This window comes from Halobacillus seohaensis, from assembly GCF_042663045.1.
Classification (GTDB): Bacteria; Bacillota; Bacilli; order Bacillales; family Halobacillaceae; genus Halobacillus_A; species Halobacillus_A seohaensis.
The window spans coordinates 1-115343 of record NZ_JBHSZV010000014.1 but is presented as its reverse complement, the minus strand read 5'-3'; the positions used below and the strand labels follow the sequence as shown (position 1 = coordinate 115343).

110 protein-coding genes, 1 pseudogene and 2 other annotated features are annotated in these 115343 nt (G+C 37.4%); of the genes and pseudogenes, 22 read left to right on the top strand and 89 right to left on the bottom strand.

The features are described from left to right. Nucleotides 1-470 precede the first annotated feature (470 nt). The 24 genes from ACFQIC_RS06855 to citZ all read right to left on the bottom strand — a co-directional run bounded on the left by ACFQIC_RS06855 (nt 471) and on the right by citZ (nt 24166). Nucleotides 471-1043, bottom strand: a complete 573-nt coding sequence (locus ACFQIC_RS06855) for a TVP38/TMEM64 family protein (protein WP_204707324.1) — start codon at nt 1041-1043, stop codon at nt 471-473. A gap of 45 nt (nt 1044-1088) precedes the next feature. Next, nucleotides 1089-1361: a DUF1294 domain-containing protein gene (locus ACFQIC_RS06850; RefSeq protein ID WP_204707326.1), complete on the bottom strand. Its 273-nt coding sequence runs from the start codon at nt 1359-1361 to the stop codon at nt 1089-1091. Between the two features lie 77 nt (nt 1362-1438). Beyond that, entirely contained in the window at nt 1439-1795 is a 357-nt protein-coding gene (gene rplT / locus ACFQIC_RS06845; RefSeq protein WP_204707328.1) for a 50S ribosomal protein L20, read from the bottom strand. Nucleotides 1796-1829: 34 nt separating this feature from the next. Beyond that, nucleotides 1830-2027: a 50S ribosomal protein L35 gene (rpmI, locus tag ACFQIC_RS06840; RefSeq protein WP_101844577.1), complete on the bottom strand. Its 198-nt coding sequence runs from the start codon at nt 2025-2027 to the stop codon at nt 1830-1832. Between the two features lie 28 nt (nt 2028-2055). Then, complete coding sequence (gene infC / locus ACFQIC_RS06835) at nt 2056-2559, bottom strand: translation initiation factor IF-3 (protein ID WP_390217015.1); 504 nt, start codon at nt 2557-2559, stop codon at nt 2056-2058. A gap of 81 nt (nt 2560-2640) precedes the next feature. Next, nucleotides 2641-2764: a sequence feature (ribosomal protein L20 leader region), on the bottom strand. 158 nt (nt 2765-2922) lie between these two features. Further along, a complete protein-coding gene (gene thrS, locus ACFQIC_RS06830) occupies nt 2923-4869 on the bottom strand; it encodes a threonine--tRNA ligase (RefSeq protein ID WP_204707330.1) in 1947 nt (648 codons plus the stop codon). A gap of 326 nt (nt 4870-5195) precedes the next feature. Further along, nucleotides 5196-6110 (bottom strand): sporulation protein YtxC, encoded by a 915-nt coding sequence (ytxC, locus tag ACFQIC_RS06825; RefSeq protein ID WP_390217003.1) that lies wholly within the window; start codon nt 6108-6110, stop codon nt 5196-5198. Nucleotides 6111-6149: 39 nt separating this feature from the next. Next, nucleotides 6150-7082, bottom strand: coding sequence for a primosomal protein DnaI (gene dnaI, locus ACFQIC_RS06820; protein ID WP_204707334.1), 933 nt, complete (start codon nt 7080-7082; stop codon nt 6150-6152). Nucleotides 7083-7107: 25 nt separating this feature from the next. Further along, on the bottom strand, nt 7108-8439 hold the full coding sequence (locus ACFQIC_RS06815; protein ID WP_204707336.1) for a replication initiation and membrane attachment family protein: 1332 nt from the start codon (nt 8437-8439) through the stop codon (nt 7108-7110). Nucleotides 8440-8495: 56 nt separating this feature from the next. Continuing rightward, complete coding sequence (gene nrdR, locus ACFQIC_RS06810) at nt 8496-8960, bottom strand: transcriptional regulator NrdR (RefSeq protein WP_204707338.1); 465 nt, start codon at nt 8958-8960, stop codon at nt 8496-8498. Nucleotides 8961-8997: 37 nt separating this feature from the next. Continuing rightward, the gene (locus ACFQIC_RS06805) at nt 8998-9375 is read right to left on the bottom strand and encodes a cytosolic protein (RefSeq protein WP_204707340.1); all 378 of its coding nucleotides are present in this window, start codon (nt 9373-9375) and stop codon (nt 8998-9000) included. Between the two features lie 127 nt (nt 9376-9502). Beyond that, nucleotides 9503-9880 carry an adenosylmethionine decarboxylase gene (gene speD, locus ACFQIC_RS06800; protein ID WP_204707342.1) on the bottom strand — a complete coding sequence of 126 codons (378 nt, stop codon included), beginning with the start codon at nt 9878-9880 and terminating at the stop codon, nt 9503-9505. A 238-nt stretch (nt 9881-10118) separates the two neighbouring features. Then, entirely contained in the window at nt 10119-11153 is a 1035-nt protein-coding gene (locus tag ACFQIC_RS06795) for a glyceraldehyde-3-phosphate dehydrogenase (RefSeq protein ID WP_204707344.1), read from the bottom strand. 128 nt (nt 11154-11281) lie between these two features. Continuing rightward, nucleotides 11282-11893 (bottom strand): dephospho-CoA kinase, encoded by a 612-nt coding sequence (gene coaE / locus ACFQIC_RS06790; RefSeq protein ID WP_204707346.1) that lies wholly within the window; start codon nt 11891-11893, stop codon nt 11282-11284. Between the two features lie 15 nt (nt 11894-11908). Further along, complete coding sequence (locus ACFQIC_RS06785) at nt 11909-12508, bottom strand: manganese efflux pump (protein WP_204707348.1); 600 nt, start codon at nt 12506-12508, stop codon at nt 11909-11911. Nucleotides 12509-12567: 59 nt separating this feature from the next. Then, on the bottom strand, nt 12568-13392 hold the full coding sequence (gene mutM, locus ACFQIC_RS06780) for a DNA-formamidopyrimidine glycosylase (RefSeq protein ID WP_204707350.1): 825 nt from the start codon (nt 13390-13392) through the stop codon (nt 12568-12570). Between the two features lie 16 nt (nt 13393-13408). Continuing rightward, nucleotides 13409-16057, bottom strand: coding sequence for a DNA polymerase I (gene polA, locus ACFQIC_RS06775; protein WP_204707353.1), 2649 nt, complete (start codon nt 16055-16057; stop codon nt 13409-13411). Nucleotides 16058-16238: 181 nt separating this feature from the next. After that, nucleotides 16239-17993, bottom strand: a complete 1755-nt coding sequence (pnpS, locus tag ACFQIC_RS06770; RefSeq protein ID WP_204707355.1) for a two-component system histidine kinase PnpS — start codon at nt 17991-17993, stop codon at nt 16239-16241. Next, nucleotides 17994-18689: a response regulator transcription factor gene (locus tag ACFQIC_RS06765; RefSeq protein ID WP_204707356.1), complete on the bottom strand. Its 696-nt coding sequence runs from the start codon at nt 18687-18689 to the stop codon at nt 17994-17996. It lies immediately after the preceding gene. 986 nt (nt 18690-19675) lie between these two features. Beyond that, nucleotides 19676-19999, bottom strand: coding sequence for a hypothetical protein (locus ACFQIC_RS06760; protein ID WP_390217002.1), 324 nt, complete (start codon nt 19997-19999; stop codon nt 19676-19678). Nucleotides 20000-20149: 150 nt separating this feature from the next. Next, a complete protein-coding gene (locus ACFQIC_RS06755) occupies nt 20150-20626 on the bottom strand; it encodes a MaoC family dehydratase (RefSeq protein WP_204707358.1) in 477 nt (158 codons plus the stop codon). Nucleotides 20627-20705: 79 nt separating this feature from the next. Next, nucleotides 20706-21644 (bottom strand): malate dehydrogenase, encoded by a 939-nt coding sequence (gene mdh, locus ACFQIC_RS06750; protein WP_204707361.1) that lies wholly within the window; start codon nt 21642-21644, stop codon nt 20706-20708. 16 nt (nt 21645-21660) lie between these two features. After that, nucleotides 21661-22935: an NADP-dependent isocitrate dehydrogenase gene (gene icd / locus ACFQIC_RS06745; protein WP_204707363.1), complete on the bottom strand. Its 1275-nt coding sequence runs from the start codon at nt 22933-22935 to the stop codon at nt 21661-21663. Between the two features lie 115 nt (nt 22936-23050). Further along, complete coding sequence (gene citZ / locus ACFQIC_RS06740) at nt 23051-24166, bottom strand: citrate synthase (RefSeq protein ID WP_204707365.1); 1116 nt, start codon at nt 24164-24166, stop codon at nt 23051-23053. Between the two features lie 195 nt (nt 24167-24361). On the opposite strand from citZ, the gene ytvI reads away from it, so the two are divergent. Then, on the top strand, nt 24362-25480 hold the full coding sequence (gene ytvI, locus ACFQIC_RS06735) for a sporulation integral membrane protein YtvI (protein ID WP_204707366.1): 1119 nt from the start codon (nt 24362-24364) through the stop codon (nt 25478-25480). A gap of 91 nt (nt 25481-25571) precedes the next feature. On the opposite strand, the gene ACFQIC_RS06730 is transcribed toward ytvI, so the two are convergent. From ACFQIC_RS06730 to dnaE, 7 genes are all read right to left on the bottom strand, one after another. Next, nucleotides 25572-25964, bottom strand: coding sequence for an FxsA family protein (locus tag ACFQIC_RS06730; RefSeq protein WP_204707369.1), 393 nt, complete (start codon nt 25962-25964; stop codon nt 25572-25574). Nucleotides 25965-26066: 102 nt separating this feature from the next. Then, nucleotides 26067-27827: a pyruvate kinase gene (gene pyk, locus ACFQIC_RS06725; RefSeq protein WP_204707609.1), complete on the bottom strand. Its 1761-nt coding sequence runs from the start codon at nt 27825-27827 to the stop codon at nt 26067-26069. Between the two features lie 44 nt (nt 27828-27871). Beyond that, nucleotides 27872-28831, bottom strand: a complete 960-nt coding sequence (gene pfkA, locus ACFQIC_RS06720) for a 6-phosphofructokinase (RefSeq protein ID WP_204707371.1) — start codon at nt 28829-28831, stop codon at nt 27872-27874. 147 nt (nt 28832-28978) lie between these two features. Further along, entirely contained in the window at nt 28979-29941 is a 963-nt protein-coding gene (gene accA, locus ACFQIC_RS06715; RefSeq protein ID WP_204707373.1) for an acetyl-CoA carboxylase carboxyl transferase subunit alpha, read from the bottom strand. Then, nucleotides 29938-30798 (bottom strand): acetyl-CoA carboxylase, carboxyltransferase subunit beta, encoded by an 861-nt coding sequence (gene accD / locus ACFQIC_RS06710; RefSeq protein WP_204707375.1) that lies wholly within the window; start codon nt 30796-30798, stop codon nt 29938-29940. The genes accA and accD overlap by 4 nt, the downstream gene beginning before the upstream one ends. A gap of 380 nt (nt 30799-31178) precedes the next feature. Beyond that, a complete protein-coding gene (ystJ, locus tag ACFQIC_RS06705; protein ID WP_204707378.1) occupies nt 31179-32420 on the bottom strand; it encodes an NADP-dependent malic enzyme in 1242 nt (413 codons plus the stop codon). 129 nt (nt 32421-32549) lie between these two features. Beyond that, the gene (gene dnaE, locus ACFQIC_RS06700; protein WP_204707380.1) at nt 32550-35888 is read right to left on the bottom strand and encodes a DNA polymerase III subunit alpha; all 3339 of its coding nucleotides are present in this window, start codon (nt 35886-35888) and stop codon (nt 32550-32552) included. Nucleotides 35889-36014: 126 nt separating this feature from the next. On the opposite strand from dnaE, the gene ytrH reads away from it, so the two are divergent. Both ytrH and ytrI read left to right on the top strand, forming a co-directional pair. Next, nucleotides 36015-36347 (top strand): sporulation membrane protein YtrH, encoded by a 333-nt coding sequence (gene ytrH / locus ACFQIC_RS06695; RefSeq protein ID WP_204707382.1) that lies wholly within the window; start codon nt 36015-36017, stop codon nt 36345-36347. Between the two features lie 2 nt (nt 36348-36349). Continuing rightward, nucleotides 36350-36853, top strand: coding sequence for a sporulation membrane protein YtrI (ytrI, locus tag ACFQIC_RS06690; RefSeq protein WP_204707384.1), 504 nt, complete (start codon nt 36350-36352; stop codon nt 36851-36853). A 42-nt stretch (nt 36854-36895) separates the two neighbouring features. Here the strand turns inward: ytrI and ACFQIC_RS06685 are convergent, their stop codons facing one another. Beyond that, nucleotides 36896-37840, bottom strand: a complete 945-nt coding sequence (locus ACFQIC_RS06685) for a DHH family phosphoesterase (RefSeq protein ID WP_204707386.1) — start codon at nt 37838-37840, stop codon at nt 36896-36898. Nucleotide 37841: 1 nt separating this feature from the next. Here ACFQIC_RS06685 and ACFQIC_RS06680 point away from each other — a divergent pair, with 1 nt between their 5' ends. Next, nucleotides 37842-38261 (top strand): YtpI family protein, encoded by a 420-nt coding sequence (locus ACFQIC_RS06680; protein ID WP_390217001.1) that lies wholly within the window; start codon nt 37842-37844, stop codon nt 38259-38261. 24 nt (nt 38262-38285) lie between these two features. Here the strand turns inward: ACFQIC_RS06680 and ACFQIC_RS06675 are convergent, their stop codons facing one another. The 11 genes and pseudogenes from ACFQIC_RS06675 to ACFQIC_RS06625 all read right to left on the bottom strand — a co-directional run bounded on the left by ACFQIC_RS06675 (nt 38286) and on the right by ACFQIC_RS06625 (nt 47504). Further along, entirely contained in the window at nt 38286-39599 is a 1314-nt protein-coding gene (locus tag ACFQIC_RS06675) for a DRTGG domain-containing protein (RefSeq protein ID WP_204707391.1), read from the bottom strand. Nucleotides 39600-39723: 124 nt separating this feature from the next. Beyond that, nucleotides 39724-39846 (bottom strand): hypothetical protein, encoded by a 123-nt coding sequence (locus tag ACFQIC_RS06670; RefSeq protein WP_390217000.1) that lies wholly within the window; start codon nt 39844-39846, stop codon nt 39724-39726. A gap of 66 nt (nt 39847-39912) precedes the next feature. Beyond that, a pseudogene (locus tag ACFQIC_RS06665) lies at nt 39913-40307 on the bottom strand (IS4-like element ISHaha1 family transposase); the annotation flags it as partial. 333 nt (nt 40308-40640) lie between these two features. After that, on the bottom strand, nt 40641-41321 hold the full coding sequence (locus ACFQIC_RS06660; RefSeq protein WP_204707393.1) for a metal-dependent hydrolase: 681 nt from the start codon (nt 41319-41321) through the stop codon (nt 40641-40643). A 24-nt stretch (nt 41322-41345) separates the two neighbouring features. Then, entirely contained in the window at nt 41346-42896 is a 1551-nt protein-coding gene (locus ACFQIC_RS06655; protein WP_204707396.1) for a polyamine aminopropyltransferase, read from the bottom strand. A gap of 100 nt (nt 42897-42996) precedes the next feature. After that, nucleotides 42997-43389, bottom strand: a complete 393-nt coding sequence (locus ACFQIC_RS06650; RefSeq protein WP_204707398.1) for a DUF350 domain-containing protein — start codon at nt 43387-43389, stop codon at nt 42997-42999. A 13-nt stretch (nt 43390-43402) separates the two neighbouring features. Next, entirely contained in the window at nt 43403-44071 is a 669-nt protein-coding gene (locus ACFQIC_RS06645) for a DUF4247 domain-containing protein (RefSeq protein ID WP_390216999.1), read from the bottom strand. Nucleotides 44072-44132: 61 nt separating this feature from the next. Further along, a complete protein-coding gene (locus ACFQIC_RS06640; protein ID WP_204707402.1) occupies nt 44133-44807 on the bottom strand; it encodes a PspA/IM30 family protein in 675 nt (224 codons plus the stop codon). Between the two features lie 13 nt (nt 44808-44820). Beyond that, nucleotides 44821-45330 (bottom strand): DUF4178 domain-containing protein, encoded by a 510-nt coding sequence (locus tag ACFQIC_RS06635; RefSeq protein WP_204707404.1) that lies wholly within the window; start codon nt 45328-45330, stop codon nt 44821-44823. Nucleotides 45331-45456: 126 nt separating this feature from the next. After that, nucleotides 45457-46575 carry an alanine dehydrogenase gene (gene ald / locus ACFQIC_RS06630; RefSeq protein WP_204707406.1) on the bottom strand — a complete coding sequence of 373 codons (1119 nt, stop codon included), beginning with the start codon at nt 46573-46575 and terminating at the stop codon, nt 45457-45459. A 170-nt stretch (nt 46576-46745) separates the two neighbouring features. Next, on the bottom strand, nt 46746-47504 hold the full coding sequence (locus tag ACFQIC_RS06625; RefSeq protein WP_204707408.1) for an SDR family oxidoreductase: 759 nt from the start codon (nt 47502-47504) through the stop codon (nt 46746-46748). A gap of 886 nt (nt 47505-48390) precedes the next feature. Between ACFQIC_RS06625 and ACFQIC_RS06620 the strand changes: the two genes are divergently transcribed. Further along, complete coding sequence (locus ACFQIC_RS06620; RefSeq protein ID WP_204707611.1) at nt 48391-48840, top strand: universal stress protein; 450 nt, start codon at nt 48391-48393, stop codon at nt 48838-48840. Nucleotides 48841-48882: 42 nt separating this feature from the next. Here ACFQIC_RS06620 and ACFQIC_RS06615 read toward each other — a convergent pair whose 3' ends face one another. From ACFQIC_RS06615 to ACFQIC_RS06600, 4 genes are all read right to left on the bottom strand, one after another. Continuing rightward, nucleotides 48883-49395: a MogA/MoaB family molybdenum cofactor biosynthesis protein gene (locus ACFQIC_RS06615; protein ID WP_204707410.1), complete on the bottom strand. Its 513-nt coding sequence runs from the start codon at nt 49393-49395 to the stop codon at nt 48883-48885. After that, the gene (locus ACFQIC_RS06610) at nt 49395-50219 is read right to left on the bottom strand and encodes an EcsC family protein (RefSeq protein WP_390216998.1); all 825 of its coding nucleotides are present in this window, start codon (nt 50217-50219) and stop codon (nt 49395-49397) included. Before ACFQIC_RS06610 ends, ACFQIC_RS06615 begins: the two co-directional genes overlap by 1 nt. A gap of 563 nt (nt 50220-50782) precedes the next feature. Further along, complete coding sequence (locus ACFQIC_RS06605) at nt 50783-51970, bottom strand: acetate kinase (RefSeq protein ID WP_204707412.1); 1188 nt, start codon at nt 51968-51970, stop codon at nt 50783-50785. Between the two features lie 125 nt (nt 51971-52095). After that, on the bottom strand, nt 52096-53085 hold the full coding sequence (locus ACFQIC_RS06600; protein ID WP_204707414.1) for a class I SAM-dependent methyltransferase: 990 nt from the start codon (nt 53083-53085) through the stop codon (nt 52096-52098). Nucleotides 53086-53313: 228 nt separating this feature from the next. Between ACFQIC_RS06600 and ACFQIC_RS06595 the strand changes: the two genes are divergently transcribed. Continuing rightward, the gene (locus ACFQIC_RS06595) at nt 53314-54117 is read left to right on the top strand and encodes an NAD kinase (protein WP_204707416.1); all 804 of its coding nucleotides are present in this window, start codon (nt 53314-53316) and stop codon (nt 54115-54117) included. 893 nt (nt 54118-55010) lie between these two features. Here ACFQIC_RS06595 and ACFQIC_RS06590 read toward each other — a convergent pair. The 5 genes from ACFQIC_RS06590 to ezrA all read right to left on the bottom strand — a co-directional run bounded on the left by ACFQIC_RS06590 (nt 55011) and on the right by ezrA (nt 61919). Then, the gene (locus ACFQIC_RS06590) at nt 55011-56600 is read right to left on the bottom strand and encodes an amidohydrolase (RefSeq protein ID WP_204707418.1); all 1590 of its coding nucleotides are present in this window, start codon (nt 56598-56600) and stop codon (nt 55011-55013) included. 66 nt (nt 56601-56666) lie between these two features. After that, complete coding sequence (gene thiI / locus ACFQIC_RS06585) at nt 56667-57869, bottom strand: tRNA uracil 4-sulfurtransferase ThiI (RefSeq protein ID WP_204707420.1); 1203 nt, start codon at nt 57867-57869, stop codon at nt 56667-56669. Further along, nucleotides 57869-59014: a cysteine desulfurase family protein gene (locus ACFQIC_RS06580; RefSeq protein ID WP_204707422.1), complete on the bottom strand. Its 1146-nt coding sequence runs from the start codon at nt 59012-59014 to the stop codon at nt 57869-57871. Before ACFQIC_RS06580 ends, thiI begins: the two co-directional genes overlap by 1 nt. 893 nt (nt 59015-59907) lie before the next feature. Beyond that, nucleotides 59908-60216, bottom strand: a complete 309-nt coding sequence (locus tag ACFQIC_RS06575; protein ID WP_204707424.1) for a hypothetical protein — start codon at nt 60214-60216, stop codon at nt 59908-59910. 11 nt (nt 60217-60227) lie between these two features. Beyond that, entirely contained in the window at nt 60228-61919 is a 1692-nt protein-coding gene (gene ezrA / locus ACFQIC_RS06570; RefSeq protein ID WP_204707426.1) for a septation ring formation regulator EzrA, read from the bottom strand. Nucleotides 61920-62079: 160 nt separating this feature from the next. Here ezrA and hisJ point away from each other — a divergent pair, with 160 nt between their 5' ends. Continuing rightward, nucleotides 62080-62883 (top strand): histidinol-phosphatase HisJ, encoded by an 804-nt coding sequence (gene hisJ, locus ACFQIC_RS06565; RefSeq protein ID WP_204707428.1) that lies wholly within the window; start codon nt 62080-62082, stop codon nt 62881-62883. Here hisJ and refZ read toward each other — a convergent pair. After that, nucleotides 62870-63475 carry a forespore capture DNA-binding protein RefZ gene (gene refZ, locus ACFQIC_RS06560; RefSeq protein WP_204707430.1) on the bottom strand — a complete coding sequence of 202 codons (606 nt, stop codon included), beginning with the start codon at nt 63473-63475 and terminating at the stop codon, nt 62870-62872. The genes hisJ and refZ overlap by 14 nt on opposite strands. Before the next feature lie 121 nt (nt 63476-63596). On the opposite strand from refZ, the gene ACFQIC_RS06555 reads away from it, so the two are divergent. From ACFQIC_RS06555 to ACFQIC_RS06545, 3 genes are all read left to right on the top strand, one after another. Next, nucleotides 63597-64076 carry a GAF domain-containing protein gene (locus tag ACFQIC_RS06555; protein WP_204707432.1) on the top strand — a complete coding sequence of 160 codons (480 nt, stop codon included), beginning with the start codon at nt 63597-63599 and terminating at the stop codon, nt 64074-64076. A 270-nt stretch (nt 64077-64346) separates the two neighbouring features. Next, nucleotides 64347-64949 (top strand): 30S ribosomal protein S4, encoded by a 603-nt coding sequence (gene rpsD / locus ACFQIC_RS06550; protein WP_204707434.1) that lies wholly within the window; start codon nt 64347-64349, stop codon nt 64947-64949. 182 nt (nt 64950-65131) lie between these two features. After that, nucleotides 65132-65317, top strand: a complete 186-nt coding sequence (locus ACFQIC_RS06545) for a small acid-soluble spore protein H (RefSeq protein ID WP_204707436.1) — start codon at nt 65132-65134, stop codon at nt 65315-65317. Between the two features lie 1139 nt (nt 65318-66456). On the opposite strand, the gene ACFQIC_RS06540 is transcribed toward ACFQIC_RS06545, so the two are convergent. The 5 genes from ACFQIC_RS06540 to ACFQIC_RS06520 all read right to left on the bottom strand — a co-directional run bounded on the left by ACFQIC_RS06540 (nt 66457) and on the right by ACFQIC_RS06520 (nt 69281). After that, the gene (locus tag ACFQIC_RS06540) at nt 66457-67980 is read right to left on the bottom strand and encodes a glycine betaine uptake BCCT transporter (protein ID WP_204707438.1); all 1524 of its coding nucleotides are present in this window, start codon (nt 67978-67980) and stop codon (nt 66457-66459) included. A gap of 257 nt (nt 67981-68237) precedes the next feature. Further along, nucleotides 68238-68537 carry a spore coat protein gene (locus tag ACFQIC_RS06535; protein ID WP_204707440.1) on the bottom strand — a complete coding sequence of 100 codons (300 nt, stop codon included), beginning with the start codon at nt 68535-68537 and terminating at the stop codon, nt 68238-68240. A 13-nt stretch (nt 68538-68550) separates the two neighbouring features. Then, the gene (locus ACFQIC_RS06530; protein ID WP_390216997.1) at nt 68551-68721 is read right to left on the bottom strand and encodes a hypothetical protein; all 171 of its coding nucleotides are present in this window, start codon (nt 68719-68721) and stop codon (nt 68551-68553) included. Nucleotides 68722-68779: 58 nt separating this feature from the next. Continuing rightward, the gene (locus ACFQIC_RS06525; protein ID WP_204707442.1) at nt 68780-69052 is read right to left on the bottom strand and encodes a spore coat protein; all 273 of its coding nucleotides are present in this window, start codon (nt 69050-69052) and stop codon (nt 68780-68782) included. A 13-nt stretch (nt 69053-69065) separates the two neighbouring features. After that, nucleotides 69066-69281: a hypothetical protein gene (locus ACFQIC_RS06520; protein ID WP_204707444.1), complete on the bottom strand. Its 216-nt coding sequence runs from the start codon at nt 69279-69281 to the stop codon at nt 69066-69068. Nucleotides 69282-69720: 439 nt separating this feature from the next. Here ACFQIC_RS06520 and ACFQIC_RS06515 point away from each other — a divergent pair, with 439 nt between their 5' ends. Both ACFQIC_RS06515 and ACFQIC_RS06510 read left to right on the top strand, forming a co-directional pair. Beyond that, complete coding sequence (locus ACFQIC_RS06515) at nt 69721-70539, top strand: molybdopterin-dependent oxidoreductase (protein WP_390216996.1); 819 nt, start codon at nt 69721-69723, stop codon at nt 70537-70539. Further along, nucleotides 70526-71245 (top strand): hypothetical protein, encoded by a 720-nt coding sequence (locus tag ACFQIC_RS06510; protein ID WP_204707448.1) that lies wholly within the window; start codon nt 70526-70528, stop codon nt 71243-71245. The genes ACFQIC_RS06515 and ACFQIC_RS06510 overlap by 14 nt, the downstream gene beginning before the upstream one ends. Before the next feature lie 84 nt (nt 71246-71329). Here ACFQIC_RS06510 and ACFQIC_RS06505 read toward each other — a convergent pair whose 3' ends face one another. The 5 genes from ACFQIC_RS06505 to tyrS form a co-directional block, all read right to left on the bottom strand. After that, a complete protein-coding gene (locus tag ACFQIC_RS06505) occupies nt 71330-72775 on the bottom strand; it encodes a DEAD/DEAH box helicase (protein WP_204707450.1) in 1446 nt (481 codons plus the stop codon). A gap of 485 nt (nt 72776-73260) precedes the next feature. Next, the gene (locus ACFQIC_RS06500) at nt 73261-73416 is read right to left on the bottom strand and encodes a hypothetical protein (RefSeq protein ID WP_204707452.1); all 156 of its coding nucleotides are present in this window, start codon (nt 73414-73416) and stop codon (nt 73261-73263) included. A gap of 113 nt (nt 73417-73529) precedes the next feature. After that, a complete protein-coding gene (locus tag ACFQIC_RS06495; protein WP_204707454.1) occupies nt 73530-74150 on the bottom strand; it encodes a hypothetical protein in 621 nt (206 codons plus the stop codon). Between the two features lie 47 nt (nt 74151-74197). Continuing rightward, nucleotides 74198-74920, bottom strand: coding sequence for a gamma-glutamyl-gamma-aminobutyrate hydrolase family protein (locus ACFQIC_RS06490; RefSeq protein WP_204707456.1), 723 nt, complete (start codon nt 74918-74920; stop codon nt 74198-74200). 153 nt (nt 74921-75073) lie between these two features. Next, nucleotides 75074-76342 (bottom strand): tyrosine--tRNA ligase, encoded by a 1269-nt coding sequence (gene tyrS, locus ACFQIC_RS06485; RefSeq protein ID WP_204707458.1) that lies wholly within the window; start codon nt 76340-76342, stop codon nt 75074-75076. A gap of 52 nt (nt 76343-76394) precedes the next feature. Continuing rightward, nucleotides 76395-76600: a binding site (T-box leader), on the bottom strand. Nucleotides 76601-76720: 120 nt separating this feature from the next. Between tyrS and ACFQIC_RS06480 the strand changes: the two genes are divergently transcribed. From ACFQIC_RS06480 to ACFQIC_RS06465, 4 genes are all read left to right on the top strand, one after another. Beyond that, nucleotides 76721-79930 carry a transglycosylase domain-containing protein gene (locus ACFQIC_RS06480; RefSeq protein ID WP_204707460.1) on the top strand — a complete coding sequence of 1070 codons (3210 nt, stop codon included), beginning with the start codon at nt 76721-76723 and terminating at the stop codon, nt 79928-79930. Between the two features lie 133 nt (nt 79931-80063). Continuing rightward, nucleotides 80064-80714 carry a GNAT family N-acetyltransferase gene (locus tag ACFQIC_RS06475; protein WP_204707463.1) on the top strand — a complete coding sequence of 217 codons (651 nt, stop codon included), beginning with the start codon at nt 80064-80066 and terminating at the stop codon, nt 80712-80714. A 2-nt stretch (nt 80715-80716) separates the two neighbouring features. Continuing rightward, entirely contained in the window at nt 80717-81364 is a 648-nt protein-coding gene (locus ACFQIC_RS06470) for an acetoin utilization AcuB family protein (protein WP_204707465.1), read from the top strand. Further along, on the top strand, nt 81361-82542 hold the full coding sequence (locus ACFQIC_RS06465; RefSeq protein WP_204707467.1) for an acetoin utilization protein AcuC: 1182 nt from the start codon (nt 81361-81363) through the stop codon (nt 82540-82542). Before ACFQIC_RS06470 ends, ACFQIC_RS06465 begins: the two co-directional genes overlap by 4 nt. A gap of 1583 nt (nt 82543-84125) precedes the next feature. Here the strand turns inward: ACFQIC_RS06465 and motS are convergent. The 14 genes from motS to ACFQIC_RS06395 form a co-directional block, all read right to left on the bottom strand. Beyond that, complete coding sequence (motS, locus tag ACFQIC_RS06460; protein WP_204707469.1) at nt 84126-84911, bottom strand: flagellar motor protein MotS; 786 nt, start codon at nt 84909-84911, stop codon at nt 84126-84128. Continuing rightward, nucleotides 84901-85728 (bottom strand): flagellar motor protein MotP, encoded by an 828-nt coding sequence (gene motP, locus ACFQIC_RS06455; RefSeq protein WP_204707471.1) that lies wholly within the window; start codon nt 85726-85728, stop codon nt 84901-84903. Before motP ends, motS begins: the two co-directional genes overlap by 11 nt. A gap of 50 nt (nt 85729-85778) precedes the next feature. Next, a complete protein-coding gene (ccpA, locus tag ACFQIC_RS06450; protein ID WP_204707473.1) occupies nt 85779-86780 on the bottom strand; it encodes a catabolite control protein A in 1002 nt (333 codons plus the stop codon). Between the two features lie 184 nt (nt 86781-86964). Continuing rightward, complete coding sequence (locus ACFQIC_RS06445) at nt 86965-88023, bottom strand: bifunctional 3-deoxy-7-phosphoheptulonate synthase/chorismate mutase (RefSeq protein ID WP_204707475.1); 1059 nt, start codon at nt 88021-88023, stop codon at nt 86965-86967. A 195-nt stretch (nt 88024-88218) separates the two neighbouring features. Beyond that, nucleotides 88219-88542: a bacillithiol system redox-active protein YtxJ gene (ytxJ, locus tag ACFQIC_RS06440; RefSeq protein ID WP_204707477.1), complete on the bottom strand. Its 324-nt coding sequence runs from the start codon at nt 88540-88542 to the stop codon at nt 88219-88221. Nucleotides 88543-88614: 72 nt separating this feature from the next. Beyond that, nucleotides 88615-89052: a YtxH domain-containing protein gene (locus tag ACFQIC_RS06435; protein WP_204707479.1), complete on the bottom strand. Its 438-nt coding sequence runs from the start codon at nt 89050-89052 to the stop codon at nt 88615-88617. Nucleotides 89053-89074: 22 nt separating this feature from the next. After that, entirely contained in the window at nt 89075-89485 is a 411-nt protein-coding gene (locus ACFQIC_RS06430; protein ID WP_204707616.1) for a DUF948 domain-containing protein, read from the bottom strand. A gap of 169 nt (nt 89486-89654) precedes the next feature. Next, on the bottom strand, nt 89655-90947 hold the full coding sequence (murC, locus tag ACFQIC_RS06425) for a UDP-N-acetylmuramate--L-alanine ligase (RefSeq protein WP_204707481.1): 1293 nt from the start codon (nt 90945-90947) through the stop codon (nt 89655-89657). A gap of 204 nt (nt 90948-91151) precedes the next feature. Continuing rightward, nucleotides 91152-92270 carry a nicotinate phosphoribosyltransferase gene (locus tag ACFQIC_RS06420; RefSeq protein ID WP_204707484.1) on the bottom strand — a complete coding sequence of 373 codons (1119 nt, stop codon included), beginning with the start codon at nt 92268-92270 and terminating at the stop codon, nt 91152-91154. Nucleotides 92271-92374: 104 nt separating this feature from the next. Continuing rightward, entirely contained in the window at nt 92375-94963 is a 2589-nt protein-coding gene (locus ACFQIC_RS06415; protein WP_204707486.1) for a DNA translocase FtsK, read from the bottom strand. Between the two features lie 155 nt (nt 94964-95118). Continuing rightward, entirely contained in the window at nt 95119-95724 is a 606-nt protein-coding gene (gene ytpR / locus ACFQIC_RS06410) for a YtpR family tRNA-binding protein (RefSeq protein ID WP_204707618.1), read from the bottom strand. A gap of 3 nt (nt 95725-95727) precedes the next feature. Further along, entirely contained in the window at nt 95728-96546 is an 819-nt protein-coding gene (locus ACFQIC_RS06405; RefSeq protein ID WP_204707488.1) for a DUF1444 domain-containing protein, read from the bottom strand. Between the two features lie 140 nt (nt 96547-96686). Further along, nucleotides 96687-97004, bottom strand: a complete 318-nt coding sequence (locus tag ACFQIC_RS06400) for a thioredoxin family protein (RefSeq protein WP_204707490.1) — start codon at nt 97002-97004, stop codon at nt 96687-96689. 33 nt (nt 97005-97037) lie between these two features. After that, entirely contained in the window at nt 97038-98054 is a 1017-nt protein-coding gene (locus ACFQIC_RS06395; protein WP_204707492.1) for a PTS sugar transporter subunit IIC, read from the bottom strand. Between the two features lie 401 nt (nt 98055-98455). Between ACFQIC_RS06395 and ACFQIC_RS06390 the strand changes: the two genes are divergently transcribed. After that, on the top strand, nt 98456-98896 hold the full coding sequence (locus ACFQIC_RS06390) for a YtoQ family protein (RefSeq protein ID WP_204707494.1): 441 nt from the start codon (nt 98456-98458) through the stop codon (nt 98894-98896). 240 nt (nt 98897-99136) lie between these two features. Here ACFQIC_RS06390 and ACFQIC_RS06385 read toward each other — a convergent pair whose 3' ends face one another. Further along, entirely contained in the window at nt 99137-99640 is a 504-nt protein-coding gene (locus tag ACFQIC_RS06385) for a DUF84 family protein (RefSeq protein ID WP_204707496.1), read from the bottom strand. 90 nt (nt 99641-99730) lie between these two features. Beyond that, nucleotides 99731-100798 (bottom strand): M42 family metallopeptidase, encoded by a 1068-nt coding sequence (locus ACFQIC_RS06380; RefSeq protein ID WP_204707498.1) that lies wholly within the window; start codon nt 100796-100798, stop codon nt 99731-99733. Between the two features lie 152 nt (nt 100799-100950). Between ACFQIC_RS06380 and ACFQIC_RS06375 the strand changes: the two genes are divergently transcribed. Beyond that, complete coding sequence (locus ACFQIC_RS06375; protein WP_204707500.1) at nt 100951-101268, top strand: PepSY domain-containing protein; 318 nt, start codon at nt 100951-100953, stop codon at nt 101266-101268. A 56-nt stretch (nt 101269-101324) separates the two neighbouring features. Here the strand turns inward: ACFQIC_RS06375 and ACFQIC_RS06370 are convergent, their stop codons facing one another. Beyond that, nucleotides 101325-102182, bottom strand: a complete 858-nt coding sequence (locus ACFQIC_RS06370; protein ID WP_204707502.1) for a YtnP family quorum-quenching lactonase — start codon at nt 102180-102182, stop codon at nt 101325-101327. A 69-nt stretch (nt 102183-102251) separates the two neighbouring features. Then, on the bottom strand, nt 102252-102890 hold the full coding sequence (trmB, locus tag ACFQIC_RS06365) for a tRNA (guanosine(46)-N7)-methyltransferase TrmB (RefSeq protein ID WP_204707504.1): 639 nt from the start codon (nt 102888-102890) through the stop codon (nt 102252-102254). Nucleotides 102891-103153: 263 nt separating this feature from the next. Between trmB and ACFQIC_RS06360 the strand changes: the two genes are divergently transcribed. Beyond that, entirely contained in the window at nt 103154-103321 is a 168-nt protein-coding gene (locus tag ACFQIC_RS06360; protein WP_204707624.1) for a hypothetical protein, read from the top strand. A gap of 64 nt (nt 103322-103385) precedes the next feature. Here ACFQIC_RS06360 and ACFQIC_RS06355 read toward each other — a convergent pair whose 3' ends face one another. Next, complete coding sequence (locus ACFQIC_RS06355) at nt 103386-104189, bottom strand: phosphotransferase (RefSeq protein ID WP_204707620.1); 804 nt, start codon at nt 104187-104189, stop codon at nt 103386-103388. 165 nt (nt 104190-104354) lie between these two features. Then, a complete protein-coding gene (locus ACFQIC_RS06350; RefSeq protein ID WP_204707506.1) occupies nt 104355-105284 on the bottom strand; it encodes a diacylglycerol/lipid kinase family protein in 930 nt (309 codons plus the stop codon). Nucleotides 105285-105371: 87 nt separating this feature from the next. Here ACFQIC_RS06350 and ACFQIC_RS06345 point away from each other — a divergent pair, with 87 nt between their 5' ends. Further along, on the top strand, nt 105372-106385 hold the full coding sequence (locus ACFQIC_RS06345) for an EAL domain-containing protein (RefSeq protein WP_204707508.1): 1014 nt from the start codon (nt 105372-105374) through the stop codon (nt 106383-106385). Here the strand turns inward: ACFQIC_RS06345 and ACFQIC_RS06340 are convergent. The 4 genes from ACFQIC_RS06340 to ACFQIC_RS06325 form a co-directional block, all read right to left on the bottom strand. Further along, nucleotides 106369-107274: a nuclease-related domain-containing protein gene (locus ACFQIC_RS06340; RefSeq protein ID WP_204707510.1), complete on the bottom strand. Its 906-nt coding sequence runs from the start codon at nt 107272-107274 to the stop codon at nt 106369-106371. The genes ACFQIC_RS06345 and ACFQIC_RS06340 overlap by 17 nt on opposite strands. Beyond that, nucleotides 107258-107830 (bottom strand): RNA 2',3'-cyclic phosphodiesterase, encoded by a 573-nt coding sequence (thpR, locus tag ACFQIC_RS06335; protein WP_204707512.1) that lies wholly within the window; start codon nt 107828-107830, stop codon nt 107258-107260. The genes ACFQIC_RS06340 and thpR overlap by 17 nt, the downstream gene beginning before the upstream one ends. A gap of 113 nt (nt 107831-107943) precedes the next feature. Beyond that, nucleotides 107944-109317: a dipeptidase PepV gene (gene pepV / locus ACFQIC_RS06330; protein WP_204707514.1), complete on the bottom strand. Its 1374-nt coding sequence runs from the start codon at nt 109315-109317 to the stop codon at nt 107944-107946. A gap of 2 nt (nt 109318-109319) precedes the next feature. After that, nucleotides 109320-110339, bottom strand: coding sequence for a potassium channel family protein (locus tag ACFQIC_RS06325; protein WP_204707516.1), 1020 nt, complete (start codon nt 110337-110339; stop codon nt 109320-109322). A 183-nt stretch (nt 110340-110522) separates the two neighbouring features. Here ACFQIC_RS06325 and ACFQIC_RS06320 point away from each other — a divergent pair, with 183 nt between their 5' ends. Further along, nucleotides 110523-110720 (top strand): HTH domain-containing protein, encoded by a 198-nt coding sequence (locus ACFQIC_RS06320; protein ID WP_390216995.1) that lies wholly within the window; start codon nt 110523-110525, stop codon nt 110718-110720. Between the two features lie 37 nt (nt 110721-110757). Here ACFQIC_RS06320 and ACFQIC_RS06315 read toward each other — a convergent pair whose 3' ends face one another. Both ACFQIC_RS06315 and ACFQIC_RS06310 read right to left on the bottom strand, forming a co-directional pair. Continuing rightward, the gene (locus tag ACFQIC_RS06315; RefSeq protein ID WP_204707520.1) at nt 110758-111483 is read right to left on the bottom strand and encodes a pseudouridine synthase; all 726 of its coding nucleotides are present in this window, start codon (nt 111481-111483) and stop codon (nt 110758-110760) included. 12 nt (nt 111484-111495) lie between these two features. After that, nucleotides 111496-113118, bottom strand: a complete 1623-nt coding sequence (locus ACFQIC_RS06310; protein WP_204707522.1) for a putative polysaccharide biosynthesis protein — start codon at nt 113116-113118, stop codon at nt 111496-111498. 739 nt (nt 113119-113857) lie between these two features. On the opposite strand from ACFQIC_RS06310, the gene ACFQIC_RS06305 reads away from it, so the two are divergent. Continuing rightward, entirely contained in the window at nt 113858-115114 is a 1257-nt protein-coding gene (locus ACFQIC_RS06305) for a BaiN/RdsA family NAD(P)/FAD-dependent oxidoreductase (protein ID WP_204707524.1), read from the top strand. Nucleotides 115115-115343: the final 229 nt, after the last annotated feature.

Below are 115343 nucleotides of genomic sequence, written 5' to 3'. Positions count from 1 at the left end.
CGTCCTTATAAGGCGTAAGAGCTGGGATGAACATGATCGGTGAGATCCCGCAGGGCGATAGCCCGAGGAAGTTCGCCACATGCCCATGGAAAGCGAGTGATTTCCCGGACCTCCAAACGCTTTCAACCATAACGGAAACAACATCTCTCGAAGCTGAGTCTTCAAGTAAATGATGCTTTAGTTGAAGAAGAAAATATAAAGAAAAACGCTTGGATATTAAAATGTCCAAGCGTTTTTCTGTACCAATTGTAATGTTATTTAATATGTTAATTGATTCGATAATTCTGTTGCTATTTTTCCCTCTAAATATGTTTTTTGTACTCCAAAACCGAACTAATTAGATTTAAATCCAAGCGTTTTTGTGTTTGTGCTAATTATACTGTTGTTGATTTGCTATTTACATGTAATAGAACCTGCTTTGGAATATTCTCTCCCACATTACAGGATTATTTAAAACTAAGTATAGGCAGTTAATTCGTTGTTTGGAAAAAATCATTCCATAGAAAAACTTCTGATTTTTTTCTAATCATAAAACAAAGTATAATAAGTGCACTTGAAGCCACTATAACCATGGGCAAAGAGAATAAAGTAATCCACTGTCCCACTGACGTATAAACAAACGCTACAGGTAAATTAGCTAAAAACGATGATTTTGCATAGTCTTTAAAATCCGAACTAATTTGAATGAGACAGTAGGAAAGCAAGTGAAAGTGTATAAAGGGTATTAAACGAAGGATAGCAACTTGCTTAACCGTTAGTTTTGATCGATTCTTATTCCATCGATCATACATTCTTTGAAGCTTTTTAAAAACTGAAGGAACCATACGTATCATCCGGTAAAAAAGAATGCTTGATAGTAATGTTCCAATTACTGAATAGGCAGTACCAGCTATTGGCCCAAAGAGTAATCCACCTGTAATACATAAAAACATGACAGGCAAAAATAGGAACGGACGTAGCAAATGTATGGCAATAAATAAAAGCGGAGCCCATATGCCTTGATGCTCAATCCATGATAGTATTGCAAATGATGCTTCACCCATACCTTTTGCACCTCCTACCTACAGAATATGAAGGTGGCTTAAAAGTTAGAACCTAGTAAATAAGTAGAGGAATGACAGATGAACTATGGTTATGATAGGCATTCCCATCTTAAAGGATATATGCTTTGTCTTATGACGATATACTTTCATGCCAACCATTCCTCCGATCGAGCCACCTATAATAGCAAACGTCCATAAGTTTTTCTCGCTAATTCTACTGCTACTTCTTCTAGCCTGTTGTTTATCGTATCCCATAAGCAAGAACAATATGAAATTCATCAATATAAAATATATTAACAAATAAGAATAAATTCCCATTACAAAATTCTCCTATTTCTAAAGAAAGAAGCCATTTCCTACCGATCGGAAATGGCTTCTTTCTTTAATGATGAGTATTATTTAAGAGCTGATTTTGCCTGATTTGCAAGGCTTGCGAATCCTTCTTCATCGGATACGGCAAGTTCTGCAAGCATCTTACGGTTTATTTCAACTCCAGCAAGCTTAAGCCCGTGCATTAGACGACTGTAAGAAAGATCATTCGTACGAGCCGCTGCATTAATACGCGCAATCCAAAGTTGACGGAAATCACGTTTTTTCTGGCGACGATCACGATAAGCATACTGACCTGACTTCATTACTTGCTGTTTTGCTGTTTTAAATAGAGCGTGCTTTGAACCATAATAACCTTTTGCTAGTTTAAGGACACGATTACGACGTTTACGTGTCACTGTTCCACCTTTTACTCGTGGCATTGGAATTCCCTCCTATATGAATCGTTATTCTAATTTATTTTTTTGGAAGCATGTGCTTAATACGACGGAAATCTCCCGCAGATACGAAAGTTGCTTTGCGTAGCTTACGCTTTTGCTTCGTTGATTTATTAGCAAACAAGTGGCTTGTGAAAGCGTGAGAGCGTTTCACCTTTCCATTACCTGTTTTTTTGAAACGTTTTTGAGAACCTTTGTGGGTTTTCATTTTAGGCATTACAAATTCCTCCTTTAGCTAATTTCACTTACTTCTCATTTACAGGAGTAAGCATCATAAACATATTACGACCTTCCATTTTAGGCTTGGTCTCAATTGTAGCAACGTCTTTGCATTCTTCAGCTAGACGATCAAGAACTTTTTGCCCAAGTTCTTTGTGAGTAATCGCACGTCCGCGGAAACGAACAGCAGCTTTAACTTTATCACCTTTTGATAAGAATTTACGTGCATTACGTAACTTCGTATTAAAGTCATGCTCTTCAATTCCAGGACTTAGGCGTACTTCCTTAATCTTAATCGTTGTCTGGTTCTTACGAGCTTCTTTATCTTTCTTCTGCTGCTCATAACGATATTTACCGTAATCCATGATCCGGCAGACAGGAGGCTTCGCATTAGGGGCCACCATAACAAGATCAAGATTTGCATTTACTGCAATATCAAGAGCTTCATTTTTCGTTTTGACACCTAGCTGTTCACCGTTTACATCAATGAGGCGTACTTCACGTGCACGAATTTTTTCATTAATGTTTATGTTATCCTTGCTAATAACTAGCCACCTCCAAAATATTTTAGAAAACCTTATATAAGATCCGTCATCGACAAGTGATTTGATTCCATAAAAAAAATGTGGGTACAAAGTTTGCACCCACACGTCTCCTATAAAAGTCAAAGGAAAGTAACCTGCCAACTGCTCTACGCGTCGATCAGGTGAGAAGCGGGTGCTTCTTCTTGTCTAAGATCCGTTCATTCAGTTACCTAAACAATATTATCATGCTTACTAGTCTGTGTCAATCATAACTAAAATGTCTTTGGGCTACTTTATAGATAATATATGATTTTAAAATAAAAATCAATAGAATATCAGAAAAGGCTAGATTTGCTAATTTTTTCTTTACTATTTATTCAGAAGCTTCTGATCAATCTCGTTACGAATCTCTTTAATGAATGTTTCTACAGACTTAGTTTCAGAATTCTGCTCGCTGTAGCGACGAACATTCACTGCATGATCTTCAATTTCTCGATCTCCGACAACCAAAGCAAAAGGAACTTTTTGAGTCTGAGTTTCGCGAATCTTATATCCGATTTTCTCGTCACGCTCGTCCACTTCTACGCGAATGCCTGCTTCGCGTAGTTCATCTTTAAGTTTTGTCGCATATTCTAGGTGTACTTCAGCTGATACCGGAATAATCTTCGCCTGCACAGGAGCTAACCAAGTAGGAAATGCTCCTTTATACTCTTCGATTAAGAATGCAACAAAACGTTCCATTGTAGATACAACCCCACGGTGAATTACCACAGGTCGATGATCTTTTCCGTCTTCTCCGACATAAGTTAAATCAAAGCGTTCTGGTAAATGGAAGTCAAGTTGTACGGTGGAAAGAGTTTCATCTTTGCCAAGTGCTGTTTTCACTTGAACGTCAAGCTTCGGACCATAAAAAGCGGCTTCTCCCACTGCTTCTACATATGGAAGTTCCATATCTTCCATTGTTTCTTTAAGCATAGCTTGAGCCTTGTCCCACATATCGTCATTGTCCACATATTTCTCTTTGTCTGCTGGATCTCGATAAGATAAGCGGAAGTAATAGTCATTAATACCAAAATCACGATAAACTTCTTGAACAAGGCGAACAACTCTTTTAAATTCATCTTTTAATTGATCAGGACGGGCAAAAATATGTGCGTCATTTAAAGTCATCGCACGAACCCTTTGTAACCCAGCCAACGCTCCTGACATTTCGTGTCGATGCATTGTACCGAGTTCCGCGATACGAACAGGAAGATTACGATAGCTATAAAACTCATTTTTATAAACCATCATATGATGTGGACAGTTCATTGGCCGAAGAACTAAATCTTCATTGTCCATTTCAAGAGTTGGGAACATATCATCTTTATAGTGGTCCCAATGTCCACTTGTTTTATAGAGGTCAACACTTCCTAAAACAGGAGTATACACATGATCATATCCTAAGCGCTCTTCCGTATCGACAATATAACGCTCGATGTTCCGACGGATTGTAGCCCCTTTTGGAAGCCAGAGTGGAAGTCCTTGTCCCACTTTTTGATTGACTGTAAAGAGCCCTAATTCCTTACCTAGCTTGCGGTGGTCACGTTCCTTAGCTTCCTCAAGCATATGCAAGTACTCATCTAATTGAGGTTGCTTTTCAAAAGCTGTCCCATAAATTCTTTGTAGCATTTTATTGTCACTGTTTCCACGCCAATACGCACCTGATATGTTGAGAAGTTTAAATATTTTAATCTTGCTCGTTTGGGGTACATGGACGCCACGACATAAATCAAAAAATTCACCCTGCTTATAAATAGTAAGCGTTTGTCCTTCAGGGATGTCTTCAATTAGTTCGACCTTTAAGTCGTCCCCAACCTCTTTGTATTTATTAATAGCCTCTTCCCTAGATAATTCAATACGCTCAACTTCTAAATTTTCATCAACGATTCGCTGCATTTCCTTTTCGATTTTAGGAAGATCTTCAGGAGTAAGAGAGACATCTAAATCAATGTCGTAATAAAATCCGTTCTCGATGACAGGGCCTACACCTAGCTTAACTTCCCCGTAAAGACGTTTAATCGCTTGTGCCATCAAATGAGCAGTTGAATGACGAAGCACTTCCAACCCCTCAGAATTTTTATAAGTTAAAATTTCAATCTCTCCATCTTGTTCAATCGGCCTTCTAAGATCATAAGGTACTCCATCCAACTTAATCGCTAACGCTTGTTTTCTTAAGCCCGGAGAAATGGATTGTGCAATTTCTTCACCTGTAGCGCCGTTTGAAAATTCTTTATTATTTCCATCAGGAAATTTAATGTTTATTACGTCTGACATCTTGGATCACTCCTTTTTAATATATAAAAATAAAAACGCTCGTCCCCTAGCTTTGTTAGCTAAGGGACGAGCGTTATCACTCGCGGTTCCACCCATACATTCCCACAATTCACATTGCGGCTTCATTCATCCTTAACGCGGACCAACGCTGTCTATTACTAGTTACCTTTCACAAACAGTGCTCCGAGGTGGTAAACATCCAAGTCGTCAGGAAGAAGCTTTCAGCCGATGGCTCCTCTCTCTAATCAAGCGTCACTTTATGTTTTCGTCCTCATCTAAGCCAATTATTGAATATGTAGGTATTATAGCGAGATTCAACAAAGAAATCAAGCTTTAAGAAAAGGAAAAAACGACAAAGGCTTCCAAACTGCTTTTTCTTCAAAAATATTCATTAAAAGTTCCAGTTTAGCTTCTCCTTGTTGATCAGAGTAGATCATCAATTCATCTGGTGAATAAATAAGTGCAGGCAATATCCCTAAATCTTCGGGTAGACCTTGAATCATTGGATCAGGATGAGATTTTAAATAACAAACAAACTCTGCTCGTCCAACCTCATTACCTTCAGGGAAAAAATACCTGATCTTTTCCTCATATAGAACATGCAATAGCGGAACGGAGCTCTCTTTACTTTTCACCCGACGTCTCCAAGAATCAACCATCATCTGGTGAGCCTCTTCTAATTTATATTCATCCAATAATTTCCCTGTAAATTCCAGCAAATCATGATAAATATACTCCAAACAAGCTGCAGAAAGCTCATCAAAGTCAGCAAATGAATATTCTAGAACTTTCTTTCTCACAAATCGTTCAACTTCTAAATCGACAGGGGGAAGATAGATTCCATCTGGTGGATTTTCTTTTAACTTCGAAGAGAGCTGGATCACCCGTTCTATTTCTTTTGGATCGTCATAGTAAAAGCGATGTCGAAGCATCCCCTCCATCCATCCATGAAGTTTGCGGCTATACATAATTTCTAGTATAGCTTGGCTTATCTCTGAAAACGAAACATCTAGATCCTGATTAATGTAAACATTCCACTTATTTTTTTCCTCTTTTATTTCCCCGTACAACTCCTGTCTCGAACAGGTGTCAAAAAGAGATTGATAAAATGTAAATGCTTCTTTCCGTTTAGAAAATTGCACACAAACCAACATCACTTCCTCCTCACCACTACGTGTAAAGCTTTTTATTGAACACCTATCCTTGATAAATGGTCTTAAAGCATCTTGTACTTTATACATATGTGAAGTGTGAGAAAAACATGCGTAAAGCCTATCGCTTTAACCTCGTCGGTTTCTTCCTTCTACCGTTACGATTTCACTTAATTGACGAATACGCTCTGTTATACGCTGGGCTTTAACTTGATCAACATCCCCACGATTACTTGTCATTAATACTTTTTCCAGCTCTTTCAAGCTGTAGTTTGAAGTAAAAAACACCGGAAGTCTTTCCATCATTCTATATTGTAGAATGGACCCTAAAATTTCATCTCTAAACCAGGCTGACTGAGACTCCGCACCAATATCATCCAACAGTAGGACGGGTGATTTCTTAAATGCATCCACCTTACTGTTCATGGAATCGTCTTTAATTGATGCCTTCATTTCACGTACAAATTCCGGCATATAAATAAGCATCGATGAAATATTTTTCTTGCTTAATTCATTAGCAATAACTCCTAGGAAATACGTTTTCCCGACACCAAAAGGTCCATGAAAATAAAGACCCTTACCTGGAAGTTCTTCCTTAATTCCCTCAAGGTACTGAATCGTCTTTTCAACAGCCGCTCCTCGATCTGTATCTTTTAAGTCTAACCGTTCGAGCCTTGCCTCCAGAATTTCTCTTGGCATATGCAAGCTACTTACCAAGGATTCTTGCTTTCTTTTTTGTTCATGGTTGATCTCTCGATAGCATTTATTGTAAGTTAGCTTCAATTCCGTACCTTCTACTTTCGCTTCTGGTGTATAACCTTGCAAGATGTTAATGCATGCTTCTCTAGAAGGACATTTCTCGCAATTCTTGGACTGTGATTGATATTCATAAAACTTTATCAACTGCTTTTCTATGGCTTCCTTGGTTAACGAAGGATGAGCCGAAATTAGAGCTTTCACGTCATCATCTTGCAATACTTCCCGTTTCATATGATCCAAGCGCTGTTGAAATTGTTTGTGATTCTTCATCCATCGTTTTAAAGACTTTTGAATCGGTTCCAATTCGGGTTGCCCCCCTTACATTTCATTACTTTTTAGACAGATTCCGTATTCTTTCTTCCAAATTAGATGTATCAACTGAGGAAGTCTCTTCTTGTTCCCTTTTTTGATCCTGTTTTTTAAACCATTCTGGGATGACCTCTGTACTTTTCTTTTTATAAGTATTCTTTTGTTGGCCCCATTGCTGATACTTCTGATGTTCCGCTTTAGCTAAATTCATAGCTTGGCGAACAGTTGTTACATTCTTTCTAGCCCAGTGACTTGCAATCTTTTCTAAATAAGATTTGGAAAGCTTCATATCTGTTTTTAACAGTACGTAGTGGACGAGAACGTTCATAACTCCTGGAGATAAGCCTTGTTCAGTCATCACATCTCTTATCATTCGGACGTCTTGGTCTGCTGCTTGATTTCCACTAGAAAGGTCTTCTAATAATTCTTGTGGGGATATTTGTTCTAACAATTGCACGAATTGATCCTCTTTACTACTAGATTCATTCGTAGTACTAGCTAGCTTTTCACGTTGATTGATAACCTGGTCAGCCTTCTTTGTTTCTTTTCTCATGAAATCATGGCAGGCAGCTTTAAATTCTTCCAAATTCAGCTCATTTTCATCATCAATAGCCCACGTAAGGGCACGTTCTATTTCTATAGAAGTTAGATTATAAAGAGCTGCAAGTTGGAGAATCAGTTTGCGATTGTCACCAGATAATATCTTATTAGCTGGGTACATACGCTGTTTAAGTGCCCCGTGCAACCATTCAAAATCGATACGATGTTCTAAAAAAACAGGTCCCTTGTTCGTTTTATTAGTTTCACGATTCGATTGATCAACTGGTTTTTCTTGAGTGAACGAAGAAGGAAGACCTTTATGGAACATGTGATCAAAAGATACCGTTACCTCTTCATATCCTTCAGTCGAAACCTGTTGCTTGATAAACCTCTTTTGTAAAAGTTTAAGCTTATCCGCTCCAATTTCATGTTGAAGAAGCAAGGAAAGAAAAGTATCTCTAAGAAATTCTTCAGCTGAGAAAGGCGGACGAATTTCATATAAATAAACTCTATCTTCATTTTCTTTTACAAATGTGCATAACAATCCAATTGACTCGAGCTTTTGTCTCGCTTCATAAATCTTATCAAGAGGAGTTGAAAGGAATGTCATTAACATATGATGTGTCTGAAGATGGTTGTGTTCACTTGTATCATATTCGTTACATAGAAATTGATAAAGAGAAATAGCCAATTGACCAACTACAGGTTGATACAGGTGAGTTAAGGACCAATGTTCATTTTTGGGTGTTACTCCTGTTTTTGTTAATCTAAACCCGTCAACAGGGAGTAACTTACCGATAGAGGAATCCAAATGATTCGCCCCCTTTCTTTAATTTATATTGAAAAAAGAAAATGAGCCATTGGGGCTCATCCTTTATCTTCATGTTTAATTAATTCTTTTAATTCATCAATAAATACATTAATATCTTTGAACTGTCTATAAACAGATGCAAATCGAACATAAGCGACCTCATCAATAGTGGAAAGCCTTCCCATGATCATTTCCCCTATATCCTTACTTTGTACTTCAGAAACACCACGATTACGAAGTTCTTTCTCAATATCTTGAGTAACTCCTTCGAGTTCTTCTACAGCAACCGGACGCTTTTCGCATGCTCGAATAAGCCCCCGCATTAGTTTTTCTCGACTAAACTCTTCCCGGGTGCCTTCTTTTTTAACAACAATGAGAGGAACTTCTTCTACACGTTCAAATGTAGTATAACGAAAATCGCACTTTTCGCACTCCCGTCTACGTCTGATCGCATGCCCATCCTCTATGGGCCTTGAGTCTAGTACACGGGTGCTTTTATAGTGACAATTTGGACACTTCAAAACAATCATCTCCACATTTTTTCATATCTTCAGTATATCATTTGGCTTGATCAACCTTGGAAAATTGATGATCCAATTTCTCATAACTGTTTATAATTAACTTTCTACTAAAACCAAAATCAATTGGACCTCCAGAATCCGTAGTTACTGAGAAGTCCACTGCCGTTTGAAAAGGACGAACCATAATAATAGTTGCTACAATAAAGGCTTTTCTACTTCCTTTGTACTTTATCGTTATTTCTCCTCTTTCTTTAGAAACTGCTACAATTTCAGAAGGAGAAGGAAACATTTCTTCTACTGCATGGAATATTTCATCTCGTTTTGCTTTGTAATATTGCGTTTTAAGGAACGAGTCTTTATGGTCTTCACTTGTTTCAGAATGAGTGCTAATATATTTAGAAATAAAACCTTTCACGACATAACCCCTTACAAAAATTCGACATGATCTGTTTTTATTTTAACACGTTTTGATAAAAAGAAAAGCTAAGCATCTAGTACTTATAATATAAAAAAACACACAGACATCTGTGTGTTTTTTTATATTATAAAGCCCTTGACTGTTCAACTTCTACAGGTCCCATTCCTCTTGGTACTTCGACCGTTTCATTTCTGCCAGCCTCTAGAGCGTCTACAATAAATTGTGCAGCAACATTAGGGTCAATTCGGTCCCCACATGTGTACACATCAATACTTGCGTAACCATGTTCTGGGAAGCTATGGATTGTTAAGTGCGATTCTGAAATAATAACTACCCCACTCACTCCATGAGGAGCAAATTTATGAAAAGCAACTTCCCTAATTTCGGCCCCCGCTTTTAATGCAGCATCTACAAAAACTTGTTCAATATAATTCATATCATTTAGTTTATCCTCATTACAATCCCACAATTCAGCTATTACATGTCTTCCCATTGTATCCATTTTAAAGGATCCCCCTTTTGTACAGTGACTAATGTCTCTTCTAAATATACAGACATGTACTACCACGGGGGAAAGTTAGTCCTGAGAGGTCCTAACCCTTTGAGCAGACATGAAATGAACAGAATTCAGAAGGTCAAAAAAAGTATATACGGTTTATCCCATTTTTGCAAGAAACATTTCAAGTTTAAAAGGATGGATACTTTCTATTATAAAATACAATGAAAAAATCGGCTAATATTTAAGATACCTTTGCCGCTTTTTCATTTTTCAATAAATTTCCAACATGCTTCGCCAAGTCAACTACCCGGCAAGAGTACCCCCACTCATTGTCGTACCAAGCTAAAACTTTCACTTTTCTTTCCCCCATAACTTGCGTAGATAAACCATCAATAATTGCGGAAGCGGGTGAAGTCGTATAATCAATAGACACTAACGGCTCCTCATTATACTCAAGAATCCCCTTCATTCTCTCTTTACTATTATTCCAAAAAGCTTCATTTACTTCTTTTTCTGTAACAGCCGTCTTTAAATCCACTACTAAATCGACTAGTGATACATTTGGCGTAGGCACTCTTAGAGCAACCCCATTTAGCTTTCCGTGTAAAGAAGGTATAACTTCCCCAAGTGCTCTAGCAGCTCCTGTAGAAGTCGGGATAATCGATTGTGTACACCCTCTTGCTCGGCGTAAGTCTTTATGAGGGTTATCTAAATTCTTTTGATCGTTTGTAAAAGCATGAACGGTCGTCATAAGTCCATTTTCTATACCAAACTGATCTTCTAACACTTTCACTACTGGTGCTAGGCAATTCGTAGTACATGACGCATTGGAAATCACATCATGTTCATTTGGATCGTAAACCTCTTCGTTGACTCCCATGACAATCGTTGCATCTACAGATTTACCCGGAGCAGTTATGATAACTTTTTTAGCACCAGATTGTAGATGAAGAGATGCTTCTTCTTGTGTCCTAAATTTACCAGTAGCTTCAATTACAATATCAATATTCAACTCATTCCAAGGAAGTTGTAAAGGATCCCTCTCAGAGCATAATTGTATTTTATCTCCATTTATTAAGATTCCATTAGCAGTTGCCTCAATTTCACCATCAAAACGTCCATGGATACTATCATACTTTAACATATGAGAAATTGTTTCTGCGGGATAACTCGCATTAATAGCTACAAGCTCAATCGAATCATCTAAGACTGCTTTTCTGAAGACCATTCTCCCAATTCTCCCCATACCGTTAATTGCTACTCTTGTTTTCTCCATAAAGCCAGGCCTCCCGTATGTGTTATACTTTAAATTATTTTTTCAAAAATAGTATAACACATTGAAAGCGTTTGTGTGAGTTTGTTTAGCATTTATTTTGAAAAATAAAAACCTGACAGAGTGTTCACTCAATCAGGTTCATTTAGGACATGCCAATTAACCAGTATCTGTTGTAATTGTTGAAAGCTTTCTTTAACTGTCCCTGTATTATCAATGATTTCATCAGCCATTTTTGCTTTTTTACTAATTGTAATTTGTGCTTGTATACGATCACGCGCTTCTTCTTCCGATGATTCATCACGGTTCTTAAGCCTTTTTAATTGAGTTTCTTCGTCAACATAAACGACTAAAGTCCGGTCAACATAGTGAGCGAGTTGACTTTCAAACAGCAAGGGGATATCTAGAACAACTGCCTTCACGCCTCGCTTTACATACTCGTCCCTTTGCCGAAGTATCTCTATTCGTACTTGGGGATGGACAATATCATTTAAATATTTACGTTTTTTTGGATCTTTAAAAATAACTTGCCCTAACCTTTTTCGATTCAATGTACGATCCTCATTCAAAATCTCTTCCCCAAAACATTCAACAATTTGATGATAGGCAGGCTTTCCAATCTCAACGACTTCTCTTGAAATAATGTCTGCATCTACTACAGGAATGTCGAACGATTGAAACATTTGGGATATTGTACTTTTACCAGTAGCAATACTCCCTGTAAGTCCGATAACTACTCCCATCCTATTCATCCCTTCTTATAAAAGTTTGATTAGTCCTATGATGATAAGTAAGAGCCCGGGTAATGCTGAGAAGTAGTCAACCTGCTTACTTAACTTCGCTCCACTTTTCAGTCCTCCATAAAGCATAAGACTGGTCATAAGTACAATAAGGCCTGCTGTATAAAATGGAGGAATCCCTATAAATACCCCACTTATACCTGCTCCTATAGTATCAAGAGAAAGAGCAATTCCTAGAAGCAAGACCTCTTTTCCCTTAATGCCACCTGAATGGTCCACATCTGCCGCTTCGGGAGATTGTAATACACGTGTTGGTTGCATCCATATGGGATCAGAGTCATCTTGAACAGGATGTCTTGTGTTTGACCATATAAAAAAGAGACCTAAACCAATAAAAGCCAATGCACCAATCCTTTCAAAAAGTTCAGCTTCTACAAATGGCAGTAGAATGTAACCAATACTAGCCGAGCCTAAAAAACACAACCCCGATAAAATCGCAATCCCGAAAATTCCTTTTAATGACAAATGTATCTGCTTCAATCCGATCATACAACCAATACCAAAGCTATCCATGCTAACAGCAATTACAAATAATAGCGTAAATAGTATGGTCCCCATCTAACTCACCTCTGAAATTTTCAATGTGAGATAGTATATGGGCAAATAACCATTATGTGTTACTGCTGGCAGTTAGGACATACATGAGTTCCTCGACCACTGACTTTTAATTTAAGAATCGCATTACCGCATCCATGACAATCTGTCCCCTCTTTTCCATAAACTCGAAGTTGCTGTTGAAACATCCCCATTTCACCTTGACCATTTAAGTAAGATCGAATGGTTGTACCACCTTGCTTAACTGCTTCAATAATGGTTTCCGTACTAGCATCACGAACTCCGCGCGCTTCTTCAAAAGTAAGTTGATTAGCTATTCTCTCCGGATGAATCCTAGCACGATACAAGGCTTCATCAACATAAATATTTCCTAACCCAGCTACTACGCTTTGATCAAGCAGTACAGCTTTAATATTGCGCGAGGTCTTTTGTAAGGCTCGATAAAAATAGTTGGCTGTGAAATCAGGATCAAAGGGATCAGGTCCTAGTTGATTCAATGGTTTATTTTGCCATTGATGACCCTTCTCGAATAAATGCATCGTTCCAAATTTACGCACATCATCATAGCGTAATTCTGAGCCATCAGTAAAGTGAAAGATGACATGGGTATGTTTAGGCTTAGGAACCGATGAATCGTACACGCCAAACTTCCCCTCCATCCGAAGATGGGAAACCATATCGATGTGATCCATTTCAAATATAAGAAACTTTCCTTTTCGATTAATGTCCCGAATAGTCTGTCCTTGAACCCATGCTCGAAAGTCATCGGGATCTCTCGGCTGTTTAATAATATTATTCCAATAAATCGAAACTTCTTGAACTTCTTTATTGATAATCAATTGTTTTAACGTTTGCCTTACAGTCTCTACTTCCGGTAATTCAGGCATACTTACTTCTCCTCACTCACTTTGCATCGTACCAAGTTGGTCCATAAGAATAGTCCACTTCTAACGGTACATCCAACTCAACCGTCTGCTCCATAACTTCTGAAACGACCTCTTTTAATTGATCAATTTCTTCTTTTGGAGCTTCTAAAATTAATTCATCATGAACCTGAAGGAGCATACGTGCTTCTAAATTTTCTTCTTTCAACCGATGATCTAAATCAATCATTGCTTGTTTAATAATATCAGCCGCGCTTCCTTGAATAGGAGTGTTCATTGCTGTCCTCTCTGCAAAACTTCGTTGGTTAAAGTTACGGCTTGTAATCTCAGGCAAATACCTTCTACGATTCATAAACGTCGTTACATAGCCAAGTCTTTTAGCTTCACGAACAGATTCCTCCATATAAGTTTTAACACCTGGATAGCTGTCCAAATATTTCTCAATAAATTGTTTAGCTTCTTTTCTTGAAATTCCAAGGCTCTGGGACAATCCAAAATCACTAATTCCGTATACAATACCAAAGTTTACAGCCTTTGCATGTCTACGCATCTCAGAAGTTACCTCACTCCCTGCAACATCAAAAACTTCGCTTGCTGTCTGAGTGTGGATATCCTTACCTTCTTTAAATGCATTCATTAATTTTTCATCCTGTGCAATATGAGCAAGTACTCGAAGTTCAATTTGTGAATAGTCACTAGCAAACATTACCCAATCTTTCTTCGATGGAATAAAAGCCTCTCGAATCTTTCTCCCTTCTTCTAAACGGATTGGAATGTTTTGCAGGTTAGGCTCTATTGAACTCAAGCGTCCCGTTTGTGTTAGTGCCTGATTAAAACGGGTATGGATCTTACTTGTATTCTTATTAGCTACTTTTAATAAGCCCTCTATATACGTTGATTGAAGTTTACCAAGCTGACGATAAAGTAATATTTTAGCAATGATCTCATGTTGGTCTTGTATCTGCTCTAATACGTCTGCAGATGTTGAATAACCTGTCTTCGTTTTTTTAATGACCGGAAGTTCAAGTTTTTCAAACAATATCGGTCCTAGTTGTTTAGGGGAGTTTAGATTAAATTCTTCTCCAGCAAGCTCAAAAATTTCGGATTTGATTTCCGCTAATCTACCCTCTAACTCACTGCCCATATTTTCTAAACGATCAATATCAACCTGTACTCCACGATGTTCCATTTCTCCTAAAATTAAAGCTAAAGGCATTTCTAATTCCTGATATAATTTAAACTGTTCATTATCTTTTAATTGATTCTCCATCGGTTCCTTTAAATGATAAAGAACCAATGCTTTTCTAGCAACATGCTCATGCAGCACTTTTTCAGACTCAGGGACCTTTAACTTAGCACCTTTGCCATAAATTTCCTCGTCATATTGAACCGCTCTCTCATTCATCCTGTGACTAATCGAAGGTACATCGTGATTGTTTTCAGATGTATTAATTAAGTAAGAGGCTAACAACAGGTCAAATGATATTCCCTTTATCAAGATTTCATGACGCTTTAATGCTACTAACGTTCGCTTAGCATCAAATACCCATTTCTGCATCGATGGATCTTCTGCCCATTCCTTAAATACGATTGATTTTTCAGCATCCTCAATCGTTATAAAAAAATGATGATCAGCATTCACAATCGAAATCCCCACAATTGGCGACAGATGATAGTTTTCGTGCAGCATTTCTACAACGACCGCTTCTTCACCAGTAAACATATCTTTGTTGACTTCATGAATGACTTCCACATTAATCGCGTCCCACTCTTCAGGTGTAGAATTTTCATCTGAACCTTCTTGATCAGAGGATACTCTATTAATTAATGATTGAAAGCCCAGGTCTCTGAAAATCGCCGCAACTTTTTGACTCTCATACCCTTTATAAAGAATATCATTTAACCCGATTTGAATAGGAGCTGCTCGCTCAATTGTAACAAGCTGTTTGCTCATGAAGGCATCTTCTTTATTAGTTTCTAACTTTTCTTTAAGTTTTTTGCCACTTACTTCAGAAAGGCTTTCATAGACACAATCTAACTTATCAAATTGATTCAGTAATTTAACCGCAGTTTTCTCACCAACTCCCGGAACACCTGGAATGTTATCAGAGCTATCTCCCATAAGGGCTTTTAAATCAATAATCTGATCCGGTCGTACGCCCATCTTCTCTTCCATAAATGAAGGATCATATGTATCCACATTTGTAATTCCTTTTTTGGTAAGGCTAACTTTGATTCGATCTGAAACTAGCTGAAGCAAATCTTTGTCTCCAGAAATAACTTTCACATCAAAATTCTCGCTTTCAGCTTGAGTGGCTAGGGTACCAATAATATCATCTGCTTCAAATTGATCTAGCTGATAATACGTAATCCCAAATGCATCAAGCAATTCCTTTAAGATAGGGAATTGTTCCGAAAGTTCAGAGGGAGTCTTTTGTCTCCCTCCTTTGTATTCGGAATAAGTTTCATGACGGAAAGTTGTCTTTCCTGCATCAAACGCTACAAGTAATCGATCAGGATTATCTTCCTCCAATATTTTCAATAACATTGTAGTAAAACCATAGACCGCATTGGTATAAACCCCTTTATCGTTATTTAATAAAGGCAAAGCAAAGAACGCTCGATAAGCAATACTATTTCCATCTATTAAAACTACTTTTTCAGCCATTTTTTCAGCTCCTCTTTAAAACTTAACTGCCTTTATTCTACCATGTTCCAATAAAAGAAGAAAAAATCTACAAAAAAGAGCAGAAGCGAGGGAAGCTTCTGCCCAAAAGAGAAAACACCTTGGATGAAAGGGTTTCAAAAATAGCATAACAATGAAACGTTATTAAATTTTTATATTTTTATTAATCCTTTGTAAACTTTTTAAAAAGTTTGACATGAAAGATTGTCCCTACGTCAACATCACTTTCAACTTGGATAGATCCATGGTGTGCTTCAATAATATGTTTAACAATAGCTAACCCAAGCCCCGTTCCACCTGAATTACGACTTCTCGCCTTATCTACTCTATAAAACCGTTCAAAGATACGTGGAATTTCCTCTTCAGGTATCCCGACCCCATTATCTTGAATACTTATGATGACATGGTCATGATAATCCTCAAATGTCAAATCAATTAACCCATTTTCTCCAGTATAATGCACAGCGTTGGTTATTAAGTTAATGAATACTTGCTTTAGGCGGCTCGAATCTCCTTCCACAATCGTTTCACCTTGAATATGACTATGCATCGATATATTTTTTTCTTTTACCTGATGCTCGACGATCGGTAAAAGATCATCCAACAACTGTTGGATGTTTATGCTCTCAACCGCTAAGTGAAAGTCCTCTCTTTCTACCTTCGATAACTCTAATAAATCTAAAATAAGTGATTGGAGTCTTCCACTTTCTTTTAAAATAATTTGAAGAAATTGTTCAAGCATAGCTTCATCTTTCATGGCTCCATCCAGCAGCGTTTCAGAAAATCCCCGAATCGATGTAACCGGAGTCTTTAATTCATGGGACACATTCGCTACAAAATCTTTCCGCATTTGCTCTAGCTTCTTCATATTTGTAATGTCATGGAAAACGAGAACAATCCCTTTCCACTTATTACCTTCACTAAAAATAGGAGCGCCAGTAACCTCTAAATGTTTTTGATCTATATGAACTGGCATGACAAAGTCTTCAGTTATCGTTTCTTCAAACAAATAAATGCTTTGGATCGTCTCATGAATGACAGTATAAGGGATTGCATCATGATAAAGGTATCCGACATACTCCAGCTTTTCCCCACCAAAACTATCTAAGAAAGCCCGATTCACAAGAAGAATATAACCTTTTTCATCAATAAGGATAAGTCCGCTTCCCATATTATTAATTACAGCTTCTAGCTGATTCTCCTGCATTCCTTTAGAACTTGTCATTTCTTGAAGGTTTCTAGCTAGAATATTAATGGATTGACTTAATTGACCAGCCTCTCCAAAATGACTTTCATAAGTACGAGCTTTGTAGTTTCCCATCGCCAATTCATTAGCTACTTCTGAAGCTGAACGGATCGGGCGTATGTACTTAGAAAATACATTAAAGCCTATAAGAAAAATAGCAACAAGACCTAGTAATAAGGTCAATCCAATAATTAACCATATATTTTTTGTTATATTTGACAAAGACTCTACAGGTGAGATAAGCACAAGTGTTCCAGAAATATCGCCTATCGTTTGGGAGGTAGGATAATAGAACACATTATCTAACAATTTCCCTTCACCCATTTCGCGGTCGTTATTACGGACAACGTTAATAATCATCTGTTTATCTTCATCGGAAAACTGCTCAGTCGCCCCTACCGTATCAATAATAACTTCGAAATTTTCCGAAAGAAATATCATACTCGTATTTAATTCCTCACTATATTCATTAAGAGACTCCTTCGTCACATCATCTTCTTTCAAAAAGTTTTCTATAGACGTCACAAAATACTCACTTTCTATAGAAATCCTTTCTTCAAAAATATTAATAAAATAACCTCGTGTTAATTGAGCTAATAAAATTCCCAAACTAACCATTACGATAACAACCAATACCGTGTAAGTTAATAAAGGTCTCGTGTTAGACCACATTTACTTTGGAACCTCCATTTTGTAACCAAGTCCACGAATCGTTTTAATGTATACAGGTTTTTTTGTATCAGGTTCAATTTTCTCTCTTAAATGGCTTACATGCACATCAACGATACGGGTATCTCCTGCGAAATCATAATTCCACACTTTGCTAAGTAATTGATCTCTCGATAGAACACGTCCAATATTTCGCCCTAAATAGTAAAGCAACTCAAACTCCTTAGGGGTAAAGGTTAGTGCTTCACCTTTGATTGTGGCTTCGTACTGTTCAGGATAAATAATTAAATCAGCTACTTGTATCTTTTGCATGGTTTCTTCTGCGGGTTCTCGAACGAGACGCCTGAGGATAGCCTTAATTCTTGCAATCACTTCTCTCGGGCTAAATGGCTTCGTTAAGTAATCATCTGCTCCAAGTTCTAAACCAAGAACCTTATCAAATTCATCATCTTTAGCAGTTAACATTAAGATTGGAGTTTGCACCTGCTTTTGACGTAATTGTTTACAAACTTCCATCCCATCTATTTCAGGAAGCATAACATCTAATACGATCAAGTCATAAGTCGTAGTAGAAGCTTTCTCTAATGCTGAACTTCCAGTATAAGCCACATCACTATCGAATCCAGCTTGGTCAATATTATATTTTAACAAGGTTACTATTGATTCTTCATCATCTACTATCAAAATTCTCTGTTTCACGATAATCCTCCCTCAATGAACTTTTATGTATATTTTCATCATACATCGAAGTTTACAGATTAGCACGTCTCTTTACAATTTTTACAGAAAAATAACATTTTAAAAATAAGACTATGTTAAACGTTCATGGTGATAGTTGCCGAATTCAGGAAGAAGTTTATTCGATAATCGAGCAGTCTTGTTGGATAAAGAGTTTAAAAAATGGTTCCGTTAGTAAAGACAGAGGAAGGGTAACGGGAAACGTCTCCCCCATGCTATATGGCAAAAGGAATATTGGGATTTATGTTAAAATATATAGAGAAATTGTGGACGATTACAATTAAACTAACGAAGCCGTATTGTTGAAGACTTGAATTCGAGATGTTTGTGTGAATGTAGGGGCTGCGGGAAACGGCTCGCTTTCCCTCCGCCCCTTTGCCTTATAAGTGTCTCGATACCACTTCAAGAAAAGGCAGCCATTCCTAAGTTTGCATGCAAATCTTGTTAGCGGGCTATCCTATTAAAATCCTTGATATAGAGAGGTTCATTGCAATAGAACACTGATAGTGGTAGATAGTCCTTCTGGGAAAGGGATTCGTTTCTCACACATCGAATGGGGGGCTTGGGAATCCCCCCGTTTCCTAGCCACCCATCCTTTGCTTTTAATGAACGGCCCTACTGCCATGAGTCGTCTTCTGTGTTCGCTACACCATATGGAACAAGTGTGCAGTTGCAAACTCCCATCTATGAATAGCCTACAATTTGAAGAACCAATTACTGAGGTTTCCGTCTGCCTCACAATGGCAAGGAGGTCCGGGAAATCGCGAGACTCCACCTTTAAAAGCGGAGGCGCCTTGGTCAGCGGCGTATGGACTGGACTGAGCTGTCGGAGATAAAGGAAACACGAAGAACATCGTGATTCGATGTTGACTTATCGTACAGAAGCGAGGGAAGTTTCACTAGCCGCTAGGCGCTGGAGCTGGATAACGCCTGATAGGATTGATGAACTAGATGTAGCCTTCGTCCTTATAAGGCGTAAGAGCTGGGATGAACATGATCGGCGATAGCCCGAGGAAGCTCGCCACATGCCCATGGAAAGCGAGTGATTTCCCGGACTTCCAAACGCTTTCAACCATAATGGAAACAACATCTCTCGAAGCTGACTCTTCAAGTAAAGGATACTTTAGTTGAAGAAGAAAATATAAAGAAAAACGCTTGGATATTAAAATGTCCAAGCGTTTTTCTTTACCAATTGTAATGTTATTTAGTATGTTAATTGGTTCGATAATTCTGTTGCTATTTTTCCCTCTACATATGTTTTTGTACTCCAAAACCGAACTATTTAGATGATTTCTGAACGTTTTTTTGCTATTTATGCTAATTTCTCGTTGAAAATCAATACTAATTTGTTTACTTTATATTAGCAATTTTCTCTCCCTAAACTAAACCGGTTAGTATGAGACCATCCGCTATTCATAGTATTAATAAAAATTCTCAAGCGAACTTGCATTCATCGATTTAGGTTCATAAGGAGGGTGAACAGATAACTTTCCAGTCACAACCTCGTCTCCTTCTTCATCATATCCAACCACCGTTAGATCAACATAATGCTCCTTTTTGTAAACGGAAGCTATTTCAAGTGTAATTTTAATCTCGTTATAATGATATACCGGTTTTGGATAAGCCAACTCTTGTTTTATAATATGACTTCCGGGCCCAGGGAGATCCATAGAAATCATTGATGAAATCTTACCAACAATCATAATTGTTGGAACAATCGGTCGTTTAAACGGTGTCTCTGACGCATAGTCATGTTGAATGTATAAAGGATTTGCATCATCTGTTAAGCCCAGGTACATTAATAAGTCCCGATCTTCTATTACTGAAGAAGATGTAAATGAATCACCTACTTTTAATTCATGAATTTTTTTACCTAATTTTCTTTTTTTGCCTAACATAAGATCACCCTTCACGGAAAGCGTTTTCAATCCCTGTTTAAAAAAGGATTCGAGGATAAGACCTCGAATCCTTTTTGTTTTAATTTAATACATCTAGAACATTCTTAACAGATTCTGCTGATTTATCTAACTGTTTTTTCTCTTCTTCTGTTAAATCCAGTTCAATAATTTCTTCAATACCGTCTCCACCTAGGATTGTTGGTACCCCTAGATAAATTCCTTCATAGCCGTACTCACCTTCTAAATAAGCAATAGCAGGAAGTACACGACGTTGATCTTTTAGTATTGCTTCCGCCATCTGTGTGATGGAAGCAGCTGGTGCGTAATAAGCACTGCCATTTCCTAATAGACCGACAATTTCTCCGCCCCCTGTGCGAGTACGTTGTACAATTTCATCTAAACGTTCTTTTGATATTAGCTTTTCAAGCGGAATTCCGCCCGCAAAAGAATAACGTACAAGTGGAACCATATCATCCCCATGACCACCAAGTACAAATCCAGTCACATCTTTAACAGATACATTAAGTTCTTCGGCTACAAATGTACGGAATCTAGCGGTATCTAATACCCCAGATTGACCGATGACGCGATTTTTCGGAAGACCAGCTTCTTGGAATACTGAATACGTCATAGCATCTACCGGGTTTGTTAGTACAACAATGTAGCAATCCGGAGAGTACTTAACGATTTCTTTTGTTACACTTTTCATAATTTTAGAATTTGTATTCACAAGGTCGTCACGACTCATGCCTGGCTTACGAGCAATTCCTGCCGTAATGATAACAAGATCTGAACCTTTTGTATCTTCGTAGTTGGCTGTTCCTGTAATTTTTGCATCAAATCCTTGTACTGGACTTGCTTCAAGCATATCTAGTGCTTTCCCTTTAGTTGGATCTTCCATATCTGGAACATCTACTAAAACAACATCTCCCAGTTCTTTTTGAGCAACCATAAGTGCAGTTGTTGCACCAGTGAAACCACTTCCAATTACAGAAATTTTATTTCTACGAATAGCCATATATAGTTCCCCTTCCTTAGCCCATATTTTTGATAAGAGCGTCGCCAAATTCAGAACATTTAACTTCAGTAGCACCTTCCATCATACGAGCAAAGTCATAAGTAACCACTTTGCTGCCAATTGTTTTATCCATTGATTGAGAAATAAGCTCTGCAGCTTCTCTCCAACCTAAGTGTTCAAGCATAAGAACACCGGATAAAATAACGGAAGATGGATTTACTTTATCCTGCCCAGCGTATTTAGGTGCTGTTCCGTGTGTAGCTTCAAAAATGGCATGTCCTGTTTCATAGTTAATGTTCGCTCCTGGAGCAATACCAATTCCACCTACTTGTGCAGCAAGTGCGTCAGAAATATAGTCACCATTTAAGTTCATGGTAGCTACCACATCAAACTCTTTAGGACGAGTTAGGATTTGTTGCAGGAAGATATCAGCAATTGCATCTTTTACGATCATCTTACCTTCAGCTTCTGCTTTATCCTGAGCAGCATTTGCAGCATCTTTACCTTCTTTTTCAACAATGCGATCATATTCAGCCCATGTGAATACTTTATCACCGTATTCCTCTTCAGCAACTTCATAACCCCATGTTTTAAAGGATCCTTCAGTGTATTTCATAATGTTACCTTTATGAACAAGGGTCACATTTTTACGATTTTCGTTAAGTGCATAATCAATTGCTGAACGTACTAAACGCTTTGTCCCTTCTTCAGAAACTGGTTTGATACCGATTCCAGAAGTTTCAGGAAAGCGAATGTTATGTACACCCATTTCATCCTGAAGGAAGTCAATTACTTTCTTAACTTCTGGCGTACCTTGTTGCCATTCAATACCGGCATATATATCTTCCGTATTCTCGCGAAAGATTGCCATGTCTGTATCCTCTGGACGCTTTACCGGTGATGGTACACCTTCAAAGTAACGAACCGGGCGCAGGCATGTAAATAAGTCAAGTTCTTGTCTAAGCGCTACGTTTAAAGAACGAATTCCTCCACCAATTGGAGTTGTTAACGGTCCTTTAATCGCGATTTTATAATCACGAATCGTATCTAGAGTTTCTGCTGGTAGCCATTCTCCAGTTTTATCATAAGATTTTTGGCCAGCAAGTACTTCTTTCCATTCTATTGATTTTTCGCTGTTATAAGCTTTATCAACAGCAGCTTCAATTACACGGCTTGCAGCAGCCCAAATATCAGGGCCAATTCCGTCACCCTCAATATAAGGAATGATCGGTCGGTTAGGTACATTTAATTCACCATTTTGTTCTACTGAAATTTTCTGAGATTGTGTCAAAGTAAATCCTCCTAAAATTATTACTAGATTGGTTAGGGATAAAACGCCCATTTACATCATACGTTAAATTAATCACAATAAAAAGTTTAATTCAATATCGATTAAAACAGCTTGACTATCGATTCTCTATAGCTGTATACGTTTGCCCTTTAGGTCCAACATATTCAGCACGAGGACGAATGAGACGGTTGTCTGCATATTGTTCTAATATGTGTGCTAACCATCCAGATACACGACTCACTGCGAAGATTGGTGTGAAAAGGTCGTGATCAATTCCAAGACTATGATAAACAGAAGCGGAATAAAAATCTACGTTTGCAGGTAAACCTTTATTTTCTTTAATATAATCCTCAATTTTAATAGACATTTCATAATACTTTGAATGACCTGTAAGCTCGGTTAACTCACGAGACATTTCTTTTAGATGCTTCGCACGAGGGTCACCACTTTGATAAACTCGGTGTCCCATTCCCATAATCTTTTCTTTGTTTTCTAACTTTTTCTCAATAGCAGGGATCGCATTCTCTACAGAACCAACCTCTGTTAGAAGTGCCATCACACGTTCATTTGCTCCACCATGCAACGGCCCTTTTAAAGCACCAATTGCAGCTGTTACACCAGAGTAAACATCAGAAAGTGTAGCTACACATACGCGAGCAGTAAATGTAGAAGCATTCAATTCGTGGTCAGCATGTAAAACAAGTGCCTTATTTATTGCTTCCTCTTCAACATCTTCTGGCTCTTTATCATTGAGCATATATAAGAAGTTTGCTGCGAAGCTTAAATTCTTTTTGGGAGATACAGGTTCAAGCCCTTTACGTATACGAGAAAAAGCCGTGACAATTGTAGGGATCTTAGCTTGAAGGCGTATAGCTTTTCGTTTATTCGCTTCCTCTTCCATTTCATCCGCCTCAGAATCAAATAACGCAAGCATTGAAACAGCGGTTCTTAAAGCAGCCATCGGGTGAACCGTTGATAAGTCATATGATTTTAGGTGATCAATAATTTCTTTAGGAAGTTTCATGCTTTCAGTTAGTTCTGATGTAAAATTTTTCAATTCGTTTTGATTCGGTAGCTTTTGATTCCATAGTAAGTAAACCACTTCTTCAAAACTAGAGTGATTAGCCAAATCATCAATATCATAACCAACGTATGTCAGTTTATCATCAATGATCGAACTAATTGTTGATTCTGTAGCTGTAATTCCTTCTAAACCTTTAGTTGATGCCATAAGATCTCTCCTTTTGAAATAATGCTACATTCCCTCCTGGTCCGAGAAAACGCTTTACTAATCGTTTATAAACTGATCCTTTTTCTTCCCCACGGATAATTATAAAGGATTCTGACTTGAATGTGAATTGAAACCGGTTAATTCTCAACATTTTATAGCAATTCTTCCTAAAATTCTATTAAAGGAGCCTGTAAAATGGACAAGTTCAACCTCCGACAAATACAACGCTTCTTTTTAGTCTTACTTAGTGGGATAATTATTATCCTTCTGCTATATATGACTTGGAAATTTTTATTCCCATTTGTGTTGGCATGGCTCTTATCATGGTTTCTAAAACCATTTATTCACTTGCTCCACAATAAATTACGGATTCCCAAGTTCTTATCGATACTTATCATGATAGGTCTGATCTCTTCTATATTCATAAGTCTAACTATCTTTTTCATTACAAAAATTGTATATATGATTCAGAACCTTTCAAATCGCGATTTTACCGATTATGTACAAACAATCAATGTCATTCATGACCAATTCATCACTTGGATGGATTTCTCTTCAACTTATGTGAATCGATGGGTTGGCTCTATGAACCCTACCTGGGAAGAGTCATTTTATAAATATATAGAAGAATTGAAGCAAAGCGCGATCCAATTGGGTATTGAGTACTTACACTCTTTTCTACAAATGTTTAGTGGGGGGCTGGCAAGCTTGCCAGGTCTTCTGATGGCATGCGGTATCGTTGTCATTGCTACTTTTTTTATCAGTAAAGATTGGGAAACAATTTCTAATTATCTCCATAATACAATTTCTAAAAACGTTCGCTCCCCTTTTCAACGCATTGCTCTAAATTTTAAAAATACGATAAAACAATTATTTAAAGCACAATTCATTCTCATGTTTATTACAATAGGAATTGTGTACATAGGGTTAATCATTTTCCAAGTCCCTCATCCTTTAACCCTTGCCTTGGTTGCAGGTTTAGTGGATTTTATTCCTTATATTGGAACGGGGATTATTTTTGTACCTTGGATTTTCTATTCATTCATAACCGATCAATTTCCTATGACTATCCAACTTACTTCTCTTTATATGATCATTATAGTGACTAGACAGGTTTTTGAACCGAAAATATTAGCTTCACACTTCGGAGTTCCCCCCCTATTACTTTTAATCGGTTTGTTCCTAGGGTTCCAACTATGGGGAGCGTTAACCATCTTAATTACACCAGCAATTATTGCTTTCATAAAAGCTTTGCATTCTTCTGGTGTGGCTTTTCAGTTATGGAGATTTATTATAGGTAAACCAAGCATGTAAGCGTTCCAAAGTCAGGTAAAGTAAAAGTGCAGATGATACCATGCTGCACTTCTACTACTTTCAAGAAATATTTTTTCAATATGCTTCCAATCTACCTTCGATAAATAGTAATCGTATTTCGATTCATCATTTTTTCAATAACTTTACGGATCACTCGCTTCAAGGGTTTTCTAGTTGATGGTATTAGTAACATAAATCCAATAGCATCCGTTATAAAACCTGGAGTCAACAATACAGCTCCACCTACTAATATGCAGGCACCATCTATAAGTGCATCACCAGGAAGTTGCTGATGGGACATTGAGTTTTGTACATTATGGATGGTCTCTAAACCTTGTTGCTTAGCTAGCCAAGCCCCGAGAACACCTGTTGAAATGATGAGTAAAATCACCCACCATGGACCGATTAGATTTCCCGCCCATATCAGTAATCCAATTTCTAAAGCTGGTACTATTAAAATTAAAAGCAATAACCAGCGAAACATAAGATCTTCCTTTCTACTTCATTTCTTCTATTATACTTTAAAAGACAGTAGAGACCAAAGCAAAAGACAGAGATTTAGTCTCTGCCTTCATTTCACTTTATATTATAGCACACTAGCATGTCCTTCATAAATGTCACCACGTGTACTATCCATAGTTATATCCATACCATCATCAATCTTTGTAAGTGCATCCTCAACACCAACGATAACAGGTATACCTAAGCTTAACCCAACGACTGCAGCATGAGATGTTAATCCACCCTCTTGGGTAATAATTCCTGATGCCTTTTCAATTGCAGGCATCATATCACGTTCCGTGCCAAGAGTAACTAAAATATTTCCTTCCTCTACACGCTCGATCGCATCCTCCGCTGTTTCAGCTACGATCGCACGTCCATAAGAACTTTTCCGACCAACACCTTGGCCTTTTAAAAGTACATCTCCTATTACATGTACTTTCATAAGATTCGTTGTACCACTTTCATTTACAGGCACTCCACCCGTAATTATCACTCGATCTCCACGAGAAACAATCCCAGAAGCTAAACCACGATCGATAGCTACATCTAACATATCATCGGTAGTCTGCGATTGAGGTCCCATAACGGCATATACTCCCCAAACGAGTGATAATTTACGGTTCACACGCTCGCTAGATGTAATAGCTACAATTGGTGCTTGCGGACGATATTTTGATATCATTCGAGCTGTATGACCACTCTGTGTAGGTGTAATCACTGCATTAACCGCTAAATTAATCGCCGTGTGTGTTACAGATTGACTGATCCCATCCGTTATTGTCATATCGCTATGCTTGGAACGCTCACTTAAGATCGCTTGATAATTTAGTCCAGTTTCTGTTTTTAATGCAATATTACTCATTGTTTGAACAGACTCTTTTGGATAATCCCCTGCTGCCGTTTCTCCAGATAACATAATTGCATCTGTACCATCAAAAATCGCATTAGCTACGTCGGATGCTTCTGCACGTGTTGGTCTAGGATTACGTTGCATAGAATCAAGCATCTGTGTTGCTGTAATTACCGGCTTTCCAACTTTGTTACATTTATGAATCAATGCTTTTTGAACAAGCGGTACATCTTCAGGAGGAATCTCTACACCAAGGTCTCCACGTGCTACCATTAGCCCATCGCTCACTTCAAGAATTTCATCAATATTATCGACACCTTCTTGGTTCTCAATTTTAGGAATGATTTGAATATGGCCTGCACGATGATTCTCGAGTAACTCCTTAATTTCTAAAACATCCGAAGCACGTCGTACAAATGAAGCAGCAATGAAGTCAACATCTTGTTCAATGCCAAATTCGATATCTTTTGCGTCCTTTTCGGTTATACCCGGAAGGTTAACACTAACATTTGGAACATTTACGCCTTTCTTATTTTTCAAAATACCATTATTTAGAACCGTAGTCTTTATCTCATTTTTTTCTTTTAAAATCTCTTCTACCTGTAATTCTACTAACCCATCATCAAGTAGGATTTTAGAACCAGGGTGGACGTCATCAATTAGACCTGGAAAAGAAACTGAAAAACGATCAGCATCCCCAAGGATGTCTTCCATCGTTACATAAACTGTGTTGCCCTTTTCTAAATAAGCTTCTCCATCTTTAAGAGAACCGGTCCGAATTTCTGGACCTTTTGTATCGAGCAATATAGCTATCGTTTCTCCAGTTGCTGATGCAGCTTCACGAATATTTTTAATACGCGCTCCATGCTCCGCAAAATCACCATGTGAAAAGTTCAATCGTGCTACATTCATACCAGCTTTTATTAAATGTGTTAGGGTCTCTACGGATTCTGAAGCTGGTCCTATCGTACTTACAATCTTAGTCTTTCTGATCATATTTATTTCCTCCTCTAAAACCATTATTTACAGTCATATAACTATATGGAAAGTTCTTTGGATAATCGATACAAATCCATGTCTACTGAATGCTTTCGATTTAAGACTTCTAGAATATCATGATTTACAAGCTGATTATTTTCTATGCCTACCATACATCCAGCTTTGCCCTCAATTAAAAGATCAACGGCATAGGCACCTAGTCGGCTTGCTAATACACGATCCGATGCCGTAGGAGAACCTCCACGTTGAGTATGTCCAAGAACAGTCACTCGCGTTTCAAGGTCCGTTGCTTGTTCGACTCTCTTACTAAAGTCTACACCGCTACCAGCGCCTTCAGCAACAATAATGATACTATGCTTTTTGCCACGATCATGACCTCTCTTCAATCGTTCTATTACTTCGGCGAACTCATCGTCCATTTCAGGCACAATAACACTCTCTGCACCATCCGCAAGACCTGACCATAAAGCTAGGTCTCCCGCATTGCGACCCATAACCTCTATTACATACGTACGCTCATGAGAAGTAGCTGTATCACGAATCTTATCAATGGCATCAATAATAGTATTTAAAGCAGTATCAAAACCAATAGTAAAATCGGTTCCAGGGATATCATTATCAATAGTTCCAGGCACACCAATACATGGGTACCCTTTTTCAGTCAACTTCTTGGCTCCCATGAAACTACCGTCTCCACCGATAACGATTAATCCTTCGATTTCATGTTTTCTTAACTGTTCAATTCCTTTTTGCTGACCCTCTTCTGTTTTAAATTCTTCACATCGAGCGGAATATAGTTTGGTCCCACCACGTTGAATAATATCACCTACAGAACCTACTTCCATTTTTTCAATAGAACCGTCAATTAGTCCTTGAAACCCATGTTTAATTCCGTAAACTTCGATTTCATGGTAGATAGATTTTCTTACGACCGCACGAATCGCAGCATTCATACCAGGTGCGTCCCCGCCACTTGTTAATACTCCAATTTTTTTCATCTTCATCACCTCATAGTTTTACTTTTAAAACTGTACCCAATCAAAAGGGAAGTCCATGAAAGCGCCATCATCCTAATAAGATGACAAAAGTCGCACATAATGAAGTGCGACTTCGTTCATCAAGGACAATTCAATTTGCGAGTCTCATTATATATCAAGATACGTATATTCGCCAATTTTTTTATATTTTATAAAACGGTTTTCTAATAATTCCTCTTCACTTTTTTGGTGAAGTTCATTAAGAGAATCCTCAATCACCTTTTCTATTTTTAGCGCCTGGTCCTTAATATTTCGATGAGCTCCTCCACGAATTTCTGGTACAACATCGTCAATTACTTGGAGTTCTTTAAGATCTTGTGCTGTAATTTTCATCGTTTCAGCTGCACGTTGCGCAAGGTTTGAATCTTTCCACAAGAGGGCTGCTGCACCTTCTGGTGAAATGACAGAATAGGTTGAGTTTTCTAGCATGAAAATTCTATCGCCTATTCCTAGGCCTAAGGCTCCGCCGCTTCCTCCTTCACCTATCACGACACATATGATCGGCACGGTCAAACCTGCCATTTCTAAAAGGTTTCGAGCGATAGCTTCACTCTGTCCTCTTTCCTCTGCAGCTCGCCCTGGATAAGCACCTTTTGTATCAATAAACGTTATAACTGGCCGATTAAATCTTTCAGCTTGTTTCATTAATCGTAAAGCTTTGCGATATCCTTCTGGATGGGGCATTCCAAAGTTTCTTCTTATATTTTCTTTTGTACCTTTTCCACGTTGATGTCCGATAACTGTAACGGCTTGTCCTTTGAACTTAGCAATTCCTGAAACAATTGCCTCGTCATCTCCATACAATCGGTCACCGTGGAGTTCTAGAAAATCAGTAAATAAATGTTCAATGTATTCTAAAGTTGTCGGACGTTCAGGATGTCTTGCCATTTGTACTCGGTCCCACGGAGCCATCTGGTCGTAAACATCCTTTTCCAACTTCTCCAATCTCTTTTCTAAAGTATCGATCTCCTCACTAAGATCCATTTCACTTTCTTCCGTAAGTCTTTTTAATTCGGTAATCTTATCACGGAGCTCGATGACAGGCTTTTCGAATTCTAACACATGCTTCATCCCTGGCTCCCTCCCTCATGGTGAATATCTAACACCGTAGAAAGCGTTTCTTTCATCTCATGACGGTGAATCACACGGTCCAACTGACCGTGTTGAAGCAAAAACTCAGCTGTTTGAAAGTCTTCTGGTAATTTCTCTCGGATGGTTTGTTCAATAATTCGGCGACCTGCAAAACCAATCAAGGCTCCTGGCTCAGCAAAATTATAATCTCCAACTGAGGCAAAACTCGCTGAAACCCCTCCTGTAGTAGGATTAGTCATTACGGAAATAAATAAACCACCACTTTTCTGGAGACGCTTTAAGGCAACCGACGTTTTTCCCATCTGCATTAAACTTAGGACACCTTCTTGCATACGCGCTCCTCCTGAAGCAGTAAATATAATAAATGGCAGACCTTGTTTTCTTGCATTTTCTATGGCATTAGTAATTTTCTCTCCAACTACCGACCCCATACTCCCCATTCGAAAACGTGAATCCATAATGGCAACTGCTGTTTGAATTCCATTAAGAGAGGCTTTCCCAGTTACAACGGCTTCATTTAAATTGGATTTCAAACGGTCCTTTTCTAGTTTTTCTTCATAATCTGGAAATTGTAAAGGATTTGTTGAAATCATTTGGCTATCCCATTCTTCAAAAGATTGCTCATCAAACAATAGCTCCACTCGCTCGAAAGCACTTAGCTTATGGTGATGATCACAGTTTGGGCATACATTCATATTTCGTATTAATTCTTTTCTATAAAAAATTTTTTGGCAGCTAGGGCATTTTTGCATAAGCCCCTCAGGCACATCCTGCTTTGCTTCTTGACTTGGTATGGAAGCATAGCGTTTTTTCTTGCTGAAAAAATCTCTTAGCAAGGTGATTCCTCCTTTAGGACAAGGGTCTCTATTATGTCATACCTTTGTATGATATCTAACGTTATAGAGTTTGTTTCGCTCATCTATTTTTATAGAGCAAGTATTTGCTCTGTTGATTGTTTTTTCAAAAAATCTTCTAACCTTTCATATGATTCACATTTGAATATGTAATTTTATGAACCTTATGAGTTTAATTACCACAATGATAAAAGAATGGATGATTACATTGTTGTTTAAAGCTTACTTAAACATACTTCCACTTGCTTTTCATGAATCCTTCATAAGCCTTTCAATTTAATAGTGTAAGGCGCGGATTAAGACCATCCCTCACACTATTAAAATATCAAAGAGAAAAGCCAGCAGGGGCTTTTCTCCAAGGTTTATTCCTCTTCATCTATTAATGTAAGAAGTCTAGTTTTTTCTGCAACTTCTTCTGGATCAACATGATGTCTTGCCACTCCAGATTCCATTGCTGCTTTAGCAACACTTGCTGCTACAGCTGGAGCCACTCTAACATCAAATGGAGCAGGAATCACATAGTCCTCATCAAGGGCATCATCACTCACTAATCCTGCAATAGCTTCTACTGCTGCAATTTTCATCTTTTCATTAATACGCGTTGCGCGTACATCTAACGCTCCACGAAAAATACCTGGAAACGCCAAGACATTATTCACTTGATTAGGAAAATCAGAACGACCTGTCCCAATCACGCGTGCTCCAGCTTCTTTAGCATCTTCAGGCATGATTTCAGGTTCTGGGTTTGCCATTGCAAATATAATGGAATCTTCATTCATACTAGAAACCATTTCTTTTGACAGAAGACCGCCGACTGAAACCCCGATGAACACATCGGCTCCCTCCATTACTTCCTCTAATTTTCCTTCCTGCTTATCTTTATTAGTGATTTTAGCAACTTCTTCTTTAACATCGTTCATCCCTGAAGGACGTCCTTCATAAATTGCTCCTTTAGAATCACACATAATAATATCCCTAACCCCAAAATGATATAACAACTTAATAATTGCAATTCCAGCAGCACCCGCACCATTGGCAATCACTTTAATTTCCGAGAAGGATTTCCCGGTAATTTTAAGAGCGTTTACTAAACCAGCTACAGTTACAATTGCTGTACCGTGTTGGTCATCATGAAAAATAGGTATGTTAGTTTCTTTTTTTAGTCGATCCTCTATAATAAAGCAGTTAGGTGCTGCAATATCCTCTAAATTCACACCTCCAAAGGTAGGTTCCATTAGCTTAACCGTTTGAACAATTTGATCGACATCACTCGTATTTAAACAAATCGGAAACGCATCGACCCCAGCGAAACTTTTAAACAAAGCTGCTTTACCTTCCATAACAGGAAGTGATGCTTCCGGTCCAATATTCCCAAGACCTAAGACAGCAGACCCATCACTAACAACAGCGACCATATTCCCCTTCATTGTATAATCATAGACTGTTTCTTTATGATCATAAATTTCTTTACAAGGTTCAGCTACCCCCGGGGAGTAAGCTAAACTCAAGTCTTTAGCATTCCTAATGGGTACTTTGGAATTTGTCTCCAATTTACCTTTATTGACACGATGGATATGAAGTGCTTCATCTCGCAAATTTGACATAGCTACACGCTCCTTTAAGACATATAAAATAGGCCGATACGGGTGAAGATACCACCATTAACCTCTTAATTATAACAGATGAATAGTTTGTGTAAAGAACATCAAAATACCGGGCTAAACTTTGATAAGTTAGACGTCCTTATAGGTAGTGCGTAAAACAACATCAGACTTATCGAAAAATTCATACAATTTATTCATACAATTCTCCGTTGCTGACAATGAATAAGAGCTTGCTAGTTGATAGGTTTTTCGATTCTCAGATTCAAAAATAATAATTGGCGTATTACCCGGGAAATATGCAGCAATTTTTTTTAGACGTTCAATCACTTCATTCTCTTTTTCTGTGGAGGTTTTAATAAATAATCTCTGTGTGAACTGCTCACCTTTAAAAGGTGATATTTCATTCACAATCCATTGTTTTTTCCCATTTCTATTTTCCACCTTGCCATTAACAGTAACCAGTTCATTTTCCTGCAGCCAACTTTTAGCGTCTCGATGAGAGTCCGGAAAAAGCACTGCATCCATCTCACGAGTTTCATCGCTTAGAGTCAAAAATGACATGGGATCTCCTCTTTTTGTGCGAATCTCTTTAATAGTTTCCACAACAGCCGCCGTTTTCGCTGACTTTACAGATTCTCTATCTAGGCATTCTTTCAAAGTCATATACCCTTGTTGGGTCAGCTGGTCTCTATGCGCATCTAAAGGATGATTTGATAAATAAGTACCTAATACTTCTTTTTCCATAGACAATTGTTTCAGTATTGGTAAAGGTTCCGTAGCAACAGCCAGCCCTTCCATTTCTACGTCTGAATTAAATAGCCCAGGCTGGTCTTGAAACTCTTTAAAAAGTTCCCCCTGTTCAAGAGCTTGATCTATACTTGCTAATAGACTTGCCCGATTCTGTTGAAGATCGTCAAAAGACCCAGCCATGATCAAGGACTCAATCGTACTCCTTGAGACACCCTTAGAAGATACACGTAAACAAAAATCATTCAGATGTTTATAATTTCCTCTCTTTCTTTCTTGAATAATTGCTTGTGCAGCTTGAAACCCAACACCCTCGATGGATAGGAACCCAATACGTATTGCCCCTTGGTCACCAAAAGAATGTGTAAAACTATAATTAATAGAGGGAGGTTTAATCTTAACATTAAATTCTCTAGCTTCTCTTATATATATCGATAGTTTCCCTTGATCACCTACTGTTGAATTCATTAATTCAGCAATAAAAATATCGGGATAATGCGCTTTCAAGTAAGCCAATTGATATGAAATAACACTGTAAGCAACTGCGTGACTACGATTAAAACCATAATTAGAAAATTTCACAATCCATTCAAACAATTGGGTGGCCACATTTTCATCATAACCATACTGGATAGAACGCTGCACAAATTGATTTTGTTGCTGTTCTAGAACATCTTTTTGTTTTTTGCTGACTGCCCTTCTTAGAAGGTCGGCCTCACCTAATGAATAGCCAGCGATTTTTTGAGCAACTTGCATGATTTGTTCTTGGTAAACTAACACTCCGAATGTTCTCTCTAAAATAGGTTTCACATCAGGGTGAGGATAATTTACTTCTTCAAGACCTCGCTTCCGTTGAATGTAGAGAGGGATATATTCCATCGGTCCCGGTCTGTATAATGCATTCACCACTACTACATCTTCAAAATGATTCGGTGCTAACCTCTTTAAAACGCCCTTCATTCCTTGTGATTCTAATTGAAAAACGCCATTTGTCTGACCTTTTTGTAATAGGAGAAATGTTTGTTTATCGTTTATAGGAATCTGATCCATTTGAAAAGTTTTATCTTTACTACTTACTTTATCTTCAATTTTTCTAATGAACGATAAATTTCTTAATCCTAAAAAGTCCATTTTTAATAAACCTATAGATTCCAAATCTCCCATGGCCATTTGTGTAAGGTGGACATTTTCCTGACCTTTCATGAGTGCCGTATATTGGTTTAGAGGCTTACTACTTATAACAACCCCGGCTGCGTGGGTTGAAACATGTCTTGGTAAACCTTCTAACTTGGCAGCAATTTTAAAAACTTTTTTTAATTTTGCAGAGGAGTTAATATAATCTTTTAAAGCTTCAGAACTTTGTACAACCGTTTTTATTGGTTTGCTAGATCCACTCGGGATATTTTTTAAAATATAGGTCATATCACTTTCTTCTACATTCAAAACTTTAAACAACTCTCGTAATACACTCCGTGTCGCAAATGTACCAAATGTACAAATTTGTGCTACATGTTCTTTTCCATATTTTCTAGCAACATAGTCAATCACTTCATCTCTACGATCATCTGGGAAATCAATATCAATGTCAGGCATGGTAATTCGCTCCGGATTTAGAAACCTCTCAAATAATAAATCATAGGATAGGGGGTCTACTTGAGTAATTCCTAGTAGAAAACTCACGATTGACCCAGCTGCTGATCCACGACCGGGTCCTGCTTGAATTCCTTCCTTTCGAGCATTCTCAATAAAATCCCATACAATAAGAAAGTAATCACTGAATTTCATACGAATGATAACATCTAATTCCTTATTTAACCGTTCTTCGGCTTCATTCATTCTTTCTTTATACTTTAGTGCTAATCGATCTGTACAAACTTTCCTTAGATACTCGTCTGCATTCATTTTTTCAAGTGCAGGAAATGCTGGAAGCAACAGCTGATCCAAGTCTATTTCTACATTACAAGATTCCGCAATTCTCTGATTTGTTTCAAGTACTTCCGGCCACCAATTTTTAAAATAAACCTCCATCTCTTTTGGTGATTTCAAATATTGGTGTTCCTCAGATGGCTCAGAGTCCGTTATATAAGAATGCCCTGTATCAATGGCGCGCAAACAATAATAGGCTTCTGCGTCCTCTTGTTCTAAGTATCTAACATCATTCATAGTTGTTACCTTTACCTGCTTATGCTCCGCCCATTCTTTTAAAGGCTGGTGCATCTGTCTTTCCAGGTGAACACCATAATCTTTAACACCTAAGTAAAAGTCATTAAACGAATCTCTCCAATCACTTACCTCTTCTTCTACTCTTTCAAAAGTGTGGTGAATGATTGATGTAGCCCAAGAAGTGTCTGATACTGTAATGATCGCAACTAATTGATCTGTAAATTCTTTTACATCCCTTAATTGCAGAGGCTCCTCCTGGAGTTGTAGTCGGGTGCTTAATTGTAGAAGAGCCTCGTACCCCTGTTTATTTTTAGCTAGTAATCCAACAGGAAAGACTTCATTCTTATAAGTAATCGAAACTCTCATTCCTATGATTGGCTTGATTCCCTCGTTAAGACAAGCTTGATAAAAAGCAACAGCACCACTCATGACGTTGTCATCTGTTAGTGCTAGGGAAGTGAAGCCTAAATCTTTAGCTTTTTTAACTAATGTTGAAATCTGGATCGTACTATTCATAAGACTGTATCCACTATGTACATGTAAATGAGTATAAGACATAAGTTCACCTCTTTCTCAGTTTCATTATATGGAATCTCTTCGGACTATAAAAGCGTCTTGCATATATCACCGAACTTAAGAATATCTTGAATAATAAAACACTCTGCCATAGAAAAGAGGGACAAGATGGAAGAACGGTTGGTTATATCTATGATCCAGTGCTTCTTTATAGCTTTTGGTGTTATTATGGGTGGAACTTTAATCGGCAGTATAGGCAGCTTCTTGACAGGAGAAGCCCCTTTAACCTCCATGTTTAGAATTGCGAAGGGACTAAGGATATGGGCAATAGTTGCGGCTATAGGAGGTACGTTCGACGCAATTAGTAATTTTGAGAGAGGAATATTTGAGGGATCAACATTTGATTTGTTTAAACAAGTTATGATTATAATAGCTGCTATGGGAGGAGTGCAAACAGCATTATTCATGTTTGAACTTTTATTAGGTGAGGAGGTCACTTAAAAATGTATATTCCTCCTCAATTAAGAAAAAAAGAATGGAGACGTTTTTATGCTGGATGCATACTTGGAGTAATAACTGGATATGTGTTATTCGTGTTTATTAATGATCAGTTTCATGAGCGTTTACAGGAAGAAAATATTCAATTATCCACTCAATTAAATGAATTAGAAGCAAAATATGATGGGCTTCTAAATGCAGAAAAAGAGGATGATGATGAAGAAAGTCAAGCCCTAACTATACAAGAAATCGTACCAAGCTTTAGTAATGCAAAGGAGCTCCACATTGATAAACTCACCCAACATCAGCTTTCTTCCATGGTGAAAGACCAGCTTCAAACGATTACAGGTGAGAACATTGAAGAAATAGCCAGCCAAAGTGATCTTATAATAAAAATCATCGAAAATAAATCATTTATAGTCGAAGACTTCAATTACAAGCTTACCATTGAAAGATTAATTATCTCCAACCAAGTCATACTTCTTCTTTCCATCTCTATTGAAAATTAGAGGAAGGAGGGCATGCAAGCCTTCTAAAGCTTGCATAATTTCTCAAGAAAACTGCACACATGCTTCCTTTAATTCATTGGCGATTTCATATGTTTCTTCCCACGTGTCTGCTGTAGCTCCTGCAGCCATTGGATGGCCTCCTCCATTATGGTTCTCAGCAATTTTATTCACTACGGGACCTTTCGACCGAAGACGGACACGTATATTATTATCTTCCTCTACGAAAAATGCCCAGGCAAGTAAACCTTCCACATCTCCTAGTAATCCAACTAACGCACTCGTTTCTGAGGGTGTTACTTGATGTTCTTCTAAAATATGTTTAGGAAGTTCCACAGTACTAAAGCCTTCAGGGTTAACTGTGAAATGTTGTAATACATAACCTTTTAATTTGGCTACCTTCATAGGGGTGCTGTACATTTGGTTATAAAGTTTAGATCGATCAAAATCGTAAGTCACGAGTTCTGCTGCTGCCTCTAATGTTTCTTGGGTTGTGCTAGGAAACAAAAACCTTCCTGTATCTCCAACAATACCACCATAAAGTAAGAGAGCTCCACGATCATTCAGTGAAAAACCGTCATGTCGAAAATACTTATAAAGTTGAAAAATCATTTCAGAAGTTGAACTAGCTGTAGTATCTACCCAGCTTATATCGCCATATTCATCCACGATAGGATGGTGATCAATTTTAATGATTTTCTTTCCTATGCTATAACGCTGGTCATCGATCCGTGCTTGATTTGCCGTGTCACAAATGATAACTAAGGCTTCCTCAAACTGAGCATCAGACACGTTGTCCATTGTTGCCAGAAAATTCAAGGAAGGCTCTTCTTCTCCAGTTACATATACTTTCTTATGAGGAAAACTGTGACGAATAATTTCCGACAAGCCGACTTGAGAGCCATATGCATCAGGATCAGGTCTTACATGACGATGAATAATAATCGTTTCAAATTCTTTTATCGAATCAGCAATTTGTTGTAAAATCATTATGAAATATCCCTCTTTCTACAGATCTTCTTATTATTATCCCACAAGTTTCCTTGTGCAGGTAGCAAAACGAAATAAAACAAGCTACAATGAACATCGGAGTAAATTTTATATGCAGGAGTCGATTCATTTGATAATATTCTCCACCCTTATACTCATCTCTTTCGTTCTTTACATATACTATAAAGTCATGGTTGTAAAAACGAAAGATCCTTTATTACAGGAACACATGAATAGCAAAGCACGAATTTTTTTAGGTATTTTTATATTCTTTTTCGGAATCAACCAGTACCTCTTTTATGAAACAAGATTATCCTTGTTTATAGGGATTATCTTTATTATCTTAGGTGCATTTCAATTCCGTTTAGGCATTAAATCAAAAAAACACTATCAAAATGAGTATAAAAAACACCGTCAATAAAGTCGCTGATTATTAGCGGCTTTTTTATCGATCAATTAATTGTGCCATGAGAAGCGCCTTTCCAACAATCGATTTATTATGATGAACTTCTATATCCACCTTGGCAAATTTCCTGCCAATTTCTAAAAGTTGGGGTTTAATTTCGATTGCACTCTCCAACTGAACAGGTTTAATAAATAATAATGAAATATTCTCTACTACTAAATTACCCTTTTTATGCTTACTCAATAAACGACTTGAAGCTTCGGTAATAAGTGATGTAAATACTCCATAGGAAAGCGTACCAAGTTGGTTCGTCATCTGAGGAGTTACAGTTGTATGTAATGTATATCCCCCCTGGTCATCCTCCCTAACCTCTAGCTGGTTGGTTACTAAGTCATCAATTGTTTCTCCTATTTGCGGTTGACGTTGGAGATTCTGCAATGCTTTTAGTACATCTTGCCTAGAAATAATGCCTTGAAGCATATGAGACTGATCTACTACAGGCATTAATTCGATCCCTTCCCAAACCATCATATGGGCTGCATTTGTCAAAGATGTTACCGTTTGGACTGTCATTGGGTTTCTAGTCATAGCTTTCTCAATCTTTAATGAAGGTTCTTTATTTATTACATCTTTAGACGTGACCATGCCGACCACACGATTCTTAGTGTCGACTACGGGATATCGTCCATGCTGGGTCTTCTCGTTTAATTCATGCCAACGAGAAACTGTATCTTTAGTTAATAAAAAGTTAGTTTCTTCAAATGGAGTGTAAATATCATCGACTAGCACAATTTCTTTTTTAATTAACTGATCATATATCGCACGGTTGATCATAGTGGCAACTGTAAATGTATCATAACTTGTTGAGATAACAGGTAGTTTCTTTTCATCGGCAAGTTTCTTCACCTTATCAGACGTATCAAACCCACCTGTAACAAGTACAGCAGCACCTTCTTGTACAGCTAATTCATGGGCATTTGTACGGTTCCCAACAATCAGCAGAGAACCTGCTTCTGTATATCGCATCATAGCTTCCAATTTCATAGCACCTACAACAAATTTATTTAGAGTTTTGTGTAACCCTCCGCGACCTCCAAGCACATGTCCATCTACAACTTTGGTAATTTCCGCAAAGGTTAGGCGTTCAATGTTCTCTTTCTTTTTCTTTTCTATACGTATCGTTCCCACCCGTTCAATTGTACTTACTAAGTCTTGATTTTCTGCTTCTTTAATAGCTCTGTATGCTGTACCTTCACTAACATTTAGAGCCTTTGCCACACCTCTTACCGAAATTTTACTCCCGACAGACAATGAATCAATATGTTCAAGAATCTGTTCATGTTTGGTAGCCAATTCATTTCACCATTCTTTCTAACTGTACTAGTAAATATTGCTGATATTGTTATTATACAAGTGATACAGTTTTCCTGCAATTATTCTCCAGATTTAATATTCAAACATAAAAATAGCCCGCGAGTCATTCTAAGTCTGCTGTTCTACCGTTACTGTTAAAGTATGATGTATCTGTTATATCTATTGAGCCACTTAGAATCACACAGCACCCCCGATTTTCATAAAAAGGTTCCGTTCTACTCTTCATAGTCATGATGGATGGTTTCTTATCCCCCATTCTCCGATAAAAAGCAATGGAACCGCCACTCTTTTATTCCAACTGCACTTTTACTCCAAAACCATGAATTTCCGGATAGTCGGCATAATCATTCGGGAGACGAAAGGATCGAATTCATAAATCCTAATGCGTGAAAATAATGGATTTCGTTCTAAAAAAGATGAAATTCCTGCCTGTCTACTAGCTAATTGACCATACCCTTGTTTTAAAAAGGAAACAGCGTTGACATTGAAACGTTCATGCAGAGCTTGTTTGAAGATCGAGGTCCTGAATTGAAAGGATATAGCACTCCATAAATAATGTAAGCTGTTTCTTTTAACAGTGTACAGAGACTCAAGAATTTCAGGCTTGAGTGTACTGGAACGATTCAAAAAGCCGGTTTCTTTAGCTGTTTGTCTTTCAGAATCCCGGCCAAGTGTGTTTCTTTTGATTCATAAAACCATCTTTCACTAGAAATTTCTTCTTTCAGGGGAAACAGGGAGACTCGGCGTCAGCCCGCGGAAAGCGAACTGTTTTCCCTGCCCTCCCAAACTCCATACGGCAAACGGATCTTCTTGTTATGAAACAAACTGAGGCTTTAGTTTAACAAGACATTATAAAACAGAACGCTTGGATATTAATATCCAAGCGTTCTTTCTTGCTATTCATACTATTATTTATGGTGTTAAACATACTGTATTTCATTACGTTATTTCACCTGTGTTTCAAAGTTTTCTCCACGGTATCGGAACTATTTAGATTCATTCGTGGAATTTTGAATTATTTTACAGTTTTATCAATTCTCCTGGCTTCAATGCCTTTCCTATTCCAGGACTAACTTTCTCAGCAAATGAGTCACCGTCCTGATTGATTAAATCAAATGTATTGTAGTGAATAGGAACAACCTGTTTAGCTTTCAGCCATTCAGCTGCCACCAAAGCATCATCAGGTCCCATTGTAAAATTGTCACCTATTGGTACAAAGGCTAAATCAATAGAGTTTCGTTCACCAATCATCTTCAAATCACTGAACAGTCCTGTATCTCCAGCATGAAAAATCGTTTTCCCTTCTATCGTTAGCAAGATACCTGTTGGCATTCCTGTGTAAACAATCGTGCCATCTTCTTCAGTATAGGATGATCCATGAAAAGCCTGAGTGAGTTTAACAGTTCCAAACTCAAATGTATGACTTCCACCTATATACATGGGATGAACATTCAATCCTTTATTACCCAAATATGTTGCCAATTCAAACGGTGCTATGATTTGAGCATCGCAACGCTTGGCTATCTCTACGGTATCCCCGACATGATCGTTATGACCATGAGTAAGTAAAATGAAGTCAGGTTGTACATCTTCCGCAACTAAATCCGTATTTCCATTTTCTGAAATGAAAGGATCAAATAAAATCGTCTTTCCGTTAGCTTCTACCTTCACTACAGAATGTCCGTGAAATGAAACGTCCACTATACCACTCCTTTAATTGAATAGTTAATAATTCCGCCAAGCCTGTTCATATTTTTGAATAAGATTGGGATGAATTAATGTGTTTGGAGATAATGAGACAGACTCACCCTTACTGTTTACGATTTCCCTATCTTCATCTTTTCCAAACACGGTCATGGAATGTAGCAATTCTTTTGTTAAAAAGTCTGTATCTTGAGGAATGTCAATTTCCTCTATTTTAATAGGACTACGACTGGCCATAACAAATCCCCAATTCCCAAAACTCGGTATATCAACGTGGAAGTTTTTCGTAGCCATCCCCGTGTCTGTAACTGTCTCATCAATAGTCCAATATACCTCTGTAGCAAAAACAGGACTCGTTGCCTGAATCATTGCAGCTCCACCTGGTTCAAGGTGATTCCTCACTAATGAGTAAAACTCTCGTGTATATAGTTTGTTTAAACTCTCATTATTAGGATCAGGTAAATCAATAAGGATCACATCATAAAATTCATCGCTATCTTCTAGGAAACTAAAGGCGTCTTCGTTCCAGACTTTTACTCGATCATCTTGGAGTGAATCTTCATTTAATTGCCTTAAGTGATAGTTAGATAAAGCCAAATCTGTAACTGCTGGATCCAGGTCTACAAGGGAAACACGCTGTACCTCCTGATATTTCAAAACCTCTTTAGCGGCGATTCCATCACCACCGCCAAGAATTAATACATTTTCTGGTAGGTCAGCCGCTCCCATTGGCGGGTGGACTAAAGTTTCATGATAACGATGTTCATCAGAAGAACTAAACTGGAGTGAACCATTTAAGAATAGTCGAGTATCGTCCTGTTCTTTTGTAAGTACAATTTTTTGATACGCACTTTCTTCACTGTGAATAATTGGATCTTTATATAATTTCTGTTCAAAAGAAAACGCCATTTCCTCTCCGAAAAACAAGCCAGCTATTAACAATACTCCAATAAAAGCAGCCGCAGATCCATGAAGGGATAGTCGTTTAATTTCAGATCGGAATAAATACAATATTACAATTGCAACAGCTAAATTAATACAAGCAACAAAAAAAGCACTTTTCACCATGCCCATTTGCGGACGTAAATAAAATGCGAAGAGTAATCCTCCTATTAAACCACCCGCGTAATCTGAAAATAATACTCTTGCAGTACTTCTACTAAGCTCTTCTCCTATTTCATTAGCTTTTCTTATTAGAATAGGAAGTTCAAGACCTGTTAACCCACCAATAGTAAAGGTTACTATATACAAAAAGAGGGCGTCTGTTCCGCTAGGTGCAAAAGCTGTCATTCCAAACATCGTAAAACTAGAAAATCCACCAATAAGTGCTACCATAAATTCGATCCAAATAAAAGTAATGATCAGTTGCTTCATAACTTTCTCGCTGATACTTGCCCCTACTCCCATTCCCGTTAAGAAGAGGCTGATTGTAATCGTATATTGCTTCACTCCATCTCCTAGTATATAAGAACCTAAGGCCCCAAATAACACTTCAAAAATTATTCCACAAATTGATACGATTCCTGACGCCCAGTAGATCAGCCGAGTTTTTTTTATTCCTTCTGATTCCATTCGTAATTCACTCCGATAATTTCTCTAAGTCCTGCTTAACTCACAAAAAGCCACTATGTTCTGGTAGCATAGTGGCTTTTTACATATTCATATTAGATGCTTATGTAATGGATGCACCAATAACAAAAGCAAGTCCAATAGAAACACCCATAGTGATGATTCCCACGGCTGTATTATTATTTTTCAATTGGGTTTCCACAGAGAACTTTCTCGTAAATAATTCAAATAACAAATAAGCAATCATTTGTAAGACAACCCCGATCGCTCCCCATAAGAGTGTATCCCAAATCGTAAAACTATGATAAATGGCAAAAGAAAGCACGATACATATCCCAATGATTTTACCAGCTATCGACATGGCTACTGCCTTATTTCCTGCTTTAACTTCATCCCAATCCTTGTAATCCGTAATCTTCTCAAAAATAAACAATCCAATTAAAACAACTAATACACCTATAGCAAAATATCCTACTGTAGCTAAAATTGGTTCCATTTTATTCCCTCCTCTATTTTCCTGTACCTGGTCCTCCACCTCGGTTGGACGAACCTCTCATTGAATTTGAGTTGGACCCGCCGTACATGGCATAACCTCCATAACAACCACCAGTTGATTCACAACGTGACTGGCGTTGAGTGGCCCAATTATTTGAACCTAACATTCGATTGAGCAATGAGTATGCAAGTAACCCTTGAAAGAAGCTTGGTGAATAATTCTTTTCAACAAATTCTTTATTTGATAATTCTATTAAAATCAGGCCAGGTTCTTCATCACTTTCTTGTAATATAACAAACTCATCCTGATAAATGAGAACTTGTTTCCCATCTTCACTATCACTAATCTCTTCGGGTTTTATTTTGTTTTCTAATTGTTCAGCAACTTCCGGAAGAGTTAATTCCTGGGTCATAAAAATTTCAGCACTTCCTTGATCAGCATCAACAGTATCTAATAATGGAAACCCATCACTTAGCAGCTTACGTATTGAAGTAGCTTCTGATTCATCAATTGCAGATAATACTTCACTACGTGGAGGTTCATCTGGTAATTCCCCATATGTATCCTGAGCATTTGAGCCAGACATTCCTTTTGATCCGCCACCGAAATTTCCAAAAGAATTAAAGCTAATGACAACAGCTATGATAATGACGATAAAAACTCCAGCATAGTCCTTCAACATGGTTCCTCCTTTCACCAAAAATGAGTTGTGCCTGAATAAGTATCAGGCACAACATATAATATTATTCTTTATTATTCATCTTCTTTTTAAGAGCATCAAGCTCATCATCGACACTATTTTTATTATCCATTTCCTCAAATTCATCATCAAGAGAACGGTTCGATTTCGATAAATCTTCACTTGTTTCTGCTTCTGCTTCATGTTGCATTACACGCTCTTCCATTCGTTCAAATCCTTGACGTGATTCATCGCTGCCAATACTGGACATCGTACGATTCATTTTCGTACGAGTTTTAGCTGACTCGGCTCTTGCTTTTAGAGAATCTTTCTTCAGTTTCATCTCTTGATATTCTTTTTTCATTTCGTCTAGTTTTTGACGAAGGTTATTAGAATCCTGCTCTGCACGTTCGTAAGAGGATTTGAACTGGTCTGCTTGCTCCTGTTGATTATTCTTGTCCTCGAGAGCACGACGAGCTAAGTCTTCATTTCCAGACTCCATAGCTTTTTCAGCCTGCTTCATTCTTTTATCAGCTAATTCCTGTGCGTCATCATATTTACGTTTCAACATTTTTTCATTGGCAATTTGCTTAGCTACTGCAGTCTCTGCATCACGAATATCATTTTCCATATCACGCATAAATTGTTCTAACATCTTCACCGGATCTTCTGCTTTATCTAAAGCTGAATTCAACTCTGCACCTACTACAGTTTTTACACGATTAAAAAATTTAAACATATATTTTCCTCCTTTAATTAGATCCTGCTAATATTTTAAGTTCGTATTCCTCAATATCATACCCATAGCTCACTTCTACTTCACTTCCCCATGACTCAAGTGATAAATAAGACCCCTCATCCTCTGCTATATATTCAGCATAGCGTATGGATTGGCCATTCACATTTTGACTACGACCTTTCCCTGTTACATTCGCTTCACCTTCCTCATCTTTATGATAAGTACTTTCATTATAAACGATTTCTTTAGGAAATGTATCCACAGGTAACTTGATGGTTTCATATATACCAACCTCAAGTTCATCATCCATTTCTGCCGCTAACCACTTAATATTGTCTCCTTCAAGCAACTGATAAGAAAACCACTCATACCCTCCATCACGATAAGTGATTTTACCTACGACTTCATAATCCACAAGATCATATGTGATGATGTCACCCACTTGAATATTTAATACTGTCCGCTCTTCAACTTCTGGTGTATTTGATTTGTTTTTTGAAAATAATTTCGAAAAAAATCCCAAGTGCTCACCTCTCCTTCTACTGTACCTTGTGTATACTACTATTTACGGAACAAGGTCTTCATATGTTTCACTTATTTATCATTTTATCAAAAAAAAAGCAGAACGTAATTTGTTCTGCTTTTATGACTATTTTTTAAGTAGTTCACTCGCACTAGCGTATTCAAGCTCATGTGCTTCTGCTACAGCTTTATAAGTCACAAAACCATCTAAAGTATTAATGCCTTTAAATAGAGCTTCGTTATCAAAACAAGCTTGTTTGTAACCTTTGTTTGCCAGTTGAAGAGCATAAGGGACTGTTACATTAGTTAATCCAATCGTTGATGTACGTGGAACAGCACCAGGCATGTTGGCTACAGAATAATGCAATACCCCATGCTTCTCATATGTAGGATTGTCATGAGTTGTTATACGATCTGTTGTTTCAAAAATCCCCCCCTGATCAATAGCCACATCAACAATAACAGAACCTTCTGGCATGTCTTTCACCATATCTTCTGTAACAATTTTTGGTGCTTTTGCACCTGGTATAAGTACAGCTCCTATGACTAAATCCGACTCTTTTAGCTTTTCTTGTATATTTAGAGGATTAGACATTAAAGTGTTGATGTCTTTTCCAAAAATATCATCAAGCTGTCGTAAGCGTTCAGGGTTTAAATCAATAATCGTAACATCTGCTCCAAGTCCTACAGCAATTTTTGCAGCATTTGTTCCTACAACGCCACCGCCAAGAACTGTTACTTGTCCACGGCGAACACCTGGAATTCCTGCAAGCAATACACCACGACCTCCATGAGATTTTTCTAAGAACTGTGCTCCTATTTGAGAAGCCATTCTCCCTGCAACTTCACTCATAGGAGTTAATAAAGGTAATGATCCATTTGGAAGCTGTACCGTTTCATAAGCGATACTTATCACTTTTCGGTCAATAAGTGCTTTTGTTAACTCCGGTTCAGGCGCCAAGTGTAAATAAGTAAATAAAATAAGTCCATCATAAAAATAATCAAATTCCTCTGGAAGTGGTTCTTTTACTTTCATAACCATTTCCTGACTCCAAGCTTCTTTAGCCGTGGCAACAATCGTTGCTCCAGCTTCTATATATTGCTCATCTGTGAAAGCAGAACCCAATCCTGCCCCTTTTTCTAAAAACACTTCATGCCCATCACTCGTTAAACTGAGCACTCCAGCTGGTGCCATTGCTACACGATTTTCATTATTCTTAACTTCAGTCGGTACTCCAATTTTCACAAACTTTCAACCTCCTATTTACGCCCAGTTGGACAAAAGTCCTATCTTTTCAACTTCAACTATACCTTCAAATAATTTGGATGAATAGCCGAATTATTTGGAAGCATTTTCATTGTAGCAAATGTTCACTATAAACCCCAGTCTCATAGAAGTAATGGAAATTTTCAAAATTATCTGTGTCGATGAATAACATCCAGTCCGCCCGTCACTTCATATATTGTCCCTGTTATCATATCTGAATCATCTTCACACAAAAAAGCAATCGTACGTGCAATATCTCCGCCTGTCGCCGGTCTCCCAATTGGTGTATTTAGATCTTTTTTATTTTTACCTTCGATAATTGAAGATTCTTTCATTTCTCCAGTGATATTTCCCGGACAAATCATATTAGAAGTAATTCCATATTCAGCTTCTTCAAATGCAATACTTTTTGTCAAAGATACTAAACCTACTTTTGCTGCGGCAAAGGCTGATCGATATATCCATCCTGAAGCCGAACCTGCCCCTTGAAATCCATAGTTAATGATACGTCCAAAATGCTGTTTCCGCATATAAGGAACTGTCAACCGTAGAAGATAGAAAACTGCATCTAAGTTCCCTCGAATCATAGTGTCCCATTCTTCAGTAGAGTAATCCATTAACTTTTTTCTTTCAAAAATATAGGGACCTGCATTATTTATTAAATAATCAATTCTATTAAATCGTTTGATGGTTTCAGTTACAAGCATGCTCAGGTCTTCAAGTTTTGTTACATCTACCTGCAAAACTTGAATCCTATCTTTTATTGCAGAGTAAGTCTCTAGCAATTCATCTACTTTAGACCGATCTGATAGATAAGTCACTGTTACGGAATGACCTGCTTCTAAAAAGTACTCGGTCACCTTACGTCCTAATCCTTTTGTACCCGCTGTAATAATTGCATGACGCATAACAAGTCCTCCTTATTCCTTACCATCGTTCGTAAACTTACTATGTGGTTTATGTACATTTAGTATGTTAGAAAGGTCGTGAATCATTTGAAGTCTGTATCCTACTCATAAAAGTTTGGATTAGAACCCGTTCTTGCCATTAAGGGACACTTGGAGCTATTGCACGTTTTCTATTTGATTCGTTCCTATCCTTACCTGGCTCTAGACTAGGTATTTCCGACTAATTCGCCATACGTACTATATTCGGAACACAAGGAGCAAGATTCCTTTTCTCCCCTATCCTTTGTTCAGACCATTGGTGGAAGATATATTATTCAGCAATTGTTATATCTGTTAAGAGGAAACGAATCACCTTTTCTATCCTTTTATGATTTATTGGTTTTAATGCTGTCAAAAAACGAACTTTTTCCTTCCTCTTCTCTTAATTGGAGAGTGCATGAAGGGATACATATACTTTACTACATATGACCATTCGTTTTCACAAGTAACGCTTAATATTCAGTCGATCACCAAAAGTTCAGAGCTCCATATTATTTGGAGTACTAGGAATTATTCTTAGTGGTTATCCGACAATAGTGAATGATGGCGAGTTTTTCATATCACTTCTAGGAGGATTGATCACCCAATTTCCGTGGTTATTTCCAGTGATTTTCTTATAGTTAAACGTATTCCGTATTCTTTTAGGAAAGAAAGATTTGTTTGTGGTTAATGGAGTCAGAGAGCGTTAACCCTTATGCTATGTTGACCATACTTCGTTGCTATTCTTTATAACTTTTCTAGTTAGCTTCGTCTATCCTTTCCTAATCAGAAAAGTTAAATTTAAACGGATTTCAATAAAATAAGTTCATGATATAATAAAGGTAATTAAAGGAAGGGAGCGTCCATGATGACATTTGAATATAAAAAAGTAGTAGTTGCTGTAGACGGTTCCGAAACAGCAGAGGTTGCTTTTAAGAAAGCGATCGATATCGCGAATAGAAACGATGCACAACTTATTCTATCTCATGTTGTTGACACTCGCGCCTTTTCAACAGTAGAGGCTTATGATCGTTCACTTGCCGTTCGTGCAGAAAAATACGCCAAAGAACTTCTGGAAAATTACCAACAAAAAGCGGAGGATGCAGGTGTGAAAAACGTGGCCGTTGATATAGAATACGGTTCACCTAAAGTGAAAATTGCTAAAGATGTTGCACCAAAATTCCAGGCAGACCTCATCATTTGTGGAGCAACAGGGCTTAATTTAATGGAGCGATTTTTTATAGGAAGTGTCTCAGAGCATATTACAAGATACGCAACTTGTGATGTTCTAGTCGTTCGAGAAGAAAATAAAGAATAAATAAAAGTATTTAGCTCCCCTTTTAAGAAGGGGAGCTTTTGTCTATAGATCTTTCTTAATTTCTTTTACTACATGAAAAACTTCAGGTACGATCAGTTTTTCAATGGCTAATTTAACCGCACCACTAGAACCAGGCATTGAGAAAATCGCGGTGTCATTAGCTATTCCTGCAACCGCCCTCGATAAAATGGCCGCTGATCCAATATCTTCTGTATAGCTCAGCATTCGAAACAATTCACCAAAGCCAGGCATTTCTTTATCAAAAAGTGAAGCTACCGTTTCGATCGTCACGTCTCTTTTGGCAACTCCCGTTCCTCCGTTAGTTAAAATAACATCAACATCGTCTCTTTCAGTCCCGTATCGCACGGCTTCCTTTATTTTTAACGGATCATCTTTTACAATTATACGATCTGTTACTGTACAGTTTTCTTCACCTAGTGCTTCAACAATATAGGAACCACTTTTATCTGTATCTTTTGTGCGTGTGTCACTAACAGTTATAACGAGGCAGCGGACTGCAATTGGTGATCCGGCTTTATGTTCTTGTAAGGACATTACCATTCCTCCTCTTGAATAAGATATCGATACTGATAGAATTTAGTAGCAAACTCAGAGACTTGTTTCGACAAACTATAGTTAGAGTGAGCACCAATCGCTACGCTTACGAGAGGTATACCTTGAAAAAGCTTCTTTCTAAACATTAAAATAAATAACGCTTTGTAAAGTTGCTTCAATGGTTGTTCAATCGAAGATATATCTGTTAACCGATCATTTCCTTCGTAAATATATGGACCTTGTTTATTCCTTATTTCTTCAACCAATTCTTCCCAAGCCACGCCTTGCAATCGTTTCGGTAAAGTAGCGGCGTGAAACACTTTAAGTGAGAGCATCATTTCATAAGGGCGACTCATCTCATGACCAAAAGTAAGACCGATCAATTGTACCGTTCGTAAATTGATTCCTACCATTAAAGGAAAATCAACCCCAAGAAGAATCCATCCACCAGCACCTGTCATTCCACCTTGCGCAAAAGAATAAAGATGATTTTTGGCAGTCTGTTGGTCAGCTATAAATGTTAATTGATCAACGGTAAGCTGTTTCATATCTTCAATAGCTATAAGTTTTCCGTCAAAAATACGTCCGACAGTTAATATATGCTCACGTGTACCATTTTGAAAGTTTGCCTCCTGAAGAAATGCATGCGTATGAAATAACCATCCATCTAGTTTTGAAAATAGTTTTTCCGTTATTTTGGGGTTAATCTGCTGGAAAGACTCTTGAATCCAACCTGAATAAATCATCTCAAAGTCGTTGGCTTCGTAATGACTATGGTTTTCACGCCATTTTTTAATAGACTCGAGTACTCGTTCTTTAGACAACGGTATGCCCCCTCCGTACGAATCACTTATACTTATTGTATCGTTAAAGGTGAAATTTGAGAAATGGTTCGTCAATAATTTTCAATTTCACAGTAATTAATCGACGAACACTAAGTTTTAAACACTTAAAAACGCTAGCTTCTCTGAATAAGTAGTTCCGTTATGGTGGAGAGGACACGAAATAACATATCAATTAACAGACCAAATCGCATAATGACTTGCTACTTGAGGCTTATTTACCATTGTACCTTGTTAGTGGTATACAACATCCGTTTCATGGTAATTTCAACCAAATCATATCTACATGGGTTCTTTAAAAGGTACCTTTAATTTAATAACAACATTTCTACCATCGTCTAACGTATGAATTTTCTTTTGTTCAGGTTGGCTGTGATATATTGGTTCCTTAATTGTGGTTGTACCATAAAAAAGAGTGACCCCCTTCCCATGTAATCAAATTACGTCAGAAAGAAATCACTCAAAAGTTGGTATTGGTTAGAAAGATACATTATTAGCGAATTATTTCAATTGTTAAGATACTCAATACCTCATCGCACCAGTATTTATAAACCTTTTGCTACAGTATCCCTTGCAATCATAACTTCCTCATTCGTTGGAATAATCATGACTTTCACTGGGGAGTGTGGATAATTTACAAATGCTTCTTTTCCACGAACCTGATTCAATGAAGGATCCCAGTAAACACCCATGAACTCAAGACCTTTGAGCACGCGCTCTCGAATGGATGTACTGTTCTCCCCTACTCCAGCCGTGAAGATGATTCCATCAATACCATGCATACGGGAAGCGTAAGATCCAATATATTTATGAATTCTCGCCGCAAACACTTCTAAAGCAAGCTCTGCACGCTCGTCGCCTTCATTTGCTTTCTTTTCTATATCTCGTAAATCGCTGGAGAATCCAGATAAAGCAAGCATTCCACTCTCTTTATTAAGAACATTCATAACTTCTGCTGCTGACTTACCTGTCTTATCCATAATAAAAGGAATTAGTGCTGGATCAATGTTTCCAGAACGAGTCCCCATCGTAACACCAGCAAGTGGAGTGAATCCCATTGATGTGTCAATTGATTTTCCGCCTTCAATAGCAGCTATACTCGCACCATTTCCTAAGTGACAAGATAAAAGACGTAACTGCTCTAAAGGGCGTCCTAGCATTTCTGCCGCACGCTCGGACACATACTTATGAGATGTTCCATGAAAACCATACTTGCGAATTCCGTATTTTTCATAATACTCGTACGGTAAACTATACAGATATGACTGTTCTGGCATAGACTGGTGAAATGCCGTATCGAAAATAGCCACATGCGGTACATTTGGCAATACCTCACGAAAGGAACGAATCCCAGTTAAGTTAGCAGGGTTGTGTAACGGTGCAAGGTCAGAAACATCGTCAATTTCTTGAACGACTTCATCTGTAATGAGTACTGACTCACTGAAACGCTCTCCACCATGTACTACACGGTGGCCAACCCCATCAATCTCATCAAGAGATTCGATAATGCCATGTGCTGTAAGTTTTTCTAATAACATAGTCACGGCCACTCCATGGTCTTCTATATCAGTGACAATTTCATCTTCCTGATCATTAAATTCTATTTTAAACACAGAATCTTTTATTCCAATTCGTTCCACTATTCCTTTAGTCAAAATAGTCTCTTCAGGCATCTCAATTAACTGAAATTTCAAAGAAGAACTACCCGCGTTAATTGCAAGAATATTATTCAACGTTGTTCATCCCCTTAAATATAGGTTCGCATTTATCTACCATTCCCATTTAACCACCCGCAACTCTCATTTTCAAGATGGAAGACATTTGATAACGTTTACTTACTATATTCTTTATTTTCTTACTATTTTGTAGTTTTATAATCGTCAAACCACTCATTCATTTGAGCTAAAATGTCGGACATTGCATTAGGGCTCTTGAAAGAAGGAAGTTTTACAAGCAATGCTTGTTTCGGTGGTTTTGTGTCTTTACCTTTTTTCTGTAACATCAAAATGCTTTTTCCATGTTTTTCATCCTTAAATAACGAATCGGATAGTTGAAGCATCCCAATTATATGAGCTTCCTCTCGCAAGAAAGCATTTAATTCTTTAGACTGATCACTATCAAATAAGAAGTTAGGGACAATGAACATTAGATGTCCCCCTTCTTTTGTATAATTCAGTCCTTGTTCTATAAATAAATGATGGGCATAGGAATGTTCCTGTTCAGCTTTTAATTTAAAATTTGCTGCTTGAACTGTATCCGGATAATAGCCTACAGGTAAATCCGCAATGACAAAATCAACAGGCTCCATTAAAAAGGGACGCAAACTGTCCTGGTGGAAGAACTCAATTTGATTTTTCTGCAAGTTTGCATTCGCAACGGCTAGTTGAATCAATGTCTGGTCAACCTCACTTCCATAGGCTGTTACATTCATCTCCAATTGATTCATAACAGATGTGATTAGGTTTCCTGTTCCAGCTACTGGATCAAAAATTTTCAGTTCTTTCTCACCTTCAAATAACTTCGAAGTCAAATATCCCATAAACATGGCCACTGCATCAGGAGTTATTAAGTGTTGGTGCTGTGTAGCACCTTTCATTCCTTTTAGTATAGATAGTTGTACACCTTTACGAAGTTCTTCTTTTTCAAAATCTTCTCGGTTTACTTTTACAAGCTGGGTTGCAAGCTTCGTTTGTAACGACTCTTCTATATCATCAAAAGGTTTCCCATTAAACAGTGTGTCTAACGTTTCAGATAAAGCTTCCAAGTAAGTAATATTCATATCATTCTCTATAGTTGTTGCTGTTTCATCAATCCATTCAAATAACTTTTCAACCTGTTCTTGGTTCATAGTGGTCCTCCCAATTCATTATAAAAGGACGCCATTGCCCAAAAAGCAACGTACGTCCCAGTATTTGTCGCTTATTTACTATCCTATACCATAACGGATAAACAGAACTTCTTCAACATTCTACTATATGTTATCAACTTTTAATTGTCCAGCTAGGTTGGCCATGCTATCTATTCAATGATTGAAATGATAAAATACAAGCAGATTCCGTTTTTAGGAGGTTAAACTGTGTCCAATCAACGTAGAAATTTATATTTCTTTTATCACCCTAATGAGCAATTAACTGAACAACTAAAACCATTATTCAAACTCGCTGAAGAAAATGACTTTGAGATTGTTGAAGAATCAGCAAATGCCAACATCATCATTTCCGTCGGCGGTGATGGTACATTCCTGCAGGCTGTTCGTAAGACAGGTTTCCGTCAAGACTGCTTATATGTTGGAATTCGCAGTAAAGATGAGGCAGGTTTGTACTGTGATTTCAACTTAAATAACTTTAATGAGATGGTTGATTCTATGCTGAATGCGGAACTTGAAGTTCGCCGTTTTCCTGTCATTGAAGCTTCCGTCAATGGTGAGTCCAGCTTTTACTGTTTAAATGAGTGTAGCGTTCGCTCCACACTTATCAAGTCCATTGTAATTGACGTGTTTATAGATGATATTCATTTCGAAACGTTTCGCGGGGACGGATTAATAACAGCAACTCCAACAGGAAGTACAGGTTACAGCAAATCAACTAAAGGAGCAGTCGTTGATCCAAAGTTACCTTGTTTCCAAGTAAGTGAACTGGCTTCTTTAAATAATAATCGGTTTCGTACCTTAGGCTCCTCTTTTATTTTAGGACCTGACCGCACATTAAAATTAAAGGTTCTACAAGATGGAAATGATTACCCTATCATCAGTATGGATAACGAGGCATATTCTATTAGCAATATTAAAGATGTAACCGTTCGATTAAGTGATAAACAAGTGAAAACTGTAAAACTAAAACACAATTCTTACTGGGAACGTGTACAACGTACATTCTTATAAAACATTTTAGTTTTGCTTAACTAATTGCACAGTATTTGTAATGTAATTAAAATTAAACAATCTCAGTTCAGTGAACTGAGATTTTTCTTCTATTTATTTTCACTTGCTTATTCAACTAAAGCCCCAGATTGTTAAATAAAAGAGTGGCGGTTCCGTTGCTTTTTATCGGGGCATGGGGGAAGGGACCCTTTTTATGAAAATCGGGGATGCTGTGTGAATATTGCCATTGAAATGATCTACTTCTGCCCTTATGTGGAAGACAGCTTCGAGACATTCCGGTAGTTTCCATTACAAAGGATAGCGTTTGAAGGTCCGGGAAATCGTGGAGGACACTGAAAAATTGATAATATAAGAGAACAAGAACTAAAACAATCAATATATAAGGCAAAGTCGATGGGATCACCGATATAGTGGGTGGTCTCATTGTATTTTTCTTTGTAAAAACTTTTTTAGTGGCCTCACTTTGCTCTGTAGGGCTCGTCTAGTCCGCTTTTCCCGACCTTCTCTGCTTTACTTTCACAAACGGACCCGAATAGGGGCCTTCCTCCATAATGAAAATAGAGGATAAACATGCTGTTATAACAATAGCTACGTGCCGACTTCTTAGATTCGTAGATGTTCCGTCCCTCTTATTCATAGCAAGGTGGTCGGGGAAATGACGAGACTCCTGTGGGATTAGAGGACATGGTGAGACCCCGCAGGACGAAGTCCAAGGAGGCTCACCGTACTCCCACGGAAAGCGAGTTATTTCCCCGACCTCCTTCTCCTCCTATCGATGACGGAACAACCACACAACCTTGGAATCGAGTCTTCAACAATCCTGATCAGCATACAAAATGTTTACGATAGGTAACGGAACCCGATATCTTTCTATAGGCTGGCTTTATTACGTATTAAGACCTTTGATACATAACATCTCCATCTACAACAGTCATCGTTACAGTGGCATCTGCAAGTTCATGAGCTTTCACAGAGAACAAATCTCGATCTAAAATTGTAAAATCAGCCACATAATTCGGTGAAATCAAACCTTGGGAATCTTCACGCCCAATTGCATAGGCACTACCTTTAGTATAAAGAGAAATGGCCTCAAAAACCGTAAGTCTTTCTTCAGCTTGATAGGTTTCATTGTCGTAACTCGCTCTACGATCTACAGCTGCCCGAATACCAAGTAATGGATTAATTTCTTCAATAGGTGCATCTGATCCTCCAGCACAAACAACTCCAGCGTCGATCAATGTTTTCCACGAATAAGAGGTTTTAAGACGAACATTACCAAGGCGTTCCATCACCCACGGAAAATCAGATGCTACAAATGTAGGTTGAATATCTAATATCACATTCAAACTTTGAAACTTCTCAATAAGTTCGGTACTTAATATTTGAGCATGGATGACACGATCCCTTTCCCCTGTTTCTAAAGGATGATCAGCTATAACATCAGCGACAGCTTCGGCTGCAGCGTCACCAATAGCATGAACAGCAACAGGCATCTGTCTCTTTCTTGCTTGTAATACAAGTTCTTTCAACTGTTCTTTCTTATGAATGGCTACACCCTTATTGCCAGGATCATCCGCATATTCATCCATTAACCAAGCTGTCCTACCTCCAAGCGCACCATCCGCAAAAATTTTCATTGCACCCAATTCAACAAATTCTGTCCCCTGCTTAAATCCTAATCCTTCCCGATCCATGTCTTCAATAACTCCATGATGAACTAATAGATGAGCGCGGAATTTCAAAGTATTACCATTAATAACGTTTTGAAACGCATGTAAAGTTTTACGAAAACCACCATAGTAATTTAAATCTTCACTGTGACCTCCGACAAGTCCATAAGCGTGCATATCATGAATAGAAAGTTCGGTTGCTTTATTCAGATATTCTGAAGTCACTGGCGGCATCGCATGTTTTATAAGTTCTTGAGCCTGATCATGAAAATAACCTGTAGGCTGATTTATTGCATCTCGAACAATGACACCTCCCTGGGGATTTTCAGTTTCCGTCGTTACACCTGCCATTTCGATCGCTTTTGAGTTAGCCAGCAAGGCATGGCGACACACCCTAGTAAGCATCATTGGATGATGCTTAGAGATTTCATCTAATTCATCTCTTTGTATAATTCGCTTGTCTTCCCATTGGTTTTCATTCCAGCCATCCCCAATTATCCAATGCCCTTGCTCTAACTGTTCAGTATGTTGACGCAGGGCCTGTAGCACTTCTTCAGCTGATTTCATAAAGGATAGGTCCAATCTCATTAATCGTTCCCCATGGCCAATAATATGGAGATGGCTATCTGTAAATCCAGGATACATGACCGCCCCTTTAAGATCATGTTCCACTTTAATTTCTTCTTTATATTGAGAAAATAGATCCTGGGTATCTCCAGTGGCTAAAATAAGACCTTCTTTAGTAATAACAGATTCCACCCAATCACCTTCATACTGCATCGTGTAAATTTTTCCTCCATACCAAAGTTCCATTATATTTACCCCTTCCATATGTATAACAAAGCTCACTATTTGATAGTGAGCTAGTTTCTTTTTCTGTTATAGTAGATCTTTAAATTCTTCTTTTGTTTTTTGATTTGCTTGAACTTCTATTATTTCTGTTTGTTTGACTGCCTCATGTAAAGCTACTTCAAAATCTACGTTTGACTCATAATAGCTGGCGTTTTCCCTTGTAGGCTTCGTTTTCGGTGCTTTCGGCACAAATATAGTACAACAATCCTCATACGGAAGTGTTGAAATTGGATAAGTATTAATTTTTTTTGATAGTTCGATAATATCCAATTTATCCATGGCAGCAAGTGGCCGAATAACAGGATAATTTGTTACCTCGTTAATCGCGTTCATACTTTCCATTGTCTGGCTGGCTACTTGACCTAAGCTCTCCCCAGTTGTCATTGAGAGAATTTCTCTGTTACGCGCTATCTGTTCACTAATCCTCATCATCATACGACGCATCACCGTCATACTATAACCTTCAGGTATTTCATGGTGTATTTTCTCTTGAAGGGCTGTAAAAGGAACGATGTGCACACTTATTTTATTTCCGTATTTTGCTAATTCTGAAGCTAAATCAAGAACTTTTTGTTTCGCTCGCTCACTGGTGTAAGGAGGTGAGTGAAAATGGATTGCTTCTATCTGAACGCCTCTTTTCATAGTTAAATATCCTGAGACAGGACTGTCAATTCCTCCGGACAGAAGTAAAAGTGATTGTCCTGTTGTACCGACTGGTAATCCACCTGCACCAGGGTAGTCTTGAGCAGTAATATAAGCCGCATCATTACGCACTTCAATTTTAAGTTCTACGTCTGGCTTATGAACATTCACAGTTATTCCGTCCGTATTAGCAAGAATATATCCTCCCACTTTATGGTTTAAATCCTGAGAACCAACTGGAAAATTTTTATCAGCTCTTCTCGAAGAAACTTTAAATGTATGTGCTTTTGGTGCATCTTGAAAAGCAAACAAAGCAGCCTTTTTAATTTCCTCTTCAACTTTATCTACCTTGATAGCAAAACTAAGACTATGAATGCCAAATATTTGTTGGCACTGCTTCATTACTTCATGAGGGTCTTCTCCGTTAAGAACAACGTACATTCTATCTCTTTTCTTTTTCACCCGTGTATCTTTGAACTGTTCTAACTTTCTTATTAAATGGTCTTGCAATTTCCGTTCAAAGTATTTACGATTTTTCCCTTTGATTGCCATCTCACCATAGCGAATTAAAATAAGATCAAACTGCATCAGTATCTTCCCTTCTTATCTTTTAGGTAGCGAACAGCTTTAATAAATTCGTTTATAAACTGATCCACTTCTACTTGTGTGTTCTGATAAGATAAACTTATCCTTAAAGCCGAAGTTGTAACCGATTGTTCTAATTTGCACGCTTTTAACACGGAACTTACATCTGGTTGTTTTGAAGAACAAGCAGACTTAGAAGATATAAAAATTTCTTTGTCAGCAAGTACATGAATCATCACTTCAGGTTTAACCCCTGGTACAGAAACATTGATAATGTGAGGTGCTCCTTCTGGGGAGGAATTGATTACTATCTCATCTATATCACGCAGTTTTTCTATAAAATAATGATAGATAGACTTTAAACCACCCATGTGATTGGATTCCTTTTCTTTTATAAGTCTTAGAGCTTTTGCGAAAGCTACCATTCCAGGTAAGTTTTCGGTTCCTGATCGTTTATTTCCTTCGTGTCCCCCTCCATGAAAAAGAGGGAAAATTCGTATCCCCTGTCGAACCATTAATACTCCAGTCCCTTTTAAGCCATGGATTTTATGACCGGATAATGTACATAAATCGACTTTTGCTCTTTTTAAAGAGAGCGGAATTTTTCCTATTCCTTGAACATGATCAACATGAAAGTACAGTTTTGGATATTGGCTAGCGATCTGCCCGATCTCTTCAATCGGTTGGATTGTGCCAAGTTCATTATTAACAGACATGATACTGATTAAAATCGTATCATACCGTATATACCTTTTTATATCTGCAGGATTCACCTTGCCTTTATCATCTACATTAACATAGGTTATTTCAAACCCTAATTGTTCGAGCCCCCTAAAAGCCTCGAGTACAGAAGGGTGTTCCGTTTGAGAAGTAATCATGTGCTTTCCCCTAGATTGATGTTCAAGCGCAATTCCTTTGATAGCAAGGTTATTCCCTTCCGTGCCTCCTGAAGTAAAGACGATTTCACCCGACTCTACTTCCAACTGCTGTGCTATTGATTGTCTTGTTCGATCCATAAGACGTTCAGCATTACTACCTAAATGATGTAATGAAGAGGGATTAGCAAAAAATTGTTCATTCACTTTATGATACGTTTCTAGTACTTCCGGTAGCGGTAGTGTTGTAGCACTATTATCAAAATAAATCATAGGGTACTGCTCCTTTAATCTTTGACTATGTTAGGTCTTGCTGTTGTTATTAAGATATAAAAATGACAAATTCCAAATTTGGCAATTCATTTCTACTAAACAATCGCCCCAGATTGTTTAATAAAAGAATGGCGGTTCCGTTGCTTTTCATCGGAAAATCGGGGGTGCTATAATAGGTAACACTTCATATAAACAGGCTATCACACCCGATTTTTAACAACTTATCTAATCTTATCTAATGGCTCAATAGATCTGTGTGATGGCCATATCCCCTGGTTCTGTATCAGGTTTCATTTGGCGTTATAACAGAACATGGTCGGGAAGGGGGGAGACTCCTGTGGGATACGCGGGTTAGATGAGACCCCGCAAGGCGCCAGCCTGAGGAGGCTCAGCGCACGCCCACGGAAAGCGACTCCTTCCCCAACGCCTCTTTCTCCACACCATGATCTCGGAATCGAGTCTTCAACAATCCTGCCCTTTAATGGAATAAGCTAGACTCCTCGTTTGATGAATTTCCACAGTCATAACTTATCATCCATCGCTACTCTTGATAATAGAAAGATACCTGAAATCATATTATTTATCGTATAGATCGTCCTTCGATGCTTGGTCATATATTATAGAGCGTTAGTTTGATAAGTTGAATATTAACATTTCCGTTTATATCATAACATTTAAATAGCAGCTTGATATTTTATCACATTGGGAGAAAAACTAAAACAAAGATTCCTATGAGAAAGACTGATGCTCCTATTTATATAAAAATGGTCGACTAAGTTCACCTGGGCATCAGTTCCAATAAAACCGAGTGTCCTGCTTGTAATAGTTTTACTTTCGGTAAACCATAAGAAAAAAGCTAGCATCCTTATGCAAATGCTAGCTTCTTCTTTCTTTTAATTTAATTCTAACGTTTCTAATATTGTATCAATACTTACTTTGCCATCTTCACTAACATCTTCAACCCAATCCTCGGACAGTGTATGTTTTCCTACGATAGTTTCTACTTTTTCAGAATTATTATTTTCCGAAGGCAATGATACACGACGAATCTCATCAAATGGTCTATCAGCTAATATTGTAGTTATTGATTGACTATGGTCACTCCCTGTTTTTTCATTTTCTAGACTAGTGAAAACTACAACAACAAGTGACCATATGGCAATTGAACAAATTGCTAGTACAGTTATTAACCAATTTTTCATCTGATCACATCCTAGATAGGTACTTCTTCTTTTTCCTCAATCCTGTTCATAGCCCCAGGGTCCACCTCTTCTACTGCCGAAGACGCCCGCTCTAAAGCTTCTTCATAACGATACGATCTGAAGTCCGTTTCAGCTTCCATTAATCGAGCTGCAATTAATGGATACTTACTTCTATACCGATTACCGTATTGAATAATCCGCTCTGCCATATAAGCTTGGTGAAGTAAAGTTTTTGCTTGCTCATTTACTTGTTCCGTTTGTTGAACAGCATTCTCTAACTTCTCATTCACCTCGTTCATATCCAACGGTTGCTTCTCCAAACTTTCGAAAACTCCTTCGATATCTTCACTCGCCGTCTGCATACCTTCAAAGAAAAGAGTAGGTATACCAGGAAGATTACTTCTTTTTAAACGTCGGTCTGTATCTTGAACCAGTTGTTCCATCTCAGCAAGTTTTTCTTTTGCTTCAATTTCATCGCTACGTAAAGTCTCAACTCTCTCACTAAAGCTTTTATGTTTATCCTTGAGTTCTTCTAAATCTTCTTTTATAGAGTCAAGTTCAGTTCGTAATTCAGTAAATGCTATTTGCTCATCCTGCAGCTTTCTATCAAAACTAAAATATTTCTTTTTAAGCTGATTCATAGCCTGAACAAGCCTTCTATGTGACTCAACATCCTCAGCTTCCATCTGATAAGTCATTTGCAAATCTTCAATTTCGCTATTTGTTTCTATTATAACCTCTTCAATCTCCTCTAACAGAAGCGTGAGTGACGGATGTTGCTGATCAACATAACTATGGGCTAATGCTTCCTTTTCAAGAGATTGATACATTTCTTGAACCCTGGGATCAATTTCATCAATTAGCTGTTGAACATCCTCTTGTTCACCTTTTTCTAAGCGTGACACACTATTTATTAATTGTTCCTGATAGTTTTCAATTTCAGGTTCGAATCCTAATCGTTTTACTCGGTATCCTTCTTCATCCATTTCCTTTATACCGCTTAGTAATTCAGCAAGTTGATCTGGTAAATCAACTTGCGATTTGGTCAGAAGCTCTGGAAATACCGAAACTTCTTCGTCTAGTGCTTCTAAATTCTCCCTTAAGTTTTGAACGAGGTCTTTAGCTTCTAAGTAATTACCCTGGGAAACGAGCTCTTCATACTCTTTTAATGTACTCTCAAGTTCTTCCACTTTATCTTCAAAAATAGAAGCCGCTTTCCCGTATTGATGACTGCTATGTACAAGCGTCCGTTTGAGTTCCTTTAATTCAGGTTCTAATGCTTCAATTTCCAAGCGACTACTTTTTTCTGAATCTAGTAAAACCTCTAGTTCCTCATACATCTTTACAATATCCTGTTCTATGCCCTGTAATTTTTGTTCAGTATGATTTACTACTTTTTTTGCTTTTTTAAAACGGTACCGATCAGCTGCTTCCTCAGCGTCGAATAAGTCTTCTTCTAAGTCAGGAAGCTCTTTTGTAAGGATTTGATCCCATCGATCACGCCACGTTTCAAACCTTTCTTGGGTTTCCCCCGAGAGATTTAGCGCTTTAACTCTAGACAATTCATCTGAAACACTTCGATGCATAATATCCATTTTCCAACCTTCAAGTCGGTCTACTTCATCATACACTTTTTTACGCCAAATAAGTCCAACGATAATCAGTGCGATTAGTACTAAAATGCCCCCAATTACGTACCTCATAGACAGCCTCCTAACGATATCTACATTAAACGAAACTCTAACGTCCAAAATTAAAATCAGTTGATTATTATGATACCATGTTAAGAAGCAATTTGGCTAAAATATTTCAAAATAATTAATAGATTTACAATAATTTCAATTACAAAAGGAGAAATTCGCCATGAATGATGGTCATATCCATACACCCTATTGTCCACACGGTAATAAAGACACGTTCGAATCCTATATAGAGCACGCCATTTCTCTAGATTATTCCTCGATGAGTTTCACAGAACACGCCCCTCTCCCCGCTTCATTTACAGACCCGGTTCCTGATCAAGATAGTTCGATGAAGTGGGAGGATTTGGATGGATACATTCACAAGATTAATGAGCTAAAGAAAACTTACCAATCTGAAATTACCATTCACCTAGGGTTTGAAGTCGATTTTATAAAGGGTTATGAACAAGAAACGAAGACATTTTTAAATGATTATGGTTCCTATATAGATGACAGTATTCTCTCTGTTCACTTTCTACCAATAAACAACGAATGGTACTGCATTGATTATAGCCCTGAAGTATTTCTTGCAGCCTTAAACGCAGCTGGTTCTAAAGAGACTTTATATCAGAATTACTTTCAATTGCTAGAAGAATCAGTATTAACCAATCTTGGTCCAATGAAGCCAACCCGAATTGGACATATGACGCTAATTAAAAAATTCCAAAATCTCTATACCCCCCCAGAAAATTGGTTTGAAATGTCTAAGTCTTTTTTAGACACAGTAAAAAAACAAGGGATGACGCTTGATTATAACGGAGCAGGTCTAGTCAAAGAGTATTGCCTAGAATCCTATCCCCCAGCGTCGATTGCTACCCTTGCTTTCCAAAAAGGCATACCACTTATTTACGGTTCAGATGCTCATCACCCTAAAGGTTTAAAACAGGGGTATGACCAGTTAGACCTTAGCCTTATAAGGAAATAGCTTGATCCATTTCCGTAGAACCTTGTTTCACCATTAATTCGGCATATATTTTAACGAAATGTTGTACAGAATCATCTGACATGTAAAAACCTTCAAATTCTTGCGGCATCATATGAGGAACATTAAGTAGCCCCTTGAGTTGCAACAGACACAATTTCTCCTTAAAAGTTAGGTCGAATTTTGTATTTTTATTGAATAAAATTTGAGCTAATAAGTGATTTTCTTTCGCTAAATACGTAACGAGCATTTCTTTAGCAAAAACCGTATTTAAAGAAAGCTCTCGATAGACTAAACAGGAAAGTTGATAATGATCCTGTTTATAATGTAAAATTCCTTTAATAAGTTGCAGAAGATCTGTTTGTGTTTTAGCGTTGGCTTCTTGTTCGATCATTTCTAAGTATGGCTCAAAATATCGAATAGCCAGCGATTCAAATAGACCTTGTTTACTTTTAAAATAATAATGAATTAAAGAGACATTGACTTTTGCTTTTTTTGCAATATCACGGACAGAAGTTCCATTAAACCCATTGCTATAAAACAAACTGCAAGAAACGTCTAAAACTCTTTGCCTTGTATTCATTTCACGGTTCATTTTGGATTCCTCCCTACTAAGAAGAATTCACCACTTTTCATTAAAATCCTGCAAGAATCGTAAGTTAAATTCCGACATTTTTACTATATAACTTGTCGAAAAACCACTAGGAGGGACATTAATGTTTCAATCTACACAGTACAAAGGTTCTAAAGAAGATCAATATCAATTATTAATAAAACAGGTAGATGCTTTATTAGACGGTGAGCCGGACGGCATAGCTAATCTTTCTAATGCCTCTGCTCTATTAAATCAGTTTTTAGATGATGTAAACTGGGTTGGTTTTTACATTTGGAAACAAGATGAACTAGTACTAGGACCATTCCAGGGCCTTCCTGCTTGTGTAAGAATTCCTTCAGGCAAAGGAGTTTGTGGTACAGCAGTTTCTGAAGGGACAACCCAACGTGTATATGATGTGAATGCTTTCCCTGGGCACATCGCTTGTGATGCGGCTAGCCAATCAGAAATCGTAGTTCCCATATTTAAAGAGGAACAGATCTTTGGAGTATTAGATATTGATAGTCCTTCGGTAGGGAGATTTGATGAAACAGACGAAAAATTTCTCACACTATTTGTGAAAACATTAGAGAAGTATATTTAAAGCAAGTATTAAGTACTTGCTCTTTCTTTTGAGTTATTCTTAAACCTACACTTGACTTCTTCTGTTTCAATCATATATAATAGCCTTTGTGTAAAATAAACAGCAGCCTATGTGAATCCGGCGACTGTCTTCATTTTATTCCTCAATATTGAGGTGCATCGTGTAACTCTCTGCTGCTGGAGCGATGGTGCATGAAAATAAAATGTACAGCGCAATTAGGAACACACTGTTTTTATTTTATGCAAAATAAAATAAAAGGAGGAAATACCTATGGCACGTTATACAGGATCAACCTGGAAAAAATCACGTCGTTATGGCATTTCTTTAAGCGGAACTGGTAAGGAACTTGAAAAGCGTCCTTACGCTCCTGGACAGCATGGTCCAAACCAACGTAAAAAACTTTCTGAATACGGAACTCAACTTCAAGAGAAGCAAAAGCTTCGTTTCATGTATGGATTGACTGAACGTCAATTCCGTCGTCTATTCGAAGAAGCAGGTAACATGAAAGGAATCCACGGTGAAAACTTCATGATTCTTCTTGAATCTCGTCTGGATAACCTTGTGTACCGTCTTGGTCTAGCTCGTACGCGTCCACAAGCACGTCAGCTAGTTAACCATGGTCACGTTACAGTAGATGGCGGTCGCGTGGATATTCCATCTTACCGTGTTAAACCTGGTCAAGTTCTTAGTCTTCGTGAAAAATCTCAAAACTTGAACATCGTTGAAGAAGCCGTTGAAGTAAATAACTTCGTTCCCGAGTATCTTTCAATGGATACTGACAAACGCGAAGGATCTTACTCTCGTTACCCTGAACGTTCTGAGCTTCCAGCAGAAATTAATGAAGCTCTTATCGTAGAATACTACTCTCGTTAATTAGAACGTGAAGTGAATAGTATGACAAAAAGCCCTGAATGCGTATTGTATTCAGGGCTTTTTGCTGAGATTTTCATCTTGAACACAGTTAAAATACATTATTTATTAATTACCCCCCCAAATGAATACTAGAATTGTTTAAAGGAAACATTATAGTACATCGAGAAGGGAGGTCATCATCAATGAATAAACAAAGAGCACAAGAAATTGCTGCATCACCAATCATGGCTAACGTAACTTACAATAGGTCCTCAATCTATATTCAACATGTAGATGAAAAAAGTGAAACAGCCAGAATTTATCCCTTGAATAAACCAGAAAATGAAGAAGACGTTTCATTGAATGAGTTGATTGAAGAATACGAATGAAAGAGTTTGTATAAAAAACACTACCACATATTAAGTAGTCCCGATATCGTGGAGAAAACTTTGAAACACAGGTGAAATCCCATACTAAAACACAGAATAAACCAAAGAAAGAACGCTTGGATTTTAATATCCAAGCGTTCTTTCTTATAATGTCTTGTTAAATTAAAATCTCAGATTGTGGAATACTCAACTTCGAGACATTCCGGTGGTTTCCGTTACAAAGGATGACGTTTGAAGGTCCGAGAAATCAAAATCACTCGCTTTCCGTGGGCATGTGGTGAGTTTCCTCAGGCTACGCCTTGCGGGATCTCACCAATCATGTTCATCCCAACTCTTACGCCTTATAGGGACGAAGGCCAAATCTTTCCTTCGCTTCTTTACGATACGTCAACATCGAATCACGATATTCTTCTTTTTAAACGCGGAGTCTTACAATTCTCCGGTTTCATGAAGAGAACGGAAGCATCGGATAAGCTACTTCACGTGAGCAGAACGCCTCATGAATGAGCATCGTGTTGGGTGAGGCTTTATTCTCCTATGCAGGGGGTTCGTTCATTTTCATGTCAAATGGGGTGGTTTTGAAACGACGAGACTCCCGCGGGAAAAGGATGAGGCCACTGAAAAAAGTCCGGTGAATTTTAAGAAAAGCAAATCCCTAAAAATTCCATCCCCACTTACGGTTTATAAATCAGGGGTAAATTGGACTTGATCCTCCACTTTGACAGGAAAAAACAATGTGATTTTGGGATAGTGTTTTTCTAAAAAGTTCATTATTAATAGAAAAGGACTTTTTCAGTGGCCTCGAAAAGGATCTATGCGAGACCCCACAGGGAGTGACAACGACCGAGGAGGCTTGCCAGTTCCCCCGCAGGAAAGCGAGTTGTTTCAAAGTCACCCCTATCCTTTATACGGTAACGAACCCCATCATCTCGGAGTCGAGTCTTCAAGAATCCTGAAAAGTTAGTTTAATAACAAGCTTTCACAAAATAAACATGACAATTTAACATGATGATTAACACTTTGACAAAGGTGTTGTCATTATATTGTTTAGGTTACAATTTGGGTCTGCTAATTCGCATGTTTTTCTACCGAAACCAGAACTATTTAACCATATATGGTGGTGTTTTTAACTATTTGAATTAAGACTTCTTTTTAGGAGGATTAAATCGACCCACACCTAATTCTTTCCCTTCTATATACAGTGCTTTAATGAAACTAATAGTCATTAGCAACATAATAATAGAGAAAGGTAACGCGGCTATGATCATCGTGTTTTGTAAAGCTTGAAGTCCACCTGTATAAAGAAGGGCCAATGCTGTAGCAGAGAGCAATACCCCCCATGTTAGTTTTATAGTACGGCTTGGATCATCCGACCCACCAGTAGTCATCATGCCTAATACAAATGTCCCTGAATCAGCAGAAGTAATAAAGAATGTCCCTATAAGTGTAATCGCAATAATCGAAGCAACCATACCTAATGGGTAATTAGAAAAGACCCCAAATAATGACTCTTCTGTTGCAAGCTTGGAAATAGTATCGATACCATTATGCTCAAGTGAAATCGCCGTCCCTCCAAAAGTTGCAAACCATAAGAATCCAATAACTGAAGGTAGAATTAGGACAGTGAAAACAAACTCCCGTATACTACGACCTCTGGAAACTCGGGCAATAAATATACCTACAAATGGTGACCATGCAATCCACCATGCCCAATAGAATACCGTCCAATTATTAATCCATTCTCTAGATTCTTCATTAAGTGGAGCTATTCGAAAACTCATAGTAGGAAGATTCTGTACATATGTTCCAATAGAATTGGTAAATAAATTCAATATGAATAATGTAGGTCCAACAATAAAAATTAACAGAAATAACAAGACCGCTAAAACCATATTAGCATTACTTAAAATTTTAATTCCTTTACCTAATCCTGTCCAAGCTGAAATCATAAAAAGAACGGTTACGATCGCTACAATGATAAGTTGCATAAGGAAATTAATAGGAATTTCAAACAAAAAGGATAATCCACCATTTATTTGAACAGCACCAAACCCAAGTGTTGTAGCTACTCCTATTACTGTAGCAATAACTGCAAGAATATCGATAACTTTCCCTAGAATTCCCTCTGCATTTTTCTTACCTAGAATCGGGTGCAGTGTTGCGCTTATTAATCCTGCTTTTCCATGTCTGAAGTTAAAATAAGCCAATACTAATGCTACAATCCCATAAATCGCCCAAGCATGGATGCCCCAATGAAAGTAAGTAAATCTCATAGCATCTTTTATTGCTTGTTCAGTACCTGTTTCCCCAGTTGGAGAACTAATAGCATAATGGCTAATAGGTTCTGCAGTTCCCCAAAACACAAGCCCTATCCCCATTCCTGCACTAAATAACATTGCAATCCAAGTAGGTCTAGAAAATTCTGGTTTTTCACCTTGCTTACCTAATTTAATTCTTCCCAGGGGTGTAATTAATAAAGCTAAACATACTATGACAAATAAAGTAACCACGATTAAGTAGTACCATCCTAATTTACTTGATATTAATGCTTGAATATCAGTTGTTGTCGATTCTAAAGCATCTGGCCACACGACACCTATAAAAACAAGTACCAACAAAATTCCTGTGGATATCTTAAATACAGTAGTGAAATTTTTAAACATAATAGTAATCCCTTCCTTTCAGCTTAGAACTGACACTCGTCTTCATTCCACAAGCAAAAATACTGCTGAAGGATTTTGATTAGAGTTTAATATTGTAATACCTTTATTATCCTAAGTCATTAAACTTTTATTCATAAATGTCTAAATGAAAATAACAAAAGAAACTGCTTAGACTTGTCAGTAGTTTATATCAATATAAAATAAAAACTGGACCACCAACACAATTGCTCGCAGACCAGCTTCTAAATTAGTTACGTTTAGTCATTCGCTAAGCTTAAAGCAGTCTCAGCCACTTTCAAATCTACTTGCATCTGTTTGGATGTATCTTGAGGGTAATAAAATCCTTTGTTTACCATATAGGTTGAGATTTTCTCATGAAAATCAATCGCCTCTTCCAAATGTTGTGTTAATGTGTTTCTTACTTCTAATGAAGCTGCTTCTGTAATAGCCAATGAGTAGTTTTTTATTTCAGATTTTGCCGCCATCAAAACATCCGTTGCAATTACCTGGTCTGTTAGTGGAGCCATCCCTGTTAACTTTTCCATAAATTGATTCATCTTTTAGCATCCTTTATGTTAAATGATTTTTTAGATCTTCAATATGTCGAGAGGTCATTGTGACATCCTGCTGCATGATTGCTTTTAACTCTCCATCAGTTACTAACTTCTGCATAATCAAAGCTTTTGTTAAACACAAGCTTTTAAATGTAACAAGTTCATGTAACTCCAAAAGTTCATGCATACCTAATTTTTCACGCACCACATTCACCCCGCTTTACGTCTTCGTTTCAGATTATTGTTTATTGTTTTAAAGCACTGTTGGCATATTCAATATCCTTTTGAACTTGCTCGGGAACATTAAAAGCATCATATACTCCTCTACTTTGTAAAAAACCATAAATTTGCTCATGTTGAGTAATTGCAGTTCTTAATTCTTGTCTTAAAAAGGTTCTCACATCAGGTGACGTTGATTCAGTGATCGCCGTAGCAAAGTCTTTCACTGCTGCCTTGGTTTCAAAAAGCATATCAGTGGCAATTATATGGTCAGAAAAGCTCAATTGTTCTTCACCCATTTGTCTCCCCCCTTTATTGATTCATTTGTGTTGATGCACTAGTAAGTAATTCTTTCATTTGACGCACTGTTCGATTTCCTTGGAGTACACTCTGATCCACTAACTCTTTTAGCTCGAGATTTTCCACTTTCTCTAATCTGTTCTTCGATTGGACAAGACAAGCGGCCTTAAAATTAATTAATTCTCGCAAATCAACCACTTCATGGATACCAAATTTTTCAATTTTCATTTTTTCACTCCTCTATTATTCATAAATAGTACTTTGTAAATTTATTTTATTTATCCTTATAATAACTTTTCTGTTTCTCTCCAGATATACTATTTCATAAGTCTTACGGATCATATGGTACAATAATACTAAGAGATGAAGGGAGGGGAATCGCATTAGAAAGTTGCTCATCCGTTTACATTTTATACACTCACTTACCTTTATTACTCTTCTAATTTCAGGACTGTTTTTATACATAACCCCTACTAGAACATGGTTCAATAAAGTTCAAATTCCATTAGTATCAGTTCATGTTGTAACCGCTGTTATTTATATCGTAATAATCTTACTAAGTATTCGCTTCCTGCTTAGTTACACCTTTAATAAACCTTTGATCAAAAAGTTTAACGGCTACTTGATCTTGGTGTTTGCTAGTCTATGGATTTTTTCTGGTGCCACAATGTATTTTCAAAGTTCCTTACCCATTGTCATTCGCAATAATGCTGTAATTATTCATGATTGGTGTACGTTTTTATTTATACCTTGGGTTTTAACTCATAGTATTGGTCACTTTCTTCATATTAGAATATCTTGGCCAAAGTGGTGGCGTACGAAAGCACCACTTCCTGACGCATTGCAAGAAAACAGTCTCCAGCGAAGAGATTTTCTTAAATTTTTTGGAATTGGAATCTTATTCGTCGCAATCGGTGGCTATATTAAGTGGTTTCTACCGACTCTATCGATTTCATCAAATGAAGATAAGCGTAGAGGTTACTTTAGAATTTATAACGTAACAGATGATTTTCCTCGTTATGAAGATACAGATTGGAGTTTGACGATCAATGGTTCAGTAAATCAAACAACAGTACTGACCATGGATGATGTGCCTCTTTTTCCAGAGACTACAATCGTAGACGACTTTCATTGTGTAACAGGGTGGAGCGTTCATGGAGTCGAACTAAAAGGTGTTTTATTAAAGGACGTGTTTGACCACTTGGGGTTAACCACTTCTGGTAAATATGTAACTGCCTACTCGGGGGATCAAACGTATTACGACTCCTTTACTACTTCACAAATTTTGGATGAAGGCGCAATGCTTGTATTCGAAATGGATGGACAAGTGCTTAAAAAGACACAAGGTTATCCTTGCCGGTTGTATCATCCTTCAATGTACGGATACAAATCAGTAAAGTGGCTAAGCCAACTTGAGTTTTCGAAAGAACGTGAACTTGGTTACTGGCAAAAAAGTGGAGGATATGATTTAAATGGGTACCTTTAGACCAATTAAAAAATGGTTCATCCCATTAATTGCAATAATAACTGGAACGCTGGTCGGGTTATCATTTTTTCCTAGTCACCAAGAACATAAATATAATGAGTGGCTCGAAGAATTGGAAGCTTTTAATAAACGGAGTTTCACGATAGAAACCGAGTATAGAAAAGATAGAGAAACGGTATCATATAGCAGCGGTTATTGGTCGGCCAATCGCTCTACCTATCACGTAACCACTCCCGTTTCTAATGATTCTATTTTCGAATTCGATGTCTTCTTTGAAAAGGAACATTTCTTCACTCTGGCCGGCGGAGAGTGGCGTCAAGGTGAAGCTCCTCATCGGATCATCAAAGAATTAACCCCGTTAGACGATTTCTTCAGTTGGGGAAAGTTATTACTAAAGGAAGCTGATAAAATCGAGAAAAAAGTTAAAGAAACAAAAACGTTGTACAAGGCTACTTTTCATTCTTTTGATCATATGGATTTTCGAGGTGTCACTTTAAATGAACAATCACAGACCACTCTAATTATGACATTGGAAGGAGGGCAGCTTCACTCACTGAACTTTGAAGTGAAGCCGATAAGACCTGTTGGAATTGATGTATTACAATCCTATCCTGAAACCATGACATATCACATACAGTTTTCCCCTAATGACAAACAAGTTCCTGTCGTGCCTGAGAAGGCTCTAAATTCACCTCTTTTGGAATAGCTTTCACAAAAATTTGCTTCTTTTATTGCTCACACATAAAGAAAGGACGGTTATGATGTACATAACCGCCCTCTTTCAAACCTTTTATTTAGCTGCTTCACTGACTTTTAGTTTCTTTCCTTTCACGGTTGTTTGTTCCATTTCTTGTAATACTAATGAACCTTTTCCATTAAGAATATCAACATAAGATAAGGTATCGTGAATACTAATAATTCCGATATCGTCTGCTGATACGCCAGGTATCTTAGCTATAGTTCCAACAAAATCTACAGCTCGAATTTTCTTCTTTTTACCACCGTTGAAATGGAGTTTCATGATATCTTTGTTAATTCGTGCCGTTTTATTATTTTTAACAACTCGGCGGCTACTTATTCTCTCTTCAAAGTCAGCTTTATGCTTTGTAACTTCTTGTTGACTAGGAGCTTCCATTATAGGTATTTCAAATCCTATATATTTTTCAATTGTGTAGATGGTTTTCCCTTTATAAGGTGTTGCAAACGTGATCGCCTTGCCGGTATTACCTGCTCTACCTGTTCTACCCGTTCTGTGTACATAACTTTCTTTTTCCATTGGAACGTCATAGTTAATCACAAGCGTTACATTATCAACATCAATTCCTCGAGCAGCTACATCAGTCGCTACGAGATAACGGAAATCCCCTGTCTTGAAACCATCCATAACCGTAAATCGATCTTCCTGTTCTAATCCTCCATGCAGTCTTTCAACAGGATAATTGGATTGCTCCAATTCGGTAAATACTGCATTGACGTGTTCTTTAGTTCTACAAAAGATGATACAGCTATCTGGATTTTCTACAACTGTAACATCCTTAAGCAGAGAAATTTTATCTTCTTCTTTTACTTCTATTACATTGTGTTCAACCGTATCTGTTGTTACTCCGGTCTCAGCAACTTCAATATGTGCAGGATTATGCATATATTTATGACATAGACTTTCAACATCTTTAGGCATGGTAGCAGAAAATACCATGGTGACTCTGTTTGAAGGGATTTCACTGATGATCGCTTCTACTTTATCGAGAAAGCCCATATTAAGCATTTCATCAGCTTCATCAATAATCAAATACTTTAGTTGATCTAATACTAGCGTCCCTCTTTCAATATGATCCTTCACACGGCCAGGTGTACCGACAACTACGTGCGTTTTCTGCTTCAATTCTTCTTTCTGCCTCGCAAAAGGTTCTTTTCCATAAACCGCCGTTGTTTTAATTCGCTTAAATCTTCCTATATTTGTTACATCTTCTCGAACTTGTACCGCAAGCTCTCGAGTTGGTGATAAAATTAATGCTTGCGGCTTTTTATCTTCCCAATTAACCATCTCACATATAGGGATTCCGAATGCTGCTGTCTTACCACTACCCGTTTGAGATTTAACTACAAGATCTTGATTATCCATCGCTTTTGGTATTACTTCACTTTGAACCTTTGTAGGTGTTTCGTATTTTAACAAATCAAGTGCTCTTCTAATTTCATCACCTAAATTATAATCCTTAAAACTTCTTTCACTCATGTATTAACCCTCGTTTTTTTATATTATTCGACATATATAGGATTCTCCCAAGGAAATATCATATGCAAATTCCGAATATGTTTATTATACTTGAAAAATTAGACTTTTCGACAACTTTTTGTATCATTAATGATACAAAGTTTATAATATTCCCCTATATAATGAATTGAAGAATTGCGAAATTCGTGGATTTGAATTAATTGTTATTACGTTAAGGGCAGTATTTTGAATAAAAGTGTTGTGAAAAAGGAATGGTTTCATTGAAATACTGTTTGAATCAAGTCAATGACTTTTTTGAAGTGTGTCATCACACAGAATCACTCAAATAAAAAAGGTAACATGTATCACTTTTTGTTAATGCAAATGATCACGTATTTCCCTGTTTTTTAGTATTTCAATGAAGGCTCCTTTCATCTCACCATCATTATTTAGGAATTAAAATTACAAGAACCCCGCCTTAAAGGCAGGGTTCTTGTTAAAGAATCTTACGAATTTTGTTGATTGCCCCCAGCCATTTTGGCTGCTCCTTGAACCATGCTAGTAAGTTGATTCGACTGGCCTGTCATCATACTATAAGTTGCAGCCCCTATTCCTACTGAGGCTACCAATGACAACCATTGGATATTATTTTGATTTTTCATTTTCAATATCCCCCTCGTCACATGCTCTATTGGTGGAGCCTTCTTATTATGTCATGACCTAAAGAATTTATTAGAGACAATCGTTTCCATTAGAATTTCTAACACAGCAAAACTCAATTAATTAGCTTTTCAATATCATGTCTACTGTATGCACCTGCGACACCAGGCTTTGTTACTAGATAATTGATTATCTCCGATTTATTAAGCTCTAAGGTCTTTCTTAAACCATGAATAATCATACTCAGATATTCTTTAGAGGGTTTATTAAAGGAAACATCTAAATCCCAATCAGCAGTAAAAGTGAAAATTGGGTATCCATCAGCTTCTCCCAGGTGCAAAATAGTTCCATACCACGAATCTTTAATTGTCTTTAATCCATGTTCTATTACTTCATCTAAAACAACATTTAATTTAGATCCATTGTTTTCTTGTTTAATTACATCCATAAATTGCCCTACTGTAATCAAATATTTCCTACTATAACTTTGGCATTTATTATCCTTTTCTAATCCTATAAATGCTACCCCTTGTTCTTGCCAACGACTTGATTCTTTAGCAAAGTATAAAGGATAATTCATCTTATACGTAGCTTCATTTATAGGAAGAGACTGATCTTCACAACCTACCTCAATTTTTTCAGAGCCTTTAGGCTTCCCTCCTTTTATGTAACAAAGAAATCTATCCCTACTTAAATTAGAACCGTAACTTGCATACCACACATAATTCATCGTCATCTGTAAATTCACTTCCTAAAAAATTCAATATTTCAAAAAACAGAAAATTATTTAATACACTCATTGATAAATTCTTCATATAAACGTAGCATACTTGGGTTTCCATTAGTCAATTCACTAGGGTGCCATTGAACTCCCAACATTAGAAATGATTCGTCTATACCTTCCACTGCTTCAATTACACCATCTGGTGCAATTGCAACCTTTTTCAAACTAGGAGCAAGCTTATCTATTGCTTGATGGTGAAAACTGTTCACCCGAATTTTTGGTCGATTAAAAATTCGATATAAACGAGTACTTTCCTCTATCTTCACTTCGTGAGTAGCTTCTGGCCTTTCAGCTTGCTGATAATGGTTGATTGCATTGGGAATACTTGTTTCAATGTCTTGTATCAAAGTTCCACCTAGTGCAACGTTTAACATTGTAACACCTCTACAAATTGCAAAGATTGGTTTATTCTGTTTCCGAGCACTCTTCACGAGTTCAATTTCTATTTCATCACGATCTCTATTTGTTTTTTGTATTTTAGGTCCAGGATGTTCCTGATAAGAATACGGATCAACATCTTCTCCGCCACTTAAGATAATTCCGTCGCAAAGTGATACCCACACTTCTGACATCTCATTCGTACCGACTGGAATTACGATCGGTATGCCACCTGATTGTATAATTGTTTTAATATACCTTTCATGCAAATTAACACTAGGAATATTATTGTGACTGACGATAGAGCTGGTTATCCCAATGGTAGGTTTTTCTGTTATTTTCAAAAATAAGCTCTCCTTTACTATCTAACCCATCACAAAATAAAAAGGTTTGGATTATTAAAAGATTGCCCGAATTATGTAGGTGCAATACATTATGTAAAACCAGAAAAGCGTCCTCAAAAGTTCTGCTGTTGAGGACACCTTAAATTTCTAACACTATACAAAACGAATTAAAAAGTATTTTTTCTTCCCACGCCGGATAATAGTAAACCGATCTTCTATGCGGTCTTCCTCTGTAATCGTGTAGGTTAATTCCTGGTTACGGTCACCATTAATATATACCGCCCCGTTTTTAATATCTTCCCGCGCTTGACGTTTGGAAGATGAAATTCCAGCCTCAACTAATAATTCCACAAGAGCTGGTTCTTTTATTTCGGATTGAAAAGCAGGTACGTCTTTAAATCCTTGTTCTATTTCTGTACCTGTTAATGCTTTTATATCCCCACTAAATAATGCGGCAGAAATTTTCTCTGCTTGTATTAAAGCTTCTTCATCATGTACGAGTTTTGTCATTTCTTCTGCCAAACGTTTTTGAGCTACACGTTTTTCTGGTTGTGTTTGTACCTCTTTTTCAAGTTCAGCGATTTCTTCATGACTTAAAAAGGTAAAATACTTTAGAAATCTGACGACATCACGGTCATCTGAATTAATCCAAAACTGGTAAAATTCATATGGAGATGTTTTGTCTCGATCTAACCAAATTGCACCACCAGCCGTTTTACCAAATTTGGAACCGTCAGCTTTCGTAATAAGTGGCATAGTTAATCCATAGGCTTCCACTTCTTTCTCACCAGCTGCTGAACGACGAATTAGCTCTAGCCCTGCTGTTATATTTCCCCACTGATCACTCCCACCAATTTGAAGAGTACAATTTTCTTTTTCATTTAGTTTTTGAAAATCTAATGACTGAAGAATCATATAGCTGAATTCAGTAAAACTAATACCACTTTCAATTCTTGATTCAACGGAATCCTTAGCCAACATATAGTTAATACCAAAATGCTTACCTGTATCACGCAGGAAATCAATAATTGTCATTTCTGATAACCATTCATGATTATTGCGGGCAACCGCTGCATTTTCTCCTTCGTCAAAGTTAAGAATTTTGGCTAACTGGCCTTTTAATTTTTCACTGAAACCTAGTACCACTTCAGCAGAATTCAATTGACGCTCTGTTGATCGTCCACTAGGATCGCCAATCATACCTGTTCCACCACCAACCAAAGCAATTGGTCGATGACCTGCCTGTTGAAATCTTTTTAATATTAATACAGGTAGTAAGTGTCCAATATGCAAGCTATCACCTGTTGGATCAAATCCACAGTATAAAGTCACTTGATTCTTATCTAAATGGTTACTTAACCCTTCCTCATCAGTTATTTGATTAACAAGCCCTCTTTTTTCTAAGTCCTGTAAAATATCCATAAACCTTTCACTCCTCATTAACTTTTTATACACAAAAAAGACCTCTCCCTGAAAAAGGGACGAGGTCTGATCGCGGTACCACCCTAGTTGCACATAAAAGTGCCACTCTGTTGATAACGGTTTAATAACCGTCTTCTGATTATCACCAGAAGATTGCTCCCAATCGTAATTCAAAAGTTATTTTGTACTAACTCCCACCAACCGTTAGCTCTCTTTAACAGGGAATAACTTTCTACTCCAATTTTTCATCGCACCATGATTAATCTGTATACCATTAATAGCATAGATTGTTCAGAAAATCAATAAATCATCTATCAAATGATGTCCGAAAAACTATCGATGTGTTATAATAAACTTTGGAATTTAGGAGGTTTTGCAATGAAGAACAACCCAAATAAAGGTCGTGAGAAATTTGATTGGAAAGCCCTATGGCAGAGTGGAGAGGTCCAAAAAAACACCCGTATAGGCTATGAAGTAGCCTGGAATGTGATCTTATTCTTTATTATAATTGGTGTCGTTGGATTATTTTTTGCTGGGGGCATTGGAGCAGGGTACTTTGCTTCTTTAGTCAAAGACGAACCAACAAGAAGTCAAGCTGATATGAAAGCAGAAATTTATAATTATGAAGAAACGTCTGAAGTATATTTTGCTAATGAAAAACTTCTCGGCGATGTACAGACAGATCTTTATCGTGATGAAGTAGCCTTAGAAGACATTAGTGATAACTTAAAAAATGCTGTCATTGCAACGGAAGATGAATATTTCAATACCCATGATGGCGTTGTACCAAAAGCCGTTTTACGTGCGGTTGTTCAAGAAGCCACAAATTCTGCTGTTAAGACTGGCGGAAGTACTTTAACTCAGCAGATCGTAAAAAACCAAATTTTAACTAACGAAGTTTCTTTTGAGCGAAAAGCAAAAGAAATTCTTATAGCAATGCGTGTCGAACGTTTTTTTGAAAAAGATGATATTTTAGAGGCGTATTTAAATATTGTACCCTTCGGTCGTAACGCAAATGGAGATAACATAGCGGGTGCTCAAACAGCGTCTGAAGGAATTTTCGGTGTGAGTCCAGAAGAACTATCGATTCCACAGGCTGCTTTTCTCGCTGGTCTTCCTAAAAATCCGTTCAGCTACACGCCTTTCTTGAATGATGGGGAACCTAAATCAGAAGAACAACTTCAACCTGGTCTTAACCGGATGAAAGATGTATTAAGCCGAATGCATGAGGCTGAATATATCACTGATGAAGAGTATGAAAAAGCCCAGGATTTTAACTTATCCGAGAGTTTAACTGAACCTAGAAATAAATCCAGAGATGAATATCCATTTTTGACAGTTGAAATTAAACAACGAGCAAAAGATATTATGATTGAACAGCTTGCCAAGGAAAATGGAGATTCAATAGAAGATATTGAAAACGATGATGAACTTTTTGAGGAGTATAGAATTCTAGCTGAACGTAAGCTTAGTTCAGGTGGGTTCAAGATTCATACAACTATAGATAAAGAAGTTTATGATGTAATGCAGAATGTAAAGGATAACTATAATAATTATGATACAAATCGAACAATTACTGTAGAAAATGCAGATGGAGAATTAGTAAATAAAGAAATTCCAGTTCAAGTAGGGAGTAATCTCATTGAAAACTCCACCGGGAAGATTATAGGCTTTATCGGCGGTCGTGACTTTGAACAAGAGCAGCTAAACCATGCTTCAATGTCTGAACGATCTCCTGGTAGTACAATGAAGCCCTTGGTTGCTTACGGTCCGGGGATAGATATGGGAAAAATTCACCCAGGCTCCGTCTTCGCCGATGTTCCCTACCATTACCCACAAGCAGGAAATGAGGTGAGAAACTACGGTGGTGGTTATAGAGGATTTGTTTCTGCTCGTGAAGCTCTAAAAAATTCTTATAACATCCCAGCTACACAAGCTTATACACAAATTATTCATGAAAATCCCGGAAAAAATTATTTAGAGAAAATGGGCTTTACAACTATTAGTGAAGATTTTTATAATTATGAGTCCTTAGTACTTGGAACAGCAGATGTAACGAACGAAGAAAACACAAATGCCTATGCTACATTTGGGAACATGGGTGGTTTTGTAGATGCTTATATGATTGAAAAAATTGAAACAAAAGATGGGGAAACTTTTTACGAACATGAATCAAAAGAAACAGAAGTATTCAGTCCCCAAGCAGCTTATTTAACAATTGATATGTTGAGAGATGTATTAAATTCAGGTACAGCCTCGGGGATAAAAGGACAACTTTATTATCCTGGAGTTGACTGGGCAGGTAAAACCGGAACATCCCAAGATTATAAAGATTCCTGGTTTGTTGCTACAAATCCTAATGTCACGATGAGTATGTGGACAGGGTATGACGAAAAGGAGCAATTAAACAGAAACGGCTATAGTCAAAGGAATACTGGACTATGGGCGGATGTCGTTAACGCAGTTTCTGAAGTTCGCCCTGACTTAATGGTTCCTGACGGTCGGTTTGTGAAACCTGATGGCATAACTACTAGAACGTATTGTGCTACTTCCGGGCTTTTGGCCTCAGACTTATGCTCAGCCGCAGGATTGGCGAAGAGTGATATGTATATATCTAAATTTGTTCCAACTGAAGTAGACGATAGCCTAACAGATGGCAACTTTGTAGAGATTAAAGGGAATATGGCTGCTGCAGGAGATAATACTCCTAGTGAGTTCATTATAGACGAAGGTAACGGCGTAACGATTAAACCGGAATTCCTAAACGAAAATAACTATAATTCAGCAGAAGTACTAAATCATTTATTACCTAATTCTGGAGCATGGGCTAATGTTGCTCTCCCATCATCAGGAGCTAGATCAGCTTCTGAAAATATTAGCAATGATGGAAGTGATCCAGTAGCACCTGGATCTGTTTCGGCTAATTCCTCTACGATCAATTGGAATGAATCTTCAAGTAATGACGTAGTTGGATATAGAGTATATCGCGCCGCTTCATCTAACGGTACTTTCACAAGAATTGGAAGCACAAGAAACACTAACTATAACTACTCTGGAAATGATGGAATATATGCTGTTAGAGCTGTTGACTACTACGGAGGTTCTTCTAGTCTTTCTTCGAGTACTGTAGTTGGAAACCCTGGAGAACCCGAACAAGAAGATAATGACTCTAACGAAAATAGTTCAGAAAATAATGGCTCAGATGAAAGTAGCGGAGCCCCCGATAACGGTGGATCCGACGATAGCTCCGGTAATGATAGTTCCAGTGACGGTGGAACCAGTGATAGTAGCTCCGGTGACGGTAGCTCTGGTGATGATAGTTCCAGTGACGGCGGATCCGGTGATGGTAGCTCTGGTGACGGTGCCTCTGGTGATGATAGTTCCAGTGACGGTGGAACCAGTGATAGTAGCTCTGGTGACGGTACCTCTGGTGATGATAGTTCCAGTAACGATGGATCCGCTGATGGTAGCTCCGATGACGGTGCCTCTGGTGATGATAGTTCCAGTGATGATAGCTCCGATGACGGTGCCTCTAGTGATGATAGTTCCAGTGACGATGGATCCGGTGACGGTGCCTCTGAAGAATAATTTAATAGAACACAAAACTCCAGTCTGGTTAATCGGACTGGAGTTTTGTTGTTTCAGTAATTTAAAAATATTCTAGTTCATGTATAATGGAGATTATACGAAGTTCGCATCTCATCAAATAGGTGGTGATCCAATGGAACATATAAAAACTTTTAATCAACAAACCTTTGAAACTGCTTATGGACCAATGGAAATACAAGGTCCCCTTTCTTCCCATCAATTAGCTGAATACGCTTTTCATGAGCATCTCAATGCATTCCGTCCCCCAACAAAACAATTTGAAGCATTACAAAGTATTGCGGATTTTAGGGAAGGAAGAATTATAGTTGCTACTCATAACCAAACAATTGTAGGGTACGTGACTTATTTACATCCCGATCCTATGGAAAGATGGTCTGAAGGTAATATGGAAGACTTAATTGAGCTCGGGGCCATTGAGGTTGTGCCACAATTTCGAGGTTTTCGTGTGGGTTCCAGACTTTTAGAATTATCTATGAAAGACCCTTTTATGGAAAATTATATCATCATTTCAACAGAATACTATTGGCATTGGGATTTAAAAGGTACGAAATTAAGCATATGGAACTATCGTAAAGTAATGGAAAAGATGATGGGGGCTGGAGGCTTAACCCCTTCCCCTACAGATGATCCAGAAATCATCTCCCACCCTGCTAACTGTTTAATGGTGCGTCTTGGAACGAAAGTAGCTAATTCATCAATTGAAAAGTTTGATGAATTGCGTTTTCTTACTAGAAACCAATATAGGAAAGCTAGGGAGGAATAATAATGCTCGTAGAAGAAGTAATGAAAGAAGATGTAATTACGTTAACACCTTCTGATTCTATTGAAACTGCTCTTAAATTATTAAACCAATACCACATTCGTCATATACCAATCGTAGACGAGAATCAATGTGTGATTGGTATAGTATCTGACCGAGATGTTCGCGATGCCAGTCCCTCAATCTTAGATGAACCATCGGAATCTAATCAGTTACAAAAACCTATTCAATCCATAATGACAACTCCCGTTACTACTGTACATCCTTTAGACTTTGTCGAAGAAGTTGCTACGATCTTTTACGAACAAGAATTCGCTTGTGTACCCGTAATGAAAAGTAATAGGATTGTTGGAATAATTACAGAAAAAGACATGCTTCATACGCTTATTCATCTTACAGGTACCAATGTCCAGAGTTCCCAAATAGAAGTAAAAGTATTGAATAAACCAGGAATTCTCCCTAAAGTTACTCAAGTTTTTGGAAAGAGGAAAGTAAATATCAGCTCTGTTCTCATTTATCCTTATAAGCCGGATTCCAACTACAAAATTATTGTCATTCGTATTCAAACAATGAATCCTTTGCCAACGATAGAGGATTTAAAAGAAGCAGGCTATGAAGTTCTATGGCCTAAAATGCCGGGGATGACAACATGAGCTGCCATTCAAAGTTTATATTTACGGAGGATTTCACGAAATATAAATTTCGTGATGACCACCCTTTTAACCAACTAAGAGTAACCATGGCTAAGGATTTAATAGAAAAACAAAAAAGTTTAACAAATGAACATCTATTAGAACCTCGTTCTGCTACGGATAGTGAACTACAGCTTTTTCATAGTAATAAATATATAAAAGCTGTGAAACGAGCCGGTCATGGAGATTTGACTGAAGATGAAGGATTAGAATATGGTATTGGCACAGAAGATACACCAATGTTTAAAGGTATGCATGAAGCTTCTTCCTTGTTAGTTGGCAGTACGTTATCTGCTATAGACGCAGTTATAAGTGGAAAAGCAGACCACGCATTAAACTTAGGCGGAGGCCTTCACCATGGCTTCGAAAGAAAAGCCTCAGGATTTTGTATTTACAATGACGGAGCCGTAGGAATTAAATATATTCGTGAGCATACAGATTATAAGGTATTATATGTGGATACCGATGCACATCATGGTGATGGAGTCCAGTGGGCTTTTTATGATGATCCTAATGTTTGTACATTTTCTATCCATGAAACAGGTCGTTACCTATTTCCCGGAACTGGGAATGTAAATGAAAGAGGACTAAAGGAAGGCTATGGCTATTCCTTTAATTTGCCCATCGATGCATTTACAGAAGATGAATCATTTTTGGAAGTCTATGAATCCGCTTTCTCTAAAATTGTTGAATTTTTTAAACCAGATATTATTGTTACTCAGAATGGCGCTGATGCCCATTTTCTTGATCCTCTAACACACTTATGTTCAACTATGAAAATCTACGAGAGGATACCCTTAATTGCTCATCAACTGGCTCATAAACATTGTAAAGGCAGGTGGGTAGCGTTAGGTGGTGGTGGTTACGACATTTGGCGGGTAGTACCACGAGCATGGGCGCAAATATGGCAAATAATGTTAACAGGAGCCCCTTTTAAAGGTGATTTACCATTGGAATGGGTTGAGCATTGGCAAAAGTATTCTCCTGTTGAATTACCCAAAAAATGGAGTGATCCTGACCAAGCGTATAATCCAATTCCTAGAAAGCAAGAAATCACTGAAAAAAATAATAAAGTATTGGAAAGCTGTATGAAACTTATTCATAATCAAATAAACTTTAATTCTTCTCGCGACCTCTAACGAGCGTTAAGATTTTTTTCAACATCAAATAAATTAAATTTATAACCTTCTATACTAAAAAGGGAATCAGCTAAAAGTTAGCTAAATAAAGCATTGAATTGCTCTGCAGTTCAATGCTTTATTTTTATTAAGATTTGTAAGTTGAGCATGGAAACGTTATTACGCAACTTGGATGGTTGATTTGCTCGCCTTCCAACAGACGATTGACCAAAACATACATTTTAATGAATGAAATAATGTATGTTTTGGTTCTTCTTAGATATTAGAGTTATTGAACTAACGCCCCAGATTGTGGAATACTCAGATTCGTGACATTCTGGTGGTTTCCGTTACCAAGGATGGCGTTAGAAGGTCCGGGAAATCACTCGCTTTCCGTGGGCATGAGGTGAGTTTCCTCAGGCTACGCCTTGCGGGATCTCACCGATCATGTTCATCCCACAGGAGTCTCACGATTTCCCGGACCTTCTTGCTTTTATGAGGAGAACGGAAGCATCAGATGTGGTGATTCAAGTGAAAAGCACTCCCTATGAGTGAGAATTGTGCTGGAAGGTGCTTTCATGCATATCGCTTAAAGCCTCGGATTATTCAATAAAAGAATAGCGGTTCCGTTGCTTTTCATCGGAGAGCGGGGTGGGAAACGACTGGGGCCACTGAAAAACGTAATATAAGAGAACAAGAATTAAAACAATCAATATAAAGAAGGAAAAGTCGATGGGATCGCCGATATCGTGGGTGGTCTCATAATATTTTTCTTTGTAATGAATTTTTTAGTGCCCTCGCTTTGCTCTGTGCGGCTCGTCTAGTCCGCTCTTCCCGATCCTCTCTGCTTTATTTTCACGAACGGACCCAAATAGGAGGCCTTCCTCCATTATAAAAATAGAGGATAAACATGCTGTTATAACAATAGCTACGTGCAGACTTCTTAGATTCGCAGATGTTCCGTCCCTCTTCTTCATGGCAAGGTGGTCGGGGAAATGACAAGACTCCTGTGGGATCAGAGGACATGGTGAGACCCCGCAGGACGAAGTCCAAGGAGGCTCACCGTACGCCCACGGAAAGCGAGTTATTTCCCCGACCTCCTTCTTCTCATACCGATGACGGAACAGCCACACAATCTCGGAATCGAGTCTTCAACAATCCTGCTAAGTTAGCGCAACAAGCACAACTTCGTCAATGTGCATAACTATTAGTATGTATACATTTTTCGTGAGCATCATATCGATAAGAGTAACAGTGGTTGTATGATTGTTAAGACTATCATACACACTCTTACAAATAAAAGGGAAGTCCTTAACTGGAAAAAAGTGTTGCATTTAATAAGCAAAAACTGTGTCAACTCTTTCAAGCGGTCACAACGATACCCGGGTGTCTCCTCAGTCATCTCTCACTGCGCTACCTTGGCCGTTCGTTTTTCGAAGGAGTGCTCTTCTACAAGTCCTATCGGTTACAAATTCGTATAAAAAAGTAGTTCAGTTTAGGGGGAACAAGATGTCTTCCAAAACTGAACTACTTAAGCTAATAATGATTCTCTTCATTTTTCTAATAGTTAATGGAATACTCAGTCTCTTGAATGATCAGCTTTTTCAAGAAGAATAATCCGGATCCAAAATAACGATCTCTACCCTGCGGTTTTTTTGCCAATTTTCCGGAGAGTCATTGGGAGCTATTGGGCGAGTATCCGCATAAGCTGCGGCTGATAAACGACTAGCTTTCAAGCCTTCCGTATTTGTAGTTAAAAAACGAATAACGCTACCTGCCCGCGCACCAGACAATTCCCAATTAGAAGGATATTGGAAAGTTGCAATTGAACGCCCATCTGTATGTCCTTCCACTTTAACATGGTTCGGAATATTCTTAAGTAAACGTCCTACTTTTCTTAAAAATGGTTTACCAGAAGAATTAATAATAGCTTCACTAGCTTCAAAGAGTAATTGCTCTTGTAATACTAAAACAACGCCTCGATCTGTTCTAGTCGCTGAAATAGTATCATGAAGTTCGTTGTTTTCCAAAAATTCATCAACATCTTCCACCAACTGATCTAAGTCTTCGTCTGACTCACTGTCTGCTTCATCTGCAGCCACATTATCAGGGTTTTCAGTGGGGTCATCAAACTCATTGCTCTCTTCTCCATTTTCTTGAACATCCGTTTGCTCCGTTGGATTATCATTTTCAACAGTAGAGGGATAAAAGTCAAGAATCATCCGATTTCGAAATGACTCTGCAACAGCGTCAAACTTCACCAAATTAATTTGCGACATTGAAAACAAAAGAATAAAAAACACTAAAATCAGGGTAATCATATCTGCATATGTTGTCATCCACTTAGGAGAGCCTTTTAAATTCTCTCTATGTCTTCTTTTAAGCTTCATTTGCGGCTTCCTTTACTCCAGCCTCTTCCTCAACTGATTCTTCTATGGACTTCTTGTCTTCCTCAGATAAGAATGCACTTAATTTTTCTTCTAGAATCTTAGGATTTTGACCGGATTGAACGCCAATTACACCCTCAATTATAACTTGTTTAGCAAAAATCTCTTTTTCGGTTTTATTAGCTAATTTGCCAGCCATCGGTATAAAAACTAAGTTAGCCAATAAAGTACCGTAAAGAGTCGTTAGTAATGCTACGGCCATTTTAGGACCTAATGTCTCTGGATCCATAAGGGATTGAAGCATTAATACTAGTCCAATGAGTGTACCAATCATTCCCCAGGCAGGGGCATAATCTCCAGCTTTTTCAATGATCGCACGTCCACGATAGTGACGTTCTTCAACAGCTGTAATTTCAGCACTTAATATATCATTTATAACTTCTGGTTCAACTCCATCCACGGCTAGTAAGATACCTTTTTTTATAAAAGGATCGTCTACTTCTTCAAGCTCGGCTTCTAAAGCTAATAAGCCTTCTCTTCTAGCTCGCTCAGAAAGCCGAACAAACAATTGAATCAATTCATACAAATTCATATCATTACGTCTAAATGCTTCTTTGACTACTTTAAAAGTTAGTTTTATATCAGTTAGGTTGAAATTTACTAATAAAGCTGCCGCCAATCCTCCTAAGACAATAATAATCGAAGAAGCTTGTACAAAAGAAGACACTCCGCCAATACCAGAGTTAGACATAATTCCAAAAACCACCATTATAAATCCAAGAGTAATACCTATTGGAGTTAATAAATCCCGTTTACTCATACATCTCTCTCCCCGATTTCACAAATACATTGATAGTATTTATATCGGCACTATTTATCTCGAGTTGAGTTTCTTTCAATAATTCGATGAGGTAAAGTTACATTTTGTTCATCCACTTCTTCTTTATTCATGAACTTAGTTAATAATCTCATAGCTACTGCACCGATATCATACATAGGTTGTACGACTGTAGACAAAGTCGGACGAACCATTGTAGCTAAGCGCGTATTATCAAATCCAAATACCTCAACATCTTCAGGTACATTTAATCCACGGTCTTGAGCACCATGAATCACTCCTAGAGCCATTTCGTCTGATGCTACAAAGATAGCTTGAGGCTTTTCCTCTACATCCCATAATTGGTCAAATGCTTCTAATCCGGAATCATAGGAATAGTCACCAGTTGTTATAATATTTTCATCTAAACTAATGTTACTATCCTTTAAAGCCCGTTTAAACCCTTTAAGTTTTTGAGTATTGATTTCTGTATTTTCAGGTCCAGATACAAAGGATACTCGATTATGTCCGTGGGAAAGTAATAATTCAGTAGCTTCATACGAAGCATGCTCATAGTTGATATTAACGGAAGGTGTTTCTCCAGACTCATCAATAGTTGCTGCTAAAGCGACTGGAACCGATGCGTTTTTGAATTCACGGGTATGATCCTCAGTAATTTTCCCACCCATAAACACAAGTCCATCTACTTGCTTTCCAAGCATAGCATTAATCAAGTGAAGTTCCTTATCCTTATTTTGATCAGAATTACTCAAAATAATGTTGTAATTGTACATTGTAGCAATATCGTCTATCCCCCTGGCTAATTCGGCAAAAAATATACTCGAAATATCAGGGATAATAACTCCAACTGTTGTTGTCTTTTTACTCGCTAGTCCTCGCGCCACTGCATTAGGACGATAACCAAGACGTTCAATGGCCTCATGGACCTTCTTTCGAGTGGCAGGTTTTACGTTAGGATTTCCATTGACGACTCGGGAAACCGTTGCCATAGACACATTTGCTTCTCTTGCTACATCATATATTGTTACATTCATACTAAATCCTCCTTAGTCGATTACCTGACGACATGTTGATAAAATAATCATACGATAGTTGTTCTTGTTCCGCAATCTTCGCGTATTTCTTCTTTATATGAATATTTCCCTATTATAACGGAATTTCATACTACAAAAAAATAAGTCAGGCTAAAAGAATTAGCCTGACAATTAAATCGCAAAATTATTTTTTAAGCTCATTCATGAATTTATCAAATGTTGGAATGTCCATTTGTTGTGCTGAATCTGATAACGCTACAGCTGGGTCAGGGTGCACTTCAGCCATGACACCATCTGCGCCAACAGCTAGTGCCGCCTTTGCTGTTGGAAGTAGTAGATCTCTACGACCAGTGGAATGAGTAACATCAACATAGACAGGTAAATGCGTCTCTTGTTTTAAAATCGGTACTGCAGAAATATCTAACGTATTACGCGTTGCTTTTTCATAAGTGCGGATTCCACGCTCACATAAAATAATATTACCATTTCCTCGGGATATTACATATTCAGCTGCATTTATAAATTCTGAGATCGTTGCAGATAATCCTCGCTTAAGAAGTACGGGTTTATTAACAGAGCCAGCTGCTTTCAATAATTCGAAGTTTTGCATGTTTCGAGCACCAATTTGAATAACGTCTAGATATTCAACTGCTTTTTCAATATCTGCCGGATTAACGATTTCACTAATAACCGCTAGGCCGTGCTCATCAGCTGCTTCTCTAAGAATTTTAAGACCCTCTAAACCAAGTCCCTGAAAGTCGTATGGAGAAGTACGAGGTTTGAAGGCACCTCCACGTAATAATTTAAGCCCTTGATCTTTAACTGCCTTGGCAACTGTAGATACTTGTTCATAGCTTTCGACTGCGCATGGTCCCATTATGAAGTGTGGATTGCCATCGCCAATACGTTCACCATTAACTTCAATTACTGTATCTTCAGGCTTTTTCTTACGGGATACTAGCAGTGCTTTTCGGTGGTCGTCTTCTTGTAATTCGAGACCTGCTTTGAAAATCTCTTTAAATAAGTGAGTCACTGTAGAATCTTCAAATGGTCCATCATTCTTTTCAGTTATTTGGTCAAACATAACTCGTTCTCGGACAGGGTCAAAACGATTCATCCCCTGTTTTTCTTTGATTTGGCCAATATCCTTTACCAAATCACCGCGTTTATTGATTAAATTCAAAAGCTGCAAGTTTACCTCTTCAAGCTGGCTACGCAGCTCGTCTAGTTGATGGTTACTCATATTCAATCCTCCCAAGATTTTGTAGTAATTTAATTATAATATTTTCATAGATAATTAGGGACAATTATAGCTAACATTTAGACAATTGTCACCCTTTTAAAGGATATTCATATAGATTTCTTTTAAAACAAACTAGGAATTTTACTTACATTTACAATAATATCCACATAAGAAAGAATAGTTCGCTTTTTCTTTTTATTTATTTGTTGCATCTTTTAGGTTACTAACTTTTATTTTACTATGACTATCATGCCATTTCACTCTATTATTTTGAAAGAGTAACGCTTGTGGTGATTCATGGCGCACTTTATAATTCTCTGCAATATAATGACTTAATTCTCTTGAATCTTGGACATATAAAGTAAAGCATGGAATATCCGACTTCTCACTAAATTCATCATATTGCTCTTTTGCCGTGGCACTAATTGGACAAGTTAAACTGTGCTTCAGCAAGAAAAAAGCTGTTTCTCTCTTAAGAACTTCATCAAAATCATCCACATTATTAATTAAATTAACCATTTTATTTCTCCTTATTTATTAATTTTCTGAACGCTTAAAAAAAACAGAGGCTATAGCAGCCTCTGACTTTTTTTAAATATTAGATGATGTCGTAGAGCCTTGTTGTTTCTCTAATTCCTGAGCAGCTTCATCGATAGCTTCAGCAACTTCCTGTGCTGCCTTTTCGGCTTCTTCATCATCACTACTATTTTTATTATTTTTTACTTTTTCTTGTAAATTCTTTGTAGAATCTTTCACTTTGGTTCCTAGCTCTTGGGACTTCTCAGAAACGTTCTTAGATAACTGAGAAGAAGATTCTACTGCACGATCTTTCCATTCTCCAGCTCGTGCTTTCCACTCAGTAGAATTTTCATTAATATTACCACGTAGTTCACGACCAGATTTAGGCGCTAAAAGCAGTGCTACTACAGCTCCTACTACTCCTCCGATTAAAGAACCAAAGACAAAATCTCTTCCTGCTGTGTTATCAGTGTTACTTTCTTCGTTCACATGGTTTTGTTCTGTAGTCATTATACTTCCCCTCCTGTTTAGTTTAAATCTCTTTCTTAGCTTTCTTCCATAAATTAATGGCAACTTGCCCCCACTTCATCGCTTGAGCAGCTGAATCTGTGTGATCCTGAGCAGAATGGCTGAAACCTTTAGATATGGATCGTATCGAGTGGTTAAACTCTTGTACAGTATCACCAATCCCTTTGACCCCGTCCACTAAAGAGTTTACCTTTTGAGACTTCTCACTCACATCTTCAGCTAATTTATTTGTTTTATTCAGTAAAGCTGTGGTTTCCAGGGTCATTCCCTCCATTTGTTTCTCCACTCCTTCAAGAGTGTCAGCAACGTTATTCATTGTTCGACGTACAGCTATTAAGGTCCTGGCTAAATAAATAACTAGAACGGCAAAAGCGATAGCTGCAATTAGAGCCGAAATGTACAAGATGATAACCATATCCAAAGTACTCTCCTCCACATATGTATTTACCACTGATTAGTATTTACCCACTACAGTGAAAGTATAAACTTATTTTGGTCTTAATAATTATATTCTATACAATTCTCTAAAACCCTTTATTTACTTTAAGGTAGAAAAACGTGTAATTCATTACACGTTTTTCTGGTTACTCCGACTTTTCATATGCATCCTGAAACTTTTGGATATCTCCTGCGCCCATAAATAATAGCACTCCGTCATCATGTTCGGAGAGTTGTCTTGTTTCAGATACATCCAAAATCCGAGCATTTGGTATAAGTTCTTGAAGATTTTCAATTGTTAATTTTCCACTATTCTCTCTAGCAGAGCCGAATATATCACATAGATATACTTCATCAGCTAGCATAAGACTCTCCGCAAATTCTTTTAAGAAGGTTTTAGTTCTTGTGAACGTATGTGGTTGGAAAATAGCAACCACATCACGTTCTGGATATTTTTTTCTGGCCGAGTCAATCGTCGCTGTGATTTCAATTGGATGATGAGCATAGTCATCAACTAAAATTTGCTCCTTCCATTTCTTTTCAGTAAAGCGACGTTTGACTCCACTAAAAGTAGAGAGTTTGCTAATTTGGTTAATTGACATATCCTCATAATGGCAAATGGCAATTACACTTAAGGCATTTAAAACTGTATGGGTGCCAAATTGAGGGATCATAAATGTCGAATAGAATGTATTTCGGACAAAAACATCGAAAGTCGTACCATGTTCATCCTCTTGAATATTTTGGGCTTGAAAATCGTTCGTATCGGCCAGACCATAATACAATACAGGGACATTTGCTTGTATGTGTTGCAAGTGCTCATCGTCTCCGCAAGCAATGATTCCTTTCTTCACTTGCTTTGCCATTTGTTGAAAAGCTTGAAAGACATCTTCAAGACTTGTGAAATAATCTGGGTGATCAAAGTCAATATTTGTCATAATGGCATAGTCTGGATGATACTGTAAAAAATGCCTACGATACTCACATGCTTCAAAAACAAAATACTGGCTATCCTCATTTCCTTGTCCTGAACCATCACCAATTAAAAATGAAGTCTGATAGTTTTCTTTCAAAACATGTGATAACAGACCGGTCGTTGATGTTTTTCCATGGGCACCTGTTACAGCAATACTTGTGTACTTCTTCAGCCACTCCCCAAGGAATTCATGATAACGGTAGTAGGGAAGGTTTAATTCCTTTGCTTTAACAATTTCTTCATGATCATCCTTAAAAGCATTTCCAGCAATAATCGTTAAGTCCTCTGTAATATTCCCTTCTGAAAATGGAAGAATATCGATGTTTTTTTCCTCTAGTACAGCTTGTGTAAAGAAGTATTTATCTATATCGGAACCTTGAACTTTTTCACCTGAATCGTGCAAGATTTGAGCTAATGCACTCATTCCTGTACCTTTAATACCAACAAAATGGTAAGTTGTCATAAACATGAACCTCCAAAATAAAGTGGATCACTTTAAGTATTATATGTATCATTTCTTAGCATGCGAATCCGTTTCATACTTATTCGCTACTCTCAAGCAAATCAATAAATTATTTTAACACGTTAATCTTATAAGAAATAACAAACGACATGAAGCTTACTCCTTTTAAAGAATCCAAAAAAGAGCAAGCTTCTCTCTACCAAATTAGTCATTTGTATCTCCAATATAAGGTACTACTTCTAAGCGGGTATTCGGTTTGTAACGACGGCCTTCCTTCGCTTCATGGTCCCCATTAATAATTACGTTATCCCCTGTAAAACCTATACGTATTTTGAGCAAGCTACCTCCAACGCCATACATATCTACAGGCACTTGAAGGTTTTCGAAGTCACGGATACGCTCTTCAGTGAAACCTCCACTTACTACAATCTTCACATGCTGGAAACCTTCATCATCAAGTGCACGACGTAGTGCAAATACAAGCTCTGGATTTACACCTCTTGGATCAAAAGTTCCCATTAAGTGCTGATTTCTTAGAAAATACTTATCCACTAAATTGCGAGATGTATCTAAACGCACACTAATTAGTTGTTCACCGAATTCTCTTGCAACTTTTAAAGAATCCGTGATGACATCATTATTGTAATCAACTAACGCCATTAGGTTATCATTAGGGAACTGGGTTTGGTAAGCTTTTGAGGCTGCTACTACATCACCTTTAAACATTTGAATCAAAGCATGAGGCATTGTTCCCATACCTGCTTTCCCCCACCATTCATTCATAGCATGGGTCGCTTGAGCAGTGGAACCTCCAATAAATGCAGAATAACCGTCTCCCGATTGCTGGGTGAAATGATCATCACGATCTCCCATAAAAATAATTGGTTTTTGTTTACCAGAAGTTCTCGCTGCCTTTACAACATTATAAACATTCGTAGCAACAGAGGTTCTTCTAGCAAGAATGCCGTCTATTATGCCTTCTAAATAACCAAAATATTGATAAGGACCTGATATGGTTAAGACGGTTTCATAAGGCTCAATTTTATCTCCATCCTTCAAAGAATGAATTTCAAGTTTTTCAGGGTGATCAGAAAAGGTGTGAACTAGAGCAATTGCTTCATCAGTTCCACACAAAACCGCATGATCCTTTTGAAAAAATTGCATTGTAACAATATTTTCAGACAAATGATTTTCAATGATCTCTTTTGATTTCAAAAAGTAAACTGCAGAAAACCATCCTTCAGCAACTCGCTCGTCAAATTTAAATGTTTTATTTGTTAAACGAGAAATTTCACCATTTAACTTACTAGCAATTTCTTTCATGACTAAACTCCTTAAACATATAGGTTCTCGTTCTTAAATAGATTCTTTGTTTATCATATATAATTCGTACAATTTTAACAAGTCATAATCTTCTCTGAGCGCACTCACCGAACGAGCATTTCATCAATTTGTTGTTTAGTTAATAGAACATCTCTTGGTTTACTGCCTTTTGCTTCAGAAATAATTCCATAGTCAGCCATTTGATCAATTAACCGTGCAGCCCTATTATAACCCACTTTAAATTTACGTTGGAGCAACGATGCACTCGCTCCATTTTGTTCTAATACAAATTGGACAGCATCATCAAATATTGCATCAGTATCTTCTTCGGTGGATATTTGCTGGATAAGTTCATCTTGTTCAAATAAGTAATTAGTTGGAGCTTGTTTTCTTACGTAAGCTGTAACACGCTCAATTTCTTCATCTGAAACAAAAGACCCCTGAATTCTAACCGATTGTCCAGAACCATTTTCAATGAATAACATATCTCCTTTACCAAGTAGCTTCTCTGCTCCTCCAGTGTCAATAATTGTACGTGAATCGACTTGAGATGAGACACTAAAAGCCATTCGAGTGGGAATATTTGCTTTGATTAAACCCGTTATAACATCAACAGAGGGACGCTGAGTAGCAACAAGTAAATGAATACCACAAGCTCTTGCTTTTTGAGCTATACGACATATCGCATCCTCTACATCTTGTGGAGAAACCATCATTAGATCAGCTAACTCATCGATTACAATAACTAAGTATGGTAGCTTTTCTGCACGTCTTCCTTGCTGAATCATTTTTTCATTGTATCGTTCAACATCCCTTGCTCCTTCTGCGACAAATTTTTCATAGCGTTCTTCCATTTCTTTGACTGCCCATTTTAACGCTATAGTCGCAGCTTTAACGTCTGTAATCACTGGTGATACTAAGTGAGGAAGACCGTTATAAGGAGCAAGTTCGACCATCTTAGGATCAATTAGCAAAAATTTAACATCCTCATGGTGGGCTTTATAAAGCATACTAATTAGAATTGTGTTAATACAAACACTTTTACCAGACCCTGTAGCTCCAGCTATTAATCCGTGTGGCATTTTTTTTAAGTTAGTGACTACAGGGTCCCCCCCTATGTCCAATCCAAGAGCTACAGATAATGGGGAAGAATCTTTCTTAAAAGCTTCTGATTCGAAAATTTCCTGTAATCCGACCATTTCCGGCTGTTTGTTTGGTACTTCTATTCCTACCGCTTGCTTACCAGGGATAGGTGCTTCAATCCTTATATCACGAGCAGCCATGCTTAACTTAATATCATCTGATAAATTTGTAATTTTACTCACTTTCACTCCCGGTTCTGGCTGTACTTCAAATCGCGTAACAGCTGGGCCTTTCATGGCATGCACTACTTTCGCTTTGACATGAAATTGCCGTAATGTTGTTTCTAGCAAATCCATTTGTTCATGAATCCATTTTTCATCATCTGATGACTTGCGAACTTTATCATTTAACAAATTAAGTGGAGTCGAATAACTCTCTCTTTGAACATTATTGTTGAATGTCACTTCACTTTTTTTTTCTTGTTTGTGAAGAGTTTTTTTTTGCTGGTCCCTCGTCCGTTTATCTCTAGGGGTCATAACAACATTAAAAGGAACACTTTTTCGTTCAGAAGTTCTTTCATTTTCATTCTCGCTAGAAGGATGGTTTTCCTCTGTCTCTAGTTTGGGCACACCACTAGTATGTTCTTGATTAACTCCGCTGTCCGATTCGTTAACACCTTCAACAGCTAATTCGTCTGTATTTTCTTCTAGGATTTCTTCTGTACTTCCTGTGCTTTCATCTGTAACACTTTCTATCATTTCTTCTGTGCTTCCTGTGCTTTCATCTGTAACACTTTCTACCATTTCTTCTGTGCTTCCTGTGCTTTCATCTGTAACACTTTCTACCATTTCTTCTGTGCTTTCTATTCTTTCTTCTGTAACACCTTCTATCATTTCTTCTGTATTTTCTAATATCTCTTCATTTGCTGTTTCTGAATAACTCATAACGTTAGGTGAAGGAACATCTTCAGAAAGTGTCTCCTCAGTTCTCACTTCCGTATCTGCCGATATTTCAGTACCTGGAGATTCAACTTGCAGGTACTCCTCCTCGGTTTTCTTGGATTGTATCTTGCCTAAAACACGCTGACGGATACTCTGCCAATGCTCCTCATCATGACGGGATTGCTCCATTCTAGCGGTTGTAGTTGACTTATTGGAATCTGGTAACTTTTCATAATTAGTCACTGGTGTTGATCTAGGGTGGTAACCATATACAGGAGAGGGTACATCTGATGGTGTGAACGGAATGTCTGAAGCCTCTGATTCCTCCTGTTCAGTATCATTGGAAGTCGTCCTATCTTTTCTGTGATTTCTTTCAGGCTTTTCTCCATTGTTATCTGCGCGTTTTGTTTTTTCACGGTCAACCCTATTGGTACGATCCTGGGATACAGGCTCAGGCTCCTCTTGCTGAATAGAACGATCAGGAATAATAGGAAACCGAAAATTTCCTTGTTTCGGATATTTATAAGTCATTTTCGTACTGGCGTTCGAATCTTTAAGTTCACGTTCGTAATTGTTTGACGTTGGCTTTATTGGTTGTTGCTCAAATTGAGATGGTTCTTCATTTCCGTCAAAAAAGTTCTTAAATTTATCTTTAAAGTTTTTCCACATATTTTCACACTTTCCTTCTATATCAATATAAATTATTGTAAGTACTATTTTAACAGGTTTTTCAATGTATTTGGTTTACATTCTATTTAAAATTTCTCAGAAAAATAAAAAAGAAGCAAAGGACTTAGTACATAAGTTCCGTTTGCTTCCTTTAATTAAAATTGGAATGGCTTACCTGGAGCCGGACTTTCGTCTAAAACAAGGATTCCTTTTTCTTCAGGAGCGTTAGGTAACCCTAGCTCTTTAGGAGAACAAATCATACCCGATGAAGGCACTCCCCGTAGTTCAGCATCTTTAATTTTCATACCGCTTGGCATCGTTGCTCCAACTTTAGCCACCACGACGTGCTGATGTACGTCCACGTTTGGGGCACCACAAACAATTTGCAATATTTCATCGCCAACATCCACTTGACAAACACTTAGTTTATCAGCATTTTCATGGGATCCTTTCTCTTTTACATAACCAATAACAAATTTAGGTGATAAGTCAAAATCAAGAGGATCATTTAGATCCTTTGCTAGAAATAAGTTCTTTAACTTATTCAACATATCTTCGGTCATTTGAATTTTACCATGTTCAGTTAAAGAAAAATGATTGGAAGCATTAAAGATATTGTAACCAAGCAAGGAGCCGTCTTGTTGATTAGTGATTTTAACAACATCTCCTATCGTTTGATGTATTGTTGTTAGACGGTCCCCCTCTTTAATTGGAATAATGAGTACGTCACCTACTCCATTAGGGTTATAAAAAACATCCATCATTTAATCGTCCTTTCGCTTTTGTTTTGGTTTTTTTTGCGCAAGAATAAAAATAGGCTCTAATACCTTATCTTCATACAAGAATGAAAGAGAAGTGACAGGAACCGTCCCCTCTGCGAAAAACTTCATCGCCATTTGAGCCAAAATATCATACCCCTCAGGATTCTTGATATCAGCAAAAATAATTACATCTTGGTGAGGAATACTTATAGCTAATTCACCTTCAAATTCAGCTTTCAACTTCTCTAGAAGCACTTCATTTAGAATTCTGCTAGCATCATAACCATCTTTTGTAGAATGGAAATAAAAGTCATTCTCGTACACCGTATCTTTTTTAATGTCTACAGGGAGAGAGCGCACATTAAAACTTGCAATTTCTTTCATCCGATCGATTGTCCAGCCCTCGCGTTGTAACATATCTTCATCTATGAGTTGATATGATTTCCCCAGATCCAATGCGTAATATACCCTTGTTTCAGCCGTATGATCTGAATAAACTAGTTTTTTCCCATTTTCAGTTTCTGTAGGAAAGGATCCTGCTCTAATAACAGGGTAAATATATTGTTCTTTTCCTGTCAGGTAATGTGTCTCATTCATAATTCGTAAGGCTTCTTGTACATGATCTTCCAATTCATCGATAGCTTCTTCTCCGCGGTTTTCGTATTTGGCAATTACATTTGGCAACGTAATGGTTATTCCTTTGCCGGATTCTTTCCATTCTATACGAAACGTATCCTTGTCACGATTGAAAGTTATTTTCCATTCATCATTTTGAAAACGATCTTCCAATATTTTCTTCATTTTTATACTAGTTATTTTCATATTCCGTTCCTCCTTTAGGACTGGAAGAAGTCTATTCCGTTACCTATTCTAGCATATCTCATGCTTAGAAACGAAAAGGAAAACAACCATCCTCCGAAAAAGACTCTCCCAACAGAAAACAAGCTGCAAGAAACAGCTTGTTATTGTGCGATGTTATTTAAAAATTTTTCAATTTCATCTTTAGTTTTGGCATCTTTACTAACAAATCGTCCGACTTCTTCTCCCTGATTGAAGGCTAAGAAACTTGGAATTCCAAAAACATCATTCTTTGCGCATATATGAATAAATTTGTCGCGATCAACATAAACGAACGACCAATCCTTAAACTTTTCCTCGATCTCAGGAAGCACAGGTTCAATCATTCGACAATCCGGGCACCAATCCGCTGAAAACAATAAAATCGTTTTATTATCATTTATTAACTCATGCAATTGGCCATCTGATTCAAGTGTGATCATGGTAGCACCTCCAAATGTTATTCTAGCACATGTCTAATCATATTCAATAACCATGTCTCCTGGCTTAATCCATCCTTTTTTTCTAAACCAAAAGGCAATGATATAACTTATAACAGCTGGTCCAATAAAATGCAAAAATAAAATAGCAATAGCCACTTCCCACGTAAAACCAAGCGACTCAAACGTCATAATCTGCCCTACAAAACCACTAGTTCCCATCCCGGCCCCAGCCGCATTGTTTTCCAACTGTAACCACACGGTAGCAAAAGGAGCCAAAACGGCCCCAGCAACTGTAGGCGGAATAAGAATAATTGGTTTTTTCACGATATTAGCAACTTGAAGCATGGATGTGCCGATTCCTTGTGCAATTGCGCCTCCAATTCCATTGTCTCGGTAACTAATGGTCGCAAATCCAATCATTTGAGCCGCACAACCTATGGTTGCAGCTCCGGCGGCTAAACCTTCGATAGATAACATTAAAGCGATCGCAAGACTTGATATTGGTGCTGTAAGAGCCATTCCCATTAATGCAGCTACAATCATACCCATAATAATAGGCTGTTGTAACGTCGCCCAATTAATAATTTGCCCAAAACCTTTCATAAACTGATTGATTGGAGGACCAATAAAAGATCCTACCATAAATCCTACTACGATCGTAATAAAAGGAGTAAGTATAATATCAATTTTAGTTTGTTTACTTATTATTTTTCCAAATTCTGTAGCGATTAGTGCTGATATATAACTCCCTGCTGGCCCTCCGAGATCCGCTCCAAAAGCCCCACTAAATAATGCTGCAAAGATAACTAACGGTGGTGCTTTTAGCCCGTATGCAATAGCAACACCAATAGCACCTCCCCATATCTTTGAATCCATCGCAAAATTGCCCATTTCAATTAGAGAGGTTAACTCTAGCTGTTCACCTATTGTTTGTATAATAAGTCCAATAATTAACGATGAAAATAATCCTAATGCCATAAAGCTAAGAGCGGTGATGAAATAAGCATGGACGGATATATTTACACCTTTTCGCTTCAGAAAGTCTAACATAAGAATTCTCCTTCCTCTCAACGCGTCCATATTACATTATAATATTACATGTGTAAATACATCAATTGAACAGTAAAAAATTTTCAAATGAAAGTAACGAAAAATCCATATGTCAGTTAAAAGAATCAGTGCATACATATACCGATACATATAAAGGGTACCCCGGAATTTTCTTATCAATAGTTTTCGTCTACTTGGAATTTTCGGGGATTAAAGGGATGTATAATTTTAGTCATAGTTCCTATAACGATTTTACTAAAATCATTTTATCACCTACAAAGTAGTTATATCTTCCCCTCAGTTGTTAGCTTATCATTTCTCAATAATTTGTTGTATATACTGGACAGAATTAAAAATCTATGAACATACTAATCTTAGAATAAATCTCTGGGGGTCTTCATATGGAAATTACAATTTATCTAGCTGGACAAATTCATGATGATTGGAGGAATGATATAAAAAACAAAGCCAAGAGTAAAAGCTTACCTCTACACTTTGTTGGACCTCAAGAAAATCATGAACGGTCCGATCATATCGGTGTTGATATTCTAGGCGATCAACCTAACAAACTATTTATAGACGACGCCGCTTCTTCTATAAATAACTTCAGAACCCAACTATTATTAGAAAAATCTGACGCTGTCATTGCTCTGTTTGGAGAAAATTATAAACAATGGAATACTGCAATGGATGCGGGGTTAGCTATTCAGGCCAATAAACCTTTAATTTTAGTTCGACCTGAATCATTAATTCACCCTCTTAAAGAACTCTCTAACCAGGCCAACATAACAGTAGAAACGATTGATCAAGCCTTGGACATCCTAGCTTATGTATATGAGTAAATGGTAATAAAAAACTTGCTTCTATGCGTTTTATGAGTACAATGAATCAATTGGTTTCTTAAAAAAATGCCATCCTATATGGAATAAGAACAAATAATTTATTTATGGTTCTATTTCCCCTTAATTATCTATAAACCTTATTAAATCAAAAACAGCAGTCCAATTTATATGATAATTGGACTGCTAGAAACTTAGTTATTTAATGTTTTATACTTCTGTTACTATAAGTGAACCATTTTTTTACTTTTGGTCATGTTCCCATTGTCCTTTTAAAAGCCTAACGACATGGGAAAACATTTCATCTCTTTTAATTTGTCCATTTGTAAAAATCCCAATAGCCCCTTCGTGCTTACTAACATTAATTTTTTCAGCATAAGAATCCATTAATTCACCTAGTTCTCTACCTGTTTCTAATCCTGCTTTAATTTCTTCAGGCAATGGAATTCTTGCCCCGCTTGCTCGGTAGACGTTTTCCTTCTGATCCACTAAAGCACCCCAATTACATAAAAAGATATCCTCATCAATTTCCATAACGCCACCCTCTAATCCAATACCGATCTCACTCTTCTTCATCGTCGCACACTCTCGGGCTCGATTAACAGCTCCTTCGAGTGTTTCATCATCAGAAAAGGGTTGAGCTGCTACTTTTGATTCAACATCTACACTAAAGACTTCATCATTTGCAAAAACTTGCTTTACTGCATCGACTTTAGTTGGATTTAGTGATCCTATATATATTTTCACTCCAAGTCCACCTGCCTCTAACGTTATCTTATCTTACTTCTATCATACCATAAAGCCGCATAGGCTATCAGCGCTATACGGCTCCTTTATTCACACTTTTGATTTAATATAGTCCACCGTATTTTGGTCTGTATTCTTAACAAGATGTACGAGCAATTCTTTGGCTGCTGCGTAATCATCTACATGTATGATAGACGATGAAGTATGAATATACCTGGAACAAATTCCTACGACGGCAGATGGTACACCATCATTCGTAATGTGAACCCTCCCTGCATCTGTACCTCCTTGAGAGACGAAATACTGATAAGGAATATCATTCGTTTCAGCAGTATCTAGGATGAAATCTCTCATGCCACGATGAGTAACCATTGATTTGTCTAAAATTCTCAGAAGAGCGCCTTTTCCTAGTTGGCCAAACTCTTTATCTTCCCCACTCATATCATTAGCCGGAGATGCATCTAATGCATAAAAAACATCAGGGTCAATCAGATGAGAAGCAGCTTGTGCCCCACGCAGACCAACCTCTTCTTGAACAGTAGCCCCAGAATATAGCTGGTTCGATATCTTTTCATCTTTTAATTCTTTCATAAGTTCAATTGCAAGACCACAACCATAGCGATTATCCCATGCTTTTGCTAGCACTTTTTTTTCATTAGCCATTGGTGTAAAAGGACATATTGGAACAATTTGTTGCCCAGGTTTAATTCCAATTGATTTTGCATCATCTTCATCATCTGCCCCAATATCTATGAGCATATTTTTTAATTCCATCGGCTTTTGACGCTGCTCAGGAGTTAAGTTATGTGGTGGAATAGATCCAATCACACCGACGACAGGACCATTATCTGTAATTACTTGTACACGTTGTGCAAGCAACACTTGATTCCACCAACCACCTAGTGTTTGAAATCGCAGCATACCATTTTTAGTAATTTGAGTGACCATAAAACCAACTTCGTCCATATGCCCAGCTACCATTACTCTTGGTCCCTTACCTTTTTTCACTCCAAAGACACCGCCCAGGCCATCTTGAATCGTTTCATCCGAATACTTTTTTAATTCATTTTTCATAAATTCACGAACTAAATGTTCATTACCAGGAGCACCGGGTAGTTCAGTTAGAGTTTTAAATAAATCTTGTGTCACATTATTCATTATTATGTACATCTCCTTTTTTTCTATCTGTTTACAGTTTAACGAAAAATGGTTCAGGTTTCTACTTAGAGAGATATATGTTTTAATTTCCTTTTAAACGGTAATTCTAGTATACTAAGAAGTAGTATATATTGATTAGAGGTGAGTGAACTATGAATTGGAAAAAAGTTGCAATAGCTGCAGGTGTCGGAGCACTGGCTGGCTATGTCGTTAAAGAACAAGTAGCTAACAAACAAGGCGTCACTCCTGAGAAAGCTCTAAAAATTGCCAAGGAAGCCTTCAAGAAACAAGGACCTATTAGTGGATCATGGATCTACATGAAGCCAGAAGAGCTAAACAGAAATGGTATTAACTACGATGTATACCGCGGAGGAATTTCTAAGAATCAAGATGGGGAAACCTCGCAATATGAGTTCTTTATTGACTCTGAGTCAGGCACAATTATTGATGTAAACGAACAAAGCGCATAGTAATAATTAATTTAATGATATAAAGTAAGCCCCCATTTTTAGAATGGGGGCTTGTTTTATTCATTATATTTAGATGGTGGACGAGTAACTGAATCAATAACTTTACCATCCGAATTAAATTTCACTGCACGGTAAAAAGCGTCGTGATAAAAGACGTACCATGCTTGTTTTTCATAACCATACGTCATCCATTTTTCCTTCTCTAATACAGATGAAACTGGATAATCATCGTAAGCCAGTACCCATAAAACATTTTGGTGAGCATGAGTAGGCATTATATCTGACATATGAATGAACGTTTCCTTATTATCTTCGAAAACAATAATTGAATGTCCATCACTATGACCACTCGTATGAACCATTTTCAGACCGGGAAGTATTTCTTCCTCACTTTCAAATGTATGTATCTTCCCCTCAATAGAACGCCAATTTATTTCCCAATATGTATTCTTTGAGCGGATATTAGGGTGTCTCATTTCATTCCACTCTACAGCATTAACATGAATTTCGGCATTCGGAAATGTGGGTACAAGTTTTCCTTCCTCCCACCTAGTCAATCCACAAGCATGATCAAAATGCAAATGAGTCATACACACTATATCAATATCATTTGTCGATAAATGTAATTCAGCAAGGCTTTTTTCAATTTTTGACTCTTCCTTTACCCCAAAAATCTGTTTTTGCTTTTCAGTAACTTTCTCATCACCAATACCTGAATCAATAAGAATATTCACATTATCTAATTGAAGTAGTATGGGATCAGTCCTTAATTCGATTTGGTTTTTCTCGTTCACTTCATATTTCTTACTCCACAAAGCTCTAGGAACAACTCCAAACATGGCACCTCCGTCCAGATGAGTTACACCACCATTTAACCAAGTCAGCTTAGCTCTTCCGATTGTTATGGATTCCATAAACTATCCACCTCCAGCAGTTATACAATCATTCTATCACATGGAGGCAGCGTTTTGTAAGCGTTAACACTAGTCGAAACGAACTTTACACCTATAGATCGGCTGTCCTTTTGCAGAGAACTTCTCTTCGTATTCAGTAGGCACATTTAATGGGTCTTCTAGATCATGCAAGTCTAATGAAACCTCTTCAATAATCATTCCATATTGAGAGAAGCTTGCGAGGGAATATTCAAAAAGACGGCGGTTATCAGTTTTAAGTGTCACTTGTCCTTTATCTTTTAACACATCCTGATATTGCTCTAGAAAATCAGGGTATGTCAAACGTCGTTTTTCGTGCCGAGTCTTAGGCCATGGATCCGAGAAGTTTAAATAAATATGATCGATCTCGTTTGTTTCAAACATATCTCTTAAATCCTGAGCATCTTCATTTATAAGACGAACATTATCCACATCAGTATCAAGGACTTTTTTTAAGGCCCCAACAATTACGCTTTTTACTCGTTCAAGTCCAATAAAGTTATAACCTGAATGTTGCTTACCCATTCCTGCAATAAACTGTCCTTTCCCTGAACCTATTTCTAAATGCAACGGCTGCTCTGTATTAAATTCTTTCTGCCAATTTCCTTTATGATCAAATGGGGATTGAACGACCACATGTTTATTTTCTTCCATATAATCGTCGGCCCACGGTTTGTTACGTAATCGCATAGATCATTGCCTCCTTTTATCATTAAAATCTTATCATGAAACCTCAATTGTTAAAAGTTTTTATGAAATTTGCAGGAAATGAATGGATCTGAGCTTATATAGCTTTAATTATAAACAACTCCAAGTTATCTCTAAGTTACTCCCAATTAGCATAAATAAAGCTGTATTTCACAGAAAATTAAGTGTTGGGTTGTAAGCGCTTTCTGTTATATGATTAGACTTGTGTTAACATATAACTATATAAATAGGAGTGAATGCTAACCGTGTTGAACCTTATTCGCACAACAATTGAAATGTCTGTCGTTGCTGTCTTCTCTATCCTTTTTGCAGGCTATGCTATGTTCATTTATCCATTTGAAAAATTAAGCGAAAAGTTAAGCTCTGAAGTTCGAGAGAAGAAAGTAAAATACGCTACTTTTTCACAAGGATAATTTATAAAATATAGAGATAAGAAACGCGTTGTTGAGTAAATCAACAACGCGTTTCTTATCTAAATTATATTGTTGTTATTTTGTGACGTATGACCATATCATGCAATTTTTGAATTCTAATATCCGCTTCGTAATATTCTCCGCGCATCATGTGCCATTGGATAAAAGAAAGAGATTGAGATAAAGCATACCATTTCATTCGTTCAAGTAAGTGATCATTTGGGATAACTCCATATTGTTCCATCCAATTTCCCCAGTCTTCCACAGGTATATAGGAGTATAATAACATACCTAAATCTAGTGCAGGGTCGGCTACCATTGCATTATCCCAATCAATTAAATACAACTGGTTCTTCGACGAAAGCAACCAATTGTTATGGTTCGTGTCACAATGACACACCACATGTTGATCATAAGCTGCTCGAGATAAATGATTCTCTAAATAATTTATCGCTTGATGAATCTCGATACGCGATCCGACTTGATCAAGTACTTTTTGGTTTTCTTTTAAATCTTCTAAAATTTCTTCAGGTGTTAGGGGATGCTTACCTAATCTCATTAGCATATCCAATAATTCAGTAGAATGATGAATTTTACTAAGCAAACTAGCTACTCTCGGGTGTTTCATCTCTTCTGTATTTAGCTCGCGGCCTTCAAGCCAGTCTTGTGCCGTAATAACATCGCCATTCTCTAACCTCTTCGTCCAGACAAGTTTAGGAACAATACCTTCAGCAGAAAGAACAGCGAGAAATGGGGAAGAGTTACGTTTTAAAAATAAACGTTTCTCTCCATTTTGAGCATAATATGCTTCTCCCGTGGATCCTCCAGCAGGAGTAATTGTCCAATTTTGACCAAGTATATCCTCCAACCAATTCACCGTCGATTCCTCAATTCTTCCAGTGATGCCATCACGTTTTAGTATAAATAAGTTTATCGCATTTTATAACAAAATCTGTAATTATTCCTACACCGTTCAAAATAACACCTTTTAATAGACTAACTCATTATTAGATAACCTTTCAAGAAAAACTTTCTACCCTATTAGGATAACTCGTGGTTTTGCTGATTTTTCAATGGTGCATTTATGACAATCAAGGTTCTGACCATCTGCTTGCATCAGTAGTAATTCACTTGACTCAAGAGTAATCGACTTCCCTTGAAACTCATGAATTCCCTTAAGTTTTGTATGTTTCCCAAAAAACACACTTACAAATAAACCTATAACTTTCCATTTAGGTAGAGGCTTAACTGAAATAATTGAAAAGGTTTGTTTTGATAAGTTAGCTTTGGGAGCAATCTTCATCCCGTTACCGAAATAAGGGTGATTTGCAATTGTAAATAATGATGCTTTTTTTAATTTAAGTTTTCTTCCGTCAATCGAAATGTCCACACTTACAGGTTTGAAACTATAAACAACTCTTAATAAGGCAATAACATAATTGAACGGATGTAAATGCCATTTTTTTAATCTTTTTCGAAATGATTGTTGATTAGAAAAATGTGCAACTTTACCATCTAATCCTACTCCTATACTATTTATAAAATAACGTCGTGAACGTTGATCTCCAAAATACTTGTAACATACACCTGGATAAAACGTAAATCGTTCAGGTGTATTTAATATTTTTCGGAACTGCTCTAATCCACCGCTAGAAATTCCTGCTCCTCTTGCAAAGTCATTACCTGAGCCCGCAGGAATAATTCCAACTGGGATTGTTGGGAAATGATGTAGTCCATTAAAAACTTCCGAAAGTGTACCATCTCCACCAATAACAATAACTGCATCAACGACGTCATGATGAATAGTGACGATTGATTGTACTAAACTTTCTGCATTACCTTGATACTCCGTTTGAAATGATCGACAATTCTTCTCTAAAAATAAAGGATCCTTTTGTATGGTTTGCATTAATCTCAGTGCTTTTCCATTACCTGCTTCCGGGTTCACTATGATTATATACATGAGTCATTTCTCCTATCAAAAGTATCAAATCATTATACATAAAAGGTACTATTATATTATACTAAGAATACAAAGGAGGAGATTTTCTTGTCTGTAGATTGCCAGTTTTGCGGTACATCGGTAATTTTACCCGAAAGTGGTGCCATTGTTTTAAGCAATAAAACAAAAGAATCGACTTTCCACTTACCTGTTCATCATGAAGATGAGAATGCTATAATCCATAACTATGATTCTCACTCTCAACTACTAGATTCATTACATAGTCTACTTCAGAATAATAATTCTAATCAGTGGGTGCACGTAATCAATAAAGAAAGTCGTCAATCATTTCCTATCTCTATAGATCATTTATATGAGAGGCTAAAACAACCAGAATTAACTTCAATTATTCATAACGGTGACTTCACTTCTCATTTACAACCTATTGTGGACATATCCAATAATGATATTTACGGATACGAATCTCTACTTAGAACTAAAGAACGGGAAGTAAATCCTGGGGAATTGTTTTCCCTCGCCCACAGAACCGGCCTTCACTCTATGCTTGATCAAAAGGCTCGTCGTTCAGCAGTGCAAGCAAAGTCCAAGCTTATACCCACAGGCCAAAAGATTTTTATAAATTTCTTACCATCCACTATTTATGTACCAGAATATTGTTTGAAACATACTTTTCAAATAGTTGAAGAATTTAATATCGACCCAGCTGATTTAGTTTTCGAAGTAGTCGAAACTGAAAAAATCACTGATGTCAATCACTTAAAATCCATATTTGATACTTATAAATCCTCAGGTATGAAAGTAGCGTTGGATGATGTTGGGACAGGTTATAGTACTTTAGAAATGCTTTCCTTACTTCAGCCCGACTTCGTAAAAATTGATCGATCCTACATTCAAAATTGTCATCGTATCTCTTCCCATCAGGATTTTTTACATGAAGTAATGGCACGAGCTGATCAATTTAATATCAAAGTACTAGCAGAAGGTATTGAAACCAAAGAAGAATGGGAGTGGCTTCAGTCAATTGGCGTCCACTACGGCCAAGGCTATTATTTAGGGAGGCCTCAGGAAACACCAAAGAAAGAAATCATTCTTCCTTCTTAATTGTGTCTAACTCCCATTCTGGGCGTCTGACTGCTACAGTTTTAGTATGATGAAGTAATTGACCCGCAACACGCAACTGTCCATGCTTTATAGGCATGGACAGTTTTCTTTTTTCACTTAACCAATGCTCAAATGAATTTTGATCGATGAATGTAGTTAAATACGGCTCTTGTGCTCCTTCAATCGTTAAGTTAGGAGCTAATACGACGTGTTTGAAAGAAAAATCATTCTCATATTTTTGCAGCACACTTCTTAAGAATGTTTCCGTACGTTTTAGTCCTATTAATGGACTAAATATCTTTTGATTACTATTCCCCTGTTTTATATGCCAGTGATGCTGATTGCTTGGATGTATTGTACCATCTTCCACATCCACAAACGTTATCAATTCAATCTCATAAGGTCCTATCAAAATGATTTCTGCTTCCATTGGCGCTTTTTTAAGTTCAACAATTGGTTTGTACATCACTAAATAATGATCAGGCAACCTTTGTAACAATAACTTAAGGTGTTCATCATTAGACGTTTTTTTATCAACGAAAGATTTCTCTATTAATGTGGTGCTAGCCCATTTAATTTGAAAAGGTAAAAGACCATCTAAAAAGTATTGTTTTAATTCGTGTTCAGTCGATGGTATCCATTGTTTTGTCTCTATTGACTTTTCCTTTCTCGGTTGCTTCTTTTTCTTTAAAAAAAGTGAACGTTTGGTTGTTCTTTCCTCCACATCTTCTGTGTGGTCTTCCTGTTCAGATACAAGCTCACCGTTTTCCCACAAACTTTTCATCTTTCGCCAATTTTCTTGTTTGAGCCGGATATACTTTGATGGATACTGATGAATATCCGATTCATATCTCGATATATAATCATATAGTTTAATTAATTGAGCCATCATCATTCTCCCTCTTTAAGCTAACCTGAGCTATCTCTTCATATTTCTTTCGTTGGCCTGGGTGAATTTTGCAGATGTAAAACCGATCTACAATCATCTGAAAAGTTTCTTCAAGAGTAGTTTCACCCGTATGAAAAGGCGAAAAACCATTCACCCATTTTTTTGCTAAAGTGACATGAGGAGAGTATTCTCTGTTTTCTGTTGGAAAGCCAAGTTCTGTCCCATTCCTTTCAACTATCCGTTTCATTGTTGTTAAGGAATTAGAGGTCTTGATGTCTACATGAAATACTCTTGGATGCTTCTCATTACCAAAGAAACTTGCAGGACCTAACTGTAAAGAAAAGGGGGAAGGCCAACTTTCACTTTTTAATTTGAAGATCCATTCTTCTATTTGTTCCTTTTGACACGCACCTAAAAACTTCAATGTGATATGAAAGTCTTCCGGATGAGTCCATACCTTATAGTTCATTTGTTTTCTTAGTTCATCTTGCCATTCTTCAAATTTATAACGAAGCGATTCATCTATAGGAATCCCGATAAAATAATGAGAACTCATGTAATTAGCTCCTTTCTAGAGTTCTGTACCCTTTATACAATATCAACATAAAGCGACTATCCTACTTCTGATAGCGTTCCCCCAATGTAAAAAAACGAATAACCTCGTTAAAATTATTTAGTTAATTGATAAAGCGATTTAGCATAAATCATTATAGATTTCATCATATCGTCCATTCTTACATGCTCGTTTTTTTGATGTGCAGTATCTGGGCTATCTTTAAATAAAGCTCCAAAGGCTACACCTGACTTTAGAGCTCTAGCGTATGTAGCTCCACCCATTGACTTAGGTGTTTCATCCTCATTCATTACGTTATTATATACTTCAAGTAATGTTTGAACGTAAGGATGCTCTTTCTTAATATGAAGAGCTTCTAAATGATCATAAATATCATGAGAACCCTCTCCTGCTTTAGCGAACCTTTCTAATTTCCCCACAATCTTCAGAGAACCAATCGTTACAGGGTAACGAACGTTTATTCCTACACGGCATCCCTTACCATTCTCCCAGTGAATCATCCCCATATTGCAGGTTAACTCACCTGAAACGTCATCCTTGTAGCTGCATTGTAATCCTTTTCCTGAAGTATCCTCAAGACTGTCATGAATGAGGCTTACAAGTTTATGGTGGTGGTGGCTTAATCCTATAGTTTTCAAAAAGTTTAATAATTTTATGGCTGCGTTAACGCCACGTTCAGGAGTACTAGCGTGAGCAGGTTTTCCATCAATTGTAATCTTCGTTAGATTATCATCATACTTAATGCTTCCAGTAAGATTATTTAACTTTAAAAAATCCGCGAATTTCTCGTCAATATCATTTGTCAGTATAACCTCGGCTCTCGCAAAATCTGGTACCATGTTTAAACGATCTCCACTAGTTAGTAAGAGCAAAGAATTATGATCAACTTGTTCAACTGGAAAAGTGAAGTAATCATCCAATAATCCTTTCTCAGCATGAATTACAGGAAATGATGCATCCGGGGAAAAGCCAAACTCAGGCATCGATTCTTTTTTAAAGTAATGTTCAATACCTTTCCAATCCCTTTCTTCATCCGTGCCAACAATAAGGCGTATTCTTTTTTTAGGTTGGAAACCTTGATCTTTCAAAATTTTCAACGCTATATATGCTGCCATAACAGGTCCCTTATCATCTTGTACACCACGCGCATAAATATTACCATTTTTTAAAATCGGACTAAAAGGAAGTGTATTCCAATCTTCACCTGCAGGAACCACATCCAAATGACCAAGAATACCGATAATATCCTCACCATCACCAAATTCAATATGCCCCGCCTGTCCATCGACATTTTTAACTATAAAGCCATCCTCTTTGGCAACATCAAGTAAGTAATTCAAAGCATCATCTATTGGCTTTCCATATAAATAATTCTCACTTTCCGTATAAACACTTGGGATCTCTAATAATGGGAACAGCTTGCGAATGTACTCCATCTGGTATTGTTCAGATATTGAGGATATTTTCATTTTTAGTGCCCCTTATCTATAAGCTTGTCATATGTTACCTTGTCACAAACTACATACAATTCAGCTTCATTTGGAAGTGTTTCATCCAGACGACGGTTAATAGTAAGATCATTTCGATCGGCTATTAAAGTAGCCCCCTTTGATAGTAATTCTTGAAAGGCATCTCTGTAAGTTGTCCATTCTTTTTTTACTGGAACATGATAAAGATCATCCCCTACAGAGCGACTGAGTAATTGGCTATATATTTCTGAAACGCCTTTCCTAAAAGCAGAACGGACAGCTAGAGAAGAAATTGTTTCATTGGAAATAACAAATTCATCAACATTTGCATGTTGGAAGTTTTTTATGTGTCTTTCTTCCATAATTTCTGCAACTGTATGAACATTCGTAGCTACGGTTTCTATAGTTGATGCAATAAGCAATGTTTTACCATCGATCATTTGATCACTGTCGAGTGACTCATCAGCAAAGATTAAAACCGCCCTTGCTTCCTTAAGATTTGCTTTTTCTAGAGTGGATTCATCTGACGCATTTCCTTTAATATAATGAATGTTATCTGATAAGATCGGAGCTTCCTTTAATTCATCAACTATAACTATCTCTACATCTTTTTCGGTCCCAATCATTTCATTAACAGCAAAACGTGCTTTTTGTGACCAACCGATGATTATAAAATGTTGTTTTTCTTTATACACAATATCACCTTCCACTCTTTTTTTTCTAAAAACGGAAAAACTGTCGATAATTTTACCAATAATAACACCAATTAGACCGATACCGAGGATATACAAAACCATCGCGATCATACGACCAGCTATAGTAACAGGGAAATAATCTCCATAACCTACCGTTGTAACAGTAGTCATTACCCACCAAAATCCATCAAAGTAGCTTGGGAATGTTTCCTCCTCTACTACAACGATGAGCATCGAGGATAGTAGAACGAGTAAAGCACTGGTAATAAACAAAACATAATTATTAATTTTAACCATTTTCCTTAGAATTCTTCTTAATATGAGCATTTTTCAAGTTCCTCCTAACTTTAATCATTTGTAAATTTAGTGAATTATCTGTTAAATTAAAATTAATATGTAGCCCTCTCCAACCATTTAAGGTAAAATAATATTAACTTCAAGATTCACTGGCACCACAGATTCCTATGAATGAAAATAAGGAGTGGTTTTTTGAATCATCCATCATCCCGTATGTTAAATCGAATTAAAGCTGTTTATTTGTACATCCAGAATAATGGACCAGTATCAACAACTCAGCTAGCCGATGAGTTCGGGCTTACGGATCGGACGATGCAAAGAGACTTAAGCATTTTGGAATACAATGGACTCGTTTCAAGTCCTAATCGTGGAAAGTGGACAACGACAGAAAAGAAAGTAAAAATCTCATAGTATGTAAAGGAACACCCAGAACTAATTGGGTGTTTTTTTAGTCGTTCAGTTTTGTAATAGAAAATAAGTAATTTAATTCTTCTTCCTGAAGCTCGCGATACTCTCCCAACCCCAAGTCATTATCTAGGTCCAAACCGCCAATGCTGAGCCTTTTTAGGTATGTCACTTTTTTCCCTACAGATTCAAACATTCTCTTTACTTGGTGAAACTTACCTTCTGTAATAGTTAATTCAATTTCCGATTGCTCACCTTGGGTTATTATGTCTAGTTTAGCTGGTTTAGTAACATAACCATCATCGAGCATTACCCCTTTAGAGAAGCTTTCAATGTCTTCATCTGTCACTTCTCCATCAATATGTGCAAAGTAAGTTTTACCAATATCTTTCTTAGGTGACGTTAACCGATGGGAGAGCTGGCCGTCGTTTGTAATCAGTAATAGCCCTTCCGTATCTTTATCTAACCTTCCAATTGGAAAAGGCTGAAACACCAAATCTTCAGGTTGCAATATATCAATTACAGTTAAATCATGAGCGTCCTCTGTTGCTGAAAGTACATCCCCAGGTTTATTGAGCATGAGATAAATAAATTCTCTATACTCTACCGTCTCCCCAAGGACTGTTACAAGATCTGAATGGGGATCAACATGGGTCTTAGCACTCCTCTCAGCTTGTCCATTCACTCGAACGTTTCCGCCTTTCAACAGATTCTTAACTTCTTTTCTTGTCCCATAGCCCATGTTGGCTAAAAGCTTATCGATACGCATTTGTTTTTCCACCTATCTATTATGTTTCAGGAATTTATCTAATACTCGCACACGACCGCCTAGAATTCTTTCTAATAATGTCGTTTGATAAGACATCCACATATAAATTATTCCTCCAAGACCAGCACTTAGAAAGAGGGCAAATAGAGCAGCCAAACGATTCTCCATTGGGTCCCAAACGAGACTGAATCCCCACTTAATTACCCAAATAAAGACCGCCATAATGAACGTAAGAATGAGAATGAGTAAAGTTCGTTTATAAACTTGCTTATATGAAAAATCAATAGCTCTTTGGATACGCCAAAGATTAAGCGTAACCCCCGTCAAAACAGCTAAACCAGTAGCTATAATAGAACCTTTAGCACCGAACATGATAATAAACCATGAGTTAGTAGCAAATTTGATAAATAATCCCGCACCGAGACTAACTAAAGCAAAATTTTGACGATTAACACCTTGTAAAATTGCTGCCGTTACGGTATATAATGCAAACAATAATCCAACAGGCGCATACCATCTCAATAAAAGACCATAATATTCTACATTTTCAACTCCGTAAAATACTCCAAAAGCTTCATAAGATAATAATGAAAGACCTACGACTGCTGGTAGAATAAGCAAGGCAATAATTTGTAAAGCTTGATTAATTTGATGATTAAGCAGTGTCATATCTCGTTTTGTAAATGACTTTGTAATCGCCGGCAGTAATGCAAGGGAAAGACCAATACCTAGCGTTACGGGAATAATAACTAACTTATGACTCAAAACATGGATAGCGGAAAGGGAAGCACCTGAAATTTCTGCTAAGCCTGATGAAGCCATGGCCTTATTAAAAGTGAATTGGTCAATTAGTTGATAAAGAGGAGTAGCAATCCCTACTAAAATAAAAGGTCCAGCATAACTGATTAATTCCTTGTACATTGATTTTTTTGATAAATCATACGTGTATTCTTGCTTCGCTAATTGTCGATCTAAATAGGGCTTGCGCTTTTTCCAAAATATAATTAAAACGATTAGAGAAGCAATTCCCCCAATAAATGCTGCAAAAGTTGAATAACCAATCGCCGTAGATACATTCCCATCCATTACATAAAGAATGAGATAAACAGCAACTAGCAAAAAGATAATTCTTACAATTTGTTCAATGACTTGAGAAATGCCTGTAGGTGCCATCGATTCATTACCCTGGAAAAATCCACGAATAATACTCATACTTGGAATAATAAGCAAGGCAAAGCTTACCATACGAATCACCATCGCAGTATCTGCCACTGTAGCACTGGAATCATCATCTGCTAAACTAAACTGAGCGATGTACTCAGCACTTAGAAATAAAGTGAGAAACGCAATGATTCCCGTTATTCCCATTAATTGCATACCAGACCTAAACATTTCACGACCTGTTTGATAGTCTTCCAATGAATTATATTTCGATACAAATTTTGACACAGCCATCGGAACACCAAGTGTAGATAAACTTAATAAAATGTTGTATGGTGTATAAGCGTAGAAATAAAGTTCTATGCCCTCAGGACCAACCATTTGTTCAAACGGAATAGTATAGATCATTCCTAAAAATTTTGACAAAAATGTCGCCCCTGTCAAAATCATTGTACCTTTTAAAATTTTCGACATAATTTTATCTTCACCTTCAATTATTTTATAATCAACTTTATCTATTTTATCATAAATGCGCAAATAACAATGGAATTGTGATGTAAAAAGAAGGCTAGGTTAAATGTTAATGTTGATAGTTGCCCAAGTTTCGGAAAAGCTTATTCAACAATCGGGCATGATTGTTGAATAAACTTTTCCGAAATTGAGCGGCCGTTCCGTCATCAGTAGGAGTAGAAGGAGAGGTGCGGAACATCAATGAATATTAGAAGTTGCACACAGACATTGATATAACAACATGTTTATCCTCTGTTTTCAATGGAGAAAGGCCCCTATTCAAGTGCGTGAAAAGCGAGATCCCGCCGCAGAGCAAGCTCGAGGAGACTCGCCGTCTGCCAGCGAAAAGCGAGTCGTTTCCCATCCCCCATTCGCATTCTTAAAAACACGGAACTACGGTGGGAGATTCTATACTCTACACCGCCTAAATAATTGTTGACATCATCTCGTTCGGCGTTGATGGGGAGGAAATTGGCGAGACTCCTGCGGAAAAGCGTGCGCGTCGAGACCCCGCAGCGTAGCGAGGAGGCTCGAGGGCTCGTCCGCGGAAAGCGAGCGAACTGCCTCCCCATCAACCATTATCCCTTATTACACAATATGGGTATTTAACGAAATAAAATAAGCAAATTACTTAATAAATAAATTGGTGTTTTTTGTAAAATAACACCAATTTAACACGGTCAAAAAGAAAGGAAGTTTAAAAATGGACTATCAAGTAATCGTCATAGGCGGGGGACCGTCCGGATTAATGGCAGCCATTGCCGCTGCAGAACAAGGGGCAAAAACCTTACTTCTTGATAAAGGAAAAAAACTTGGTACAAAATTAGCAATATCAGGTGGTGGGCGTTGTAACGTTACAAACCGACTGCCGGAAGAAGAAGTGATTAAGCACATTCCGGGAAATGGTCGCTTCCTTTACAGCCCTTTTTCTATTTTTAATAACTACGATATTATAGATTTCTTTGAGAACCTTGGTGTAAGCTTGAAAGAAGAAGACCACGGACGAATGTTCCCACTAAGTAATAAAGCAAAAGATGTCGTAAATGCACTTCTTTTACGTCTGGAAAATTTAAATGTGAAAATCCGTACAAGCACACCAGTAGAAGCTATAGATTATGGAGATCATTCACACGAAGTGATCTTAAAAACAGGAGAAAAAATTCAAACCCAATCTATTGTCCTTGCCGTTGGCGGCAAAGCCGTTCCCCATACTGGTTCAACAGGTGATGGATACGCTTGGGCAAAAAAGGCTGGACATACAATTACAGAACTTTTTCCTACAGAAGTTCCCCTTTTATCAAAAGATCCCTTTATCAAAGATAAAGTACTCCAGGGGCTTTCCTTAAGGGATGTTGAGGTCTCTGTTTTAAACAAAAAAAATAAAACAATAGTTACTCATAAAATGGACATGTTATTTACCCACTTCGGTCTATCAGGCCCTGCAATCTTACGTTGTTCCCAATATGTAGTAAAAGAATTTATGAAAGGGTATCGACCTGTCACTATTAAAATTGATTGTCTACCTAATGAAAGTGAACACTTGATAATGTCACAATTACAAGATCAGATAAAAATGAATTCTAGAAAAACTTTCCGAAATGTAGTTAAAGGATTAATTCCTGAAAGGTTGTTGGATTATTTATTAGAAGTTACGAATATTTCTCATGAAGATAAAGCTGCTAATATTTCGAATCAACAGTTGCGTCAGTTCGTTGAATATTTAAAGCATTTTAAAATAAACGTTCACGACTCGCAACCGATAGAAAAGGCATTTGTTACAGGGGGGGGAGTTTCTATTAAAGAAATAATACCGAACACTATGCAGTCCAAATTGATGGATCGGCTTTATTTTTGTGGTGAAATTCTCGACATTCATGGTTATACGGGGGGCTACAATATTACGTCAGCTATGGTAACCGGAAGGGTTGCTGGTATACATGCAGCTTATGAAGCATTGTAATCACCATCTACTTCGAAATATTATTAAAAAGGATTGAGATGCTTAATCGCTTCTCGACTTTTTTTAAATGAATTCTAGTTCTCTACCAATTTTGAAATTAAAAATATGATTTATACTAAATAAATAAAAAATCCGAAAGCTAAAAGCTTCCGGATTTTTTATTTAATGTGGCAGCGTCCTACTCTCACGGGGATCGACCCGACTACCATCGGCGCTGAAGAGCTTAACT

Excerpts from the sequence above, each read along its gene's own strand:
- ACFQIC_RS06685 (WP_204707386.1), bottom strand. The coding sequence starts at position 37,840 with ATGATTTTACAACAAATTGCTGATTCGATAAAAGAATTTGAAACGATT.
- ACFQIC_RS06370 (WP_204707502.1), bottom strand. The coding sequence starts at position 102,182 with ATGGAATCCATAACAATCGGAAGAGCTAAGCTGACTTGGTTAAATGGT.
- ACFQIC_RS06545 (WP_204707436.1), top strand. The coding sequence starts at position 65,132 with ATGAATAAACAAAGAGCACAAGAAATTGCTGCATCACCAATCATGGCT.
- ACFQIC_RS06795 (WP_204707344.1), bottom strand. The coding sequence starts at position 11,153 with ATGGAGAAAACAAGAGTAGCAATTAACGGTATGGGGAGAATTGGGAGA.
- ACFQIC_RS06320 (WP_390216995.1), top strand. The coding sequence starts at position 110,523 with ATGTTAAATCGAATTAAAGCTGTTTATTTGTACATCCAGAATAATGGA.
- ACFQIC_RS06625 (WP_204707408.1), bottom strand. The coding sequence starts at position 47,504 with ATGCGTCATGCAATTATTACAGCGGGTACAAAAGGATTAGGACGTAAG.
- thrS (WP_204707330.1), bottom strand. The coding sequence starts at position 4,869 with ATGTCAGACGTAATAAACATTAAATTTCCTGATGGAAATAATAAAGAA.
- ACFQIC_RS06375 (WP_204707500.1), top strand. The coding sequence starts at position 100,951 with ATGAATTGGAAAAAAGTTGCAATAGCTGCAGGTGTCGGAGCACTGGCT.
- ACFQIC_RS06575 (WP_204707424.1), bottom strand. The coding sequence starts at position 60,216 with ATGAAAAATTGGTTAATAACTGTACTAGCAATTTGTTCAATTGCCATA.
- ACFQIC_RS06645 (WP_390216999.1), bottom strand. The coding sequence starts at position 44,071 with ATGTTGAAGGACTATGCTGGAGTTTTTATCGTCATTATCATAGCTGTT.
- ACFQIC_RS06400 (WP_204707490.1), bottom strand. The coding sequence starts at position 97,004 with ATGATCACACTTGAATCAGATGGCCAATTGCATGAGTTAATAAATGAT.
- ACFQIC_RS06415 (WP_204707486.1), bottom strand. The coding sequence starts at position 94,963 with ATGTGGAAAAACTTTAAAGATAAATTTAAGAACTTTTTTGACGGAAAT.
- ACFQIC_RS06785 (WP_204707348.1), bottom strand. The coding sequence starts at position 12,508 with ATGGGGACCATACTATTTACGCTATTATTTGTAATTGCTGTTAGCATG.
- polA (WP_204707353.1), bottom strand. The coding sequence starts at position 16,057 with ATGGCTGAAAAAGTAGTTTTAATAGATGGAAATAGTATTGCTTATCGA.
- ACFQIC_RS06680 (WP_390217001.1), top strand. The coding sequence starts at position 37,842 with ATGAAATATCCCTCTTTCTACAGATCTTCTTATTATTATCCCACAAGT.
- ACFQIC_RS06755 (WP_204707358.1), bottom strand. The coding sequence starts at position 20,626 with ATGTTAGGCAAAAAAAGAAAATTAGGTAAAAAAATTCATGAATTAAAA.
- ACFQIC_RS06600 (WP_204707414.1), bottom strand. The coding sequence starts at position 53,085 with ATGAACCAAGAACAGGTTGAAAAGTTATTTGAATGGATTGATGAAACA.
- pepV (WP_204707514.1), bottom strand. The coding sequence starts at position 109,317 with ATGAAAATATCCTCAATATCTGAACAATACCAGATGGAGTACATTCGC.
- ACFQIC_RS06850 (WP_204707326.1), bottom strand. The coding sequence starts at position 1,361 with ATGGGAATTTATTCTTATTTGTTAATATATTTTATATTGATGAATTTC.
- ACFQIC_RS06340 (WP_204707510.1), bottom strand. The coding sequence starts at position 107,274 with ATGGCTCAATTAATTAAACTATATGATTATATATCGAGATATGAATCG.
- refZ (WP_204707430.1), bottom strand. The coding sequence starts at position 63,475 with ATGAACCGTGAAATGAATACAAGGCAAAGAGTTTTAGACGTTTCTTGC.
- hisJ (WP_204707428.1), top strand. The coding sequence starts at position 62,080 with ATGAATGATGGTCATATCCATACACCCTATTGTCCACACGGTAATAAA.
- ACFQIC_RS06435 (WP_204707479.1), bottom strand. The coding sequence starts at position 89,052 with ATGACTACAGAACAAAACCATGTGAACGAAGAAAGTAACACTGATAAC.
- ACFQIC_RS06555 (WP_204707432.1), top strand. The coding sequence starts at position 63,597 with ATGTTTCAATCTACACAGTACAAAGGTTCTAAAGAAGATCAATATCAA.
- motP (WP_204707471.1), bottom strand. The coding sequence starts at position 85,728 with ATGAGTAAACGGGATTTATTAACTCCAATAGGTATTACTCTTGGATTT.
- ACFQIC_RS06495 (WP_204707454.1), bottom strand. The coding sequence starts at position 74,150 with ATGACGATGAATTATGTGTGGTATGCAAGTTACGGTTCTAATTTAAGT.
- ACFQIC_RS06510 (WP_204707448.1), top strand. The coding sequence starts at position 70,526 with ATGGGTACCTTTAGACCAATTAAAAAATGGTTCATCCCATTAATTGCA.
- ACFQIC_RS06445 (WP_204707475.1), bottom strand. The coding sequence starts at position 88,023 with ATGAGTAACCATCAACTAGACGAGCTGCGTAGCCAGCTTGAAGAGGTA.
- mutM (WP_204707350.1), bottom strand. The coding sequence starts at position 13,392 with ATGCCTGAATTACCGGAAGTAGAGACTGTAAGGCAAACGTTAAAACAA.
- speD (WP_204707342.1), bottom strand. The coding sequence starts at position 9,880 with ATGGATACAATGGGAAGACATGTAATAGCTGAATTGTGGGATTGTAAT.
- ACFQIC_RS06350 (WP_204707506.1), bottom strand. The coding sequence starts at position 105,284 with ATGTATATAATCATAGTGAACCCGGAAGCAGGTAATGGAAAAGCACTG.
- ytpR (WP_204707618.1), bottom strand. The coding sequence starts at position 95,724 with ATGGATGTTTTTTATAACCCTAATGGAGTAGGTGACGTACTCATTATT.
- pnpS (WP_204707355.1), bottom strand. The coding sequence starts at position 17,993 with ATGTGGTCTAACACGAGACCTTTATTAACTTACACGGTATTGGTTGTT.
- ACFQIC_RS06325 (WP_204707516.1), bottom strand. The coding sequence starts at position 110,339 with ATGCTCATATTAAGAAGAATTCTAAGGAAAATGGTTAAAATTAATAAT.
- ACFQIC_RS06420 (WP_204707484.1), bottom strand. The coding sequence starts at position 92,270 with ATGAAAGAAATTGCTAGTAAGTTAAATGGTGAAATTTCTCGTTTAACA.
- ACFQIC_RS06535 (WP_204707440.1), bottom strand. The coding sequence starts at position 68,537 with ATGAATCAATTTATGGAAAAGTTAACAGGGATGGCTCCACTAACAGAC.
- ACFQIC_RS06670 (WP_390217000.1), bottom strand. The coding sequence starts at position 39,846 with ATGAAGAGTAGAACGGAACCTTTTTATGAAAATCGGGGGTGCTGTGTG.
- ACFQIC_RS06730 (WP_204707369.1), bottom strand. The coding sequence starts at position 25,964 with ATGTTTCGCTGGTTATTGCTTTTAATTTTAATAGTACCAGCTTTAGAA.
- ACFQIC_RS06505 (WP_204707450.1), bottom strand. The coding sequence starts at position 72,775 with ATGAGTGAAAGAAGTTTTAAGGATTATAATTTAGGTGATGAAATTAGA.
- ACFQIC_RS06395 (WP_204707492.1), bottom strand. The coding sequence starts at position 98,054 with ATGTTAGACTTTCTGAAGCGAAAAGGTGTAAATATATCCGTCCATGCT.
- rpsD (WP_204707434.1), top strand. The coding sequence starts at position 64,347 with ATGGCACGTTATACAGGATCAACCTGGAAAAAATCACGTCGTTATGGC.
- ACFQIC_RS06855 (WP_204707324.1), bottom strand. The coding sequence starts at position 1,043 with ATGGGTGAAGCATCATTTGCAATACTATCATGGATTGAGCATCAAGGC.
- ytxJ (WP_204707477.1), bottom strand. The coding sequence starts at position 88,542 with ATGGTTAATTTAATTAATAATGTGGATGATTTTGATGAAGTTCTTAAG.
- ytxC (WP_390217003.1), bottom strand. The coding sequence starts at position 6,110 with ATGTATAAAGTACAAGATGCTTTAAGACCATTTATCAAGGATAGGTGT.
- ACFQIC_RS06525 (WP_204707442.1), bottom strand. The coding sequence starts at position 69,052 with ATGGGTGAAGAACAATTGAGCTTTTCTGACCATATAATTGCCACTGAT.
- ACFQIC_RS06530 (WP_390216997.1), bottom strand. The coding sequence starts at position 68,721 with ATGCATGAACTTTTGGAGTTACATGAACTTGTTACATTTAAAAGCTTG.
- motS (WP_204707469.1), bottom strand. The coding sequence starts at position 84,911 with ATGAAGCTTAAAAGAAGACATAGAGAGAATTTAAAAGGCTCTCCTAAG.
- ACFQIC_RS06615 (WP_204707410.1), bottom strand. The coding sequence starts at position 49,395 with ATGTCCTTACAAGAACATAAAGCCGGATCACCAATTGCAGTCCGCTGC.
- murC (WP_204707481.1), bottom strand. The coding sequence starts at position 90,947 with ATGACAACTTACCATTTTGTTGGTATTAAAGGTACAGGAATGAGTGCA.
- dnaE (WP_204707380.1), bottom strand. The coding sequence starts at position 35,888 with ATGTCTTATACTCATTTACATGTACATAGTGGATACAGTCTTATGAAT.
- mdh (WP_204707361.1), bottom strand. The coding sequence starts at position 21,644 with ATGGCTATTCGTAGAAATAAAATTTCTGTAATTGGAAGTGGTTTCACT.
- rplT (WP_204707328.1), bottom strand. The coding sequence starts at position 1,795 with ATGCCACGAGTAAAAGGTGGAACAGTGACACGTAAACGTCGTAATCGT.
- pfkA (WP_204707371.1), bottom strand. The coding sequence starts at position 28,831 with ATGAAAAAAATTGGAGTATTAACAAGTGGCGGGGACGCACCTGGTATG.
- ACFQIC_RS06540 (WP_204707438.1), bottom strand. The coding sequence starts at position 67,980 with ATGTTTAAAAATTTCACTACTGTATTTAAGATATCCACAGGAATTTTG.
- accA (WP_204707373.1), bottom strand. The coding sequence starts at position 29,941 with ATGAAGCATGTGTTAGAATTCGAAAAGCCTGTCATCGAGCTCCGTGAT.
- ACFQIC_RS06310 (WP_204707522.1), bottom strand. The coding sequence starts at position 113,118 with ATGTCGAAAATTTTAAAAGGTACAATGATTTTGACAGGGGCGACATTT.
- trmB (WP_204707504.1), bottom strand. The coding sequence starts at position 102,890 with ATGCGATTACGTAACAAACCGTGGGCCGACGATTATATGGAAGAAAAT.
- ACFQIC_RS06590 (WP_204707418.1), bottom strand. The coding sequence starts at position 56,600 with ATGGAACTTTGGTATGGAGGAAAAATTTACACGATGCAGTATGAAGGT.
- ACFQIC_RS06380 (WP_204707498.1), bottom strand. The coding sequence starts at position 100,798 with ATGAATAATGTGACACAAGATTTATTTAAAACTCTAACTGAACTACCC.
- ACFQIC_RS06520 (WP_204707444.1), bottom strand. The coding sequence starts at position 69,281 with ATGAAAATTGAAAAATTTGGTATCCATGAAGTGGTTGATTTGCGAGAA.
- ytvI (WP_204707366.1), top strand. The coding sequence starts at position 24,362 with ATGGACAAGTTCAACCTCCGACAAATACAACGCTTCTTTTTAGTCTTA.
- tyrS (WP_204707458.1), bottom strand. The coding sequence starts at position 76,342 with ATGGATATTTTACAGGACTTAGAAAAAAGAGGGCTTGTTAATCAAATA.
- ACFQIC_RS06655 (WP_204707396.1), bottom strand. The coding sequence starts at position 42,896 with ATGGAATCAGAAGGAATAAAAAAAACTCGGCTGATCTACTGGGCGTCA.
- ACFQIC_RS06640 (WP_204707402.1), bottom strand. The coding sequence starts at position 44,807 with ATGTTTAAATTTTTTAATCGTGTAAAAACTGTAGTAGGTGCAGAGTTG.
- ACFQIC_RS06390 (WP_204707494.1), top strand. The coding sequence starts at position 98,456 with ATGGAAATTACAATTTATCTAGCTGGACAAATTCATGATGATTGGAGG.
- ACFQIC_RS06580 (WP_204707422.1), bottom strand. The coding sequence starts at position 59,014 with ATGATTTATTTTGATAATAGTGCTACAACACTACCGCTACCGGAAGTA.
- ACFQIC_RS06405 (WP_204707488.1), bottom strand. The coding sequence starts at position 96,546 with ATGAAAATAACTAGTATAAAAATGAAGAAAATATTGGAAGATCGTTTT.
- thiI (WP_204707420.1), bottom strand. The coding sequence starts at position 57,869 with ATGCAGTTTGATCTTATTTTAATTCGCTATGGTGAGATGGCAATCAAA.
- ystJ (WP_204707378.1), bottom strand. The coding sequence starts at position 32,420 with ATGTCAAATTTGCGAGATGAAGCACTTCATATCCATCGTGTCAATAAA.
- ACFQIC_RS06315 (WP_204707520.1), bottom strand. The coding sequence starts at position 111,483 with ATGCGTATCGATAAGCTTTTAGCCAACATGGGCTATGGGACAAGAAAA.
- thpR (WP_204707512.1), bottom strand. The coding sequence starts at position 107,830 with ATGAGTTCTCATTATTTTATCGGGATTCCTATAGATGAATCGCTTCGT.
- ezrA (WP_204707426.1), bottom strand. The coding sequence starts at position 61,919 with ATGAGGTACGTAATTGGGGGCATTTTAGTACTAATCGCACTGATTATC.
- ACFQIC_RS06430 (WP_204707616.1), bottom strand. The coding sequence starts at position 89,485 with ATGGTTATCATCTTGTACATTTCGGCTCTAATTGCAGCTATCGCTTTT.
- coaE (WP_204707346.1), bottom strand. The coding sequence starts at position 11,893 with ATGGGAGTAGTTATCGGACTTACAGGGAGTATTGCTACTGGTAAAAGT.
- ytrH (WP_204707382.1), top strand. The coding sequence starts at position 36,015 with ATGGAAGAACGGTTGGTTATATCTATGATCCAGTGCTTCTTTATAGCT.
- ACFQIC_RS06515 (WP_390216996.1), top strand. The coding sequence starts at position 69,721 with ATGTATTTTCAAAGTTCCTTACCCATTGTCATTCGCAATAATGCTGTA.
- ytrI (WP_204707384.1), top strand. The coding sequence starts at position 36,350 with ATGTATATTCCTCCTCAATTAAGAAAAAAAGAATGGAGACGTTTTTAT.
- ACFQIC_RS06475 (WP_204707463.1), top strand. The coding sequence starts at position 80,064 with ATGGAACATATAAAAACTTTTAATCAACAAACCTTTGAAACTGCTTAT.
- ACFQIC_RS06465 (WP_204707467.1), top strand. The coding sequence starts at position 81,361 with ATGAGCTGCCATTCAAAGTTTATATTTACGGAGGATTTCACGAAATAT.
- ccpA (WP_204707473.1), bottom strand. The coding sequence starts at position 86,780 with ATGAATGTAACAATATATGATGTAGCAAGAGAAGCAAATGTGTCTATG.
- ACFQIC_RS06480 (WP_204707460.1), top strand. The coding sequence starts at position 76,721 with ATGAAGAACAACCCAAATAAAGGTCGTGAGAAATTTGATTGGAAAGCC.
- citZ (WP_204707365.1), bottom strand. The coding sequence starts at position 24,166 with ATGGCATCAACTAAAGGTTTAGAAGGAATTACAGCTACAGAATCAACA.
- ACFQIC_RS06305 (WP_204707524.1), top strand. The coding sequence starts at position 113,858 with ATGGACTATCAAGTAATCGTCATAGGCGGGGGACCGTCCGGATTAATG.
- rpmI (WP_101844577.1), bottom strand. The coding sequence starts at position 2,027 with ATGCCTAAAATGAAAACCCACAAAGGTTCTCAAAAACGTTTCAAAAAA.
- ACFQIC_RS06500 (WP_204707452.1), bottom strand. The coding sequence starts at position 73,416 with ATGAAAAATCAAAATAATATCCAATGGTTGTCATTGGTAGCCTCAGTA.
- ACFQIC_RS06620 (WP_204707611.1), top strand. The coding sequence starts at position 48,391 with ATGACATTTGAATATAAAAAAGTAGTAGTTGCTGTAGACGGTTCCGAA.
- ACFQIC_RS06470 (WP_204707465.1), top strand. The coding sequence starts at position 80,717 with ATGCTCGTAGAAGAAGTAATGAAAGAAGATGTAATTACGTTAACACCT.
- ACFQIC_RS06650 (WP_204707398.1), bottom strand. The coding sequence starts at position 43,389 with ATGGAACCAATTTTAGCTACAGTAGGATATTTTGCTATAGGTGTATTA.